This window comes from Bacillus sp. FSL R9-9492, assembly GCF_038007365.1.
Lineage (GTDB): Bacteria > Bacillota > Bacilli > Bacillales > Bacillaceae_G > Bacillus_A > Bacillus_A mycoides.
In genome coordinates this window covers 1,232,058-1,347,400 of record NZ_JBBOXC010000001.1, presented here as the reverse complement: position 1 = coordinate 1,347,400, position 115,343 = coordinate 1,232,058, and the positions used below count along the sequence as shown (strand labels likewise).

116 protein-coding genes, 1 tRNA gene, 5 pseudogenes and 3 other annotated features (2 of these 125 cut by a window edge) are annotated in these 115,343 nt (G+C 36.2%); of the genes and pseudogenes, 44 read left to right on the top strand and 78 right to left on the bottom strand.

Annotated features, from left to right (window positions below):
• From MKY70_RS06815 to MKY70_RS06800, 4 genes are all read right to left on the bottom strand, one after another.
• On the bottom strand, positions 1-10 hold the start of the coding sequence (locus MKY70_RS06815; protein ID WP_193652820.1) for a CalY family protein. The gene continues 578 nt to the left of window position 1, outside the view; 10 of the gene's 588 nt are visible here — the first part of the coding sequence; it begins with the start codon at positions 8-10; the stop codon falls past the left edge of the window.
• A 64-nt stretch (positions 11-74) separates the two neighbouring features.
• Complete coding sequence (gene sipW / locus MKY70_RS06810; protein WP_002064334.1) at positions 75-644, bottom strand: signal peptidase I SipW; 570 nt, start codon at positions 642-644, stop codon at positions 75-77.
• Positions 645-841: 197 nt separating this feature from the next.
• The gene (locus MKY70_RS06805; RefSeq protein ID WP_002126097.1) at positions 842-2,128 is read right to left on the bottom strand and encodes a D-alanyl-D-alanine carboxypeptidase family protein; all 1,287 of its coding nucleotides are present in this window, start codon (positions 2,126-2,128) and stop codon (positions 842-844) included.
• 154 nt (positions 2,129-2,282) lie between these two features.
• Positions 2,283-2,510, bottom strand: a complete 228-nt coding sequence (locus MKY70_RS06800; protein WP_002135051.1) for a hypothetical protein — start codon at positions 2,508-2,510, stop codon at positions 2,283-2,285.
• Positions 2,511-2,793: 283 nt separating this feature from the next.
• Between MKY70_RS06800 and MKY70_RS06795 the strand changes: the two genes are divergently transcribed.
• Both MKY70_RS06795 and MKY70_RS06790 read left to right on the top strand, forming a co-directional pair.
• On the top strand, positions 2,794-3,018 hold the full coding sequence (locus MKY70_RS06795; protein WP_060751870.1) for a hypothetical protein: 225 nt from the start codon (positions 2,794-2,796) through the stop codon (positions 3,016-3,018).
• 190 nt (positions 3,019-3,208) lie between these two features.
• Positions 3,209-3,281, top strand: a tRNA-Val gene (locus tag MKY70_RS06790).
• A 649-nt stretch (positions 3,282-3,930) separates the two neighbouring features.
• Here MKY70_RS06790 and MKY70_RS06785 read toward each other — a convergent pair.
• The 6 genes and pseudogenes from MKY70_RS06785 to MKY70_RS06760 form a co-directional block, all read right to left on the bottom strand.
• A complete protein-coding gene (locus MKY70_RS06785; RefSeq protein ID WP_113733615.1) occupies positions 3,931-5,172 on the bottom strand; it encodes an ABC transporter permease in 1,242 nt (413 codons plus the stop codon).
• On the bottom strand, positions 5,165-6,064 hold the full coding sequence (locus MKY70_RS06780; protein ID WP_341023761.1) for an ABC transporter ATP-binding protein: 900 nt from the start codon (positions 6,062-6,064) through the stop codon (positions 5,165-5,167). Before MKY70_RS06780 ends, MKY70_RS06785 begins: the two co-directional genes overlap by 8 nt.
• Before the next feature lie 372 nt (positions 6,065-6,436).
• Positions 6,437-6,797 (bottom strand): annotated as a pseudogene (locus tag MKY70_RS06775) (hypothetical protein).
• 136 nt (positions 6,798-6,933) lie between these two features.
• Positions 6,934-7,116 (bottom strand): DUF3976 domain-containing protein, encoded by a 183-nt coding sequence (locus MKY70_RS06770; RefSeq protein ID WP_002011459.1) that lies wholly within the window; start codon positions 7,114-7,116, stop codon positions 6,934-6,936.
• Positions 7,117-7,144: 28 nt separating this feature from the next.
• Positions 7,145-7,522, bottom strand: a complete 378-nt coding sequence (locus MKY70_RS06765) for a permease (RefSeq protein ID WP_215576894.1) — start codon at positions 7,520-7,522, stop codon at positions 7,145-7,147.
• Positions 7,519-7,734, bottom strand: coding sequence for a helix-turn-helix transcriptional regulator (locus MKY70_RS06760; RefSeq protein WP_000428507.1), 216 nt, complete (start codon positions 7,732-7,734; stop codon positions 7,519-7,521). Before MKY70_RS06760 ends, MKY70_RS06765 begins: the two co-directional genes overlap by 4 nt.
• Before the next feature lie 826 nt (positions 7,735-8,560).
• On the opposite strand from MKY70_RS06760, the gene odhA reads away from it, so the two are divergent.
• From odhA to MKY70_RS06730, 6 genes and pseudogenes are all read left to right on the top strand, one after another.
• Positions 8,561-11,428 (top strand): 2-oxoglutarate dehydrogenase E1 component, encoded by a 2,868-nt coding sequence (gene odhA / locus MKY70_RS06755; RefSeq protein ID WP_002186381.1) that lies wholly within the window; start codon positions 8,561-8,563, stop codon positions 11,426-11,428.
• 129 nt (positions 11,429-11,557) lie between these two features.
• Positions 11,558-12,814, top strand: coding sequence for a 2-oxoglutarate dehydrogenase complex dihydrolipoyllysine-residue succinyltransferase (gene odhB, locus MKY70_RS06750; protein ID WP_002168867.1), 1,257 nt, complete (start codon positions 11,558-11,560; stop codon positions 12,812-12,814).
• Between the two features lie 125 nt (positions 12,815-12,939).
• Positions 12,940-14,859 (top strand): putative thiazole-containing bacteriocin maturation protein, encoded by a 1,920-nt coding sequence (locus tag MKY70_RS06745; RefSeq protein ID WP_113733618.1) that lies wholly within the window; start codon positions 12,940-12,942, stop codon positions 14,857-14,859.
• On the top strand, positions 14,856-16,805 hold the full coding sequence (locus MKY70_RS06740; protein WP_341074480.1) for a TOMM precursor leader peptide-binding protein: 1,950 nt from the start codon (positions 14,856-14,858) through the stop codon (positions 16,803-16,805). Before MKY70_RS06745 ends, MKY70_RS06740 begins: the two co-directional genes overlap by 4 nt.
• 22 nt (positions 16,806-16,827) lie before the next feature.
• Positions 16,828-18,390, top strand: a complete 1,563-nt coding sequence (locus MKY70_RS06735; RefSeq protein WP_341023755.1) for a SagB family peptide dehydrogenase — start codon at positions 16,828-16,830, stop codon at positions 18,388-18,390.
• Between the two features lie 74 nt (positions 18,391-18,464).
• Positions 18,465-18,668, top strand: a pseudogene (locus MKY70_RS06730) (SAM-dependent methyltransferase); the annotation flags it as partial.
• Positions 18,669-18,699: 31 nt separating this feature from the next.
• Here MKY70_RS06730 and MKY70_RS06725 read toward each other — a convergent pair.
• Positions 18,700-19,110 (bottom strand): DUF3908 family protein, encoded by a 411-nt coding sequence (locus MKY70_RS06725; protein ID WP_341023753.1) that lies wholly within the window; start codon positions 19,108-19,110, stop codon positions 18,700-18,702.
• Positions 19,111-19,269: 159 nt separating this feature from the next.
• Positions 19,270-20,604 carry a CoA-disulfide reductase gene (locus MKY70_RS06720; protein ID WP_341023751.1) on the bottom strand — a complete coding sequence of 445 codons (1,335 nt, stop codon included), beginning with the start codon at positions 20,602-20,604 and terminating at the stop codon, positions 19,270-19,272.
• A gap of 200 nt (positions 20,605-20,804) precedes the next feature.
• Between MKY70_RS06720 and MKY70_RS06715 the strand changes: the two genes are divergently transcribed.
• Complete coding sequence (locus MKY70_RS06715; RefSeq protein WP_140152436.1) at positions 20,805-21,227, top strand: hypothetical protein; 423 nt, start codon at positions 20,805-20,807, stop codon at positions 21,225-21,227.
• A gap of 43 nt (positions 21,228-21,270) precedes the next feature.
• On the opposite strand, the gene MKY70_RS06710 is transcribed toward MKY70_RS06715, so the two are convergent.
• Positions 21,271-22,506 (bottom strand): TcaA 3rd/4th domain-containing protein, encoded by a 1,236-nt coding sequence (locus MKY70_RS06710; RefSeq protein WP_341023749.1) that lies wholly within the window; start codon positions 22,504-22,506, stop codon positions 21,271-21,273.
• Between the two features lie 19 nt (positions 22,507-22,525).
• Positions 22,526-23,308: a zinc ribbon domain-containing protein gene (locus tag MKY70_RS06705; RefSeq protein WP_078175513.1), complete on the bottom strand. Its 783-nt coding sequence runs from the start codon at positions 23,306-23,308 to the stop codon at positions 22,526-22,528.
• Positions 23,309-23,503: 195 nt separating this feature from the next.
• Between MKY70_RS06705 and MKY70_RS06700 the strand changes: the two genes are divergently transcribed.
• Positions 23,504-24,337 (top strand): hypothetical protein, encoded by an 834-nt coding sequence (locus MKY70_RS06700; RefSeq protein WP_341023748.1) that lies wholly within the window; start codon positions 23,504-23,506, stop codon positions 24,335-24,337.
• A gap of 14 nt (positions 24,338-24,351) precedes the next feature.
• Here the strand turns inward: MKY70_RS06700 and MKY70_RS06695 are convergent, their stop codons facing one another.
• The 10 genes from MKY70_RS06695 to trpE all read right to left on the bottom strand — a co-directional run bounded on the left by MKY70_RS06695 (position 24,352) and on the right by trpE (position 33,547).
• On the bottom strand, positions 24,352-25,035 hold the full coding sequence (locus MKY70_RS06695; RefSeq protein WP_341023747.1) for a YukJ family protein: 684 nt from the start codon (positions 25,033-25,035) through the stop codon (positions 24,352-24,354).
• Between the two features lie 91 nt (positions 25,036-25,126).
• Entirely contained in the window at positions 25,127-26,626 is a 1,500-nt protein-coding gene (locus MKY70_RS06690; RefSeq protein WP_341074479.1) for an L-lactate permease, read from the bottom strand.
• Positions 26,627-26,753: 127 nt separating this feature from the next.
• Positions 26,754-27,104, bottom strand: coding sequence for a DUF4029 domain-containing protein (locus MKY70_RS06685; RefSeq protein ID WP_002086916.1), 351 nt, complete (start codon positions 27,102-27,104; stop codon positions 26,754-26,756).
• 74 nt (positions 27,105-27,178) lie between these two features.
• The gene (trpA, locus tag MKY70_RS06680; RefSeq protein ID WP_002011422.1) at positions 27,179-27,955 is read right to left on the bottom strand and encodes a tryptophan synthase subunit alpha; all 777 of its coding nucleotides are present in this window, start codon (positions 27,953-27,955) and stop codon (positions 27,179-27,181) included.
• A gap of 3 nt (positions 27,956-27,958) precedes the next feature.
• Complete coding sequence (gene trpB, locus MKY70_RS06675) at positions 27,959-29,152, bottom strand: tryptophan synthase subunit beta (protein ID WP_341023743.1); 1,194 nt, start codon at positions 29,150-29,152, stop codon at positions 27,959-27,961.
• On the bottom strand, positions 29,149-29,763 hold the full coding sequence (locus MKY70_RS06670; protein ID WP_002186404.1) for a phosphoribosylanthranilate isomerase: 615 nt from the start codon (positions 29,761-29,763) through the stop codon (positions 29,149-29,151). The genes trpB and MKY70_RS06670 overlap by 4 nt, the downstream gene beginning before the upstream one ends.
• Entirely contained in the window at positions 29,760-30,521 is a 762-nt protein-coding gene (gene trpC / locus MKY70_RS06665) for an indole-3-glycerol phosphate synthase TrpC (protein WP_341023740.1), read from the bottom strand. The genes MKY70_RS06670 and trpC overlap by 4 nt, the downstream gene beginning before the upstream one ends.
• Before the next feature lies 1 nt (position 30,522).
• Positions 30,523-31,548, bottom strand: coding sequence for an anthranilate phosphoribosyltransferase (trpD, locus tag MKY70_RS06660; protein ID WP_002086923.1), 1,026 nt, complete (start codon positions 31,546-31,548; stop codon positions 30,523-30,525).
• Entirely contained in the window at positions 31,545-32,132 is a 588-nt protein-coding gene (locus tag MKY70_RS06655) for an anthranilate synthase component II (protein ID WP_002086924.1), read from the bottom strand. The genes trpD and MKY70_RS06655 overlap by 4 nt, the downstream gene beginning before the upstream one ends.
• Entirely contained in the window at positions 32,129-33,547 is a 1,419-nt protein-coding gene (gene trpE, locus MKY70_RS06650) for an anthranilate synthase component I (protein WP_341023738.1), read from the bottom strand. The genes MKY70_RS06655 and trpE overlap by 4 nt, the downstream gene beginning before the upstream one ends.
• A gap of 51 nt (positions 33,548-33,598) precedes the next feature.
• Positions 33,599-33,845, bottom strand: a binding site (T-box leader).
• A gap of 42 nt (positions 33,846-33,887) precedes the next feature.
• Positions 33,888-34,126: a binding site (T-box leader), on the bottom strand.
• 306 nt (positions 34,127-34,432) lie between these two features.
• Here trpE and putP point away from each other — a divergent pair.
• On the top strand, positions 34,433-35,911 hold the full coding sequence (putP, locus tag MKY70_RS06645; RefSeq protein ID WP_088035075.1) for a sodium/proline symporter PutP: 1,479 nt from the start codon (positions 34,433-34,435) through the stop codon (positions 35,909-35,911).
• A gap of 163 nt (positions 35,912-36,074) precedes the next feature.
• The gene (locus MKY70_RS06640) at positions 36,075-36,473 is read left to right on the top strand and encodes an Ig-like domain-containing protein (protein ID WP_088035077.1); all 399 of its coding nucleotides are present in this window, start codon (positions 36,075-36,077) and stop codon (positions 36,471-36,473) included.
• A gap of 24 nt (positions 36,474-36,497) precedes the next feature.
• Here MKY70_RS06640 and MKY70_RS06635 read toward each other — a convergent pair whose 3' ends face one another.
• Positions 36,498-36,893 carry a PH domain-containing protein gene (locus MKY70_RS06635; protein WP_131246127.1) on the bottom strand — a complete coding sequence of 132 codons (396 nt, stop codon included), beginning with the start codon at positions 36,891-36,893 and terminating at the stop codon, positions 36,498-36,500.
• 87 nt (positions 36,894-36,980) lie between these two features.
• Here MKY70_RS06635 and MKY70_RS06630 point away from each other — a divergent pair, with 87 nt between their 5' ends.
• On the top strand, positions 36,981-37,652 hold the full coding sequence (locus MKY70_RS06630) for a DUF4386 domain-containing protein (protein WP_341023734.1): 672 nt from the start codon (positions 36,981-36,983) through the stop codon (positions 37,650-37,652).
• Here the strand turns inward: MKY70_RS06630 and MKY70_RS06625 are convergent.
• Together MKY70_RS06625 and MKY70_RS06620 are read right to left on the bottom strand one after the other, a co-directional pair.
• Positions 37,642-38,217, bottom strand: coding sequence for a Crp/Fnr family transcriptional regulator (locus MKY70_RS06625; RefSeq protein ID WP_341023732.1), 576 nt, complete (start codon positions 38,215-38,217; stop codon positions 37,642-37,644). The two genes, MKY70_RS06630 and MKY70_RS06625, sit on opposite strands and share 11 nt — an antisense overlap.
• Before the next feature lie 164 nt (positions 38,218-38,381).
• On the bottom strand, positions 38,382-39,293 hold the full coding sequence (locus MKY70_RS06620; RefSeq protein WP_341023730.1) for a DMT family transporter: 912 nt from the start codon (positions 39,291-39,293) through the stop codon (positions 38,382-38,384).
• Between the two features lie 203 nt (positions 39,294-39,496).
• Here MKY70_RS06620 and MKY70_RS06615 point away from each other — a divergent pair, with 203 nt between their 5' ends.
• From MKY70_RS06615 to exsF, 6 genes are all read left to right on the top strand, one after another.
• On the top strand, positions 39,497-40,228 hold the full coding sequence (locus tag MKY70_RS06615) for an alpha/beta hydrolase (RefSeq protein ID WP_002030493.1): 732 nt from the start codon (positions 39,497-39,499) through the stop codon (positions 40,226-40,228).
• Between the two features lie 90 nt (positions 40,229-40,318).
• On the top strand, positions 40,319-40,837 hold the full coding sequence (locus tag MKY70_RS06610) for a YjcG family protein (RefSeq protein WP_002011397.1): 519 nt from the start codon (positions 40,319-40,321) through the stop codon (positions 40,835-40,837).
• Position 40,838: 1 nt separating this feature from the next.
• Positions 40,839-41,261, top strand: a complete 423-nt coding sequence (locus MKY70_RS06605; protein WP_088035081.1) for a GNAT family N-acetyltransferase — start codon at positions 40,839-40,841, stop codon at positions 41,259-41,261.
• Positions 41,262-41,484: 223 nt separating this feature from the next.
• The gene (locus tag MKY70_RS06600) at positions 41,485-43,551 is read left to right on the top strand and encodes an ATP-dependent helicase (protein ID WP_044437809.1); all 2,067 of its coding nucleotides are present in this window, start codon (positions 41,485-41,487) and stop codon (positions 43,549-43,551) included.
• A gap of 143 nt (positions 43,552-43,694) precedes the next feature.
• Positions 43,695-44,165 (top strand): spore coat protein CotY, encoded by a 471-nt coding sequence (gene cotY, locus MKY70_RS06595; protein ID WP_002011392.1) that lies wholly within the window; start codon positions 43,695-43,697, stop codon positions 44,163-44,165.
• 167 nt (positions 44,166-44,332) lie between these two features.
• On the top strand, positions 44,333-44,836 hold the full coding sequence (exsF, locus tag MKY70_RS06590) for an exosporium protein ExsF (RefSeq protein ID WP_002011391.1): 504 nt from the start codon (positions 44,333-44,335) through the stop codon (positions 44,834-44,836).
• A gap of 76 nt (positions 44,837-44,912) precedes the next feature.
• Here the strand turns inward: exsF and MKY70_RS06585 are convergent, their stop codons facing one another.
• Both MKY70_RS06585 and MKY70_RS06580 read right to left on the bottom strand, forming a co-directional pair.
• On the bottom strand, positions 44,913-45,098 hold the full coding sequence (locus tag MKY70_RS06585) for a hypothetical protein (RefSeq protein WP_044438098.1): 186 nt from the start codon (positions 45,096-45,098) through the stop codon (positions 44,913-44,915).
• 173 nt (positions 45,099-45,271) lie between these two features.
• The gene (locus tag MKY70_RS06580) at positions 45,272-45,631 is read right to left on the bottom strand and encodes a DUF1360 domain-containing protein (protein ID WP_002140858.1); all 360 of its coding nucleotides are present in this window, start codon (positions 45,629-45,631) and stop codon (positions 45,272-45,274) included.
• A 124-nt stretch (positions 45,632-45,755) separates the two neighbouring features.
• On the opposite strand from MKY70_RS06580, the gene exsY reads away from it, so the two are divergent.
• Positions 45,756-46,220 carry an exosporium assembly protein ExsY gene (gene exsY, locus MKY70_RS06575; protein WP_002140857.1) on the top strand — a complete coding sequence of 155 codons (465 nt, stop codon included), beginning with the start codon at positions 45,756-45,758 and terminating at the stop codon, positions 46,218-46,220.
• A gap of 48 nt (positions 46,221-46,268) precedes the next feature.
• Here exsY and MKY70_RS06570 read toward each other — a convergent pair whose 3' ends face one another.
• The 10 genes from MKY70_RS06570 to MKY70_RS06525 all read right to left on the bottom strand — a co-directional run bounded on the left by MKY70_RS06570 (position 46,269) and on the right by MKY70_RS06525 (position 54,289).
• Complete coding sequence (locus MKY70_RS06570; protein WP_181295479.1) at positions 46,269-46,787, bottom strand: CotO family spore coat protein; 519 nt, start codon at positions 46,785-46,787, stop codon at positions 46,269-46,271.
• Between the two features lie 146 nt (positions 46,788-46,933).
• On the bottom strand, positions 46,934-47,704 hold the full coding sequence (gene fabI / locus MKY70_RS06565) for an enoyl-ACP reductase FabI (RefSeq protein ID WP_002011384.1): 771 nt from the start codon (positions 47,702-47,704) through the stop codon (positions 46,934-46,936).
• 108 nt (positions 47,705-47,812) lie between these two features.
• The gene (rfbD, locus tag MKY70_RS06560; protein ID WP_002011383.1) at positions 47,813-48,667 is read right to left on the bottom strand and encodes a dTDP-4-dehydrorhamnose reductase; all 855 of its coding nucleotides are present in this window, start codon (positions 48,665-48,667) and stop codon (positions 47,813-47,815) included.
• 11 nt (positions 48,668-48,678) lie between these two features.
• Positions 48,679-49,650 (bottom strand): dTDP-glucose 4,6-dehydratase, encoded by a 972-nt coding sequence (gene rfbB / locus MKY70_RS06555; protein ID WP_044437803.1) that lies wholly within the window; start codon positions 49,648-49,650, stop codon positions 48,679-48,681.
• A gap of 15 nt (positions 49,651-49,665) precedes the next feature.
• Positions 49,666-50,211: a dTDP-4-dehydrorhamnose 3,5-epimerase gene (gene rfbC / locus MKY70_RS06550; protein WP_002011381.1), complete on the bottom strand. Its 546-nt coding sequence runs from the start codon at positions 50,209-50,211 to the stop codon at positions 49,666-49,668.
• Positions 50,212-50,219: 8 nt separating this feature from the next.
• Positions 50,220-50,957, bottom strand: a complete 738-nt coding sequence (locus MKY70_RS06545) for a sugar phosphate nucleotidyltransferase (RefSeq protein ID WP_002011380.1) — start codon at positions 50,955-50,957, stop codon at positions 50,220-50,222.
• 14 nt (positions 50,958-50,971) lie between these two features.
• Positions 50,972-51,652, bottom strand: a complete 681-nt coding sequence (locus MKY70_RS06540; RefSeq protein WP_044437801.1) for a glycosyltransferase family protein — start codon at positions 51,650-51,652, stop codon at positions 50,972-50,974.
• Positions 51,653-51,663: 11 nt separating this feature from the next.
• Complete coding sequence (locus tag MKY70_RS06535; protein WP_002140852.1) at positions 51,664-52,350, bottom strand: glycosyltransferase family protein; 687 nt, start codon at positions 52,348-52,350, stop codon at positions 51,664-51,666.
• Positions 52,347-53,036, bottom strand: coding sequence for a class I SAM-dependent methyltransferase (locus MKY70_RS06530; protein ID WP_002125965.1), 690 nt, complete (start codon positions 53,034-53,036; stop codon positions 52,347-52,349). Before MKY70_RS06530 ends, MKY70_RS06535 begins: the two co-directional genes overlap by 4 nt.
• 155 nt (positions 53,037-53,191) lie before the next feature.
• Positions 53,192-54,289: a tetratricopeptide repeat-containing glycosyltransferase family 2 protein gene (locus tag MKY70_RS06525; RefSeq protein WP_002125963.1), complete on the bottom strand. Its 1,098-nt coding sequence runs from the start codon at positions 54,287-54,289 to the stop codon at positions 53,192-53,194.
• Between the two features lie 165 nt (positions 54,290-54,454).
• Here MKY70_RS06525 and MKY70_RS06520 point away from each other — a divergent pair, with 165 nt between their 5' ends.
• The 7 genes from MKY70_RS06520 (at position 54,455) to MKY70_RS06490 (ending at position 61,995) form a co-directional block, all read left to right on the top strand.
• Positions 54,455-55,396 carry a BclA C-terminal domain-containing protein gene (locus MKY70_RS06520; protein ID WP_341023722.1) on the top strand — a complete coding sequence of 314 codons (942 nt, stop codon included), beginning with the start codon at positions 54,455-54,457 and terminating at the stop codon, positions 55,394-55,396.
• Between the two features lie 123 nt (positions 55,397-55,519).
• Complete coding sequence (locus MKY70_RS06515; protein WP_002186420.1) at positions 55,520-56,365, top strand: TylF/MycF family methyltransferase; 846 nt, start codon at positions 55,520-55,522, stop codon at positions 56,363-56,365.
• A gap of 224 nt (positions 56,366-56,589) precedes the next feature.
• Entirely contained in the window at positions 56,590-57,348 is a 759-nt protein-coding gene (locus MKY70_RS06510) for a class I SAM-dependent methyltransferase (RefSeq protein ID WP_215576882.1), read from the top strand.
• Positions 57,349-57,354: 6 nt separating this feature from the next.
• Positions 57,355-58,281: a glycosyltransferase family 2 protein gene (locus MKY70_RS06505; RefSeq protein WP_002030400.1), complete on the top strand. Its 927-nt coding sequence runs from the start codon at positions 57,355-57,357 to the stop codon at positions 58,279-58,281.
• 130 nt (positions 58,282-58,411) lie between these two features.
• Complete coding sequence (locus MKY70_RS06500; protein ID WP_088035091.1) at positions 58,412-59,572, top strand: FtsW/RodA/SpoVE family cell cycle protein; 1,161 nt, start codon at positions 58,412-58,414, stop codon at positions 59,570-59,572.
• A gap of 79 nt (positions 59,573-59,651) precedes the next feature.
• Positions 59,652-60,392 (top strand): bis(5'-nucleosyl)-tetraphosphatase PrpE, encoded by a 741-nt coding sequence (prpE, locus tag MKY70_RS06495; RefSeq protein ID WP_002125956.1) that lies wholly within the window; start codon positions 59,652-59,654, stop codon positions 60,390-60,392.
• Positions 60,393-60,600: 208 nt separating this feature from the next.
• Positions 60,601-61,995: a peptidase G2 autoproteolytic cleavage domain-containing protein gene (locus tag MKY70_RS06490; RefSeq protein WP_341023721.1), complete on the top strand. Its 1,395-nt coding sequence runs from the start codon at positions 60,601-60,603 to the stop codon at positions 61,993-61,995.
• Between the two features lie 45 nt (positions 61,996-62,040).
• On the opposite strand, the gene MKY70_RS06485 is transcribed toward MKY70_RS06490, so the two are convergent.
• Genes MKY70_RS06485 through MKY70_RS06470 form a run of 4 tightly spaced genes read right to left on the bottom strand, consistent with a single transcriptional unit; the run spans position 62,041 to position 64,806 of the window.
• Entirely contained in the window at positions 62,041-62,934 is an 894-nt protein-coding gene (locus MKY70_RS06485) for an RluA family pseudouridine synthase (protein WP_341023720.1), read from the bottom strand.
• 15 nt (positions 62,935-62,949) lie between these two features.
• Positions 62,950-63,747 (bottom strand): NAD kinase, encoded by a 798-nt coding sequence (locus MKY70_RS06480; protein WP_002011365.1) that lies wholly within the window; start codon positions 63,745-63,747, stop codon positions 62,950-62,952.
• An 18-nt stretch (positions 63,748-63,765) separates the two neighbouring features.
• The gene (locus MKY70_RS06475; protein WP_002125951.1) at positions 63,766-64,404 is read right to left on the bottom strand and encodes a GTP pyrophosphokinase; all 639 of its coding nucleotides are present in this window, start codon (positions 64,402-64,404) and stop codon (positions 63,766-63,768) included.
• Between the two features lie 30 nt (positions 64,405-64,434).
• Entirely contained in the window at positions 64,435-64,806 is a 372-nt protein-coding gene (locus tag MKY70_RS06470) for a UPF0738 family protein (RefSeq protein ID WP_002011362.1), read from the bottom strand.
• A gap of 144 nt (positions 64,807-64,950) precedes the next feature.
• Here MKY70_RS06470 and MKY70_RS06465 point away from each other — a divergent pair, with 144 nt between their 5' ends.
• From MKY70_RS06465 to MKY70_RS06450, 4 genes are all read left to right on the top strand, one after another.
• Positions 64,951-65,529, top strand: a complete 579-nt coding sequence (locus MKY70_RS06465; protein ID WP_002064261.1) for a CYTH domain-containing protein — start codon at positions 64,951-64,953, stop codon at positions 65,527-65,529.
• Between the two features lie 185 nt (positions 65,530-65,714).
• A complete protein-coding gene (locus MKY70_RS06460; RefSeq protein WP_000043388.1) occupies positions 65,715-66,113 on the top strand; it encodes a globin domain-containing protein in 399 nt (132 codons plus the stop codon).
• Entirely contained in the window at positions 66,113-67,006 is an 894-nt protein-coding gene (locus tag MKY70_RS06455) for a ClpXP adapter SpxH family protein (protein ID WP_002011359.1), read from the top strand. The genes MKY70_RS06460 and MKY70_RS06455 overlap by 1 nt, the downstream gene beginning before the upstream one ends.
• Positions 67,007-67,235: 229 nt before the next feature.
• Complete coding sequence (locus MKY70_RS06450) at positions 67,236-67,409, top strand: hypothetical protein (RefSeq protein WP_000748141.1); 174 nt, start codon at positions 67,236-67,238, stop codon at positions 67,407-67,409.
• Positions 67,410-67,541: 132 nt separating this feature from the next.
• Here the strand turns inward: MKY70_RS06450 and pepF are convergent, their stop codons facing one another.
• The 4 genes from pepF to mecA form a co-directional block, all read right to left on the bottom strand.
• On the bottom strand, positions 67,542-69,368 hold the full coding sequence (pepF, locus tag MKY70_RS06445; RefSeq protein ID WP_002140837.1) for an oligoendopeptidase F: 1,827 nt from the start codon (positions 69,366-69,368) through the stop codon (positions 67,542-67,544).
• A 50-nt stretch (positions 69,369-69,418) separates the two neighbouring features.
• Complete coding sequence (locus MKY70_RS06440) at positions 69,419-70,654, bottom strand: competence protein CoiA (RefSeq protein ID WP_341023715.1); 1,236 nt, start codon at positions 70,652-70,654, stop codon at positions 69,419-69,421.
• Positions 70,655-70,745: 91 nt separating this feature from the next.
• Positions 70,746-72,290 (bottom strand): cardiolipin synthase, encoded by a 1,545-nt coding sequence (locus MKY70_RS06435; RefSeq protein ID WP_002064255.1) that lies wholly within the window; start codon positions 72,288-72,290, stop codon positions 70,746-70,748.
• 72 nt (positions 72,291-72,362) lie between these two features.
• Entirely contained in the window at positions 72,363-73,046 is a 684-nt protein-coding gene (gene mecA / locus MKY70_RS06430; RefSeq protein ID WP_002030378.1) for an adaptor protein MecA, read from the bottom strand.
• Positions 73,047-73,482: 436 nt separating this feature from the next.
• Here mecA and MKY70_RS06425 point away from each other — a divergent pair, with 436 nt between their 5' ends.
• A complete protein-coding gene (locus MKY70_RS06425; RefSeq protein WP_044437786.1) occupies positions 73,483-74,157 on the top strand; it encodes a TerC family protein in 675 nt (224 codons plus the stop codon).
• Between the two features lie 50 nt (positions 74,158-74,207).
• On the opposite strand, the gene spx is transcribed toward MKY70_RS06425, so the two are convergent.
• Positions 74,208-74,603: a transcriptional regulator Spx gene (spx, locus tag MKY70_RS06420; protein ID WP_002011348.1), complete on the bottom strand. Its 396-nt coding sequence runs from the start codon at positions 74,601-74,603 to the stop codon at positions 74,208-74,210.
• Positions 74,604-75,183: 580 nt separating this feature from the next.
• Here spx and MKY70_RS06415 point away from each other — a divergent pair.
• A complete protein-coding gene (locus MKY70_RS06415; RefSeq protein WP_000559981.1) occupies positions 75,184-75,387 on the top strand; it encodes a hypothetical protein in 204 nt (67 codons plus the stop codon).
• Between the two features lie 30 nt (positions 75,388-75,417).
• Here the strand turns inward: MKY70_RS06415 and MKY70_RS06410 are convergent, their stop codons facing one another.
• Positions 75,418-77,064 (bottom strand): peptide ABC transporter substrate-binding protein, encoded by a 1,647-nt coding sequence (locus MKY70_RS06410; protein ID WP_002140829.1) that lies wholly within the window; start codon positions 77,062-77,064, stop codon positions 75,418-75,420.
• A gap of 354 nt (positions 77,065-77,418) precedes the next feature.
• On the opposite strand from MKY70_RS06410, the gene MKY70_RS06405 reads away from it, so the two are divergent.
• Complete coding sequence (locus MKY70_RS06405; protein WP_002166144.1) at positions 77,419-78,864, top strand: MATE family efflux transporter; 1,446 nt, start codon at positions 77,419-77,421, stop codon at positions 78,862-78,864.
• 190 nt (positions 78,865-79,054) lie between these two features.
• Here MKY70_RS06405 and MKY70_RS06400 read toward each other — a convergent pair whose 3' ends face one another.
• From MKY70_RS06400 to MKY70_RS06380, 5 genes are all read right to left on the bottom strand, one after another.
• Complete coding sequence (locus tag MKY70_RS06400) at positions 79,055-79,990, bottom strand: ABC transporter ATP-binding protein (protein WP_002086978.1); 936 nt, start codon at positions 79,988-79,990, stop codon at positions 79,055-79,057.
• The gene (locus tag MKY70_RS06395; protein ID WP_088035101.1) at positions 79,983-81,026 is read right to left on the bottom strand and encodes an ABC transporter ATP-binding protein; all 1,044 of its coding nucleotides are present in this window, start codon (positions 81,024-81,026) and stop codon (positions 79,983-79,985) included. The genes MKY70_RS06400 and MKY70_RS06395 overlap by 8 nt, the downstream gene beginning before the upstream one ends.
• Before the next feature lie 18 nt (positions 81,027-81,044).
• Positions 81,045-82,061: an oligopeptide ABC transporter permease gene (gene opp3C, locus MKY70_RS06390; protein WP_088035103.1), complete on the bottom strand. Its 1,017-nt coding sequence runs from the start codon at positions 82,059-82,061 to the stop codon at positions 81,045-81,047.
• Positions 82,058-82,987 (bottom strand): oligopeptide ABC transporter permease, encoded by a 930-nt coding sequence (opp3b, locus tag MKY70_RS06385; protein WP_088035105.1) that lies wholly within the window; start codon positions 82,985-82,987, stop codon positions 82,058-82,060. The genes opp3C and opp3b overlap by 4 nt, the downstream gene beginning before the upstream one ends.
• 127 nt (positions 82,988-83,114) lie before the next feature.
• Positions 83,115-84,749, bottom strand: coding sequence for a peptide ABC transporter substrate-binding protein (locus MKY70_RS06380; RefSeq protein WP_113733644.1), 1,635 nt, complete (start codon positions 84,747-84,749; stop codon positions 83,115-83,117).
• A 319-nt stretch (positions 84,750-85,068) separates the two neighbouring features.
• On the opposite strand from MKY70_RS06380, the gene MKY70_RS06375 reads away from it, so the two are divergent.
• Positions 85,069-85,449 (top strand): DUF3899 domain-containing protein, encoded by a 381-nt coding sequence (locus MKY70_RS06375; protein WP_341023711.1) that lies wholly within the window; start codon positions 85,069-85,071, stop codon positions 85,447-85,449.
• Between the two features lie 105 nt (positions 85,450-85,554).
• Positions 85,555-85,772 (top strand) — a binding site (T-box leader).
• Positions 85,773-85,846: 74 nt separating this feature from the next.
• Complete coding sequence (gene trpS, locus MKY70_RS06370) at positions 85,847-86,836, top strand: tryptophan--tRNA ligase (protein ID WP_000110999.1); 990 nt, start codon at positions 85,847-85,849, stop codon at positions 86,834-86,836.
• 278 nt (positions 86,837-87,114) lie between these two features.
• On the opposite strand, the gene MKY70_RS06365 is transcribed toward trpS, so the two are convergent.
• The 7 genes from MKY70_RS06365 to MKY70_RS06335 all read right to left on the bottom strand — a co-directional run bounded on the left by MKY70_RS06365 (position 87,115) and on the right by MKY70_RS06335 (position 93,424).
• Positions 87,115-87,861, bottom strand: coding sequence for a YjbA family protein (locus MKY70_RS06365; protein WP_002030367.1), 747 nt, complete (start codon positions 87,859-87,861; stop codon positions 87,115-87,117).
• A 141-nt stretch (positions 87,862-88,002) separates the two neighbouring features.
• Entirely contained in the window at positions 88,003-88,794 is a 792-nt protein-coding gene (locus MKY70_RS06360; RefSeq protein WP_002030365.1) for a DUF2268 domain-containing protein, read from the bottom strand.
• A 115-nt stretch (positions 88,795-88,909) separates the two neighbouring features.
• Positions 88,910-90,148, bottom strand: coding sequence for a beta-ketoacyl-ACP synthase II (gene fabF, locus MKY70_RS06355; protein WP_002030364.1), 1,239 nt, complete (start codon positions 90,146-90,148; stop codon positions 88,910-88,912).
• A gap of 31 nt (positions 90,149-90,179) precedes the next feature.
• Positions 90,180-91,112: a beta-ketoacyl-ACP synthase III gene (gene fabH, locus MKY70_RS06350; protein WP_001100550.1), complete on the bottom strand. Its 933-nt coding sequence runs from the start codon at positions 91,110-91,112 to the stop codon at positions 90,180-90,182.
• A gap of 434 nt (positions 91,113-91,546) precedes the next feature.
• Positions 91,547-91,723 carry a ComZ family protein gene (locus MKY70_RS06345; RefSeq protein ID WP_002011319.1) on the bottom strand — a complete coding sequence of 59 codons (177 nt, stop codon included), beginning with the start codon at positions 91,721-91,723 and terminating at the stop codon, positions 91,547-91,549.
• A gap of 64 nt (positions 91,724-91,787) precedes the next feature.
• Entirely contained in the window at positions 91,788-92,660 is an 873-nt protein-coding gene (locus MKY70_RS06340; protein ID WP_341023708.1) for an NAD(P)-dependent oxidoreductase, read from the bottom strand.
• Positions 92,661-92,689: 29 nt separating this feature from the next.
• Positions 92,690-93,424, bottom strand: coding sequence for a hydrolase (locus tag MKY70_RS06335; RefSeq protein WP_063217364.1), 735 nt, complete (start codon positions 93,422-93,424; stop codon positions 92,690-92,692).
• A gap of 156 nt (positions 93,425-93,580) precedes the next feature.
• On the opposite strand from MKY70_RS06335, the gene MKY70_RS06330 reads away from it, so the two are divergent.
• Positions 93,581-93,763 carry a YjzD family protein gene (locus MKY70_RS06330; protein WP_001211112.1) on the top strand — a complete coding sequence of 61 codons (183 nt, stop codon included), beginning with the start codon at positions 93,581-93,583 and terminating at the stop codon, positions 93,761-93,763.
• Positions 93,764-93,794: 31 nt separating this feature from the next.
• Here the strand turns inward: MKY70_RS06330 and clpB are convergent, their stop codons facing one another.
• Together clpB and MKY70_RS06320 are read right to left on the bottom strand one after the other, a co-directional pair.
• Positions 93,795-96,395: an ATP-dependent chaperone ClpB gene (gene clpB / locus MKY70_RS06325; RefSeq protein WP_341023707.1), complete on the bottom strand. Its 2,601-nt coding sequence runs from the start codon at positions 96,393-96,395 to the stop codon at positions 93,795-93,797.
• Positions 96,396-96,567: 172 nt separating this feature from the next.
• Positions 96,568-96,747 (bottom strand): YjzC family protein, encoded by a 180-nt coding sequence (locus MKY70_RS06320; protein WP_002086997.1) that lies wholly within the window; start codon positions 96,745-96,747, stop codon positions 96,568-96,570.
• Positions 96,748-97,237: 490 nt separating this feature from the next.
• Here MKY70_RS06320 and MKY70_RS06315 point away from each other — a divergent pair, with 490 nt between their 5' ends.
• The 3 genes from MKY70_RS06315 (at position 97,238) to MKY70_RS06305 (ending at position 98,491) form a co-directional block, all read left to right on the top strand.
• Complete coding sequence (locus MKY70_RS06315) at positions 97,238-98,047, top strand: Cof-type HAD-IIB family hydrolase (RefSeq protein WP_341023705.1); 810 nt, start codon at positions 97,238-97,240, stop codon at positions 98,045-98,047.
• A gap of 105 nt (positions 98,048-98,152) precedes the next feature.
• Positions 98,153-98,293 carry a hypothetical protein gene (locus tag MKY70_RS06310; RefSeq protein WP_000516816.1) on the top strand — a complete coding sequence of 47 codons (141 nt, stop codon included), beginning with the start codon at positions 98,153-98,155 and terminating at the stop codon, positions 98,291-98,293.
• Positions 98,294-98,491 carry a DUF3813 domain-containing protein gene (locus MKY70_RS06305; protein WP_002011309.1) on the top strand — a complete coding sequence of 66 codons (198 nt, stop codon included), beginning with the start codon at positions 98,294-98,296 and terminating at the stop codon, positions 98,489-98,491.
• Positions 98,492-98,517: 26 nt separating this feature from the next.
• Here the strand turns inward: MKY70_RS06305 and MKY70_RS06300 are convergent, their stop codons facing one another.
• On the bottom strand, positions 98,518-99,375 hold the full coding sequence (locus MKY70_RS06300) for a YitT family protein (protein ID WP_002125914.1): 858 nt from the start codon (positions 99,373-99,375) through the stop codon (positions 98,518-98,520).
• A gap of 100 nt (positions 99,376-99,475) precedes the next feature.
• Here MKY70_RS06300 and MKY70_RS06295 point away from each other — a divergent pair, with 100 nt between their 5' ends.
• Both MKY70_RS06295 and prsA read left to right on the top strand, forming a co-directional pair.
• Positions 99,476-99,607 carry a DUF3941 domain-containing protein gene (locus MKY70_RS06295; protein ID WP_001120851.1) on the top strand — a complete coding sequence of 44 codons (132 nt, stop codon included), beginning with the start codon at positions 99,476-99,478 and terminating at the stop codon, positions 99,605-99,607.
• A gap of 130 nt (positions 99,608-99,737) precedes the next feature.
• The gene (gene prsA / locus MKY70_RS06290) at positions 99,738-100,595 is read left to right on the top strand and encodes a peptidylprolyl isomerase PrsA (RefSeq protein WP_002011303.1); all 858 of its coding nucleotides are present in this window, start codon (positions 99,738-99,740) and stop codon (positions 100,593-100,595) included.
• 263 nt (positions 100,596-100,858) lie between these two features.
• On the opposite strand, the gene MKY70_RS06285 is transcribed toward prsA, so the two are convergent.
• From MKY70_RS06285 to MKY70_RS06235, 11 genes and pseudogenes are all read right to left on the bottom strand, one after another.
• The gene (locus tag MKY70_RS06285; RefSeq protein ID WP_341023702.1) at positions 100,859-101,563 is read right to left on the bottom strand and encodes a hypothetical protein; all 705 of its coding nucleotides are present in this window, start codon (positions 101,561-101,563) and stop codon (positions 100,859-100,861) included.
• Positions 101,564-101,649: 86 nt separating this feature from the next.
• Complete coding sequence (locus MKY70_RS06280) at positions 101,650-102,135, bottom strand: hypothetical protein (protein WP_088035118.1); 486 nt, start codon at positions 102,133-102,135, stop codon at positions 101,650-101,652.
• A gap of 139 nt (positions 102,136-102,274) precedes the next feature.
• Positions 102,275-102,718, bottom strand: a complete 444-nt coding sequence (locus tag MKY70_RS06275; protein WP_088035120.1) for a hypothetical protein — start codon at positions 102,716-102,718, stop codon at positions 102,275-102,277.
• Positions 102,719-103,026: 308 nt separating this feature from the next.
• Positions 103,027-103,674, bottom strand: coding sequence for a hypothetical protein (locus tag MKY70_RS06270; RefSeq protein WP_088035122.1), 648 nt, complete (start codon positions 103,672-103,674; stop codon positions 103,027-103,029).
• A pseudogene (locus MKY70_RS30795) lies at positions 103,658-104,433 on the bottom strand (RHS repeat-associated core domain-containing protein); the annotation flags it as partial. The pseudogene MKY70_RS30795 and the gene MKY70_RS06270, both read right to left, overlap by 17 nt.
• 165 nt (positions 104,434-104,598) lie before the next feature.
• Positions 104,599-104,961, bottom strand: a complete 363-nt coding sequence (locus MKY70_RS06260) for a hypothetical protein (RefSeq protein WP_088035124.1) — start codon at positions 104,959-104,961, stop codon at positions 104,599-104,601.
• Between the two features lie 16 nt (positions 104,962-104,977).
• Positions 104,978-105,700 (bottom strand): annotated as a pseudogene (locus MKY70_RS06255) (RHS repeat domain-containing protein); the annotation flags it as partial.
• 187 nt (positions 105,701-105,887) lie between these two features.
• A complete protein-coding gene (locus MKY70_RS06250; RefSeq protein WP_340772085.1) occupies positions 105,888-106,325 on the bottom strand; it encodes a hypothetical protein in 438 nt (145 codons plus the stop codon).
• Between the two features lie 92 nt (positions 106,326-106,417).
• Complete coding sequence (locus tag MKY70_RS06245) at positions 106,418-106,885, bottom strand: hypothetical protein (protein ID WP_002202793.1); 468 nt, start codon at positions 106,883-106,885, stop codon at positions 106,418-106,420.
• A gap of 4 nt (positions 106,886-106,889) precedes the next feature.
• Positions 106,890-109,379, bottom strand: a pseudogene (locus MKY70_RS06240) (RHS repeat domain-containing protein); the annotation flags it as partial.
• 939 nt (positions 109,380-110,318) lie between these two features.
• A complete protein-coding gene (locus MKY70_RS06235; protein ID WP_088030970.1) occupies positions 110,319-111,173 on the bottom strand; it encodes a CvfB family protein in 855 nt (284 codons plus the stop codon).
• A 284-nt stretch (positions 111,174-111,457) separates the two neighbouring features.
• On the opposite strand from MKY70_RS06235, the gene MKY70_RS06230 reads away from it, so the two are divergent.
• Entirely contained in the window at positions 111,458-111,949 is a 492-nt protein-coding gene (locus tag MKY70_RS06230; RefSeq protein WP_002030284.1) for a YajQ family cyclic di-GMP-binding protein, read from the top strand.
• Between the two features lie 18 nt (positions 111,950-111,967).
• On the opposite strand, the gene MKY70_RS06225 is transcribed toward MKY70_RS06230, so the two are convergent.
• Positions 111,968-113,329, bottom strand: coding sequence for an alpha-amylase family glycosyl hydrolase (locus MKY70_RS06225; RefSeq protein WP_341023697.1), 1,362 nt, complete (start codon positions 113,327-113,329; stop codon positions 111,968-111,970).
• Between the two features lie 157 nt (positions 113,330-113,486).
• Between MKY70_RS06225 and MKY70_RS06220 the strand changes: the two genes are divergently transcribed.
• On the top strand, positions 113,487-114,719 hold the full coding sequence (locus tag MKY70_RS06220) for an ammonium transporter (protein ID WP_215574578.1): 1,233 nt from the start codon (positions 113,487-113,489) through the stop codon (positions 114,717-114,719).
• Positions 114,720-114,883: 164 nt separating this feature from the next.
• On the opposite strand, the gene MKY70_RS06215 is transcribed toward MKY70_RS06220, so the two are convergent.
• Positions 114,884-115,189, bottom strand: coding sequence for a hypothetical protein (locus MKY70_RS06215; RefSeq protein WP_000382767.1), 306 nt, complete (start codon positions 115,187-115,189; stop codon positions 114,884-114,886).
• Positions 115,190-115,309: 120 nt separating this feature from the next.
• Positions 115,310-115,343 carry the final stretch of a catalase KatB gene (gene katB / locus MKY70_RS06210; RefSeq protein WP_341023693.1) on the bottom strand. It continues 1,433 nt past the right edge of the window, so only the last 34 of its 1,467 coding nucleotides appear in the window; its start codon lies off the right edge, out of view; it ends in the stop codon at positions 115,310-115,312.

Sequence of the window (115,343 nt, the reverse complement as noted above, 5' to 3'; positions counted from 1 at the left end):
TTAAAGTCATGTCCATATCCCCTTAATATATATATATTTGTTAACTTCCTAAACGGAAAGTATAACCAAACGAACTAGACGGATTGTTCTACTTTTTTATCTTTCTTTTCTCCGTCAATGCTACGAATAGCGCCAAAAATAGAAATTGCGGAATAGCCAAGTAAAAAGACTCCAGGAATAATGAGAAGTAATGCTGCTCCCGCTTTTGAACTCGCATAATTCAGTCCATAACCAACGTATGGAACTGTAATATCTGCATACTTTCCAATTACATTCTCTGCAAGTACTGGTGCTAAATCTGGTCCGTTGTTGTTATCCCCTTTTGTTTCATACATTACTTTTCCATTTGTATCTTTCACACCGATAATACGGTGAGTGATAATTTTGTCATCTTTCTCTTTAAACGTAATAACATCACCTTTTTTATATTTAGAACCATCTTTCGTTGGCTCTATCGCAATGATTGATCCTGTTAAAAATGTTGGTTCCATCGATCCTGAAAGAACGCTCTTAAATTGATATCCCATCACTGTTGGATCCCCGCCACTCGCTTTTGAAGAAATAACTACAAAAGCTAAACAAACCATTACCGCAAATAAAACAAATGAGATAACGTTGCTAATCACCTTCCAAATTAATTTCATCGTCTCTCTCCCTCTCCGTTGTTTTATGTTATTTGAAGTATACAATATCCATTTTAGTTCTCTAACAAGAACACAAGTAAATAATATAACGAACGATTTGGAAATGCAATAAGAAAATTTACAATTATTAGTTAAATCATTTTTGAAATGCATACAAAAAAGACCGTGACAAAATCTCATCACGGTCTACTAGCAATTTATTTTTCTTCTGATTTCATCCCTTGGTTATTTCGGCGCAGCACTACATATAAAATCGCTCCAAATAATAAAATCGCTCCTATTCCAACACTTATCACTTTCACATTCGATTCCTTTACTTCAGGTGCAACTGTATCTTTTTTAGGCATCGCAAAAGTAACATCTTCTTTTGAAAGAACATTTATAGTCGCAATCGTTTGATTATTCTTTATAATATCTACCGCACCAACTACTTCACCGCGATGAATTCCTTTTTGATACAAAGATTCTTTATCCACTGAATTAACCCGAAAAGCCGTTTTTATATTTTTCCCTTCATCTTTCTTTAGCATAAGCTCTGCACTTTTTTCCAGCTCAGAATCAACATCTTTATTTAAATACTTTGCCTTTTGGTGCCAACTATGTTTATCTAGTACAGTTTGCTTCGTAAATTGCCCAAAAGAATATTCCGCCATCTGCTTCAAATCTTCATAAATTTCAGGTCTTTGAGAAGCCATTACTACATTTATAATACGATTACCATCCTTCTCATTTAATAAAACGAGCGTATTGCGTGCTTCATTCGTAAATCCTGTCTTACCACCCATACTATATGGATTTTCAAAATAAGTAGACTTATTAAAAATAGAAACTGTTTGCGTAGATGTCGTAACCGTCGTTCTTTTCGTATTCATCGCTTGTAAAATTTCAGGATACTTTTGCACACCTCTTGTAATCATGGCCATATCATATGGCGTCGTATAATGATTTGGATCATGCAATCCATTTGGCGTTACAAAATGACTATCTTTAGCCCCTAATTGCTTCGCCCTTTCATTCATCATATTGGCGAAGTTTTCAACACTTCCTCCAATACGCTCCGCAATCGCATACGACACATCATTCGCACTCAGCACCATTAAAATCATAAGTGCAGTATTTCTATTAATAGTCTCACCAGGGTGAAACTCAATTTGATAATTACTCTTCTCTTGATCTAATGCTAATTGTGAAAACGTAAATTGATCCTCTGGCTTCGTATGCTCCATCAGTAAAATCGCCGTTAACACTTTCGTCATACTAGCAGGGAACGCACGATGATGTGCATTTTTGTCGTACAACATATCTCCTGTTTTCGCATCAATCGTAGTCGCAAACTGACTAAAAACATTCGGCCCTTCCGCAGGTGGAGGTGCCACTTGCTCCGGATTTACTCCAATATTCGTCTCAGCATATAACGTCATAGGTGTCAAAAAAAATAAACAAATAACCATAACAAAAACCGAAATTTTCTTAAAATTTACCATATGACTCTCCCTTTTCCCTTTACTTTCACATTCTATAAAATACCTCTACCAACCTATATGTAATTTGTATTAATTTGGAAGAATATTCACTTTTTTTACTATATCACACTTTTACGATTAGGAACATAAATATACAACAAAAAATAAGAAGGAATTACTCTTTCTTATCCTTCTCATCAATCAACGAATCTATTAACTTTTGCCCAGCTTCTTCGGGCGTAATCTCGTCCGTCATACCCATAAACGACCAACCTTTAGAATCGACCCACTCAACGAACTCTTGTAAAAACTCATCATGCGTCACATCCACATCAAGAATCGAGCCATCAATTGAAATCGTTCTATTTCTAGACACACGCATCTTAAACGTTTTTCTTACCATTACAATTATTCTCCCTCTACTCCTGAATATTTATAAATATCTTGTACTTCTTTTATACATGATTTCTTAAAAATTGTAAAAAGGATATATTGGCCAATTTGCATATTAAAAATGAAAATCTCTTATTATATAACCCTCACGCTACATTCATTTAGTCATAAATTGCGGAATACATCCATATAAAAAAACAAACCAACTTACATTCTATCACACTAACTACACTTGACTTTAGTACGATCAAATAGAATATATTAGAAAACACCTTAAAATGAGGAGGAACTCCATGGCGCGTTGTACATATTGTAAAACGAAGTGGAAAATAAAAGATGTATGGTCGATACTCGTAACATTTGAAAAAGATTGTCCGTATTGTTTTGGAAGGCAATATCTATCAAAGAAAACATTGAACGCTATGCCAGAACTTATAAGCTTACCTTTACACTTCTTATTCCCTTTTCTTGTTGACTTAAGCGATGAAGGTCCTTTGGATTGGTATCGGAAATCATAATATAACCGGTTTATTCAAAATCCACTTTCAATTAAATGCTCTTCTTATATATTCCTTAATACACTACTAGCGTGATTCCAAATACTTTACCTTTAAAAGATTACTGCAAAAACATTGTAAAATTTCAGTTAATTATATATAATTGCTTTAGCATAATTATTAAAGATGCTGTTACATACGCATTTTTGAAGATCCCGTAGCTCAGCAGGGAGAGCGCCACCTTGACAGGGTGGAGGTCGCTGGTTCGAGGCCAGTCGGGATCATATGAGAAACCCCTTGATAGTCAAGGGGCTTTCTTTATGTAGCAAATCAATATACTTTTTTAAGAATAAATTTTTTATATACTGTTCAAGATTTGATCAATAGCTCTCTTTTGGTTAACGATTAATTTTTCATATGAAAATAAACTTATGATTTTAAATCTCTTATTAGATTTGAGTCAATATTTTAGACAAAAAAATTCAATCTAAGCTAGCTTTATTTTATTTGATTTACTGCTATTTGTAATATCGTTCACCGTGATATAGCAAAGTGTGATTCTAAACTTGTAATATTATACATATCTTAAAAAACCAGTAAATATATCCTTTTCTTTCAACTTATATTCATCTCGATTGAAACATTGCGTAAGATTCTGTGAGACTTCCGGTTCATCAATCGCTAATATTATATTTCTACCATTTTCCCCTACTTCTTTTCCTCAATTCTTGAGAAAGACATAAATTATATCAATCATCACTCTGCGTTGTTCGCCAGAACTCAATTCTTCACTCTCTTCTTGGGAGCTTTTTAAAGTTTTCTTTGAAAAATAGCCTAATACAATAATTTTTATATTTATTTATATATATTTTGTAACACCAAAGAACTACATAGATTAACTATGTAGTCTTTTTAAATATGAATAGGCCAATCTTATTTTTTCCCTAACTTGATTGCCTTTTTTATATTACTGAATGCACCTTTACCATATAATAATACGCCACCGCGGTAAACACGACTCGTTAAACCAATCATCATACATATTGTTGCTAATAGAATCGCTAATGCAAGCGCAATCTCCCATACTGGGATATTGAGAAATCCAATTCGTACGAGCATAACAATAGGAGTAAAGAAAGGTATATAGCTAGTAATGGTAACAACCGTGCTGCTTGGATTTGACATTCCATAAAGTGCGATATACAAAGCAGCAATTAACATAAATGTCAGCGGCATAACAGCTTGAGAAGATTCCTCTATACGACTAATAACAGAGCCGAGTAGACAAGATAATGAGCCATATAATAAGAATCCTAATGTGAAGAATAGAATCCCATAAAACACTAGAGTAGGAGCAACAGAATTTAAATCAATACTATTTAAAATATCATTTTTCGATTCATTAATTGCTGTTTTATACCCTACAGTTGCGACCAAGCCCCAAATTATTATTTGTGTAATACCTGCCAACAATGTTGAGAAGAGCTTCGCATATAAATGTTTTGTAGGCGAAATACTTGAAACAACTAACTCCATTACACGAGAAGATTTTTCTGTTGCAACATCTGTAGCTAATTGTGCAGCATACATTAATATCATTACATAATTTAGCATGATAAAGGTATTAATTAAAATCCCTACCCCCTCTGTATGTTCTCCATCTTTAACCTTATCTGAAACAGTTTTGGTTTGTATTTCTACTGGCGTTGTTAACACCTTTAATTCATCTTGCGATAGATTCAATTGCTGAGCGAAATTAGAAGATTGTATTTGAGATAAAATAGTTTGAACCTTGCTAACATCTTGCTGATTTACATCTGTCTCAGTTATATACGTAGCCTTTAGTTGCTTATTATCCAATTCCTCTACAACGATTGCATATGTATAATCACCATTTTTAACACCTGATTCTGCTTTTGGTTTATCCGTACTACGCTTAACATGTATCTTACTATCGACATTTTTAAACACTTGTTGAATTGTTGTATATAATTCTTCTTTTTCTGTAACAACGACAACTTGCTCTTCCTCGTTACCTACAAAATAGTTATAAATTTTTTCAAAATTCATCATTCCTATAATTAACATAGAAATCATGATTGTAATAACAATATATGATGTAGCTTTTACCTTAGATTTATAGTTTTGTAAAAAAATTGTCCAGAAACTATTCATGCTGTGCACCTACTTTCTCAATAAAGATGTCATTTAATGTAGGTTCTTCTACTGCGAATTTTTTAACAAAACCTAATTTCGTTATCTCTTTAAATAAAACATGCGAAACTTCTTCATATGAAATTTTAAGAGTAACTGCATTTTTACGTTTCTTCATACTTTCTACACCTTTTATTTCTTTCAAATGATCAAAGTCATGATCGCCAACGATTACAACATTCTTTTTACCAAAGTCACTTTTAATTTTGGCAATGTCTCCTTGAACAACAGGTACTCCTTTGTGCATGATACAAATGTGTTGACATAACTCTTCCACATGTTCCATACGATGTGAACTAAAAAGAATGGACGACCCTTGTTTTTGCATATCAAGAACGGCTTCTTTTAACATTTCAACATTTACTGGGTCTAAACCACTAAATGGTTCATCTAAAATTAAGAGTTCAGGCTTATGTATAATCGCTGTTATCAGCTGAATTTTTTGCTGATTCCCTTTTGAAAGTTCTCCTACCTTTTTGTTCAGATACTCAGTAATATTAAAACGCTCCAGCCAATAGTGAAGTTCTTTTTCTGCATCTTTACTTTTCATGTTCTTTAATTTTGCAAAAAAGTTAACTTGTTCTTTGACAGTCATTTTCGCATAAAGCCCACGTTCTTCGGGTAAATACCCAATCTTATCCGTTACATCATAATTTATAGGCTTACCATTCCATGAAATGGTTCCGCTTGATTTCGATAAAAGGCCAAGTATCATTCGAAATGTAGTCGTTTTACCTGCTCCATTCCCGCCCAAGAATCCAAAAATTTCACCTTTTAGTATCTTGATATTCAAATTATCCACTGCAACATGCTCGTCAAATTTCTTTGTTAAATCTTTAATTAGTAAACTCATTATCCACACCCTTAATTCTCAAGATGATTTATTTATACAATTGTATATCCAGTCAACCACAATATTTTGACCTCTTATGGTATCTTTTTTAATAACTTATTTCCTTCAAAAATCATTCATTACCAACAAATGTTATATTTTTCATTATAAGGTTAGCATAAGATTTAGAATAACCAATATGCAATTTTACATATTTTAATATTTCCATAAAGTAGTTCTTTAAAAAATTTTCGTTATGTACTTTAAAATAACTTATAGGCACATTTAAGCTGCTCAATAGATAAATCATTCGTTTCTATCTTTTCAAAAGTTCCTGCTTTCCATCTCATACCGTTCACTACTCTCTATTAAAAATTTGTTTCTTCATTTATATTATAATACTTGTTTTAACATCGGTCTTACGATTCTATATTCGTCACCAAAAGGTTCCTTTATGATTAAAGGCGATTGATCATCTTTTTTCTTCAATCATTGTGAATACTTCTGTTTTTTCTTGTAATGTATTAGATTAGCTATTTTTAGTAGGTGCTTTACTTGCTTCAATTTTCTTTGTCACTTCGCCAAGCTTTTGCCCGACTTCTTCCGCTTTGACAGGTTCATTCGTAACTTAGTATTCCCGGTCCCCCCATACTAACATAGGTGGCACTTGTTCTCGTTTGTTACATATTATATAAGTAATACTAGCTACAAGTAGTAGGCATATTGCTATAAAGAAGATAGCTTTTTTATTCATATACTATTCTCCTTATCTATCATTTTATTGGATTATATAATGGGAAATATAGTCAAGAAATAGTTTTTATAGTGATTTTTAGTATTAATTTCAAATAGAAAAACCTTACTGTACAGTAAGGTTCCGTTTTTAAATTCTATAATGTTTTATTAATTAAAACGATCATTACGATAATCGCTATAAACATAACAACTAAACAGCCGATCATTTTATAAAATCCTCGTTTCGTTAACGTTCCGCCCTGAACGTCTTTACGAATGAATAAGAATACCGCTAAAAATAATACAAGCCCCATGCCAAAAGCATACATCATTTGCATATGTTAATCTTCCTTTCTCTTTTACATCTTAATATCTTTTCGATAAAACAACAAACGATATAAAAACTGTACTCATCGTAAGTGCCATTAATATATTCAATAGTTCAACCGCAGATAGCGTAATTACTTTTAAGTTTAAGCCAATAGAGAAAAGAAGATAGTATGCCGTTAGTGCAAAAAAACTGAAGAACATTCCTTTATAACGAATGAGTTTCATTCGCTCATCTTTTTCTTTAAATTGCGGGTGCAAGTAGCTTAGGCAAAAACACATGATCATCATTGCAAGCAATGTATACGTTGGAGCCGGTGGTGCAGAATGCGTCATTATACCTGTTAATATCATAAATCCACTCATAAATAGAAAAATAATCCCCATAATTACAAAGTACTTTTGTGAATAATTCATCCTTTCTCCCCCTCTTCCTTTCCTTCATAAATAAATACATGTTCTATCGTTGTCTGAAATGTTTTTGCTATTTCAAATGCTAACGGAAGTGATGGATCATATTTTCCCTTTTCAATTGAAATGATGGTTTGTCTGGAAACTCCAAGTTTCTCAGCCAATTTTTCTTGAGATAGTCCAAATTTTTTTCGGTATTCAACCATTTTATTTTCCAAGGAAATTTCTCCCTCCTTCCTTATACCGAGTATATATGTAAAGTAAACTTTACGTCAAGTTTCCTTTACATTCATTTCGTCTATTTTTCATTCTATTTATATAGAAGAAACTTTTTCAAATTCAGCACGTCTATTTTGAAATGAAACATGGAACAATGTATATAGCCGTTACTATATCTCCTCTCCGTTTTTATGAAAATTTAATATCTCCATATTTGTTTTATCCTTTTAAAATGTTTCATTCTGCTCTTTATCGGGTGAAATGCGCTATTGTTTTTACGTTGTTTTTCGCCATATTTATAGAAACTAACGGTTTATGAAGCATTTTTTATGTATAGCCACTTTTTTTGTAGAAATCCTTCATTTTCCTTTCGATATTTAACACTATCGAGATAAAGTTTATGGTAAATTCATAATTTTTTATTTTTTATACTATATTCCGTTATATTGTTGTATAATATCAATGAAAGCGCTTATTATTCCAATATACATAATTCGAACTAAACTTTATCGAAACATTCTGATAGTTATACTTATATTTAAATGCAACAATTATAGGTATTAATGTAGGTATACCAAATATATCCACCCCGTTTTCCCGTGAAATTACTTTATAACATGAAAGATTAACTTGGGTGATAAGTTATTGTGAATGTTTTTTTACAAAACAGATAAGTAATAGTGTTTGGTATTATGTAAATTATTGTAATAACATAAGAGTAAAGAAAAACATTTACATTGATTATTGGTTCATCAATTATTGAAAAGAGCAAAATGCACCTTTTTGTATGGAAAAAGGATTATATGCATTGGGAGGTTTAAACAAATGACGAGGAAGAATACAACGACAAACCCTTGGGCCAAGTTCCATGGTCCGAACCTTGGTTATGTTATTGAACAGTATGATCTTTACGTAACTGGAGCAGGTTCTGTTGATCCGGAATTACAAGAGCTTTTTGAAATTTTTGGAGCTCCTTCGTTTCAAGATGATGTCGTAACAGGGGACAACACAGCAACACATTTTTCTCCTCAAAACACAGGGAACATTGAAAAGATTCTTAAAGTCGTTCAACTTGTTGAACAGATCCGTTCTTTCGGGCATACATTGGCTCACATTAATCCGATGGAAGATGCTGCAAACGGACAATCTCTTATCGAGAAAACAATGAACGAACTGAGCGATGCTGACTTGAAAGCGATTCCAGCAAAAACAGTATGGCAAGATGCACCAGAGGGTATTCACACTGCACTTGATGTAATTCATAGATTAAAAGACGTTTATACAAAATCTTTAGCTTATGAATTCTCACATATACAAGATAGTGAAGAACGCGCGTGGTTGCATCAAATGGTGGAATCAAATTCATTGCGTCAACCATTATCAAATAAAAAACGAACTGCTCTTTTAAAACGTTTAGCTGCTGTTGAAGGTTTCGAGCAATTCTTGCATAAAACATTCGTTGGTCAAAAACGTTTCTCAATAGAGGGCGTTGATATGCTTGTACCTGTACTAGATGAAATTGTTTCTGAAGGTGCTAAAGGCGGCGTAGAAGATGTCATGATTGGTATGGCTCACCGCGGTCGTCTAAGCGTACTCGCTCACGTATTAGAAAAGCCATATAATCACATGTTTGCAGAATTCAAACATGCAAAAATAGAAGGTGCAGTGGCAAATGCTGGCTGGACTGGCGACGTGAAATACCATTTAGGTAGAGAACAAGTCGTTGGTAATGAAGAAGTTAGCACTCGTGTTACATTAGCAAATAACCCGAGTCATCTTGAGTTCGTTAACCCTGTTGTTGAAGGTTTCGCACGTGCAGCTCAAGAGAATCGTAAAAAATCTGGTCTTCCAGAACAAGATACTACAAAATCATTCGTAATTTTAGTTCATGGTGATGCTGCATTCCCTGGTCAAGGTGTTGTGTCTGAGACACTCAACTTAAGTAGATTGAATGCATACCAAACTGGCGGAACTATTCATGTTATCGCAAATAATGCAGTCGGCTTTACGACTGATAGCTATGATTCTCGTTCTACTAAATATTCAAGCGACCTTGCAAAAGGTTTCGATATTCCGATTGTTCACGTGAATGCTGATGATCCGGAAGCTTGTCTTGCTGCTGCAAACCTTGCGATCCAATATCGTACGCTGTTCAAAAAGGACTTCTTAATCGATTTAATCGGTTACCGCCGATATGGTCATAACGAAATGGATGATCCAGCAGTTACGCAACCACAAGTGTACAAAAAAATTAAAAATCACCCAACTGTAAGAGCAATTTATGCAGATCAATTACAATCTGCTGGCGTTCTGAATGCAGATGAGGTTGAAACAATTACTCAGTTTATACAAGAGGAATTAAAGGCTGAATACGCACAAGTGCCACCAGCTGATACGAGTGCTGCAACAATTCACGTTAAAGTTCCAGAGGTTGTTGCAAAAGGAATTCAACCGATTGACACTGGTGTTTCAATTGAATCACTTCGTGCAATTAATGAAGGACTATTATCTTGGCCTGAAGGCTTTAACGTATATCCAAAAGTGAAGAAAATTCTTGAGCGCCGTAAAGATGCTCTTGAAGAGAACGGTAAAATTGAATGGGCACTTGCTGAATCGTTAGCATTCGCTTCAATTTTACAAGAAGGTACGCCAATTCGTTTAACTGGTCAAGATTCACAGCGTGGTACATTCGCGCACCGTCATATCGTATTACACGATACTGATACAAACGAAACGTATTCACCATTACACCGTTTACCGAACATTAACGCATCATTCTCTGTTCATAACAGTCCGTTATCAGAAGCTGCTGTTGTTGGTTACGAATATGGTTACAACGTATTTGCTCCAGAAACTCTTGTGATGTGGGAAGCTCAATACGGTGACTTCTCAAATACTGCGCAAGCATTATTTGATCAATATGTTTCAGCAGGAAGAGCAAAATGGGGTCAAAAATCTGGTTTAGTTCTTCTATTACCACACGGTTATGAAGGTCAAGGGCCAGAACACTCTAGCGCACGTCCAGAGCGTTTCTTACAATTAGCTGCTGAGAACAACTGGACAGTTGCAAACTTAACGAGCGCGGCACAATACTTCCATATTTTACGTCGTCAAGCATCTATCTTAGGAACAGAAGCTGTTCGACCGTTAGTGCTTATGACGCCAAAGAGTTTATTACGTCACCCACTTACGCTTTCAACTGCTAGTCAGTTAAGCGAAGGACGTTTCCAACCTGCTTTAGAACAAGAAAACCTTGGTGCGAAACCAAATAAAGTAAAACGTCTTGTTTTAAGTACAGGTAAAATGGCAATTGACTTAGCAGCAGAAATCGAAAGTGGTAAGCATGAGTACAGCCTAGATGAAGTTCATATGGTTCGTATCGAGCAGTTGTATCCATTCCCTGCTGAAAAAGTTCAATCTATTATTAAACGCTTTAAAAACTTAGAAGAAATCATTTGGGTTCAAGAAGAACCTCGTAATATGGGCGCATGGCATTACATGGCTCCAATTCTGTTCGAACTAGCTGGGGATAAAGTGAAAACAGGTTACATTGGACGCCCGGATCGTTCTAGCCCATCTGGTGGCGATCCATTCGCTCACAAAGCTGAGCAAGAATTAATCGTTGCACACGCTTTAGATGTGAAGTACAACTTCCGTCAAGATAAACAAGAAATTGAAGTTTTCAGCAACTGAAAGTAACAATGAGTTTTTCAGGCTTGTCTGTGGCAGATAGTCTGCCACAGACAGGCTAACAAATGGAGATTACCGAAGATTAAAGAAGATAAAACACACCGTTAGGCAAATAAGGGGAGGACATTTAAAATGATCGAAATTAAAGTACCTGAGCTTGCAGAATCTATTTCAGAAGGAACTATTTCACAATGGCTTATCAACGTAGGCGACAAAGTTGAGAAAGGTGGCAGCGTTGTTGAGCTTGAGACTGACAAAGTCAATGTAGAAATCATTGCAGAGGATTCAGGTATTGTATCGAAGTTACTAGGCGAACCTGGAGATACAGTTGAAGTTGGTGCTACTATCGCAATTTTAGATGCAAACGGCGCAGCGGTTGAAGTAAGCACACCTGCTCCGGCTAATGAGCAACCAAAACAAGAAACTACTGAAGCACCGAAAGCAGCAGCTCCAAGTGCTGAACAAAATAAAGCGTTGCAAGGTTTACCAAATACAAATCGTCCTATCGCATCACCAGCTGCTCGCAAAATGGCTCGTGAATTAGGAATCGATTTAAACGAAGTACGTAGCACAGATCCACTTGGACGTGTGAGACCACATGATGTACAAGCTCACGCTGCAGCGCCAAAAGAAGCACCAGCTGCTCCAAAACAAAGTCCGGCTCCAGTTGCAAAAACTGAATTTGAAAAACCAGTTGAGCGTGTGAAAATGTCCCGCCGCCGTCAAACAATTGCAAAACGTCTTGTAGAAGTTCAACAAACATCTGCAATGTTAACTACATTTAACGAAGTTGATATGAGTGCAATCATGGAATTACGTAAAGAACGCAAAGATGCTTTCGAGAAAAAACATGATGTACGTCTTGGCTTTATGTCATTCTTCACAAAAGCAGTTGTTGCAGCATTAAAACAGTTCCCATTATTAAATGCTGAAATTCAAGGCGATGAGCTTATCATTAAAAAATTCTATGATATCGGTATTGCAGTAGCAGCTCCAGATGGATTAGTTGTTCCAGTTGTACGCGATGCTAACCAATTGAACTTCGCTGAAATTGAAAGCGAGATTCGTAATTTAGGTCTGAAAGCACGCGATAATAAACTTTCATTAAAAGAGCTACAAGGTGGTACATTTACAATTACAAATGGTGGTGTGTTCGGTTCTCTAATGTCGACACCAATCCTAAATAGTCCACAAGTAGGTATTCTAGGGATGCATAAAATCCAAGTACGTCCAGTTGCAATTGATGCAGAGCGTATGGAAAACCGTCCAATGATGTACCTTGCACTATCTTACGATCACCGTATTGTTGATGGTAAAGAAGCAGTTAGCTTCCTTGTTGCTGTTAAAGATATGCTTGAAGATCCAAAATCATTGTTATTAGAAGGTTGATAGATTATTAATCTATTAAAGGCTGTAGAATGAATCATTCTACAGCCTTTTTTCATTATGTTCATATGGGACAAATCACACTACATAGACTAATAATGTATGCCTAAAACGTAAGGGGGATAAACATGAATAACCTTCCAGTTCATGCAAAACTTAAAGCAAATAAGGATACTTTCTTCCTCCCCGATTCAAACGGGGGCGTTTACTTTCGAAATAACTCCAGTTCATTCCGTATGGATGGTGATGGAATTTATGACTGGATTGAGAAATTAATGCCTATGTTTAACGGTAATCATTCTTTGACAGAAATAACCGATGGTCTCCCTCTCCCCTATCAAAATCGTGTATTTGAAATTGGAGAGATTTTATATGAAAATGGTTTCGTTCGTGATGTAAGCCAAGATGCTCCCCACGAATTAAACAGTGCATTACTCGACAGATATGCTTCGCAAATTGAGTTTTTAGAAGCTGATTCCCATTCAGGCGCTTTAAAATTCGAAACGTACCGCGCAGCAAATGTGCTTATAATTGGTTCTGGCGATATGCTTACTTCCCTAGTTTCTTCTTTATTAGAATCTGGTTTACCTACATTTCATTATCTTGTTACAGATCGTGCTGAAACAAACTACAATCGAATTCATGAATTAAGCGAACGTGCATATGCAAATGATGACAATGTACTCATTCAAGAAATAGATATTACAATTGATCGCCCTTTACATGAAGTATTCGAGCCTTTCGACTGGATTTTATACGTTTCCCAAAATGGAGATATTGAAAGTTTAAGAGCAATCCATACTATTTGTAGAGAGTTTAAGAAAAATTTCATACCAGCTATTTGCTTATCAAGAATTGGTTTAGCTGGACCCGTCGTAACCGCAGACCGTGAAGAATGCTGGGAATCAGCTTGGCATCGTCTACACGAAACTACTTTACAAAGTGAAAATCCACCTGAACCTTTCTCACCAATTGCATCTGCAATGTTAGCAAATGTTATCGTTTTTGAGTTATTTAAACATGTCGCTGAAGATTCACATAGGCAGCATAATCCTCAATTCTTTTTATTAAACTTGGAAACACTTGAAGGAAAGTGGCACCCTTTCATAAAACATCTTCTCGCAACCGATGAAATCTTTACAATTGATACGGTGCAAAATCTTCAAGAAAACCTTGCCCAACGTTCCGGACAATATACTTCAACTGAACTTTTTCGTTTTTTTGATGCGTTAACTTCTAAAGAAGCTGGCATATTCCACATGTGGGATGAACAAGATTTAAATCAATTGCCTTTATCACAGTGCAATATTCAAGTTGCAAATCCATTATCAGACGGACCTACCTCTCCCCTTCCTACTATAACTTGCGGTGGATTAACTCATAATGAAGCACGCCGCGAAGCTGGCTTAACAGGAGTTGAAACATATGTAGCTGAAATGATTCATCGTCTTATCCCTGAACATACTGATATCGGTATTGGTGCTGGGGAAACGATGACAGAAGGTGTATACCGAGCACTCCAAAAACATTTAAATAATAAGTTATATGAACGCCAATCACATATGCTAGAAGAGATTACAGAGCTTTATTTAACCGAAATTCATGATAAACATTGTAGGTTTTACTACGATGCTCTCTCTACAATTCATGAAATACCTAAAGTAGGAATGAGTGAGGAGTTACTTGGTTTTCCTGTCGTTTGGATCGGTATTAATGATAGATGGTATGGTGCGGCAAATATTAATATAACACTCGCATTAAGAAATGCTCTGCAACAAGCACTCCTTCATATTCAAAATGAAGAGATTCCTTATAAAGCTAATATGTTACCGGAATCATCCATTGTTTTATATAGTACGGATCCTGTTAGAGTAGCAATACAAGAAGAGGAAGAAATTCCAGGCGTACAGTCTTTACAAGTTGCTTTGCAAAATTTAACGGAAAACAACTTGTATCCATTCGTTTTTGATTTAGCTATTGAGTCATTTTTAAGAGACAACTTAGACGGTGTATATGGGGTATTAATTGCAAAGGAGGATGACCAATGACTCAAAACATACTACTTATAGGAGATGGCCTACTCACAGACTATGTACATGAGCAATTGTGCAAGCAATATTCACTCATCCGCCAGCATACAATTACAGAAGCTCTCCCTGAAAACATTCATCTTGCTCTCGTTTTACATGACGGGTCTCCTTCTTCCGTACATCGTGATGCTGAGCTTATCTTTCGCTCAAATAATATTCCGTGGCTTCGCGCGTTTACTTCGTTTGGTGAAGGTATTATCGGTCCTTACGTGAAGCCTCTTACAACTGGATGTTCCCACTGCGCTGATGGACGCCGGTTTATAGCTGGCTTTGATCAAAAAGAAATGTGGGAACTACAACGAAAATATGCATTAAAAGCAGAGAACGTGACGAGGCGTGATGTACGCGCCACCCAAAATGGAATGTTACAAATGTGCCAGCTCATTCATGCTGAAACAGAGAAAATATTAGCTCATGGATATTCTTCTTTAGAAAACGAACTCATTTTACTGGACTTACAAACGTTACAATGTACCCGGAATTCGTTTCTTCCAGACCCTCTCTGTCCGGTATGCAGCAATTTGCCTGACGATACAGCAGATGCAGCGCAAATTTCTTTACAACCAAGTTTGAAAACGAGTACTGAAACGTATCGCTGTCGTTCCATTCATGAGCTAAACACATTTTTAACGAGAGACTATTTAGATTACCGGACTGGTATTTTAAACGGTAAAATGCAACATTCTCTATTACCGTTTGCTGATGTCATTATAAACATGCCGTTACTGTTTGGAAATGAAGGTGTCGCGGGCCGGACTCATTCATTTTCACTTAGTGAAGCAACCGCTATTTTAGAAGGTTTAGAACGCTATTGCGGTATGTCGCCTCGTGGAAAAAAAACAAATGTACATGGCAGTTTTCGTGAGCTAGAAGATATTGCACTGAATCCCCTCACACTTGGTGTGCATACAAATGAACATTACAATCGTGATAGTTTTCCATTTAAGCTGTTTGATCCTGATTATGAGCAAAACTGGGTATGGGGATATTCTTTATTACAAAACCGACCACTTCTAGTTCCAGAATCAATCGCTTATTATAGCCTTGGTCATAGAGATGCTTTCGTGTATGAAACATCAAATGGATGTGCAATTGGTGGTAGTTTAGAAGAAGCAATTTTTCACGGCATTTTAGAAATTGTAGAGCGTGACGCCTTTTTGCTCACTTGGTATGCCGAATTACCTCTTCCCCGTCTCGATCTTAGTTCAGCCAATGATACTGAATTGCAACTAATGTTGGAACGCTTACGCACAATTACTGGATATGAATTATACGCTTTCAACGCGACGATGGAACATGGTATTCCGAGCATATGGGTCATTGCGAAAAATACAAGGCAAGATGGTATGAATCTCGTCTGTGCTGGCGGCGCACATATGGAACCAATTCGAGCTGTAAAAAATGCAATTCACGAAATAGCAGGCATGTTACTTATAACAGATGAAGAGCTTGAACAAAAAAGAGAGAAATATGAACACTGTTTACAAGATCCATATCTTGTTTCGCAAATGGAAGATCATAGTATGCTGTACGGATTGAAAGAAGCTGAAGAGCGTCTTCACTTCCTTTTACGTGATGATGCTCCAGTGCAAACGTTCCAAGAAATGAATGCATTACAATCATTTGATATGGATTTAACATCTGATCTTCATCAACTTTTAAACAGGTTACATCAATCTGGACTTGAAGTAATTGTTGTAGATCAAACGGTCCCCCTTATAGAAAAGAACGGCTTACATTGTGTAAAAGTAATTATTCCAGGCATGTTACCGATGACGTTCGGTCACCATCTCACTCGGGTTACAGGACTGGATAGAGTGTATACCGTACCGATGACACTTGGATATTGGGCTGAGCCTTTAACGAATGAAAGTTTAAATCCACATCCGCATCCGTTTCCATAATTCATAGTGAGGGGGAAATTTGATGCAACCTGATACTTTTTTACATCATCTCCATTTTTCTATTAATGAAATTATGTCGTCCGATAAAGAGATTGACTGGGAAGACGCACCACTTCCTTATAAATTATATCGAAATTTACCAGTAATCCCTCTCTCTTTAGAAATCCCATTAACTTTGCGGAATTCTTCTACTAAACCTAACTTAGAGGAAATCGGTCATTATCTTTGGTACTCATTTGGTTTAACACAATTATGTCAGCCTACTACTAACCTAGAAAATAATAAAACAACGACTCTATTTCGAAGATTCATCCCTTCTGGGGGTGCTTTATATCCGAATGAATTATATATGTATTTAAAAATTGATCATTATCCAGACGGCATTTACCATTACGACGCCGCGCATCACCGTCTTATCTTACTTCGCGAAGGAAATTTCGATTCTTATCTTACAGAAGCACTCGGCAATCGTTGTAACATACATTCTTGTTTTGGTGCTGCATTTGTATCCACTATGTTTTGGAAAAACTTCTTTAAATACAATAACTTTTCGTATCGTCTTCAAGGATTAGATAGCGGTGTTCTCATCGGTCAATTACTTGAATGCGCAAAACAATTTGGTTATACAAATGGTGTATATTTTCAGTTTCTAGATCGGGCAATGAATCATTTACTTGGACTGTCAGAAGGTGAAGAAAGTGTGTATGCTGTTATTCCTTTAAGTACAGAACCGAATACAGATTGGTTTCATGATGATCATCACGAAAATAAAACTATTACTTCTCATGACTTGTTGCAACAAATCCCGCCGTTAACACATGAGCATTTCGTTCGTTCAAAACATGTAGATGACTATCCGATGATAAAAAAAATAACCGCGGCATCTATGATTGAATCGACAGAACACTTCCAAACATTTACCTGTGAAGAACGACAACAATATAGTCCACACGCTATGCAGCTACCTAAAGTGGAACGTTTATCATATGATTTCTTACAACTTTGTAAAAAACGATATTCACCTGATTCTGACTTCATTTTAACGAAATGGGATGCAGCCGAGCTTGCTACTCTACTACAAGCAGCGAGCCTCTCCTTCCCTTATTACAACGACCTTGATGGCAAGTATGTAAATGAAAACGCACGAGTCTCACTATATGGATGTTTTTATAACGTAAAAGACATAGAAAACGGCGCTTACGCTTATAACAGTAGGACACATTCCATACAGCCAATTCGGTACGGAGATCTTCGTTATTCTCTGCAATCCAGTATGACGATGGATAACGTAAACCTTTTTCAAGTACCACTTTGTCTACATGTAGTCGGAAATAAAGATTACTATAAAAATAAATTAGGTTATAGAGGATATCGCATTCATCAAATGGAAGCTGGCATGCTCGTTCATAAACTCGTTTTAGCTGCGACCGCTATGGGGATGGGCGGGCACCCGTTACTAAGTTTTGATACAAATTCATGCGATCAATTGTACGGGATTGATGCCGGAAATGAAACTTCACTCATTCAAATTCCGGTTGGGGCGTATCGAGCGCGAAATTGGCTAAAAGGGTCCTTGCATAATTAGAAGCACGCCGATTAATGGCGTGCTTTTTTTAAAGGAGTTAAATTATTAAAAGCGAAATAAATACATATTCTTATATAAAAAATGATATGAAAGAAGTATTTCGCGTCTTAAAACCGAATGGATCCTTTTTACTAGTCGCTGAAACTTTCAAAATTCAATATCATATGGATAAATTTAAGACGACCGAAGAATTAGTAAACCTTTTTTATGAGACGGGATTTACAAGCGTGAAATGTTACGAAGAAAGAGGGTGCCTTTGTTTAATAGGAAATAAGTAAAAAAGCAGACCTTTCAAGGTCTGCTTTTTTACTAGATTACTTTAAAAATACTCTTAATTTGTCTTGCAAATAACCAGTTTTTCGTACCGTAGTTATCATTTAGACTATCTAAATTAATAGCTTTCCCGTTAGAAAACTTTAGTTCTAACGTTGTATTTTTGTCATTTGTTTTTAAGTTGCTATTTGTAATGTCATCATACTTTAATTTTTCAATCTCAATATACTCTTCCTTCTCTTCTCCGATAACGACGTGATCTTGGAAGAAGAAGAATACTTCTACTTTCTTACCGAAACAAAATACGTTTTTCGTATAAATTAATGTCGCGTTATCAAGTCCGACACATACTTCTTTCATCTCTTCAACAACGTTTCCTAAGTCTTCTTCGTTTCTTGCATTTGATTCAGCAATCCATTCTTTGATTGTATTCATGTTAATTGCCATACTGTGCCCCCTGATTCTTTCATTGCTTTATAAAAAAATAAATACTATATGACAATATAAGCGATACGTACTATGTTTTCAAGGGCGAACGGTATATTCAAAATAAAGTGAAACTTTATTTATTCCCCTTTCACAAAAAAAATAGCACTTAAAAAAGTGCTATTCCGCTCTCCTTGCTGCTTGTTGAATTGGATCCCAAACGCTGTTATATGGTGGTGCGTAACTTAAGTCGATATCTTCTAAATCGTGAATACTCATTTTATTGAAAAGTGCCATTGCGATAACATCAATACGTTTATCTACACCTTCTTCTCCAATTACTTGTCCGCCTAATAATTGTTTCGTATCGGCGTGATATAGTAATTTCAAGTGAAGTGGCGAAGTACTTGGGTAATAGCCCGCCATATTTGTTGAATCTACTTTGACCGTCTTATACGGGATGTTTAGCCCTTTCGCTTCTTTTTCATTTAAGCCTGTTCTTGCGAGCGTCAGATTCATAAATTTAATAATGCCCGTACCTAACGTACCTTTAAATGCTCTTCGTTTATCAACCATATTGAGTCCGGCAAGTCGCCCTTGTTTATTCGCAGTCGTTCCAAGCGGGATATGGTCATGAATTTCCTTTATAACATGGTAATGTGTTGCACAATCACCAGCAGCGTATACGTCTTTCACATTTGTTTGCATATAAGCATTTACTTCAATTGCCCCTTTATGATTTGTACGTATATTTGTTCCTTCAAGAAAATCGGTATTTGGCTTTACTCCAACAGATACTAAAACAAGATCTGCTTTATACGTACCTTTATCCGTTTCAATTTGTTCCACTCTTTCGTTTCCTTTAAATGCTTTTACATTTTCATTCGTTAAAATTTCAATATTATGTTTGTCTGCTTCTTTATGTATATATTCAGCCATATCGGCATCATAAATCGTACCGATATGATCATTTCGCTCAATCATTCTTACTTTCTTACCAAGCTCTACAAATGTTTCTGCCATCTCCAGTCCAATCGCACCGCCGCCAATAATGGTTACATCCTCAACTTTATTCGTTTCTAGCGTTTTTAATATGCGCTCAGCATCCGGAATTGTTTTTAAAAGATGAACGCCTTGCAAATCTCGCCCTTCCCATTCTGGCATAACAGGGCGCACTCCAGTCGCAATTAATAAACGATCGTACGGAAATTCAAAAACATCTTTCGTCTCCGTATGCTCTGCGTACACCATTTTCTTTTCCGTATCTACTTTCGTTACTTCATGACGCACTTTCGCATCAATTCCATATTTATCACGAAACGTCTTTACATCGCGTGCAATTAACTTTTCAGTAGAAGCAATAACACCACTAATCACATACGGTAATCCGCACTGAGCGTACGAATAAATTTCACCTTTTTCTAATGTTACAACATTTGCATTTTCATCGTTTCTAACAATTTGCATAGCTGCACTCATACCTGCTGCATCTCCACCAATAATGACATAGTTCACTTTACCACTCCTTCTTTTTTTACATACTCTTTACGTTTTCCATATTTTTTAGAAATAACACCTACTTCCATTGTAAAGAAATAGAATTCTATCTACAAATTTGGTGCACAAACCTATGCATGAATAGGTATCCGTCGTGTCTTATAAACAACATATTTAATATGCTATAACAGCAACTATTGAAAGTAGGTGAAACATACATGTGCGCCGGCCTTCTCGCTCAAACTCCAGAGGAACCGCAAGAACCGAAAGCCGCCATGCCACTTGATCAAGAATTTTCTATTAACGCAACATTATACAGCGCTCGTGCTTGGTTATCTAATGATGAGACTTTCGCACAAACGATTTGGAAAGGCTCTCGCTTTGCTTCAGCATCACACGCTGGCAAGTCCATCTTACCAATCGGTACTGTTAAAATTTTGAACTTATCTGATGATACAATAACAGTTACCGCATCATCAGATAAAGATGATACTCTCAAAATAGTCGTACCCCCTCGTTCTGAAGGTGTTTTAACATCTAGTGCATTATCTGATGTGCAAGCAAGTACATCAGGAGGAGCAAGCAAAGTCACATTCCTCTTTCATATCTTTTTCTCAAGGGATCCTGGTCCAGCTAAATAACCATAGAAAAGGTACAGCTATGCACTGTACCTTTTTCACGTGTTTATTCTCTTGATTTGATCAATTCAACATTATAAGTTTCAATATCTGTTAGCTTTCCTGTAAAATACGGATTTTCTCTATACCAAGACTGTTTTGAAAAATACGCTTGCATATCTTTCGTTTGAAACATATGTCCATGTCTTGCGTATATTTCGTTTCTTGCTATTTTCAATTGTTCTTTCGATAAATATGTTAAGTCCGTACTCGTTAATTTTCGAATATCACTATCAGGGAAGATGAAACCATTATATACATAATGAGTCGTAAGCGGTGGAGTAACATTGTAAACAACTGTTTTTTCTACACTTTTCTTTTGAAATGGAAGATTATAAGCCGAAAGTGCCGTTACCGTTTCTACCTTTGTCGTTTCCCTTCCGTTTTCTCCATTTCGTTCTAAATAAATCGCCGCACTTCCATCAGTCGCTATCGGTCCCCACGTAATTTCTTCTCCGGTCAACGCAGTAACTGGCTTTTGATTCACGTACAATGTTGCACCAGACGCATTCGTTTGAACTGTAATATATTGCCCTTGCAACGTTAAATCTACCGTTACATTATTTTGACTTTGTTTCATAAGTACAACCTTTTCCTCACGTGATAGTTTTACATAGTCATTTTTATATTCAGATTGAAATACTTGAGTTCCAGGAAGAAACGGTCCATATTGCTTCTCAAACTTTTTGTCATTTGTCTTATCAATTTCTTTTCCGTTCAATTTTAAAGATGTACCTTTTTCATTTGTAAGCAGAGTCGTATAATACGTCTTCGCTTTCAATTTATATCGATCAAATAAAAAGAAATGTTTCCCATCTTTCGTTAAAGAAAAATCTGCTCTTTCTATTCCATCCCCTTGTTTTTCACCTTGCCTCAAATATTCTTTCAATTCATTCACGTATGATGGATTTTCTTTTATATATGAAAATAGAGGCGTTAAACTCTCTTTCGTTACAATAATGGCTGGATCATCTGCCTTGATGATCTCAGCTAATTTCTCCCCGTCCCTCTCTTGTAAAATAGTAATCATTCGGTCTACTTGTGCCGTCTGCTTATAATACGATGATCCATACAAATACAATCCAACAATTACTATAACAAGTAATGTTAAGAGTGTAATGCCAACTTTTGTACCGCCGCTCATTTTCTTCTTTACTACAAGACTTTCCCTCTTCATCCCGCAGTTTTGGCAAAATTGCACTCCATCTTCATACTGAGCTCCGCATTTTGTACATACATTCATCCATTCAACCACCTTTTCGTTAGAAGCCTGTTAATCCCCCGATAAAGGTTTGGATTATCGTTTTAATGTAAGACCAAAACACGATAAACGTTGCAATTCCGATTAAAACATTTGCGATAATAAGTGTGTAAACAGGATCTACTCCGCCGTTGTCTAGTTTTAATATAGCTACAATTATACTAATTCCCATATACGTTGTAGCCAGCCCTAATAAGATTGGTAAAAAAAAGATCAATAGGAAACTAAATAGAAAAGAAAGAACTAGTATAGCAATAGCTGGCGTCGCTATCGTCCCCCATATACCGAATGCTTCAAGAAAAGAAAAAGATGATTTCATCATCTTACCACTTACAAAAATAATAAATCCGACAAATAAAGTTAAAATTAATAAAAAGAAAAAGACCATTACAGATTCTCCGAAGAAAGTAGGAGTAGCTATATCTGGCACTAATGTCCTCGTAACAGTCGCCGCTGCGCTCATCATTCTATAAAAAATACATGCTCCTAGAAAGCAAATAAGCACAAGACTTACAATTCCATTTCGCACTTCAATATTTCCACTTTCCATAATGGCCGATGGTGATTTAAAAGCATTTTTAAAGAACTGAAAATAGCCACTTGCAAATTGTTTCGCCTGCTCTACCGTTTCATTCGGACGAGTTTCCTTTACTCGTGCCGGGCGCGATAGCTGCCCTTCTTCCTGCCCACCACTCGCTACCACTTCTTCCGTTAACGAATGTCCACAATTTCCGCAAAACCTTGCTTCCGCTGCATTTTCAGTATTACATGCCGGACATTTCATTCTCTCATCCCTCCTTAAGCATATACCTTATAGGGTGTTACAAATTCAATATATGACTTTGTACATAAAACATGACTACAAGAAAAAGAATATGAAATCCTTCTTTTAAACGAAACTATGTGTGCTAGTAATATAGAAAAATAATGTTATTATGAAACAGAGCAAATAACATTTTTAACAGATTGGATGAAGACAGTGGAATTTGTAAACTCGATTTTTCAAACACTCCTTACAAGTGTGATCCAATTATTTTCTTTAATTGGTGTCATCATTGTAATTGGATTTATATTAGGTTATTTAGAATCTCTCACACGAACGTATTGGTCGAGAGCTTTTGGTAGGAAAGGTTTTCTTTTAACCGCGTGGATTGGTGTTCCCGTTCATGAGCTTGGACATGCAATTATGTGTCTATTATTTCGTCATAAAATTGTAGCAACGCAGTTTTTCCCAACAGATACAAGTCAGGGAGCTTTAGGTTACGTACAACATCAATACAATCAAAAAAGTATATATCAACGAATCGGTAATTTCTTTATCGGCATCGGTCCTATTATTTCTGGTATTACTGCCTTAATACTTTTAATGCGCTATTTCGTACCAGAGTCATATTATTTATTTAATACTAATCTGGAAAAAACTGTTACATCGACTTCTATTAACTTAGACATGATCCAAAACATGTTTTTATCAACATTCTTTTTATTAAAAAGCTTGTTTACAATGAACAATTTATTGACCCCTTCTTTTTGGTTATTTTTATTTATCGCTATTTGTATTTCCGCACATATCGCTTTAAGTAAACCAGACATTAAAGGATCAATAGACGGTGTCATCGTCATGTTTATCTTATTATTTTTATTCAATATAATAGCGGGACTGTTTCAGTACGATAGTAATCAACTAATCGGTAAAATGATGAAATATAATATGTATCTCATCGCGTTTTCTAGTGTAGCGCTTCTTTTCTCTTGTATTTCTACACTTGTTAGTTTTGGGTTTTATAAAATGAGAAGAGGGCGTTCATTGTGAACGTCCTCTTCTCATCAATTATTTCTCTTATAATCACAATGCTCAACCGGAACACGAGCATGCCCTTCTTCATCCGTACACCATGACTGTGACTGAAAGGCAAGAAAAATACCAATCCACTCTTCCTTCTTCTCAAAGTGAATCAATATCCCACCGTCTTGCCATTTGCCATCATCACCTTTCCATTTCTCTACATTCCCTTGATTCATATGAATATCGTGTATACCGTTTCCTGGTTCAAAATGAAAGTAAGAATCGGATGTATTTTCTTCTGGTCCCCATCTTTCACCAAACGCGTAAATAATCGCTTTTTCTTCTATTGCTCGCTTTATATAACGTTCTATTTTTTCATTTAAATCATTATCAATTCCTGCTTTTTCAGCAGGTAAAGGAATCATTTGTTTTGAATCAAATACATTACCTCTTACGTAGTCTAAAGCTACTTTCGGTTCATTGTTTTTTATTTCTGTAAACCCAAACGGTAATGTCGGTAAAATGTGAATAGCTTCTGAATCAATATGTTCGCTTGCAAAATATAAAACTTCTGACGGATAACTTTGCGACTTTACGTTAATTGCAATACGATAATCTACTTCTGCTTCGCCTTGTAAATGAACTTGATAATGAGGTGTTTTCCCTTTTCCAATCTTAGATTGTACAACTGTACCTTTTAATACACCGTAGTTTTTTAAGGGCATCTCTTTCATCTCCTATTCATTTAGTAGAAGCTGTTCATACTTTAGGCATTATCCATATAAAAAGAAAATCCTCCTTTCCCAGGAGGATTTCTTATTTTCTCAACATATACCAAACAATAACCTCCACCACTACAAGCAACACCGCACCAAAAATCATTAACGTCGTCTTCTTTAATAGTTCATTTTCACGATAAGGGATATTACATAAATACGCGCCTAGTGTAATCCGTGATGGACAAGCGATTGTGGCTACTGATGATGCGGTGTTTTGGAGTGTTGTGACATATTGCCACGGGAGCGCTACGTTTTGCGCTGTTTGCATTTGGAGTTTAATAAACATCGCATTTGATCCTGCGTTACTACCTGTTAAAAAGCCGCCAATTCCGCCTATGAAAGGAGCAACGAAAACGAAAAATGTTCCAAATGTTTCACCAGCTGTTTTTGCGAGTAATGAATGCATACCAGATGCACCCATTAGTTCTGAAATTGCGATAAACATTGTCGTTGTAATAGCGAAAGGAATCCATTGTTTTATCGTTTGTGAGAGTGATTGTTTCATAATATTTGATGGAATGCGGAAGAAAATAATTGTAAATAAACAAGTCATGGCGAGCCAAAATCCTGGTGAATATAGTAGCTCTAATTTGTAAGAATATGATTTTAAATCGAGAACTGCATATGACCTAAGAAAATCATGTAATGCTGGAACGAGGCGAGAAAGTAAAATACAAACTGTTAAGAATATATAAGGGCTAATAATTTTTATAATAGATACTTCTCTCTCTACAGCCACAGCATGTTCTGTTATAAAGTTTTGCTCACTTTTGCCTTTTAATTTAATGATTAGAAAGCCAAATGTAATGGTAACGATAGAACTTAATATCCCTGCAAGTTCAACACTTACGTATGCGTTAGAAAGATAGATTCCGAGAGAAAATAATAGAAAGAATCCTACTCCTTCCTTACACTTTTCTATAACTGCCTGCCAGCCACCGACAACGTATAAAGAAAGGAAGATAAAATATGCGAAAATCGGGATGCTTAATAATGCTGTATTTGTACCAAAAGTTGTGAGCGGCATGTTAATAAGCTGAGAACCGATAATCGTACCCGTTGCCATCGCGCCCCATGAACTTGCAAGTAAACCGATAAACGATAGTAGCACAGCTTGAAACGGTTTATAACCGAGCGAAAGAAAAATAGGTGCTGCGACCATAAAACCAATTCCGAATCCACTCACTGATTCAATAAGTGGACAAATACCAAAACACATAAGAAGCATTTGTAGTAAGCGATCGTGCGTAACTTCTTCTAGAAAACGCGCTACTTGATCGATGTACCCCATTTTGTTCATGAGGTGAAATAAAAAAATACCAAAAAACAACACGTATCCGACAATAAAACAAATTAACCAACCTTTAATCGTTGCGTGCACAGTTTCACTTATCCCTAATTGGAACGTTGGCGAAAGTAAAACGATTCCGACAGAAACGGCATAAGAGATTAATGAGGCTCTTAATGACGTTTGTTTAAACAAAAACAAACAAATGAAAATCATCATAATCGGGATAAGTGCCAACAATATGGCCATGCTATCATCTCTTTTCGTAAAAATTGCAATTTTTAACTATTATATAACAGATGTTATGATTTTCAATTATTTTTATAACAGATTTAAAAAAGGAGCCGCTTGGCTCCTTTTTTGAATAACTAATATTTTATCTTTTATCCTGAAAAACCGTCTGCTGTCCAATCATTTTTTCTAGTACAACAAACACAATATAAGCACATATTACTTGCAATACAATATTCCCAAGTTTTATTAATTCAAATGAATGGATCCATTGGAATAATTCACTTAATAATACAATCGAAACGATACTAAATAGTTCTATACTAACCGAAAATATACATACTTCTAAAATAGATTGCTCTTGTATTCGATTTAATTGGGAAAAGATGAATACATATCCTAAAAACAGAGCCATCAACTCTATTTTCGTCATGCTAATGAGCCAAGCGTATAATGGTACAGTTAAAAGAAGATATAATAGTTTACGTCTTAGCATGCCTTCTCACCCTCTAAGTTATAAGTATTTTCTGTATATTTTAACATTTATTACACAAAAGAAACAGAAGAGACTTAAGCCTCTTCTGTTTCTTTTACTGCATGTATTAACTCACAAATTTCTTCTCGCTTTTCATTTTCTAACAGCTCAATGACTTTACTCCCAACGACAACGCCGTCACATATTGTAATCATTTCTTCAATTTGTTCTCGTGTTGAAATACCGAATCCTGCGACTACTGGTAAGTGGACGTGTGCTTTTACTTTTTCTAAGTAACTACGAATCTCATCTTTAAAGTTTTGACGTACTCCCGTTACGCCCGCTACTGTAACGGCGTAGACGAATCCTTGTGATTCACTCGTAATTTTTTCGATTCGTTCAATAGGGCTCGTTACGGTAACGAGTGGAATTAAAGCGATATTCGCCACGCGAAGGAGCGGTGCAATAATGTCTTGTTCTTCATACGGTAAGTCTGGAACGATAATACCGTCCACCCCTGCTTCAAGACAGCTCTCAATGAAACGTTCCTTTCCGAATGCGAGTACTGGATTTAAATATGTCATAAGTACAAATGGAATTTGAACTTCTTGCCTCACCTCTATTAATGCTTGAAAAATACCTTTCAATGTTACACCGCTATCTAATGCTCTTTTTCCTGCCCTTTGAATAGTTGGACCGTCTGCGACTGGATCTGAGAACGGAATACCGATTTCAACGATGCTTGCTCCTGCTTCATCAAGAAAACGAATTCTTTCTTTTAACTTTTCAAGTCCACCATCTCCGCCCATTACATACGGAATAAATGCTTTCTTGCCATTTTCAAACGCTGCTATAATTTTTTCTACTCCCATTTTTTACACCTCTTCCATATAACGTTTTATACTCTCTACATCTTTATCACCGCGGCCGGATAAACAAATGACAAGTCCTTCGTCTTTCTTCATTTGCGGCGCTAGTTTTAAAGCGTATGCAACAGCATGTGAACTTTCTAATGCCGGGATAATCCCTTCTTTTTTCGTTAATAATTGAAATGCTTCTAACGCTTCTTCATCTGTAATGGAATGATAAGAAACGCGGCCAATATCTTTTAGCAAGCTATGTTCTGGCCCAACACCCGGGTAATCCAGCCCTGCCGAAATAGAGTGCGCTTCTTGAATTTGCCCTTCTTCATTTTGCAGAAGGTACATCATCGATCCGTGTAAAACACCGACACTTCCTTTCGTTAAAGTGGCTGCGTGCTTTTCTGTGTGAACACCTTTTCCAGCTGCTTCAACACCGTAAAGAGCAACTTCTTCATCGTGTACGAACGGATAAAACATTCCCATTGCATTACTACCACCGCCAATACAAGCAACGACTGCTTCTGGTAATTTTCCTCCTAACGCTTCGTATTGCTTTTTCGTTTCTTTCCCAATTACACTTTGGAAATCACGAACAATTTGCGGGAATGGATGTGGCCCGAGAACTGATCCCATAATGTAGTGCGTATCGTGTACATGTGAAACCCAGTAACGAAGCGCCTCGTTTACTGCATCTTTTAATGTGCCGCTACCTGCCGCAACGCTTTCTACTTTCGCTCCGAGTAATTCCATTCGGAACACGTTTAATTTTTGTCGTCTCACATCTTCTTCTCCCATGAAGATGACGCATTCTAAACCGAAAAGTGCACATACAGTAGCTGTTGCAACTCCGTGTTGTCCTGCTCCTGTTTCAGCGACAACTTTCTTCTTACCCATTCTTACCGCAAGAAGTGCCTGACCGATTGTATTGTTAATTTTATGAGCTCCCGTATGGTTCAAATCTTCACGTTTCAAATAGATTTTTGCTCCGCCGCAATACTTCGTCATATTTTCAGCGAAATAAAGCGGTGTTTCTCTTCCAACATACGTTTGTAAATAATGATCTAATTCCTTTTGAAACGCTTCATCTTGCATCGCTTCTTTATATGCTTCTTCTAATTCTAATACAGATTGCATTAACGTTTCTGGAACGTATCGTCCTCCGTATATACCGTAATGACCTTTTTCATCTGGATATGCATAATTCATTTGGAACACTCCTTCGCTTTTTTAATAAATTGTTTTATTTTCTTTAGATCTTTCTTTCCTTCTGTCTCTACTCCGCTGCTCACATCGATCATATATGGCTGAACGGTTCGAATTGCTTCTTCTATATTAAGGATGTTTAATCCGCCAGCTAATATCGTTTTCTCTCGCAACTCGTTTGGCATATGTGCGAGTAACTCCCATGAGAATGTCTTTCCGTTTCCTCCGTGGAACTTTTCTTTCGGGCTATCAAATAACAGATAATCTGTATCGTATTTTTTCGCACATTCAATATCTTTCTCTAAAGCTACTCCTACTGCTTTTATAGACGGAATATTCAATCTCCTAATTTGATGATTGTCTTCATCCCCATGTAGTTGCACATGCGTTAACCCGCACTCCTCTGCAATTTTCTGGATCACTTCTACTGATTCATTTACGAAAACACCTACCTTGAAAACGTGGACTGGAATTTCCCCAATAATTTCTTTCGCTAGCCCTGGGGTGATTTTCCGCTTACTTTCTGCAAAAACAAATCCAATTGCATCTGCTCCGTATTCGCAAGCATGTTTTGCTGTTTCAACATCAGTGATGCCGCAAATTTTCACTTTCATATGTTCACCTTACAGTCTTCGAAAAAGTTACTTATAGAAGATGATGTCATAAGTGCTTCTCCAACTAATACACCTTTTGCACCAGCTCGTTTGACGCGAATAATATCTTCTTTTGAATGAATGCCGCTTTCACTAATCCAAAGTAGGTTTTCCTCATTCAGTCGTTTTCCGAACTTTTCAGTTTGGCTTAAATCTACTTCAAATGTTTTTAAATTACGGTTGTTAATACCGATAACGTGCGGATTTAATCGGATTGCAATTTCTAATTCCTGTTCATCATGAACTTCAACAATCGCTTCTAATCCTTTTTCTAGCACGTAGTTATAAAGCTCGTTTAATTTCTCTTTTGACAATGCTGCAACAATTAATAAAATAAGATCTGCTCCTGCTTCATACGCTCTATCAATTTGGATTTTATCGATTATAAAATCTTTACATAAAAGCGGAATGTTACTTTCTGCTCTTGCCGTTTGTAAGTCGTGAAACGACCCTTTAAAAAATTGACCGTCTGTTAAAACCGAAACTGCTCCAGCACCGCATTCTTCATATGTTTTCACTTGTTTTGGCACATCAACGTGTAAATTAATATCGCCTTTTGATGGAGACGCTCGCTTTACCTCTGCTATTACAGTAAACTGCTCTAACGCTTTTACAAGTGAGTGTGTTTTCCTTTTTTCTTTCACTGGTGAATATGTTTCATATAACTCCGCAACTTCTACTTTCTTTTGCTCTACAATTTTGTCTAAAATCGTCCCCATTTTAATTCACCCTTTCTAAATTTTCATGACTTGCTGCAATTAATAAGTTTAGTTTGGCTAATGCTTTTCCAGAGTCAATGCTATGTGCCGCTAGTGTAATTCCTTCTTCAATCGTTTCTGCTCTTCCATTTGCGAAAAGGGCTAGACCTGCATTTAATAAAACAGTATCGCGATAGACACTCTTTTCTCCGCTTAATACTCCGAGCGTAATCTTTGCATTTTCTTTTGAATTCCCACCTCTAATTTCTTCATTTTTCACTCTTGAAAAACCATACTTTTCTGGATCAATACTCATTTCTACTATTTCATTATCTTTTAAAACGACGACATGATTTTCTCCCTGTAATGATGCTTCATCTAAAAAGCCACTTCCGTTTACGACGAGCGCTTGTTTTCTGCCAAGTTTCTGCAATACTTCCGCTACTGGCAATAACATATCTCGCTTATAAATACCGACAAATTGTGTTTCTAAATTAACCGGATTCGTCAACGGTCCAATTAAGTTAAAGATCGTCGGAACGTTTAATTCTTTTCTTATTTTCATAATACGTCTTAATGCTGGATGCATCGCTGGTGCGAATAAGAAGGCAATACCTACATTCTCTAATAAATAGTCAATCTCACCCGGCGTACAGCTTATGTTTACACCGAGTTCTTCTAATAAATCAGCACTTCCTGTTTTACTAGAAACAGCGCGGTTTCCATGTTTCGCAACCTTTACACCAGCTCCGGCAAGTACAAATGCCGATGTTGTACTAATATTGAATGTTTGCGCACCGTCACCACCCGTTCCGCAATTGTCCATCGCGCCTTTTATATGATTTGAAAACGGTAATGCCTTTTCGCGAAGAGCACGAACGAGACCGTATATTTCTTCTGCTGTTTCGCCTTTCGCTTTCAGCAATACTAAGAAAGCTGCAACTTCACTTTCCAATATGTTGTCACTTAATAAAAGAAGTCCCGCTTCATACATTTCTTCTTCTGTTAAATGTTGTCCCTCTACTAATTTTCGAAGATAACTGTTCATACTCTCTCCTCCTCTTTCACTTCTGCTAAAAAGGCACGTATTAACTTTCCGCCTTCTTCTGTTGCAATTGATTCTGGGTGAAACTGTAATCCGAAGAGCGGATAATAGTTGTGACGAACTGCCATGATTTCTCCGTCATCCATCGCTGTCGCAAGTATGTCAAAACACTGCGGCAAACTATTTTGCACTGCGACGAGTGAATGGTAACGCATTGCTGTTAGCGGCTGCGTTACGTACGAAAAGATTGACGTTCCGTTATGTTTCACACGCGATGTTTTTCCGTGTTTAATGCGCTCTGCTCTAACAATTTCTCCTCCAAATGCGGATATGATTGCTTGATGGCCAAGGCAAATTCCTAAGATGGGAACGTTCTTATAAAAGTGACGAATAACATCGATACAAATTCCAGCATCTTCTGGTTTCCCAGGTCCTGGTGAGAGCACAATTCCTTTCGGCTTCATCTCCTCTAATTGTTCAATTGTTATTTGATCATTTCTTACGACAACAATTTCTTTCTCGTACTCGCCTAATAGTTGATACAAGTTATATGTGAACGAATCATAATTATCGATAAGTACAATCATTTCATAACCTCCAAAAGCGCTCTCGCTTTATTTAATGTTTCTTCATATTCAGCAACCGGGTCTGAATCGTAGACGATACCCGCTCCTGCCTGAACGTACGCTTTCTCGTCTTTTACAACCATCGTTCGAATTGCTAGCGCCATATCAAGGTTTCCTGAGAATGAAATATATCCAACCGCTCCGGCATATACATTTCTTTTTTCATGCTCTAACGTATTAATAATTTCCATCGCCCTTATTTTCGGAGCACCTGATACTGTACCAGCTGGTAAACAATACGCTAATGCATCAAATCCACTCGTTTGTTTTCGCAATGTTCCGTAAACTTCAGATACAATGTGCATAACGTGAGAGTATTTTTCTACTTTCATATATTTATCTATCGTCACAGAGCCAATTTCACTTACTCTGCCAATATCATTTCGTCCTAGGTCCACAAGCATCATATGCTCTGCTCGCTCTTTCTCATTTCCTAACAGTTCTTTTTCGATTTCCTCATCTTCCTGCTTCGTTTTCCCTCTCGGCCTCGTACCAGCAATTGGGTTTGTCATCACTTTATCCTCTCTTACTGATAACAAACTTTCCGGCGAAGAGCCAAGTACAACATAATCTTGAAAATCGATATAGAACATATATGGTGATGGATTTGCAATTCGAAGTTTCCGGTATAATGCAAATGGATCTCCAATACATTCACTTTGCAAACGCTGGGATAATACAACTTGGAAAATATCTCCGGCCCGAATGTATTCTTTCGCTGTTTCTACCATTTCACAAAATTCTTTTTCAGTTATTGAAGAAGTGAATGATAATATTGATTGTATTTCATTTACTTCCGCTTCTTCTCCCTTTAGCACTTCCTCTTTGTATACTTGCAATCTTTCGTATACTTCTTCATAAGAAGCTGGATCGTCTTCCCTGCATACATATACAAATGACAACTTTTGGCGTAAATGATCGTAAACGGTAAACTCACGATATAGTAAAAGGTGTACTTCTGGAATATTTAATGGATCGTGTAAATCTGCTCCAATGTTTTCATACTGCCGAATGACGTCATAGCCAATATATCCAACTGCTCCCCCGCAAAACGGAAATGGACTGTCTACTTGCGCTGGTGCGATTACCTCTTCTAGCATTTGCAGTACGTTACCCTGCAGCTTTTCTTTTTTCCCATACATCATTCGCTCTACTTCTATACCAACGCTTTTCACTTCTCCATAAGGATTACACCCTAAGTAAGAATAGCGCCCTTTATCTTGATGAAGCTGCGAACTTTCTAATAAAAACTTTTTCTTTCCCTTCATACGTCTATATAAAGAAATTGGCGTAATGCTATCTCCTTCTTCTTCAGCAATTACTAAAAATGTGTTTCTTTGTTCTTTTTGCTTCATAAATTCCTCTTTTGTCATCATGCCTTTCACCTCACTCTGAAAAATAAAAAAGTCCCCTACATATCGAAATATGTAGAGGACGATAAATTTACCGTGGTACCACCTCAGGTTGGACGCAAAAGCATCCCGCTTTATTCAGGTACAAAATATATACCTTATCCTTGTAACGGCGGAACCCGGGTTGCCTACTGAATAGAAATTGTTCAGCATACCTCTCGTAAGCCCATTCCGTATATGGCACCGTACCGGGCTCCCACCTGCTCCCGGCTCTCTGTAACGTCTCCAAATATACGTACTCTTCTTACTTAAACGATTTAGCTTATTTAATTTTTTATACACAAAAAGGGAGTACTCATCCTATAGAAAGGACGGGTACTCCCGTGGTGCCACCTTAATTCGTTACGAATGTAACGCACTTTGCCGTATCAAAAAATAATACGTGTCTCTTATATCGATGAGATCATGTCGCCAAAGCCTACTTCTTTCGTTTCGGTTTGGAAGCTCCGAAGCCCATTCCACATCAATTCCATACTGATTCGCACCAACCATCAGCTCTCTGACATGTTCATCATGTGTACTCTTCTTCATCAACGCTTGCATTTTTTTAAGTTGCACTCATTATATTCCTCTCATTTCTAATAAGTCAATACTTTTTCCGAAAAAAATATTTTTTCTTCATCCGATATTATATTGACAAAACAACCTGTTTTTATGTAAATATAATAAATACTCTATTAAAATTAAGGTTTTTTGTCAGAAAATTATATATTACAAAAGCGAAACATTGTCAAAAAACGCTTACATTTCAGAAAATTCGTATTTCCGAATGGATTTTTCTGAATAATCATGATAGATTATAAATATGCAAAATGCATCAAAAGACATGACAAAAGGAAGGGGAACTACATGAGTACGCAGATGTTAACTTTAACTTCTATCTCTATTTACATGCTCGGGATGTTAGTAATCGGCTATTTCGCCTACAAACGAACGTCCAACTTAACAGATTATATGCTTGGCGGGCGTACACTAGGCCCCGCAGTAACAGCATTAAGTGCTGGAGCATCCGATATGAGTGGTTGGCTTTTAATGGGATTACCCGGTGCAATGTTTAGCGTTGGATTAAGTAGTAGTTGGATTGCGATCGGCCTTACACTAGGCGCATACGCAAACTGGCTTTATGTCGCTCCTCGCTTACGTACCTACTCTGAAATGGCAAACAACTCTATTACTATCCCAGAATTTTTGGAACACCGCTTCCACGACAAATCTCATATGCTACGCTTAGTATCCGGACTTGTTATTATGATTTTCTTTACTTTCTATGTAGCTTCAGGACTAGTTTCAGGCGCTGTATTATTTGAAAATTCATTTGGTATGAACTATCATGTTGGATTATTCATTGTCGCAGCAGTTGTCGTGGCTTACACATTATTTGGTGGTTTCTTAGCTGTAAGTTGGACAGACTTCGTGCAAGGAATCATTATGGTAATTGCTCTTATTCTTGTTCCTATCGTAACAATTATGAATTCGAACGGACTTGGACCTGCGTTTGACACAATTCGATCTGTAGATCCAACACGTTTGGATATTTTTAAAGGTGCCTCTACTTTAGGAATGATTTCTTTATTCGCATGGGGCCTTGGTTATGTTGGACAACCTCATATTATCGTACGCTTTATGGCAATTTCGTCTGTAAAAGAAATTAAAAGCGCACGAAGAATTGGTATGAGCTGGATGATTTTCTCTGTTGTCGGAGCTATGTTTACTGGTCTTATCGGTATTGCTTACTATTCACAACAAGGGTTGACATTATCTAATCCAGAGACAATTTTCCTTGAACTTGGAAAAATTTTATTCCATCCACTTATTACTGGATTTTTATTAGCAGCGATTTTAGCAGCGATTATGAGTACAATCTCATCTCAGTTGCTCGTTACTTCTAGTGCTATAACAGAAGATTTATATCGTACATTCTTTAAACGTTCTGCTTCTGATAAAGAGCTTGTATTTGTCGGTCGTATGGCTGTACTTGTTATCGCCTTAGTCGGGTGCGCATTAGCGTTTAAACAAAATGATACGATTTTAGCTCTTGTGGGATATGCTTGGGCTGGATTTGGTTCTTCATTTGGACCTGCTATTTTATTAAGCTTATATTGGAAACGTATGACGAAATGGGGCGCACTTGCTGGTATGGTTTCAGGTGCCGCTACAGTAATTATTTGGACACAGTTCAAATTCTTAAAAGATTTCTTATATGAAATGATTCCTGGTTTTGCTATTAGTTTAATAGTAATCATAATTGTTAGTTTACTAACTAAACCTTCAAAAGAAGTTGAAGAGCATTTTGAGAATTTTGAAAAACAACATATTCATAATCTATAAAAAGAAAGCTCTGCTGTTACGATAACAGCAGAGCTTTCTTTTTACCGCAGTTCGACAATATTCTTCTCGAATTTAACAATTTCTTTATGTTTCGTTAAATTTACTATAACATTCTTCCTTTATATTATTAGTATCGACACCTATACAGAAAGGGGACTCCACAATGTTAGCATCTTTACAGCAACAACATATAAGAAAATTTTCACCTATCACAAACACTTCTGCTTCTCGTTTAAACATACAACCAAATCCACCTAAAATTTCAATTGCTCCTTCTGTTATTTCAGTTATCGGTGTTCATATGCAAAAAAATAAGTTAAAGATAAAAACTGGACAAAGTACTGAGTTATCAGCTTCCGTTTTGCCAATGCAAGCAACGAATAAAGAACTTATTTGGACAAATATGAATTCTGATGTCATCACAATATACCCAAAAGGTGATACGGTAACGATTACTGGAAAAAGTGCAGGAAGAGCAGTCGTAATTGTCACAACTGCTGAAGGAAAATTTCGTGACTTATGTATCGTTCACGTACAACCTTATATGACAAATCCAAAATAAAAGAGTGGCTTCGTAGCCACTCTTTTACTTTATTTCAATGTGTGGATTTTTACTTTTCACGAGATTGATGAATTTTTCTTTATCTTTAGGAGAAATAATCTCTGTTTCATATGATCCGTATAAAATTTCTAATCGATCGAATGATAGTGCATAGGCAGCTAACGGATTTTTTGTATTAGAAATTTTCTTTATATCTTGTATAAAAATCCGCTTCTTAATGGGTCCTGATTTAATAAAGATTACTTCTTCTTCCACGATATATTTCGTTGTAAACCAACTCCAAACGAAAAAAATTACTAAAGGAATCGTAAAAAGTAGCAGAAAGTAATCTCTTCCAGCTACTAAAGGAGCAAAACACGCACCAATCACAACTAAAAAAATTGGATATAACCATACATCTTTTTTTGATAGAAATTCCACTAAACTTCCTCTCCCTTGATTTAAGTCAATGAATCTCCTCCTCTTCCCTATTACAATGAAAACAACATTAGAATAGGAGGACGTATTATGACTGAGCGAAATTTTGCCTTATTTGCAGGCACTTCTCTTCTTATGATGGCATTCACTGCATTTTTTTCTTACGGTTTTGTTCACGGAAATCTCGTTGTACCAAGTAATGCGAGCACGACACTCCATAATATTCAAACTTCAAGTTCACTTTTTAAAGCAGAAATTTTCGGATGGATTATCATTTTTATTACGGATATTATCGCCTCGTGGGCTCTTTATTTCTTTCTAAAACCTATCCATACTAGCCTCTCATTACTAGCTGCCTGTCTTCGTCTTATGTATACAGCTATACTTGGTATTGCTATATTCAATTTAACATTTGTATTACTTCTTTCAAAAAGCACAGTTGCTAATTCAGAAGCATATACAATGTTATTTCTAGAAGCTTTTGAATACATTTGGTCTGTAGGATTAATCATTTTCGGCTTACATCTTCTCACCTTAGGATACGTAACCTTTCAATCTAAAAACATACCGAAGACTATTAGTATATTACTGCTCATTGCTGCAATCGGCTATATCATCATTAACGTAATGAATACGATGTTTTCACAATATGATGCGATTATTTCCATTCTTAACGTTGTCTTTCAACTACCGATGATCACAGGTGAACTAGGATTTAGTATATGGCTATTGCTTAGAGGTGGAAAAAACTCTACTGTTTGAGTCGTTTCTTAATTCTGCTTAATGATTCTGGCGTAATACCTAGATAACTTGCCAATTGATATTGAGGAACACGATCGATTAAATGCGGTCGTTTTTGTAATAATGATTTGTAGCGCTCTTCTGGTGTCGATGCAATAAATAATGTAAGTTCTTCTTGTACTTCACCAAAATTGTATTCAATCATTTGGCGCGTCATTTCTTCTAACTGTGAATATTTCTTATACATGTCCTTTTCACTATACAGATCGCCAACTACAACTAGACAATCTTCTAGGCACGTTAACGTATGTGGGGATAATTTATCTTGTTTATGATGATTGAAATTTGCGATTGCTTGTTCTTCTGTATAAAAATTTGATGTAACTTCTTTTCCAGATTCATCTATACAATGTTGCCTCACGCATCCTTTTAATACAAAATAACATTTAGACGGAACATCTCCTTGCCCTAGGAGCACTGTTCCTTTTTTATACTCTTCAATTTGTAATTCTTCTACGATCATGCGCTGCTGCTCTTCACTTAATGTTGTAAGATTTGTCATGTATTTCATTAAAATATCTTTCATTTGGTCTCTCCTTCCCTCTCTATCTTTGTATGAGAAACGTATGATTGAACTCCACTATATATTTATAGTGGAAATCCCCCCTATTTATCTGTTTTACTTTCTGCATGGAACAAAAAAAGAGAAGTTACCAATAACTTCTCTTCTCATATTTTACAATAAACTCGTTATACTTCCTGTGTATAAGCCGGCTCGTTCACCACATTTTTTGATGTTCGCTTTTGTTGCTGTAGTAAGAAAACAGATACACCAAACAATACGAGTATGCTACCGATAATTTGCATTGCGTTTAATTTTTCCCCAAGTAAGAAGAACGCTAGTATAGATGCCCCAACTGGTTCCCCTAAAATACTCATTGAAATTGTTGTTGCATTTACGTAATTTAATAACCAATTATTAATGACGTGTGACACTGTCGGTACAATCGCAAGTAAAAGAAAAATACTCCAATCCCACTTCGTATAGCCTGTAAATGGCACTTGAAGTATAACGTTATAAATCGCTATAAATATACCCGCGAAGGCAAATACAGTGAAACTATAAATCCAATGAGATACTTTCTTTACTGTCTTTTGTCCGATAAATAAATAACCGACAACTGCTATTACACTTAAAAAGGATAATATATCCCCATAAATTGCTTGCTCACTTAGCCCTAAATCTCCCCAGCCAATACACATTACGCCTAGTATCGCAATTCCCATCGTCGCAATTGCTGAATAGGTTGTTCTTTCTTTAAATAAGAAAAAACCTCCCACTAAAGATACGATCGGTTGAAGTGCTAAAATAATCGTCGAACTAGCAACTGTCGTATGCTTTAAGGATTCAAACCATAAAAGAAAATGAAGAGCTAAAAAGAAACCAGATCCAATTAAAAATCCCCAATCTTTTATTTGAATCCTACTAAACTCTTCCCGTTTTTTCCAAACGATCGGCAGCATAATAAGTACGATAATCCATAATCGATACATACTTAAAACGGAAGATGGTGCTGAGGACATCTTTGCAAAAACAGCTGCGAATGAAATTGCTATAATGGAAATTGCTAGTGGTAGTGCGATTGATCTTTCTTGTTTCAAATCCTGTCTCCCCTCTCACCTGTAAAAAATCCCACTTCATTATATCCGTTTTCTTTCACAACTTAAATACTAATTTTTTAGATTCTTCGTACCATTATGGTAAAATAGAAATTAAGGCACCTATTAGTGATTATTTCTTTCCTTTTCACTACAAGCGTTGCTCTTACAATCATTACAGTAAATTTTTATTTAGGGGGATATACATGAATCAAACAATAGGGAGAATTGAAGAAATTTCATTTTTTAGTACCTCACTTCAAGAGGAGCTTACACTTCTTGTTTATTTACCAGTAAATTACACACCTCTCCATAAGCATACGGTTGTTATTGCACAAGATGGTAGAGATTATTTTCAGCTTGGTAAAGCGCACCGTGTAATTGAGCGTCTTCGTGAAACTGAAGAAATTGACCGCACAATTATTGTCGGTATTCCATATAAAAATGTACACGATCGTAAGGAAAAATATTTCCCAAATGATGTAAAGAATGCTGCTTACATTCGTTTCCTTGCTCATGAGCTTGCTCCATATATTGATGCAAATTATCCAACGTATCAAATGGGTAAAGGACGCGTTTTAATTGGAGATTCTCTCGGCGGTACAGTTTCCTTCATGACCGCACTTATGTATCCGCATACATTTGGTAAGGTCGTTATGCAATCACCATTTGTTGATGAAACAGTCATGAACTTAGCAAAAGATTTCAAAAATCCGGGGGCCCTAGATCTTTATCACGTAATTGGGACCGAAGAAACAGCTGTCAAGCGTACAGACGGACAAGTATCTGATTTCGTAGAACCAAATCGCGAGTTAAATAAACTACTTACAGATAGAAATTTCATCACGCATTATGAAGAGTTTGAAGGGAATCACACATGGAAATATTGGCAAGCAGATTTACCAAAAGCATTTTCTCATATTCTATCAATGAAATAATAGAGAGCGGTATTCAGAATAATTTGATATAATAGATAAAGAGATTTATTCTCAAAATCTAACTAGACTTGCAAAGGGAGGAATTGGAACATGAAATTAGGAATTGTAATTTTCCCATCAAAAATGATTCAAGATAAAGCGAACGGATTACGTAAACGTTATGATCCGCATTACGCATTAGTTCCGCCACATATTACATTGAAAACACCCTTTGAGACGCAAGATGAACAATTAGAATCGATTGTGAATGAGTTACATACAATCGCAAACAAAACGAACCCTTTCACCCTTCATGTTGGGAAAGTCGGTTCATTCGCACCTGTTAATAATGTTCTTTATTTTAAAGTAGAAAAAACACCTGAACTTACTTTCTTAAATGAAGAAATGCATAATGGTTTCTTTACACAAGAGCGCGAGTACTCTTTCGTACCTCATTTAACAATCGGTCAAGACTTATCAGACGCAGAGCACGCTGATGTATTAGGTCGATTACGTATGAAAGATTTCTATTATGAGCAACCAATCGATCGTTTCCACCTTCTATACCAATTAGAAAATGGAACGTGGACTGTACATGAAACATTCCACCTCGGAAAGGAGAACAACTAATTTGCACGCACAAATCGTACAAACGGACGAACAACTAAGAGATGCATTCTCTGTACGTAAGCAAGTATTTGTGAATGAGCAACGTGTTTCTGCAGAAGAAGAGTATGATGAGTTTGAAGAGATTTCAACACACGTTGTTATATATGATAATGATGTTCCAGTTGGTGCTGGTCGCTTCCGCATCGTTGATGGAATAGGAAAAATGGAGCGCATTTGCGTACTAGCTTCCCATCGCCAAAAAGGCATTGGCAAAATCATTATGGATGCACTTGAAGCGCATGCAAAAGAAGAGTCTCTACCGAAATTGAAACTCCATGCTCAAACACATGCTGAATTTTTCTATAAAAAGCTAGGATACGTGACGGCTTCTGATGTGTTTATGGAAGCAAATATCCCACACGTCGTAATGATAAAAGAATTATAAAGTGAAACTTTAATCAGTGGGGGTTTTGTTCATCCCCCACTGATTATTAGCCTTCACCAATCGGGCGTTTACGGGCACCTGAATTTTGAAGTGAGAGTTTTACTGCCCGCAAATAGCGGGGTAATTTTGTAGCAGGAGGTAGCCCCTCCTGTTTTTTACATTGCTATTTTCTTTTTCTTCCGCTAAAGTTAAATGTTGATGCTATAGTTTTGAAGGTGAATATATGACACAAGAAAAATTTTCACAAAAACCGTTAACACACGCTGGCATTCCGCAAGCGGCGTATCATATTCCGAAAACATCTACCCATTTAATTATGGAAGAAGATGCAGATGCGGCGTATTTCCGCGCTTTAGAACAGCAAGGTGTTTATTTAAATGAAAAACAGTTAGAAGCAGTGCAAACGACAGAAGGACCTGTCCTTACACTAGCTGGTGCTGGAAGTGGTAAAACATCTGTTTTAACAACTCGCGTTGGTTATTTAGTTAATGTAAAACATGTCCATCCGCGAAATATTTTACTGCTGACGTTTACACAAAAAGCAGCTGAAGAAATTCGAAGCCGTGTAGCGAATTTACCTGGTATGAATCATGCCGCAAGTAGCTATGTCGTTGCTGGTACATTCCACTCTGTCTTTTTAAAATTGCTTCGTAGTCAAGGATATAATCAGCAAATTTTAGCAAATGAAAAACATAAACAAATTATGATAAAGAAAATTTTGAAAGAATTGCGCTTAAAAGACGATTATGATGCCGAAACGATACTCGCTATGATTTCACTTGAGAAAAACAACTTGAATCGTCCGAAAGATGTAAAAGCGAAAACACCGGTTGAACAAGAGTTCAAAGAAGTATACGAACGTTTCGAAGAGGTAAAACAACGACACAATTATATCGATTTTGACGACATCTTATTAGAAATGTATTATATGTTAGAAAATAACGCTCCCCTGCTTACTCAATTACAAGAGCGTTTTCATTACATTGAAGTAGATGAGTTTCAAGATACGTCGTATGCACAATATGAAATTGTAAAATTGTTAGCCACGCCAAGAAATAATTTATTTATCGCAGGTGATGACGATCAAGCGATTTACGGCTGGCGAGGGGCAAGTCACCAAATTATTTTATCTTTTCCAAAGGAATTTGATAATACAACGATTATCGCACTTAATACGAATTATCGATCTAATCCATTTATCGTCGGACTTGGAAATGAAGTTATTAAGCTCAATCAAGAACGTTTTGATAAAGAGCTATATTCTGTTCGTAACGATGGCATGCAGCCGTTTTATGCACGACCTGCGACAACTCTTGATGAAGCAAATCAAATTTTGCAACTCATTCAGGAAAAAGTAGATAGTGGTGAACGAAATTATAAAGATTTTTGTTTATTATATCGTACACATTCTGTGAGCCGTTCTTTACTTGATCAGCTTACAATTCATAAGATTCCATTTATTAAACATGGAGCGAGCCAATCGTTCTACGAACATTCTTTAATTAGGCCCGTATTAGATCACTTACGACTCGTGCTTGAACCGTTCCGCCTCGAATCACTTTCAAATATATTACCAACAATGTATATTGGCCGTGATGAGTGCATTTCATTTATTGAACGTGAACAATGGAAATATGGTGAGGGCCGTTTTCCTTCTCTTCTTCATTTTCTATTACTAAACCCAAGCTTGAAACCTTTTCAAGTTAAAAAAGTAAATGAGCGAATCGATTTTATTAAGTTTATAAAAGAACTTGAACCGAAAAAAGCATTGAAAGAAATTATTCATGGTAAAGGAAAGTATTTAGAGTACTTACAAAGTAATGATCGTTCTTCCTTTACGATGCATAAGGACATACAAGAAGAAATGTTAGAAGAATTAATGGAATCAGCAACTCGCTTTACGGATATTCCAGCTTACTTACAATTTATTAATGAAGCCATTCAAGGTCAAAAAGAAATGGAAGCATTAAAAACAATGCCGCAAAAAGATACCGTATCGCTTATGTCGATTCATAACGCGAAAGGCCTTGAGTTTCCATGCGTCTTTTTACTCGGAGCAAGCGATGGTATATTGCCGCATACTTCTTCTTTAAAAGATGCAAATGACCGTGTGACGGAGACTTCTGAAGCATTAGAAGAAGAACGACGATTACTCTATGTCGCCATTACACGCGCAAAAGAAGAACTTTACATTTCCTCCCCGCAATTTTTCAGAGGAAAGAAACTAGATATATCTCGTTTTCTATATACTACGCAAAAAGATTTACCTGAAAAGACATCCATTAAATAATGGGTGTCTTTTTCCATATCACGATATGTACATCCCCTCTATATAAATTCCCTGTTTCTATCCTGAGAATTAACGTAATATCAACCATATCCCGTTCATATTGTAATAGTGTATGTCAGAACTCACGATAAGGAGTGAACATAATGAGCTGCAATTGTAATGAAGATCATCAACACCATGATTGTGATTTCAACTGTGTATCTAATGTCGTTCGTTTTATACATGAACTACAAGAATGTGCAACCACAACATGTGGATCTGGTTGCGAAGTTCCATTTTTAGGAGCACATAACACTGCATCAGTAGCGAATACACGTCCTTTTATTTTATACACAAAAGCTGGAACACCTTTTGAAGCATTTGCACCATCTGCAAGCCTTACTAGCTGCCAATCTCCAATTTTCCGTGTAGAGAGTATAGATGATGATGACTGTGCTGTATTGCGTGTATTAACTGTAGTTTTAGGTGATGGTACCTCTGTACCACCTGGTGACGATCCAATCTGTACATTTTTAGCTGTACCAAATGCAAGATTAGTATCAACCTCCTCTTGTATTACTGTTGATTTAAGTTGCTTCTGCGCTATTCAATGCTTACGCGATGTTTCTATATAAAACTGAATACTAATTTAAGCATGGATTGGGTGGCAGATGATTCTGCCACCCAATCCATGCTTAAAAGGTATTATTATGTATTTTTTATAAAATTGGGAACTTGTCTAGAACATAGAACCTGTCCTTTTCATTAACTAAAAGTAGAAACAGATAAAGGAGTGAAAAACATGTTCTCTTCTGATTGCGAATTTAATAACATTGATTGTGAGGCGAAACCAGCTAGTACACTACCTGCCTTCGGTTTTGCTTTCAACGCTTCTGCACCTCAGTTCGCTTCACTATTCACACCACTACTATTACCTAGCGTAAGTCCAAACCCAAATATTACTGTTCCTGTAATAAATAATACAGTAAGTGTCGGAGACGGTATTCGAATTCAAGTAGCTGGTATTTATCAAATCAGTTATACATTAACGATCAGTCTTGATAACGTTCCTACTGCACCAGAAGCTGGTCGTTTCTTCTTATCATTAGGTACACCAGCTAACATTATTCCTGGATCAGGTACAGCGGTTCGCTCTAACGTTATTGGTACTGGTGAAGTAGACGTATCCAGTGGTGTTATTCTTATTAACTTAAACCCTGGTGACTTAATTCAAATTGTACCAGTTGAACTGCTTGGAACTGTAGACATCCGTGCTGCAGCATTAACAGTTGCACAAATTAGCTAGTAAAAAGCGGTATTTCTTAATTGAAATACCGCTTTTTATTTTTACAATAAAAAACACTCACCGTAACATGAGTGTTTCATTCTTCATATTGTTTTATTGTATTCTTCTTTTTCCCACAGTTGCATCCCTTTTTTTTCACAAACCCTTGTTGCTGTAATTGCTCTTGATATGCCTGATGTTGTGCTTGTTGCTGTTGCTGTATGTTATACCACTGCTGCAGGTCATATGAATTTCGCCTTGGATTATTGCTCACAGCAAACATCTCCTCTACTGTCAATTCTGTCAATTCTGTCTATTCACTATATGAACAACTCCTTATTTCCGTTCCCTCATTCTTTTAAACTCCGCTTTTTCTAACATCATGAAAATTTATCCCGATTGGTGAGGGCTGATAATTAGCGGGGGATGCCCCACACTGATTAAATTTTCACTTTATTATTCTCCCATAAAATATCCTGTAATTGTTTCAATGATCGCTGCTGCACCTGCAATGGCTAATAATGCTAGTACAGGCTCTGCAACAATAGGAATCCATTTATATAAAACTAATAAAAAAGCACTAACCCACACACCTGTACACCAATAGCAGCTTAATAATTCTCCCATCCACTTTCTTAATCCTTTCCCTTTCACCTTTGTAAAAGTCGATACACTTCCATCAGGCTCTGTAATCTCTAACTCATCAATAAACGGTCTTCGCAAAAAAGCTGTAATTTTATCATAAACAATAAGACGAGTTAACCTAAATGCAGCTAGCGCAAAAATAAAAAATAAAAGCCAGCTTGTAAATAACATAATTCCACCTTCCCTATCCTCTTTAGCCTATTTAAAAAAAAAGGTCTTAAGATTGTGACCAAATCTCCCCCACTCCAATATCTTATTAATGTAAATACAAACAAGAAGATAAGGAGTGACATTAATGAGTTGTAACGAAAATAAACACCATAGCTCTTCTCACTGCGTAGTTGACGTCGTAAAATTCATCAATGAACTACAAGATTGCTCTAGTTCAACATGTGGTTCTGGTTGTGAAATTCCATTTTTAGGAGCACACAATACAGCAGCAGTAGCAAATACACGCCCTTTTATTTTATACACAAAAGCTGGAACGCCATTTGAAGCATTTGCACCATCTTCAAGCCTTACTAACTGCCAATCTCCAATTTTCCGTGTAGAAAGCGTAGATGACGATAGCTGTGCTGTCCTACGTGTGTTAACTGTAGTATTAGGTGATGGGTCTCCTGTACCACCTGGCGACGATCCAATTTGTACGTTTTTAGCTATACCAAATGCAAGATTAATCTCGACATCTACTTGCATTACTGTTGATTTAAGCTGCTTCTGTGCTATTCAGTGCTTACGCGACGTTTCTATAGTTAAGTAAACTAAAAAACTATTGGGGTGGTAGAAGCTTTCTACCACCTTTACATATTTAAAAGCCGGCCATATCAATCGATTTGATGTCTTCTATAGATAATCGAATATCTCTCATACTATTTGGTGGCATAATGGATACAATGCCATTACGGTAAGATATAATCGATCCTATATATGAGACGGTCGTCGTTCTTATTCTACATCTTACTTTTGGAATGTAATGAGGACGATTTAATAAAAAATGAATTTTTTCTTCATTATTCATATCCTTAAAGGATTTATTGTAAGGGACCGTTCTCACTTGCTCTTCCTCTACTTTTTCTTCCACCTCCACTTGAGGCTCCTCTCGTGGTTCTTGTTTCTCTTGTTCTACCACTTCTTCCACAGCACTACTTACAATACTTTCATTTCTATTACTTTGCTCTTTTTGATCCTCATCTTCGAAATTCGTTAAAATAATTCTTTTTATTTTCGGTGCAGCGAGTTCTAAATTTACTTGTGCAATATATAACAACGGTTTTCCAACTGTTGAACTTTTATTTTTATTCTTCACACTCGTCCCTCCCACTTCCATACGTAGCTGGATAAATCGTGTACTATTATAGTTATATTCATAACGTGGCTAGAACTTTCGTTAAAAATCGTTCTTTCTGAGAACAATTAAAAAGGACAGTCTCAACGTTAGAGACTGTCCTTTTTAAACTTTAATTCCTATTATATTTATCCTAAAATATGATATCCTGAATCAACATGAATGTTTTCACCTGTTACTCCGCGTGCTAAATCACTGAATAAGAATACTGCTGTATCTCCAACTTCTTCTGGAGTCGTCGCACGACGAAGTGGTGCGCGTTCCTCAATTTCTTTTAAGATTGAGTTAAAGTCGCCTACACCTTTCGCAGATAACGTACGAATTGGTCCTGCAGAAATAGCGTTAACGCGAATGCCATGTTGTCCTAAATCGTTCGCTAAATATTTCACGCTAGCTTCTAACGAAGCTTTCGCAACACCCATAACGTTATAGTTTTTCACAACGCGCTCGCCGCCAAGGTATGTTAAAGTTAAAATATTTCCGCCTTCTGTCATCACTTTCTTCGCTTCTCTTGCTACAGCTGTTAAAGAGAATGCACTAATATTTTGTGCAAGTAAAAATCCATCGCGAGAAGTATCTACAAATTCACCTTTTAAATCATCACGATTTGCAAAAGCAATACAGTGTGCAACACCGTGAATTGTACCAACTTCTTGCTTAATAGTTTCAAAGCAAGCTGTAAGTTCTTCATCATTCGTTACATCACAAGGTAATACAAGTGATTCTTGTCCTTCTAATGTTTCCGCTAGTTCACGAACGTTTCTTTCTAAACGCTCTCCTGCATATGTGAATATTAATTTTGCACCTGCATTATGCAAAGAGCGAGCAATTCCCCATGCAATACTTCTTTGGTTCGCAACGCCCATAACAACAAATGTTTTCCCTTGTAATAGTTCCATGATATATCCTCCCAGAAATACTTATACTTGTTATTAGTACCTGATACTATAATTATAGTACCATAAAACCTCTTAAAGGCAAACAAAAAAGTCACTAACATAAATTTGTTAATGACTTTTTGTTTCTATAAAAAACCTTTCTAATCCTTCTTCCCAAGTAGGCATTTGTAAAAAACCATTTAATCGTAGCATGTTATGTTGAAAGATAGAATATTTTGGTCTCGCAGCCGCCGATCCGAATTCTTCAGTTGAAACAGGTAATACATTCACTTTCATATTTGCATACGAAAATATTTTTTGGGCAAATTCAAACCAAGAACATGATCCTCTATTGGATACGTGATACGTACCGTATAAAGAAGTGTGAATGAGCTTATTAATCATCATATTTAAATCTGCCACGTACGTAGGAGAGCCAATTTGATCCGCTACAACAGATATGTTTTCTCTCTCTTTTCCTAATCGTAGCATCGTTTTCACAAAATTATTTCCATACTTACCATACAACCACGATGTACGAACTATAAAATATTTATTATGTAACTCTTTTACGAACTGCTCTCCTGCAAATTTAGAAGCTCCATATATATTTATCGGTGCTGGATTATGAAATTCATGATAGCCATCCGGTTTGTCACCTGGAAATACATAATCGGTACTGACATACACTAACTTAGCCCCTACTAATTGTGAAGCAACCGCTACATTTCGAGCTCCAATCGCATTTATTAAGTAAGCAAGATCCTGTTCTTTCTCAGCACCATCTACCTTCGTATACGCTGCACAATGAACAATTGTATGTGGCTTTATTTCTTGTACCACTTGCTTAATTCGGGATATATTTGTTACATCTAATAACTTTTTATCAAATGGATATATGTCATATTCCTCAGAATTCAACTCTTCTTGTAGTTGCTTCCCTAGCTGACCGTTCGCTCCCGTTATGATAATCCGTTCTTTCATCTACATGCCCCTTACTTTTCTTTTAGTGGTTTCCACCAGTCCACATTGTTTTTATACCATTCCACCGTTTCTTTTAATCCTTGTTCGAACGTATACTTCGGTTCCCATTCAAACTCATTCTTCATTTTTTGTGCATCAATCGCATAACGACGGTCGTGACCTAAACGGTCTGTTACAAATTCAATATCTTTTTTCGTTTTTCCTAAAAGTTTTATAATTTGTTCCACAACATCTACATTTGTTTTTTCGTTATTTCCGCCGATATTATACACCTCTCCTACACATCCCTTATGCAAAACGGTGTCAATTGCACTACAATGATCCGTTACATGCAGCCAATCCCTTACATTCAATCCATCACCATATAATGGTAGTTTCTTTCCTTCAAGCGCATTCGTAACCATTAACGGAATTAATTTCTCAGGATATTGGTACGGTCCGTAGTTATTAGAACAACGCGTTATAATAACTGGTAATTGATACGTTTCATAATAAGATAAGGCTATCATGTCGCTACTCGCTTTACTTGAAGAATATGGACTATTAGGAGCTAGCGGGGTTTCCTCTATAAATTTCCCGGTTTTCCCTAAAGAACCGTATACTTCATCTGTTGATACTTGCACGAGTTTAATATGTGAATATTTTTTCACTAACTCCAACAGCGTGACTGTACCTATTACATTCGTATCATAAAAAGGAATTGGGTTTTCAATACTACGATCCACATGTGATTCAGCTGCGAAATTTACAATTACTTGCACGTCACGTTCCTTAACAACATGTTCCAGCAGCTCTCCATTTTGGATTTTCCCTTTTACAAATGAGTAGTTAGGATTTTCTTGAATAGACTTTACATTATTTAAATTCCCGCTATATGTTAATGCATCGTAATTAATGATTTTATATGTTTCATAGTTTTTTAACATATAGTGAATGAAATTACTTCCAATAAATCCAGCTCCACCTGTAACTAATATATTCATAAACAACTCTCCTACTTAAAAACTATCTTCATATTCCTGAAGTAATGGTAATATTCGATCCTTATCGGACAAGATAGGATTTGTTACCGGCCATGGAATTGATAATTCTTTATCTTCCCAAAGCAAACCGGAATCGTGATCAGCACTATAATACTCATCTACTTTATACATAACAATTGTATGAGGTACAAGTGTACAAAAACCATGAGCAAATCCTTTCGGCACTAATAATTGCCTATGATTATCCGCACTTAAAATATAACCTCTCCACTTTTTAAATGTAGGTGAATCTTTTCGCAAATCAACGATAACATCATATATTGCACCTTGCATAACTTGAATGAGTTTCGTTTGTGCTTTCGGATTTTTTTGAAAGTGTAGCCCTCGAATCGTCCCCGAATGCGCTGAATAAGATACGTTATCTTGCAGAAATGAATGCGTAATCCCTAACGATTCTAGCATCTTCTTATTATAACTTTCAGTAAAAAAACCTCGCTCGTCTTCAAACAATCTCGGTTCTAACAATTTCGCATCGGTAAAATTTGTTTCTACAACTTTCATATTTTCACCTATTCTCCATTAAACTGTTTCCCAAAGTTTATATCCCGCGCTAACGTATTCGCTCTTTGAAGAGAAGCATGCGTTCCCGCATCAGTCCACCAGCCACTCATTTCATTATAAGTAAGTACTCCTCGTTTTAAATACCAATTATTTATATCTGTAATTTCAAGTTCCCCTCTTGCGGAAGGTTTTAATTCTTTTATATAAGAAAAGACTTTCGAATCATACAAATAAATTCCCGTAACAGCATAAGAACTTTTCGGCTCATTCGGCTTTTCTTCAATTTCAATTATTTTTCGGCCTTTAATATGCGCTACACCAAATCGCTCGGGATCTTCTACAGATTGAAGCAGCACTTTAGCCCCTTCTTTTTGACTTGCAAACTCTTTAACATACGGGCAAATATCATCTGAAAAGATATTATCTCCTAATATAACTACCATCCGATCATTTCCTACGAAATCTTCACAAAGTCCTAGCGCCTGCGCAATCCCACCCGCCTTATCCTGCACACGATACGTAAAGGATACACCAAACTCTTGACCACTTCCTAGAAAGCTCACAACATCTCCCATATGCTCTTTACCTGTAATAATCATAATATCTGTAATTTCACATCGCTTCAGCTTATATACCGCATGATAAATCATCGGATACCGCCCAACGGGAAGTAAATGTTTATTCGTTACTTTCGTTATTGGATATAATCTCGATCCTGTCCCGCCTGCTAAAATAATCCCTTTCATCCTTCATCTCTCCCTTATGATGGAGATAGCACCTCTTTATAATGTTCCACAAAAATTTCCCGGTATTTCTCATATGTATCCGCATCAAACTCATCTCCGTTGTAATGAATACACCATAGATTTGCTTGATTAGGGATACCAATTAAATATCCAGCCTTTTGAAATTCTAAAGACTGTGACACATCATAGAAATGGAATCCTTGAAACAAATCCTCTCGCCACGGAATATCATACTGCGTTGCCATGAGTAAACCATCGATTGCTTGCACTGACATAAAAGATTGATTTCCATAAAACCCCAGATCCAAATTTAATAATTGATAATTCCGTCTTCTGTACTCAATCACTTTCCCTACTAAATTTTTCCCTTCCCACCATATCCCGTTACTCGGTAAAAACTGAGCACCAGCTACTCCAATTAAACCAAGCTTTTCATTTTCTTTAAAAAGAGAAATGAGGGTACAAAACATATCACGATTAATAAGGTAAGTATCTTGATGTATATATACTTTATATTTCGCCGGATATGAAAGTGCTCGATTGTACGCACTTGCCATACTTTTCGCATCTCGTATCGGAAAAATTTGCACTACATAGCCAGGGGGAACAACAATGTTTCTTATTTGCCTTTCGCATTGCTCGAAAAGCTCTTCATTATTTACACAAACAACGACTAATATTGTATGATCTTTCATTTTGTAGCCCTCTATTCTTCCTTATTCACATCTGACATATAGTTCTCTACAAATACTTTTCTATACTTTTCATAGTTCGTCATATTTACATCGAAATGATAATGAATACACCAAGCATCACGCTGCACAGGGACACCGACTGTATACCCAGCTTTTTTAAATTCAAAAGATTGGGATACATCATAAAAATCAAACCCATCAAATAAGTCCTCTCGCCACGGAATATCATATTGTGTCGCCATCAATAAACCGTCAATACATTCCACAGGAATAAACGTTTTTGATTCATGAAATGGTTGCTCTAAACTTGCCATATAAAACAAATCGTTCATATAACCAATGACTTTCCCGACAATCCCACGCCCTTCGTTCCATACACCATTTGGAGGAACATATTGGGATCCAACCATCCCAATCATCCCAAGATGTTCATGCTCCTCAAATAATTGAATTAATCCGTATAGAAAGGCCCCATTTATAATAAAGACATCTTGGTGTAAATACACTTTATACTTCGCTGGATGTGAAATGGCTTGATTGTATCCGCTCGTCATACTTTTTGCATTTCGAATCGGCATAAATTGTATAGTATACCCAGGAGGTACTGCCAATTTCAATATATGTCGCGCACATTGTGCATACAATTTCCGATCATTTATACATGTAACAAATAGTATTGTTTTTTCTGCAGCACTCATAATTGTGATTTTTCTGCTTCAATAATATATTGAAATACAACTGTCTCAGCCATGAAGCCACTTCCAAGACGATACTTTTTACAAATTCCATATAACTCTTCAATAAGTGGCTCATATATTTTATGATCAACATATACACGATCTACTTTACTAATAGAATATCCTGCTTTTAAAAACATTCTTAGCATTTCATTAAAAGTAAAGAAACGAATATGCGTTTTATCTAATAAGCCATATTCTGTATACGTCCAATTTCCAGCGAGTAAGGGAGCTAATACTGAAATGTGCGCAACGTTTGGTATGCTAGCTAAAATCACACCATTTTCTTTTATATATGGCTTTACTTTCTTTATGACAGCCCACGGATCAAATAAATGCTCTAATACATCCCCGAATATGACACAATCAAATTGTTCCTTCTCATAAGGAAGATCCATTGTTTCTATATCACCTAAAATAACATGATCTAGTTTTTCTTTCGCTTTTTCGGCAGCCTCTGGGAACGCCTCAATTCCTGATACACGTGCTCCATTTTCTTTTATAGCCGCTCCTAATGCACCGCTCGAGCAACCAATATCAAGAACTTCTTGCCATTCCTTTTTTATATGCTTGAATAAATTAGGATTTATCGCATTATAATAATGTTCAGATTTTTCTTCGTATAAAGAACTTTTCTCCCGATTCATTTCACACACTCCTTATGCAAATTGAATTTGAAATATAAACAAAAGATATTCTACAAAGGATGCCATCTCTATTGGTTGCATTACCGATAATCTAATATATAGCCATTCTACTATCATTAGAATAGCGACAAGTCATTTCCTAAAAATAGAACAAATTACATTTTATATTGTTTATCATAGATGCCTCTAAAATATTTACGGTTATATTCAATCGCAGCATTATTCGGAACATAAGAAGCTGCCAATTCATTATAATAATAAGCTTTATCTTGATCTCCTAATCTGCTATAACAAATACACATTTGTAAATATGGAATCCACGTATAACTAGCCGGACTGTGAAAAGGACTATCCTCTGCTAGCGGCACTTCAGTTGCTAGCTTAAACCAAAATATCGCTTCATTATACTTTTGTTGTTCCATATATATATATCCTATTCTTGTACAATTCTCTCCTCTAGGAATACCATAACGAAACGACTTCGTACAAGTTTCAACTGCCTTCTCCCAGTCTCCTAACTTCGCATAACAATCTCCTAACTTACCACATGCATAAATTTTCTCTTCATGCCATCCTTCCTCTTGATTAAGAAATGTTTCATACAGAAGAACCGCATCGTCGTATTTTTGATTATCCATAGATTCATTACCGTAATAAAATAAATCTCTCGGGCTTAATTCTTCTCCAGCTGCTACAGCATTTTGAAAAATTTTCAAATTACGATTCGTTATTTCTTTTTCTTTCTTATGTGTAATGGCGACATTACTATTGTAAATCTCACCAGAAACAGCTAAATACTCATGCACCTTTCCAAACCATTGAAATTGTTTTTCACGCTTTACAAGTCGATATCTTCTTGTGCAATATAAAGGTTTCCCATTAGAATCCATTACAAGATAATAAGGCATAGAAACAGCGTCAACTTTACCATCTAACTCTCGTTTTAATGTTTTCAGTGATTCTTGAGCTTCCTCTAATAACACATCATCAGCATCTAACCATAATATATATTCTTGCGTTGCTTTTGAAAACGCAAAATTTCTAGCTGCTGCAAAATCATCAACCCACGGAAAATCGTGTATGTTAGAAGTGTATTTTGCTACAATTTCCTTCGTTCGATCAGTGGATCCTGTATCAACTACAATAATTTCATCAACAATTTTTTCTACCGCGTCCAAACATCGATCTATTGTATTTTCCTCATCGCGAACAATCATACATAGACTAATTGTAATTCCTTGCTTGTTCAACATAATCACCCTCTTCCAACTCAATCATATGTTATACATACAATAAACTTTCCATTTTTTTAACTTGTTCAAGCTATTTAAGATTTCTTTTTAATAATTCAAATGTCCGTGTCATTTTCTTGTGATTTTGCATCTACTATATAATGAAAGCTTTATGGAGGTGAATTTATGTCAAATAATAATTATTCAGATGGCTTAAATCCTGATGAATTCTTATCAGCTAGTGCATTTGATCCTAATCTTGTAGGTCCAACTTTACCACCAATACCACCGTTTACACTTCCAACCGGGCCTACTGGACCGACTGGGCCTACTGGGCCTACTGGACCTACCGTACCTACTGGGCCTACTGGGCCTACTGGACCGACTGGGCCTACTGGAGACACTGGTACAACTGGCGCGACTGGCGCGACTGGAGACACTGGTACAACTGGACCTACTGGGCCTACTGGAGACACTGGCGCAACTGGACCGACTGGGCCTACTGGAGACACTGGCGCAACTGGACCGACTGGGCCTACTGGAGACACTGGTACAACTGGACCTACTGGGCCTACTGGAGACACTGGCGCAACTGGACCTACCGGGCCGACTGGAGACACTGGCGCAACTGGACCGACTGGGCCTACTGGAGACACTGGTGCAACTGGTGCGACTGGACCTACTGGGCCTACTGGGCCTACTGGGCCGACCGGGCCATCTGGATTAGGACTTCCAGCAGGATTGTATGCATTTAACTCTGCTACAGTTTCTTTAGCTCTTGGAATTAATGATCCTGTACCGTTTAACACGGTTGGATCTCAGTTTGGTACAGCAATTTCTCAATTAGACGCTGATACTTTCATCATAAGTGAAACTGGATTCTATAAAATTACTGTTATCGCATATACTGCAGCAGTAAGTTTATTAGGTAGCCTTGCAATTCAAGTTAATGGAGTTAATGTACCAGGTGCAGGCACAAGCTTAATCTCACTTGGATCACCTATCGTTATCCAAGCAATTACACAAATTACAATAACTCCATCAATGGTTGAAGCAATTGTTACTGGAATTGGATTATCATTAGCTCTTGGTACAAGTGCATCCATTATCATTGAAAAAATCGCTTAATTTTTTTACTTAGCAGTAAAACTGATATTAGTTTTACTGCTTTTCCAATTATGAATTCAAGCATGAAACTTGCACTATCTACATAATCATATTGTTGTATGACATTTTGCAGGAGGCACAAATATGGAAAATAAATTTGCTGTTCAGCTTTATCTCGAGTTGTTAAAGAAAACAATTTTATTTGAAATATGGCTAGAGTATGAGCCATATTTACCTGCTTCATTACATATTTCTAAGGAACTTCCATATGAACCAGTTACCGTACCACTTCCTTTATTCATTAAGCAATATGCTGAAAACCATAACTTGAAAATTGTGAAACCAGATGTTTTAAAAAGTGAACGTCAAGATGGGATGGATTGGCCAAGAGCAGCACACAGTATGATTGGCCGGGAACGAATGAATCAATTACATGAAGCACTAGAAACAGTTGTCCGTGAAAATATAGAAGGTGATTTTATTGAAACAGGTGTGTGGCGCGGGGGATCGTGCATTTTTATGAATGGTTTTTTACAGGCAAATAACATTACTGATCGTAATGTGTGGGTTGCAGATTCATTTGAAGGTTTGCCAACACCGAATTTAGAACACTATCCGAAAGATTACGGAGATTATTTACATTCTTTCGATTACTTACGCGTTTCTTTAGAACAAGTACAAGAGAATTTTAGAAAATATGATTTATTAAATGATCAAGTAAAATTTTTAAAAGGCTGGTTTAAAGATACTTTACCAACAGCACCAATAGAAAAAATTGCAATTGCACGCCTTGACGGTGATATGTACGAATCCACAATGGATGGTCTCGTGAACTTATACGATAAAGTTTCTAAGGGCGGCTATATTATTATTGATGACTATGGACTACCAGCTTGTGCAGAGGCCGTGACAGACTTTAGAAATCAAAGAAACTTAAAAGCTCCTATTACTAAAATTGATGTATTCGGGGTTTATTGGCGAAAAGAATAGGGCGAAACTTTATTCAGTTAGGGTTCCTCCATCTCACACTAATTATTAGCCTTCGCCAATAGCATGATAAATAAAAACAAAAGCTCCCATTACTATTTCCAGTTGTTCTAGGGAGCTTTTTACATATCGCAACAGTTCTAATATCGTTTCCCCTCCCACTATAAAATGTTAGCTGCATATTAAAAATGTTGGTTCCCTATTTACTACAAGGAAGGAGTGAAATTATGAGCGAGCTTGAAAAAAAAATCGCATTAATCCCACCTCCCGAACTCGTCCAATATGTAGGTGGCGACTTTCAAAAGGTTGGAAAAGAATTCATAAAGCATTTTATTCAAATTGGTAGTTTAAAATCCAATGAAACAGTGTTAGATGTAGGTTGTGGTGTCGGTCGAATGGCGGTTCCATTAATGAATTACTTAGGTGATGATGGAGCTTATTATGGATTTGATTTATTTAAAGATGGCATTACATGGTGCAAAAATAATATTTCAACTACCCGTAGCAATTTCCATTTTGAACACGTTGATATATATAATCAATTCTACAACCCAGAAGGAAAAGAAGATGCTTCTCAATACAAATTTCCATATGAAGACGATTCATTCGATTTTATTTTTTTAACTTCTGTATTTACCCATCTTCTTCCGAAAGAATTAGAACATTACGTATCTGAGATTGTACGTGTTCTAAAAAAAGATGGGAGATGTTTTATTACCTTCTTTCTCATTAACCCTGAATCATCCTATTACTTAAATTCTGGGCTAAGTACATTAGGTTTTTATCATCAAATTGAAAATTGTTATGTTGTGAATAAAGATATTCCTAATTTCGCAGTTGCCTATCCTGAAGAAGATATCCGCACCTTATTAAATAAACATGGCTTAGAGGTAATTAATAAACCGCATTATGGTTTATGGTGCGGCAGAAATGAATATACAAGTTATCAAGATATCGTTCTTACAAAAAAAGCTTCTGAAAGGTAGTTTCGTATGAATAATAAAAAAAAGTCACCTCTCGTTTCCATCCTTATTCCCACTTATAATCGACCACATTATTTCAAAATTGCTCTAGAAAGTGCATTAGCACAAACTTATCCAAACATTGAAATTATTATAGGAGACGATAGTACAAATGATGAAACAGAAATCTTAATAAATGAACAGTATTTACCTAATTATAAAAACATAACATACATTCGAAATACCACTACTTTAGGACAATTTCATAACGATCTTATGCTCTTAGAGAAATCTAATGGGGAGTATATAAATTTTTTAATGGACGATGATGTGTTTTATAATCATAAAATACAAAAAATGATGGCTTATTTTGAGCAAGACACAAATAAAAATCTCGCTCTTATAACTTCTTATCGAGTACGTATTGATGATCACGGGAATTTAATTGGAGATGCTCATCCAACACAAAGATTATATAGCGAAGACATTCAATTAAACGGAATATTTTTAGGCGACTGGATGTTAAAAGGTGGACATAACATTATCGGTGAGCCTACAACTATTCTGTTTAGAAAACAGTTACTCACTGAACCTTTCGGCACGCTAAAAGGAAGGCACTATTCTTGTAGTGTCGATATGGCATCATGGATTTCCTTACTTTCTAAAGGAGACGCAGTATACATATCCGAACCTTTAAGCCAATTTCGCTACCATACTGGGCAACAAATACACAGCAAGCTCCTTGAAGGATCTGAGGATTTTACGCACCTCGTTATAACTTCAAAAGAATATGGATTTTTACAAGATAATACAGATTATAGACTAGGTCTAATTAGCGCTTATAAATGGTGTAAAGGTTCCTTAGAATATTATAGCCAGTTACCAAACCTCATTCCAGATGCACATGTACGTCTTTCCCATTGTTTGGACATAATTATAAAAGAGCTACATCATTAGTCTATTCTGCGAAAATAAAATGTGTGAGCTTTACGTGAATAATGCGTATAGTTCATACATTCTTTTTAAACTATGTGATGCACCAACTAAAACCCACTAATATAGAGAGCAGTAGAAAGGAATTCATACAGTGAAAGATCCGAACACTCAATATCAAATAGACTACATATTAATATTCATTTTATTTGCCATTGGGATTGTTAGCTGCTTTGCTATCGCAAGTGCACAAGCTTCTTTACCACCATTTTTACAAAACGTAAATTTTGTATTAAAACAAATCCAATGGTATGCCATTGGATTTATCGCCATTGGTGTTATTATGGTTATTGATTTCGATCGCTATAAACAAATTGCTTGGTATTTATATAGCTTTGCACTCATACTTCTAATTGGCCTAGAACTTCAAGTTCCTGGCGCCGTTACAATTAAAGGGGCTACCGCGTGGTACAGACTTCCAGGCATCGGAAACTTTCAGCCTTCTGAAATTATGAAATTATTTTTGATTATCGTCGTTGGACGAATTATAGCGAATCATAATGAAAAATACCTTTTTCGGACAACTCGCGAAGATTTCATTTTACTTTTAAAAATATTTGCAGCTAGTTTACCTCCACTACTTCTAATCGCAAAAGAACCTGATTTAGGAAACACAATGGTCATTTCAGCGATGCTTGCAACAATGGTTTTAGTTTCTGGTATACGTTGGCGCTTTATCCTCGGATTAACCTCCGGTATTTTCACCATAGGCTCTACCTTAACATATATTTATTTCACGCATACAGAGTTCTTTAAAGAGCACATTCTAAAAGAATATCAATTAAATCGCTTCTATGGTTGGCTTGCACCTTATGAATATGACGCACAAGGATACCAATTAAGACAAGCATTTTTAGCTACTGGATCAGGAGAAATGCAAGGAAAAGGATGGGAAAATAGACAAGTATATTTTCCAGAGCCACATACAGATTTTATTTTTACAAATATCGCTGAACAATTCGGTTTTTTAGGAGCAAGTGTTATTATTTCATTTTTTTTCTTACTCATTTATCGAATGATCCATATCGCTTTAGAAAGCAATGAACCTTTCGGTAGTTATATTTGCGCTGGTACAATTGGAATGTTTACGTTCCAAGTATTCCAAAATATTGGGATGACAATTGGTTTACTCCCTATTACAGGAATAACGTTACCGCTTATGAGCTACGGCGGGAGTTCACTGCTCACATATATGGTTGCTATTGGATTTATTTTAAACGTACGCTCAAGAACTAAAATCTTTATGTTTAAATGAACCATATCGAAAAACGGTATGGTTTTTTTCTATGTCCATTTTAGATATACTAATGAAAAAATGAGCTGGAGGTTTAAATATGAAATATGACATTATAGGTGATATTCACGGATGCTTCCAAGAGTTTCAAGATTTAACAACGAAACTAGGGTATAGCTGGGATAGTGGTATCCCAATTCATAACGCAAAACGAAGGCTTGCATTCGTTGGTGATATTACAGACCGAGGTCCTCATTCATTACGGATGATTGAAATTGTATGGGAGCTCGTAATAAATAGAAAAGATGCTTATTATGCTCCAGGGAATCACTGTAATAAACTGTATCGTTTCTTCCTTGGACGTAATGTTACAATCGCTCATGGGCTCGAAACAACTGTTGCAGAATATGAAGCATTGCCTTCTAATAAGCAACAAATAATAAAAGAAAAATTCATTACTCTTTACGAACAATCACCGCTATATCACATACTGGATGAAAAAAAATTAACCGTCTGTCACGCTGGTATTCGGCAAGATTACATAGGAAGACAAGATAAAAAAGTAGAAACCTTTGTATTATATGGTGATATTACAGGCGAAAAACACCCTGACGGCTCACCTGTCCGCCAAGATTGGGCGAAAGAGTATAAGGGTGAAACATGGATTGTTTATGGACATACACCTGTCAATGAACCTCGCTTTGTGAATCATACAGTCAATATTGATACTGGTGCTGTATTTGGTGGTAAACTAACTGGACTACGTTACCCTGAGTTGGAGACCGTTTCTGTCCCTTCTTCCCTACCTTTTGTCCCTGAAAAGTTCCGCCCAATTTCATAAAGTGAAACTTTAATCAGTGGGGGTTTTGTTCCTCCCCCACTGATTATTAGCCCGCACCAATCGGGATAAATACCTCTACGATTTGCAGAGGATCATGGTGTTTTCTAGACATATTCCACACTAAAACTAGATAAAGCAATTAAAAAAGATGCAATAAAGTGCATCTTTTTTTAATTGCACGGCATATACTGTCGCAGGAGGTGACGGAATGAAGAAAAAATCTTCTAAACAAAAAAGAAAATTCCACCCTTTATACCATCCCATGTATGGAATTAACAACTGGTGCAGTATTCGAGCTGCAGCTATAGAAGAAATAGAAGAACAAAAGTCATCAAAAAAAAGCAAACCGAGAGAAAAATATGTCTCTTTAGAAAATGCTGTTATGAGGCGGATTATAGATAGCAGGAAAATAAAAGAAAAACAAAAAAAGAAGCTCGCTTCTAATAATGATGAACCTGTGCTTAATTCGGAAAAGATACAAGAAAATATAAAAGAAAACATTCCTGCAGCAATAAAGGAAAAAGTACAACCAGAAATTCCAGCTACTATTATAAATCAAGTAAAAAAAATAAAAGAAGCATTAATCTCGGGCAACGATGTACAAATAGAAAGATCCGCCCCTATTCAGGCTCCTGTACCTACACCTATAAAAAAAGAAAATAACAAAGGAGCTCGTCACGCATATAAAGAAGGACTTCACTCTAAAGCTGATGGAATCGCTTCACATGCAGAAGGGCTTCTTACACATGCAACTGGTCCCTTTTCTCATGCAGAAGGGACAAAAACAAAGGCAACTGGACATAGTTCGCATAGCGAAGGAAGTGAAACGACAGCAGGCGGCTCTTATTCTCATGCAGAAGGAAAACATGCAATTGCTTTGGGCGAAGCAGCACATGCAGAAGGAACCGCAACTATCGCTAACGGATTCTCATCTCATGCGGAAGGAAATCATACATCAACAGCTAATTTTGCAGGCAGCCATATTATGGGTAAATTTGGTACAGCAGAAGAAGCTTATTCCTGGTTTATCGCAAATGGGACAAATGACACTGATTATAATATAGGTGCCAAATGGCTTGCCCATAACGGAGAAATGTATATCGATGGTGCTTCTTACAATGCAGGTGGTACTGATTTTGCACAAATGTTTGAGGCAGCAGATCATAGCCCTATTGATATCGGCTATTTCATTACATTTAGTAGCAAAGAAAAAATTCGAAAAGCTACTTCAAATGATTCATTCATATTAGGAATATCTAGCGCTACCCCCGCTCTCATAGGAAATAGCGGTGCTTTAAGTTGGGCAAAGCGTTATAAAACAGATAGCTTCGGAAAACGCCAATATACACGTACTGATACGCAAGAAATACAGCCACTTTTAAATACAGAATGGGATCCAGCTTGCAAATATATATCGAGACGAAATCGCACCGAGTGGCTTCCTGTCGGATTAATTGGACAAATGTTAGTACGTGATGACGGCACTTGCGAAACACACGGATATTGTCGTCCAAATGATGACGGCATTGCCACGAAAGCTGAAAGTGGTTTTTTCGTTATAAAACGTACTGGTGAAAATCAAATTTTAATATTATTTCGCTAAAAAAAGGGAACAAAATTCTTTTTATGATAAGAATTTTGTTCCCTTTTAATTGTTATGTAAAGCGTATTGCATATCCTCTGGGATACTTACGGTAAAAGTCATTCCCTTTTCTAAAATAGGATGATAAAACGTCAAAGATGTACTATGCAGCGCTTGACGTTTTATCACATCTCTTCGGCCACCGTATAGATCATCCCCAAGTAGCGGATGTCCTATATATGCCATATGTACACGAATTTGATGTGTTCTTCCCGTCTCGAGCTCAAGCGCTACATGCGTCTTATCGGAAGAACTCTCCATCACTCTAAAATGAGTAACAGCTCTTTGACCATCTTCACAGACAGTTCGCTCGATAATACTATCCGCTTTTCGTCCGATTGGCGCGTCAATCGTTCCTACTTCTTCTAAAATAGTCCCATGAACGATTGCCTCATACGTTCGTTTCACCCCTTTTTGTTGATGCTGCTTCGATAAAAGGTGGTGAACGAATCTATTTTTCGCAATTAACATAAGCCCTGAAGTATCACGGTCTAACCTCGTCACAATGTGCACCGTACTTGCAAGATTTTGTTTATCATAATGATATAAAAGAGCGTTTGCAATACTTCCTGACGGGTGCTCCCTAGACGGAATCGTCGACATATTTGCTTCTTTATTTATAACAAGAACCGCATCATCTTCATATACGATACATAAAGGGATCTCTTCCACTTCCATCCCTTCACTTCTTTCCTCCACTGGAAAAAAGATTTGTAACTCTTCATCAGCTTGTAACTTGTGACGAACACTTGTGTGTTGACCGTTTACTTCAATTGCTCCCCCGCGGAACTTTATATCCGTTAAAGCAGCTTTCGAAATCCCTTTTGTTTTCAAAAATTCTCTAACTAAAGTTCCCTCTTCAGCCAGCCCTATATCCCATTTCAATGTAAATCTGTTCAAATATATAAACCCTCTCTATTTATCTGCAACAAACGAGTCACGAACACGTTTCCAGAATGGGAACGGACGGAAACGAACAAATCGTACTTTCTCGTTTGCAACGCGATACTGAATTGATTTCACATCTTGATGAACCATCGTCAAATGATCCACGGTAATTTGCATGTTCATTCCTGCAGCCGGCTTTAAAACGCATGTATGATGCTTCGGCAGTACGAGCGGCGAACCTACCGTACGAAATACACGATTGTTGATAGATGCCATTTCTGCAATTTGAATCGCTTCAATAGAAGGGTGAATAATTGCTCCGCCAAGCGCCTTATTATACGCGGTACTTCCTGAAGGAGTAGAAATACAAAGACCATCTCCGCGAAACGTTTCGAAATACTCTCCGCGTATTTCCACTTCTGTTACTAATGTACCTTCTGCACTTTTTACAGTCGCTTCATTCATCGCCAAATACTGCGACTCTTTACTACCATTCACATAGCGAATAATCACTTCTAAAAGTGGATATTCAACCACTTGGAACGGTGTTTTAGCGATTGCAATCACCAACTTCTCTACTTCCGTCGGTAACCAATCTGCATAGAAACCTAAATGCCCTGTATGTACACCAACAAATGCGGTTTCATCTAATCGATTATAGTAACGATGGAATGCATATAAAAGCGTTCCATCTCCCCCAACAGAAATTACAATATCAGGTTCCTTTTCATCCATTGTAAACCCAAAATCTAACAAGTATTCTTTCATCGTACTTGCTAGTGTATCTGATGATTGATCTCCCTTTGACATAATTGTAAATTTCATCGCCCAACACCCTTTAGTTTATGATTCAGAATCTTTCGTTTCCTGCTTTCGTGAAAAGACCTTTTGCGCTTCTTGAATTTCAAGACGAATGGAAGACATTTCTTCATCTAATAAAAACGCCGCTTCCGCTGCACGTTGTAAGCGTATTTTAATATCTTCAGGAAAACGTCCACTATATTTGTAATTTAAAGAATGCTCAATCGTTGCCCAAAAATTCATTGCTAACGTGCGAATTTGAATTTCAACTAACACTTTTTTCTCCCCCTGTATCGTTTGAACAGGATAACTAATGACAACGTGGTAAGAGCGATAGCCGCTATCTTTCTTTTGCGTTACATAATCACGTTCTTCTACAATGTCAAAATCATTTCGTTTTCGAAGATATTCTACAACAGGCTTAATCTCATCTACGAATTGACACATCATTCGAAGGCCCGCGATGTCCTGCATATCTTCTCTAATTCGGTCTAGCGGCACATTTCTCTTCTCCGCTTTATCAATAATACTTGCAACCGACTTTACCCTTCCTGTTACAAACTCAATTGGAGAATGCTCCGTTAACATTGCAAATTGAGTACGCATTCCTTTTAGTTTCACTTTCAGCTCCGCCACCGCTTGGTGATACGGTGCTAAAAATTCTTCCCAATTACGATTCATTTCAACCACCACCAAAATCAATCCATTTGCTTATAGAAACACTTTTTCTACAGCAGTTACTAGTTCTTCTCCGTAATTTGCATTACCTTCAATATTTTCAACTAAATATTCTACTTCTTCTTTTAATCCTTCTAATTCTATTTCAACATCATTCACGCGAATAAACATCGCTGTATCTTTATTCATCGCTTCATGCATTGCTTCCCAGCATGTATGCGGAATACTTACATAAATGAAAGATGATTCATTTTCTAAGATATATAAAAATGATAAATTGTCTGAGTCTACAAGTACGTGATTACGCGCACTTAACTCCTTTACCTCTATTTCAGTATTTTCCGCACAAAAAATAAGCGCATTCTCTCTCGTTTCTACGCTCTTAACTTGAATTTTATTTTGCATACTCGAACTCCTCCATCTCAACTTCCTGTCTTACTTAACAGTATTATTGTATCATAACATGGACGCAAACAAATAAAACATTGAACCAAATTTGCGAAAAAGCGATAATGTGGAAAGAATTATTTTTCAAAAGGAGCGCATACAATGACACAAGAAATTGAAATTGAATTTAAAAATATGGTTACAGAGGAAGAATTCCAAACATTATGCAAATCTTTTTCTATTGAAGCATTTACAAAACAAGTAAATCACTACTTTGAAACGCCTCACTTCTCTTTAAAAGATACGGGCTCTGCACTTCGTATTCGTCATAAAGATGGAACTTATACATTAACATTAAAACAACCTGCTGAAATTGGTTTATTAGAAACTCATCAGTCTGTAACAGAAAAAGAAGCACAACTTATGATGGAAACAAACACAATCATTCAAGGAACTGTAATGGATCAGCTACACAAATTACAAATTCCCGTTTCCTCTTTAACTTATATGGGTAGTTTAACAACAGAAAGAGCTGAAATATTATTTGAAGGCGGAACGCTTGTCTTTGATCATAGTTTCTATTACAATCACGATGATTATGAAATTGAATACGAAGTGCAAGATGAAAAGACCGGTAAAGCAGCATTTATAAGGTTATTAAAGCAACATAACGTACCAGTTCGTCATACAAACAACAAAGTAAAACGCTTTTTCCTTGCCAAACAAAACGAAGAGCGCTAAAGTAAAATTTCCATCAGTGAAGAAGAGCTGTACTTACGGCTACATTTCACCTTTTTGAAAAGCAAAAGATTTATTAGCAACATATAGAATAAGCAAAGAATGTTATGAAGGCTGTTTAGTTGCTCTTCATAACATTCCATTGCTACAATAGATATACATTTCATGGAAAAAGGAGTTTATAAAGGATGAGCAAGCAACCGATGACACCATTTGAAGCAATTGGCGGTGAACAATGCATTGCAACATTAGTGGATACATTTTATTCCTATGTCAGTGAACACCCTGACTTATCTCCGATCTTCCCGGATGATTTAACAGAAACTGCTAGGAAGCAGAAACAATTTTTAACACAATATTTAGGTGGTCCTAATTTATACACTGAAGAACATGGGCATCCTATGCTAAGAGCACGCCATCTTCCGTTTGAGATTACTCCAAAACGCGCAGAAGCTTGGCTGTCATGTATGGAGCAAGCAATGGATGATACAGGAGTGCACGGTCATATAAGAGAGTTTGTTTTTGAACGTTTAGCATTAACTGCTCAACATATGGTCAATACTCCAAATGAAACAGGTGAAGTGTAATGGATAAGCAGGAAGCAAAGCATATAAATATGCCTTCTCCTTCCACATGCGAGCATAAATCTGTAGAAGCATATTTATTTATTGATCCACTTTGTAAAGATTGCTGGGATATCGAGCCATTTATTATTAAACTATGGCTTGAGTATGGGAAATACTTCTCTATTCGTCATATAGTAACAGGAAAAGTGGACGGGGCGAATGCTTCCTCACACAAATGGAATAAACCTGCTAATATTCGATTTGTGTGGGAAAAGACAACAAGTTTACAAGGTTTTTCATGTGATGGAAAAGTACATATGCAAGAGGCGTCGTCAACACCGTATTTAGTTTCGATGGCAATTAAGGCGGCGGAGTTGCAAGGCCGAAAAGCAGGTTCGAAGTTTTTGCGAAAACTCCAAGAATACATTTTTCTTGAAAATGTATCAAACCCTGACTGTGAATTATTGCTTACATGTGCTAAAGATAGTGGCATTGATGTAGAGGAATTTAAAAAAGACCTACACTCAGTTAGCGCAAAAAAAGCTTTCCAATGCGACCTAAAATTCACAAATGAGATGCATATTACAGAAATACCTTCCCTCCTATTTTTTCATGCAAATTCAGATGAGGAAGGTATTAAAATCACAGGGATTTATTCCTATGATGTATACGTACAGCTATTAAAAGAACTGGTAAAATGCGAAATTGAGCCAGAACCATTACCTCCTTTAGAAGTATTACTAGAAGCAACACAATTTATTTCTTCAAAGGAAATCTCATTTATATATGACTGCCCTCAGCAAGAAATAGAGCGTGAACTAAAAAAATTACAACTAAAACGAAAAGTACAAATGATTGAAGTGAAGTGCGAGCGTTATTGGAAATGGATAGCAAAAGAAAAAGACCTGGTGTAAACACCAGGTCTTTTTCTTTACGGCTTATAAAAATATTAAAGGGGATGGGAGAAATTTTCACGTTCAAACAAAGGGGTATATGTTTGTATGTGAATTCGTTCACGCTTATTATATTACAAGATTCGACGTCAGATGACAACCCCTTTTGTCGAATTTCACATTTTTGTCACATTCTAAACGTTTTCATTCTTGAATAAGCTATAAAAAAAGCAATTTAGGAGGTTTCCTTATGAAAAAATCTCATATTTTTCTTATCTTTCTATGTGTTATTGTTTCTTTTTTCTTGTATATCCTCTCTCTATTACAAGCTTTCCCTAAAATTATTGCCTTTCCTCTTTTATTCGGAGTTATCGTCATCGCTGTCTCTTATTTCAACTATAGAAAACGATTTAAAGGATTTTAATTACAAAAATCAACTGTAAAACTGCCTTCTAATTTAGAAAAAGTAAGGAAATCCTCCTTATTTTTTCGACAAAAATCGACAAAAACATTTTCAAACAAAAAAGACGAGGATAAAACCCCTCGTCTTTTCTCATTACTTTTCTTCAAATAATAACGCTTCTAATTCATTTAATTTCTCTTCAAATACTTGAAGTGCCTCTTTCACTGGTTCAGGAGATGCCATATCAACTCCTGCTTTTTTCAACACTTCAATTGGATAATCGGAGCTTCCCGCTTTTAAGAATTCGTTAATGTAACGTTCTACTGCAGGTTGTCCTTCTTCTAAAATTTGTTTAGATAACGCAGTCGCTGCACTAAATCCTGTTGCGTATTGATATACGTAATAGTTGTAATAGAAGTGCGGAATACGAGACCATTCTAAACCGATTTCTTTATCGATTACTAAAGCATCCCCGAAATATTTCTTATTTAAATCGTAGTAGATCTCCGTTAACATATCTGGCGTAACCGCATGTCCTTCTTGTACTTTTTTATGAATGATATGCTCGAACTCTGCAAACATTGTTTGACGGAATACAGTACCACGGAATCCTTCTAAATAATGATTTAATAAATATAGACGCTCTTTTTTATCTTCTGTCGTTTTTAATAAATAATCATTTAGAAGCGCTTCATTACAAGTTGATGCTACCTCTGCAACGAAGATTGAATAATCACCGTATACGTGTGGCTGTGTCTTTCTTGTGTAATAACTATGCACCGAATGACCAAACTCATGAGCAAGTGTATATAAATTATTTACATTATCATGCCAGTTCATTAAAATATACGGATTTGTTCCGTATGCACCAGATGAATATGCTCCGCTTCGTTTGCCTTTATTCTCGTACACATCTACCCAGCGATTTTCATATGCTTCTTTTAAAATTTCAACATATTCATCACCAAGTACGTTTAAAGATTTTAATAACAGGTCTTGCGCTTCTTCATACTTCACATTCATTTTCACTTCTTGTACAAGTGGTGTATATAAATCGTACATATGAAGCTCATCAAGTCCTAGTGCACGCTTACGAATATCAATGTAACGGTGTAATAAATGTAAGTTGTCATTTACCGTTTCAACGAGTTGATCGTATACTGCTTCAGGAATATTATTATTGCTTAATGCTGCTTGGCGAGCAGAGTCATATTTACGAATACGTGCATTGAAATTATTACGTTTCACTGCCCCGCTTAACGTACTTGCAAATGTGTTCTTAAATTTCCCATACGTTTCAAATACAGCTTTGAATGCATCTTCGCGAACACGACGATCATCACTTTCTAAAAACTGAATGTAACGGCCATGTGTTATTTCTACCTCTTCTCCATCCTCACCTTTAATAGATGGGAATTTCAAATCCGCATTATTCAACATACCGAATGTATTACTTGATGCACTCATCACTTCAGATGCTTCTGCTAATAACGCTTCCTCTGCCTCAGATAATACGTGCGGGCGTTGACGTGTAATTTCTTCTAATGCATGCTCATATACACTTAGTTCTCGATTTTCTTGTAAGAATGTTTGCAATGTATCTTCTGAAATAGATAAAATTTCAGGTACGATATACGCTGTGCTACTAGATACTTGTGAGTATAAATTTGTTGCGCGATCATTCAGTGCTTGATACACAGAGTTTGTTGTATCTTGATCGTAACGCATATGTGCATATGTATATAGCTTACCTAATCGCATTGAAATTTCATCTTCATATTGCAATGCCTCAAGCAAATTGTCTGCAGAGTCGCCAAGCTTCCCTTTAAATTCAGTTAACTTTGGCAATAGCTCTTTAATAGCTTGGAATTCTTTTTCCCATTCTGCATCTGTTTGGAAAATATCTTCTAATCGCCATGTGCTTGCTTCTTCAATCTCATTGCGATTTGGTAATGATTTTACTGTATTTTTTTCAGCCATTCTTTAAGCCCTCCTTATAATATCTCTACTTAAGTACAATTCGAGTTTTCTTATGTAATTCCTTCACGATCAGTCTTTATTATATCCCCTTTTCCCTCTCTCATGTTGTACTTTGTCTCAAATAGAGATAGTGCATGTGCTAAGCAAATTTCATCATATTTCATAATTTCTCCCTCTGTTTTTACCAACACAACATCTCTTATTTTTCGATACTTATTAATACCTATTTTTATTAATACACCTGCATAACATAAAAATGTCATATACTCCGAAACTGCTACCTTCCATATATGTTGTGCAAAATACGGAAGTAGACGCCTCTTCGTATATTTTGCTACATAGTTACATACGTATTGCAGAGAAATATACTCCCCTACCTTAAGCATACCTATACACTTCAAATAAAGAGAAGCTTGCCATATAAATGGATTTGTTTGAAAAGCAAACGCGGATGGGAGCGGAACACCGATTTCAGAAGGAAAACCCGCTGGGGTACATTTATATTGATATAAGAGGCGGAGTAGTGACTTATGATTATAATTCCAGACAGATAGAGCGTTTTGCCGAAAATGGTTCTTTTTTCTCTTCCATTCTTGTCCTAATACCTCTTTTTGGAAAGGAACGGGGGAAAAGAGCATGTCAACAGTAGTCTTATCAGTTGGTAAATAAATAGTATGTGAGAAAGAGACATTTGTAGAAAACGGAGTGATAAATGCGCATTTCATAAACGATTTTTGTTTCGGACAGAAGAAAATAAGAAATGGCTGAGGATAAGGTTGTAAGGAGAAAGCCATAAGGGAGGAGAATGTCATCCAATAGGCGGATTGCTTTTTCAACTGATTTCCACCGATTATCCAGATGACTTGTATACTAGCTTGCCAATACGAATATGTTCGCTTATAAAGCTGCTCTACGGAGAGATTTGCACATTGATATTCAATCGCAATTTTTCTATCCGCTCTCTCTACGTAAATATCTGGCCGTTGCTTGATTACTGGCAGATAATGCTCTATATCGACATGAAAATCTTGATGTTTTAACCATCTATATAACAATTCTTTACCTTGCATATGATACATAGATTCTGCTTCATAAAAGGTAAGACATGAATCCACTTTCTTATGAGCAAAATGCCAGCTCTTTTGTGTTCCTAATTTCATTTGCACTTCTTTTCCGCAAGCTGTACAAAAGAATTTTTCTCGTTTACGCATTTCGCGTAAACGTTCTTCATCCCGGTTATATAATAGATGAATTTTCTCTCCGTTTTCTCTCCTTGCAATAAACATCCACCATCACACCCTTTCAACTTCTTGTATTCTACAATTTACTACAAATTCCTCTCAAAAAAAGAGATGTCCTAAATTAGGACATCTCTTTCTATAATAAAGGTGATAATAACCGATACGTCGATTCAACAATCCGCCTATGAAGACGTCTCTTATGAAATCGGTCAACATGAATTTCACTGGATTCTTCTAAATCGTCTTTAAAATCTTGAACGAGCTTTCGAATGCTACCTGTATCATATAAAAAGGCATTTACTTCAAAGTTTAAATGAAAACTTCTCATATCCATATTAGCTGTCCCAATTGATGCGAGATCAGAATCCACGATGACAACTTTACTATGAAGAAAACCTTTTTCATATTCATATATTTTTACTCCTGCATCTAATAACTCCGGAAAGTACGATCTTGATGCATAAAAGACAGTCCGCTTATCTGGCTTACTTGGCATTAACAAACGAACATCAATACCTGCAAGTGCAGCTACTTTTAATGCAGATAAAATATCATCATCTGGGATAAAGTATGGTGTTGCAATCCAAATCGATTTCCTAGCTGAAGCAATCATTGCAAAATATAAATGTTTAATTGTTTCCCATTTATTATCCGGTCCACCTCCAACAAGTTGGACTCCGCCCCAATGATCACCCTCAACTGCTTCCGCTTGTAAATATTCAGGTGCTAATACCGCCTCACCAGTCATATAAAACCAGTCTTGAAGGAAAATTAGCTGTAAACTTTGAACTGCTTCACCGCGTAAATATAAATGCGTGTCTCGCCAAAAACCGAAATATTTATCCTTCCCTAAATACTCATCACCAATATTTAATCCACCTACAAACCCTTCATTTCCATCTATAATAACGATTTTTCGGTGGTTTCGATAATTAATTTTATCGTTTAAAATTGGAAAGCGCACAGGGAAAAATGGAATCATTTCTACTCCTGCATCATTCAATTCTTCAATATACGAATTTGATAATTTAAAGCTTCCAACCGCGTCGTATAAAAAACGAACGACAACGCCTTCTTTTGATTTTTTTATTAAAATATCTTTAATTTCTGTACCGAGCTTGTCATCACGCACAATGTAATACTCCATATGAATGTGGTGTTTCGCTCGATTTAACCCATCTAAAATTGCCTGAAACGTTTCGTCTCCATTTGTTAATGTCCTCGTTTCAGTTTGAAATGAAATATTTAAAGCACCTAATCGATCTGCTAAACGAAATAACAATTCTTGATGCTTATGATTTCGTAAAATCCGTTCTTCGTAATCTTCGTGTCCCTTATATTGTAAAAACGCCTGTTCATCGAGTAATGCCTTCTTTTGGAACATTCTTTTTCTACGAAAATTTTGTCCAAATAAAAGATAAGCAAAGAAACCGAACACCGGAAAAATACCTAGTACGATTAACCACGTAAGTGTTTTAGACGGATGGCGGTTTTCTAAGAAAATAACACATCCAATTAAAAATGCGGAAACCGTAAATAAAATACTAATAATACCTAAAATAGAAACATCCTTTATCCCAATGACATCCGAATAAAATGCTACATCAATAAACATACGTAATGAAACAAATAATGCGAACAATAGTAGAAAAAAGAAAAGTAGTTTTAACGTGTTTTTCATCTCTTACCTCCTTACTAAGAAAGCCTTCCTATTCTTCATAAAAAAAGCCGATTTCATACTATAGAAATCGGCCTACATTTTAGGAGGGAAATTGTTGCGAATTGTCTCAAGCGCACGCTCTTTCACAACCTGTTTCCCATACTCACTTACACGGTGAATCGTTAAAGTAGATTCTTCTCCATATTCTAAAACAATACTTAAAATACGATCAATTTCTTCTTCATCATGTAGCACTTCATCGAATTCCACATATACATAATATCGGTCCTCAAATGAATGTAATTCATCTTTTATATCTTCAAAGATAAGACGATGACTTAATGAAATAACATCTTCAAAATCATTAAACTTAATTAAAAAGCCAAACGTACCATCTTCATTAAAGTTTGTTCCTATTTGTTCTTCTACCTCTTCCACTAATTCTTGCTGGAATAATGATTCGATGCCTTCATCTAGAGGAATGTCTATAATTTTGTCTACACCTATTGGTAGTTCCAGCTTTTGTCCATCCTTTGAAAGCTCCGCTTTCGTTACAAGTACTTCAATCCCTTTATCGACTGCTTGCACTTGGATCCATAACGGCCCATCGATAAAGAAATCATCATGATCACGAGCTTCGTCCATCATCTCCCAAAAGAGCTCTTCACTTCGTTCGCGATCATACCAAATTTCTTCACGATTAAACCCTCTGTCCTCTATATCAATGTACGTAATAAAAAATTTCATCGTATGGTCATTAATTCTTTCAATATCCAAAATACAACGCTCCCTTCCTGCTTAGAATTGTTATGAAGGGATTCCCCACTCATATGACAAAACAATAGATTCTTGTACTCTCATTTTATGATAAGATTCTCCAGAAGGGAAATAAAATCGATTTATTTTACAAAAATAGTTATATACCTATCTGTATTCGACTTTTTACATAAAGTGAAACAATAATCAGTATTTTTTTCATCCTCCACTGATTATTAGCTCGCACCAATCGGAATAAATATACCATTATACCAATTCACTGCTCGCAAAAAATTTGGACATACATTCTCATATTCCCTCGTACACTGTAATAAAGTGAAACTTCTATTAGAGGTGATTATTTTGTCCCTGGGAGCGCGGGATCAAAACTAGACAAACTTTCTTCACCACATACATATATTTCGCTTATTAAAACATCATAAATGGAGGCAGACGAATGGACTTAGAGTTTTTAACATCTGTACTACTGATTGTCGGTATCGATGTTGTACTAGGTGGCGATAACGCAATTGTCATCGCACTAGCTAGCCGAAATTTACCTGAAGCAAAACGAAATAAAGCCATTTTGATTGGTACTATGTTAGCAATTGTGCTACGAATTCTCCTCACGATACTAGCTGTCTATTTACTTGATATCCCATTTTTACAACTCATCGGCGGAATTTTACTCACATTAATTGCGGTCAATTTACTCACTGATAATAACAACGATCTTTCTTCTATCAAAGGAAAAACGACTTTATTCCAAGCTGTGCGTACAATTGTATTCGCGGATCTCGTTATGGGGTTTGACAATGTTATTGCCATTGCAGGAGCAGCTCACGGAAGACTTTCACTCGTAATTATCGGTTTATTCATTTCTATCCCGATTATCATTTGGGGAAGCAAACTTATTTTAATACTCATGGAACGCTTTCCATTTCTCATTTATTGCGGAGCAGCAGTTCTCGCCTATACAGCAGGAAAAATGATTACACATGAAGACAGACTTGCAACGTTTTTTCATCATAATCCTAGTTTTGCCACAAGTATCCCTTATTTGTTCATTTTCACCATTTTATGCATAGGCTTTATCGTTCAACAAGTGCGATTACGTAATGTTAAACAGTAAAAGAAAACCTTCTACTCTATAATAGGTAGAAGGTTTTCATATTATTATAATTAATTTACAAGACGCTGTGCTTCACGTAATTGGAACGTTCTTACTGTACGTGGTAAGAAACGACGGATTTCATCTTCGTTGTAACCTACTTGAAGGCGTTTTTCGTCAATCATAATTGGACGACGTAAAATACCTGGATAGTCACGAATCATCTTATATAAATCTTGAAGTGGTAAAGACTCTAAGTTCACATTCAATTCTTGGAAAACTTTTGAACGAGTAGAAATAATCTCATCCGTTCCGCTTTCTGTCATACGTAAAATCTCTTTAATCTCATCAATCGTTAATGGATCTGAGAAAATATTACGTTCTGTATAAGGAATATGATTTTCCTCTAGCCATAATTTCGCCTTTCTACAAGACGTACAGCTTGGAGAACTATATAATGTTACCATACAAAGCTCACTCTCCTTAAAGAGTACAAATTCTGTACTAATTACAGTTTAAATTTCTAACTTCCGCAATTTTTCGCGATAACTTGTCTTATAGCAAAGTAAAAAATCGCAATTCATGTAAGCAACAATAATTACTTTTAATAAGTAACTTCTATAATCATTATACAATAGTTTTTGCAAGAAATATACAGTGAATTTACTGCTAGTTGAGAAAATTCCTCCGTGTACTCCACTGCTATGCAACATGATTATACTCAGTAAAACTGTCCTTTAACAACGGTCCTCAACCCTTTTGATACTTACTTTCTACAATAATCTTCACTTGATATACAATTACAGTTGCATAATCTTCCCCATTAAAAAGAGAGCGTTTTCTTACCTTTTCCCGACAAAACAATTGAGAAATGTAAGACTCTAAAGGTTAGAAACGAAAAGGAACATTTGTTCTTATTTTAACAAATCTCTCCGCTCATGTCTATATGCTTTCTAAAGTAAATCGAATATTTTTCTGACATTTCTTTCTTTTTTACCATTTATCTCATACAATAAAAATACAGACAGACAAAGGGGGAATTTGCATATGATCGCTTTTTTTACTGATTTTATCATTGTTGCTACCCTCATCATCGGAATAACAGCATTGATTGGTGTCATTACAAATAGCATCGGTGAAAAACTCTTTGGTGGGAAAGAAAAAATGAAGTTTGTTAACAAAAGTTTAGATGTACAATCTGGCTGGAACCAAGTTGGCGGAAAAGGCATTTATAAAAAACGTACGTACTAAAAAAAGCAGGTAATTACCTGCTTTTTTTTGTTATTTTCCTACTGATGCCCATTTGAAGCTTACTTCCCCGCCGTACTTATGGTTGTACATATCTTTAATTGTTTCTCTTTGTAAATATGCTCTACCACGTTGATATACTGGAACAATCGCAGCGTCATCAAGTAACATTTTTTCTGCTTCAAGTAAGTTTTTCCAACGAGCATTTACGTCGCTTCCATCTTTCTTCGCTTTCATAATAATCTCATCGTACTTCGGATTAGAATACTTCATTTTATTTTGTGCCCCATCAGTTACGAACATATCAAGATATGTAACTGGATCTGGGAAGTCTGCACTCCATCCAGAGAATGACATTACAAAGTCGCCCGCATCTTCTAATTTTAGTTTTTGCGCGAATGGTTGTTGTTTAATTTTCACTGTTAAACCTGGTAAATTCTTTTCTAACTCACCTTTTAAATATTCACCAGTTTTCTTCGATAATTCAACGTCTTCATTTAATAGCTCTAATTCAATTTCGTTTTTACCAAGCTCTTTTTTACCAGCTTCCCAATACTTTTTCGCTTCTTTTACATTTGGTTTTACAATATCTCCATTTTCAACACGGAAATCTTTTTTATCCGGTCCTTTAATGAAATTGTCAGGAATTAATCCCGTCGCTGGCTTAGAACCGTTATTTAATAATGTATCAACGAATGGTTTACGGTCAAAACCAAGAGAAATTGCTTTACGAATATTTTTATTTGCTAAAGCTGGGTCTTTTTGATTTAAGCGAAGGAAGAATACAGATGTATCTTCTACCGTTTTGAAATCTGGTTTTCCTTTATATTTATCGATGAACTCTGCTAATAACGTCGCTCGATCGACTGCGTTTGTTTCATATAAATTAATTGGCGTAGACGTATCTTTTACAATATTAAAGTTTACTTCCTCAAGCTTCACTTCTTTATTGTCCCAATATGATGAGCTCTTTGTCATTTTGAAGCTACGTTCATGTTGCCAATCACTTAATGTAAATGGTCCGTTATAAAGTGTTGTATTTGCTTCTAAACCAAACTTCGTCCCTTGCTCTTTCACATACTTTTCATTAACAGGATAGAAGATCGGATAGACCATTAAATCAACAAGATATGGAATAGAATTATCTAATTCTACTTCTAGTGTATGATCATCAATCGCTTTTACACCTAATTGGTCTGGACTCATCTCTTTTTTATTAATTTTCTCAGCATTTTTTATATCGTACATAATGTAAGCCGATTTCGCAGCTGTATCTGGATTAATTGCTCTTTGCCATGCATACACGAAATCTTTCGCCGTTACAGGTTCACCATTTGACCATTTTGCATCTTCACGTAATTTAAATGTATACTTTTTACCGTCTTCTGACTTTTGGAATTCCTTCGCTACACCTGGAACTAATTTATCGTCTTTCCCAAGGCGGTATAGGCCTTCCATCGTATTGTTCATTACTTTTGAAGAAACTGCATCAGCTGATAACGCTGGGTCCATCGTTGGAATTTCTTGTGTTTCAATTAAGTTAATAACTTGCTTCGCACCGCTTTTCCCGCTATCCCCTTTTGCGTTCGCTTGCGGTTCATCTTTTTGGTAGCCACATGCCCCTAAAATCATGCTCATTGCTACTGTTGATGCTACAAAAACTGGTATCTTTTTTTTCATACTTCCACCCTCCAAAAAAAATGTTAGCCCTTTCATTTTCAAACAGAAAGAAATATATATATGTTCTAATAATTCATATTATACACACAAATATATTCTTTGTATATTTATATTTCTATTTTATTAAAATTTTCTGTTAACACTTCGTGCATTTGTAAACGTTTCACACTGCGTTTTTATTGAACTAAAGTGTTAAAAATGATTATTTTTATATTCTTCTAAATTATCAGAGAAAAACAAATTTTATATTCTATAATATCTTACGCATAATTATTCCTCCTTTTTTGTCATAAAATGAAGGTTTATTCATATTGAAAATATGTAGGCTAAAATAAGTGCAAAGGATATGAAAGTGTGTTACGATACACTTTGCTAAAAATAGATATCGGTAAAGAGGGGACGGACATGACAGCAATTCGCTCAAAAAACGGGCCAACAGAGAAATTAAGTTTATTCTTATTAACATGGCCTATTTTTCTAGAAGTTTTTCTTTTTATGCTGATGGGGATCGCTGATACTTTCATGTTAAGTGCATTATCAGACGATGCTGTATCTGGGGTTGGTGCAGCGAATCAATACCTTCATATCGCGATTTTAGTACTAGAAGTCATAGGGAATGGTGCAGCTATCGTTGTATCCCAATACCTCGGTTCTAAACGCTTTATGGAAGCATCAAAAATATCAGCATTAGCCGTCACATTAAATTTAGTGGTCGGACTCATTATAAGCGCTGGTTTTCTTTTATTTTCAAAACATATGATGATGGCAATGAATTTACAAGGCGATGTACTAACGTATGCACAAAGCTATCTATCCATCGTCGGAGGAGCTATTTTCCTTCAAGCTATTATTAACTCATTAGCCGCAATTATCCGCGTTCACGGCTTTACAAAGCAAGCAATGTTTGTTTCGCTTGGAATGAATATTATTCATATCGCCGGAAACTACGTACTTATTTTCGGGAAATTCGGTTTCCCTGAACTTGGTGTGCAAGGAGCCGCGATTTCTTCCGCTGTCAGCCGGTTAATCGCACTTATCGTTTTCTTCTGGTTACTGTACCGCGTTATGGAATACCGTGTGAAATTACAATATTACTTCACTTTATCAAAAGAATACGTTGGCAAAATTTTGAAGATCGGCATTCCATCTGCATTCGAACAAGTCATGTATCAAGCTTGTCAAATTGTCTTCTTATATTACGCAACATACTTAGGTACGGAATCGTTAGCTGCAAGACAATACGCTACTAACATTTCCATGTTCACTTATTTATTCGCCATTGCTATCGGTATGGGAACAGCTATTATCGTTGGACGCCTAGTTGGCGGAAATGAAAAGGATGAAGCTTACACACGCGTATGGAAAAGTGTACAATGGGCGATTGGTGTAACTTTATTTATGGTCATGCTCGTTGTTACATTCCGCACACAATTAATGGGACTATTTACGGATAATCCTCATATTATCGCTCTAGGGGCAAGCGTTCTTTTACTAAGTGTACTACTTGAAACAGGACGGACGATGAACATCGTCATCATTAATTCACTTCGTGCAGCTGGCGATGCAAAATATCCTGTTTTAATCGGCGCATTCTCCATGGTGTTAATGAGCTTACCACTCGGTTACTTTTTCGCCTTCCATTTAGACATGGGGCTCGTTGGTATTTGGCTAGCGATTGCTATCGACGAATGGACGCGAGCAATTATTATGTTCTTCCGCTGGAGAAGTAGATCGTGGGAAAATTATGCACTTGTTAAACCAAATGAGCAAGATGAGAGTGTTTCTGTTCAGGCGCAATAAAATAAAAGTGTTTCTAAATGAAGAAAAAGGCGGCTGGATTTCAGTCGCCTTTTCTTCATTCTTGGAAACTCTTAATTTGCTGTCTTTAAACAGAAAAAGAACTTGGATAAAATCTCTTTATACTAAATTAAGTTTAATTAGTATAAAAAATAGAGCCATCCTTCTGTAATAGAAGAATGGCTCTACTTTATTATTGATAGATTTCTTTATATTTCTTATACTCTGCTTCAGAACATAATACAAAATGTCCTGGGCGAATTTCACGCATTGTTGGTGCTTCCTCACCATATTGATGTTGAGATGGATCGTATACGATACGTTTACGATTGCGCTCATAATCTGGATCTGGCAGCGGAATTGCAGATAGTAGTGATTTTGTATATGGATGCATTGGATTCGCATATAACTCTTCACTTGTTGTCAACTCAACGATTTGACCACGGTACATTACACCAATGCGATCACTAATGTATTTTACCATTGATAAATCATGGGCGATGAATAAGTATGTTAAACCTTTTTCTCTTTGTAACTGTTTCAGTAAGTTTACAACTTGCGCCTGAATCGATACGTCAAGTGCTGAGATTGGTTCATCAGCAATGATAAATTCAGGTTCTACAGCTAGCGCACGAGCGATACCGATACGTTGACGTTGTCCGCCTGAGAATTCATGCGGGAAACGGTTCGCGTGCTCTTTATTTAAACCAACTGTATTTAATAATTCATGAACACGGTCCATACGCTCTTTTTTGCCTTTTGCTAGTCCGTGAATATCAATACCTTCTGCGATAATATCCCCTACTGTCATACGAGGATTTAATGATGCATATGGATCTTGGAAAATCATTTGCATTTTACGGTTGAACTTCTTAAGTTCTGCGCGTGATTTTTTCCCATGTACATTTTCACCATCGAACAACACTTCACCGGCAGTTGCATCGTATAAACGAATGATCGTTCTTCCAGTTGTTGACTTACCACAACCAGATTCTCCTACAAGTCCAAATGTTTCACCGCGGTAAATATCAAATGAAATATCATTAACTGCTTTAACAACACCACCACTCACATCGAAGTGTTGTTTCACATTTTTTACTTCAATTAATTTCTCACGTTGTTTAGTCATGTTGTTCACCTGCTTTCATTTGAAGAATACGTTTTTCAACAACTGCTGGTGGTTTTACTTCTGGCGCCTGCTCATGAAGTAACCAAGTTGCCGCATAATGTGTGTCACTTATTTTAAATAAAGGTGGTTCCATTTCAAAATCAATTTTCAGCGCCTGCGGGTTACGTGGTGCAAAAGCATCACCCTTTGGCGGCTTTAATAAGTCAGGAGGCGTTCCTGGAATCGCATATAGCTCGTCCTCTGAACCATCTAAGCTTGGCATAGATGCGATTAAGCCCCATGTGTATGGATGTTGTGGATTGTAGAAAATTTCATCAACAGTTCCAATTTCAACAACTTTACCAGCGTACATAACCGCAACTCGGTCTGCAACGTTTGCCACTACACCTAAGTCATGCGTAATGAAAATGATTGCTGCTTCTGTTTTTTGCTGAATGTCCTTCATAAGCTCTAGAATTTGCGCCTGAATTGTAACGTCTAGCGCTGTTGTCGGCTCATCGGCAATTAATAATTTCGGATTACAAGCTAACGCCATTGCAATAACTACACGTTGTCTCATACCACCTGAGAATTGGTGAGGATATTGTTTTAAGCGTGCTTCTGGATTTGGAATACCTACAAGGTCGATTAATTCTAAAGCAACTTTACGTGCATCTGCTCTACTCATCCCTTGGTGTTTAATAAGACCTTCCATAATCTGATTACCAATTGTCATCGTTGGGTTTAATGATGTCATTGGATCTTGGAAAATCATCGCAATATCTTTACCGCGTACTTGCTGCATTTCTTTTTCTGTTAGTTTCGTTAAGTCACGACCTTCAAATACGATTTCACCGTTTTTAATACGTCCCGGAGGATTCGGAATTAATCCCATTAACGCTTTAGAAGTAACTGATTTACCAGAACCAGATTCTCCTACAATCGCTAATGTTTCTCCTTTTTTTAAATCAAAAGTAACGCCGCGTACAGCTTGTACTTCACCTGCATGTGTATCAAAGGAGACTTGCAAATCTTTTACCTCTAGCAATGTTTTCATTTTTACTTCTCCCCTCTTTTACTTACGCATTTTTGGATCTAACGCGTCGCGTAATCCGTCTGCAATTAAGTTAAATGCTAAGATTAACATACTGATGACAACCGCTGGGATGAACATCATATGTGGATACGTTTGAATTGATTTATAACCATCATTTACAAGAGAACCAAGTGATGCGAATGGTGGCTGAATGCCTAGTCCGATAAAGCTTAAGAATGCTTCCCCAAATACCGCTGTTGGAATTGTAAACATTGTCATTACGATAATTGGTCCCATTACGTTCGGAATTAAGTGCTTCACAATTAACTGTGTATTCGTTGCCCCTAATGTACGAGATGCTAATACATATTCTTGGTTTTTTAATTTTAGGATCTGTCCACGAACGATACGTGACATCCCTATCCAACCTGTAATTGCCATCGCAAGTGTAATCGACCAAATACCTGATCCCATAATGATTACCATTAAAATAACGATGATTAAGTATGGAATACCATTAATAATCTCCATAATACGTTGCATAATATTATCTACTCTGCCGCCATAGAAGGCTGAAATCCCTCCGTATGCAACCCCAATTACTAAGTCAATCGCTGCTGCTAAAAGAGCGATATATAACGATACTCGTGTACCTTCCCATGTTCTTGTCCATAAATCACGGCCAAGATCATCTGTACCAAACCAGAAGTACTCTTTAATATCACGTTTTTCATATTGGTCAACGCCATATTGATCTGTACCGTCAAATGGTAGCCAATGAACATTTTCAATCAATGGAATTTTCGGTGGCATTTTCGCACGACCTAAATCCTGCTCTTTATAAGAATGCTTACTTATCATCGGGCCTATAATTGCTAATAATATAATAAGCGTTAATAATACGAAACCAAACATTGCACCTTTATGTTGGAACAAACGTCTTCTTACATCTTGCCAAAACGTTAAGCTTGGACGGGCAATGACTTCATTATCAACATTATTTTGATTGGCTTGTTGAAATAAATCTGGAGATAATTTTTGTACATCTTTCATCATTTTTTCCCTCCCGCTAAACGAATACGAGGATCAATAATTCCGTATAAAATATCGACAATGAAAATAACTAAGATGAAGATCGCACTATAGAAAATTGTAGTTCCCATAATAACTGTATAGTCATTCACTGTAATCGATTTAACGAATTGTTCCCCAAGTCCAGGTACAGCGTAAATTTGCTCAATAACTAGTGTCCCTGTAATTAATCCTGCAACCATTGGTCCTAAAATTGTTACAACTGGAATTAATGCGTTACGCAGTGCGTGCTTGATAATGATAACGCCTTGGCTAATTCCTTTCGCTTTCGCTGTTAAAATGTAGTCAGCTTGCATAACCTCAATTAACTCTGCACGAGCGAAACGTGCGATTGTTGCGATAACTGCCATCGATAAGGCAATTGTAGGCATTACTGTAAACTCCGGTCCTTTCCAGAATGCTACTGGGAACCAACCAAGTTTTACTCCTACGAAATATTGTAGTAATGCGGCGAATACGAATGATGGTACCGACATCCCGAGTACGGAAATAATGGTCGCCCCATAATCGACCCACGTATTGTTACGAAGTGCCGCAACGATTCCTAAAATTAAACCGATAAATGTTCCTAATATAATCGCTTGTAAACCAAGTTGTGCTGATGGTCCAATACGATCCACAATCATATCTGTTACTGGGCGATTATCATATTGGAATGATACCCCTAAATCACCTTTTGCTAAGTTACCTAAGTAACGTGCATATTGAACTGGTACTGGATCATTTAATCCATATTTTTCAAGAATGATTTCTTTTTGTGCCGGTGATAGTTTCTCCTGGTTTTTAAGTGGAGAACCCGGTAGTAATTTCATCAAAAAGAAAGTCATTGTAGTAATTAAAAATAATGTCAAAGCCATGTACACGAAACGTTTTAATACATAACGTCCCATAGTCAAGCACCTCCCCGTTTTTCTCAAAAGCAATAAGATAGTTTGAAATATTCTTACTTTTATTTTTTTAAAATAAGAGCACATGCCCATCATAGGCATATACCCTTATTCATGATGGAAACCATTTTTAGTTTTTGAGTTCAACCCACTTATAGCTAAATTCTCCGCCATATTTATGTTCTAATAGGCCTGTAATTGAACTACGTTGTAAATATGCCTTTCCAGGTTGATATACTGGAGCAATCGCTGCATCTTCAAGCAGTTGTTGTTCTGCTTTTAATAGAGCATCCCAACGAGCTTGTACATCTACTTCTGTTTTGGCTTCCTTAATTAGTTCATCATAAGCTGGATTTGCGTAATTCACTTTATTTTGTGAATTACCTGTTGTATACATTTCAAGGAATGACATTGGATCCATATAATCTGGACTCCATCCCGCATATGACATCGCATAATCTCCACTTGCTTCAAGTTTTAATTTTTGTGCAAATGGCTGCATTTTTGTTGAAACTGTTAAACCTGGTAAGTTCTTTTCGAATTGTCCCTTTAAATACTCTCCGATTTTTTTGGCATCATCAGTATCAAAGTTTAATAACTCTAACTCTACTTTGTCTACACCAAGTTCTTTTTTACCAGCTTCCCAATATTTTTGAGCTTCTTTAACATCCTCTTTTATAAGCTTTCCGTTCTCTTCACGGAAGTCTTTTCCGTTAGGTCCTTTTGCCAAACCTTTCGGAACAAAACCATACATTCCTTCTGAACCATCGTTTAAGATAACTTTTCCGATACTTTCACGTTCAAAGGACATCGCAATTGCTTTTCGGATATTTTTATTTGCTAAAAACTTATTTTTTTCATTTAAACGAATGAATTGTGTAGATGGTCTCTTAATTGTTTTAAAATCAGCATCTGATTTGTATTTATCTACAAATTCTGATGTTAATACTACACGATCAATCGCTTTCGTTTCATATAAATTTATAGCAGTTGAACGATCCTTAACAATATTGAAGTTTATCTCCTCAAGCTTCACTTCTTTATTTTCCCAATACGTTGGATTTTTCTTAAGGTGGAAACTTTGTTCATGTTTCCATTCATTTAAAACGAATGGGCCATTATAAAGTGTCGTATTGGATTCTAATCCAAATTTTGTTCCTTGTTCTTTTACAAACTTCTCATTCAAAGGATAAAATGTTGGATAGACTGTTAAACTTACAAAATAAGGAACAGGGTTATCTAATTCCACTTCAAGTGTGTGATCATCAATTGCTTTTACACCAAGTTCCTCAACTGGTAATTCTTTTTTATTAATTTTCTCTGCATTTTTTACATCAAATAGTATGTAAGCAAATTTGGCACCCGTATTTGAATCAACAGCTCTTCTCCAAGAATAAACGAAGTCTTTCGCTGTTACAGGTTCACCATTCGACCATTTCGCATCTTCACGTAATTTAAATACATACTTTTTACCATCTTCTGATTTCTCATAAGATTTAGCGACTCCCGGAACAAGTTTATCGTCTTTCCCCAGACGATACAATCCTTCCATTGTGTTATTCATGATGTTAGAAGATGCTGCATCCGTTGATAACGTCGTATCCATTGTTGGTATCTCAGCAGTTTCTGTTAGATTCAATACTTGCTTATTTGAAGTACTGGATCCTTTCGCGCTTGCCTTATTATCATCTTTTTGATAACTACAGGCTCCTAGCACACTTACTGTCAACGTCGATGCAAGCAATAGCGGTATCTTTTTCTTCATGTTGTGTTGCCTCCCCTAATTGCACTTCCTGTACCCTCACTTGTAGAAAATTAGAATTGAAAGAATAATCTCCAAGTTTCTACAATTTTCATTATACATATAATTAGACGATTGTGAATATAGTTTTTTATTTTTTTGTTAAAATTTTTAATAAAATGTTTATATTTTTAATTTTTTGTAAAGGGATACGTTAACATTGCTACCATCATCTTGAAATTAGAACCTCAATTGCGTATAATTTTCAAAAAATTATTTATATTACTTATTATAACTTTTATAGTATAATAATTCTAGTAATATTTTGACGGAGGGGAATATTTTGAATAAAGTTTTTTTTCATACTTGTATACTATTTTTTGTTGCAATAATCGCTTCTAGTGTTGGCGCATTCTTCGTTTCATCTCATTTTTTGTTGAATTTTGTCAACATCTCATTCTATATTGCATTGGTTTTTATTCTTATAGGTGGTTTTTTATTCATATTTCAAAACGGATTTTTTAACGTAACAATTTACGCATTCCAAAGAGTATTTGGTACGAATAAAAAAATTGACTCTTTAATTGAAGAAGCAGAGGAACCTATCGATAAGAAAGAACGTATTTATAAAACATATTCATTCAAATGGACGTATCCGATTTGTATTACCGGTATCGTACTTGGGTTGTTCTCGATCCTCATTAGCTTTACTATTTTGATGTAGTTTGCAAACACTATCCCATATGATATAATAATCAGCAAAACATTTTGTTATAAAACTTTAGTTCTTTCATATTAAAAGAGCTTAGGTAACAATAAATAAATTTATATGTATGCGATGATAAAGAAGAGTACATATTGGGGCAATTTCAGAGAGCTTGTGGCTGGTGTGAACAAGTAATTGTACAGTATGGAATGGGCTTTTGAGCACCAAACCGAACCGAAAGTAGTAGGCTTTGGCGTTATATCCAGACGTTATTATGGATCTTGAGAGATTTCACAGCTGTGAAATAATTAGGGTGGTACCGCGGTCCATTCGTCCCTATGTAATTTGGGATGAATGGGCTTTTTTGTATGCCTTCTCTTCCCCATCGCACATTCAATTTTAGGAGGAATTACTTATGTCAGTTATCTTTTCTGGTATTCAGCCAAGCGGAACGATTACACTTGGAAACTATTTAGGAGCTATGAAGCAATTTACAGAGCTTCAAAATGAACACGACTGTTATTTCTGTATTGTAAACCAACATGCGATTACAGTACCTCAAGATCCCGTACAACTTCGTAAAAACATTCGCAGTCTTGCTGCACTTTATGTAGCATGCGGCATCGATCCTGAAAAAGCTACTTTATTTGTACAATCAGAAGTACCAGCACACGCTCAACTAGGATGGATTATGCAATCAGTTGCTTACGTTGGAGAATTAGAGCGTATGACGCAATATAAAGATAAATCTTCTGGTAGAGATTCAGTTCCAGCTGGATTACTAACGTATCCACCATTAATGGCTGCTGATATTTTACTTTACAACACTGAAATCGTACCTGTTGGTGATGATCAAAAACAACATATGGAATTAACACGCGACCTAGCAGAGCGTTTCAACAAACGCTTCCGTGAAGTGTTCACTGTTCCTGAAATTCGTATTCCAAAAGTAGGAGCTCGCGTTATGTCATTAACAGAACCTACGAAAAAAATGAGTAAATCTGATCCGAATCCAAAAGCAATGATCAGTATGCTTGATGAACCAAAAACAATTGAAAAGAAAATTAAAAGTGCTGTAACTGATTCTGAAGGTATCGTGAAATTTGATAAAGAAAACAAACCTGGAATCTCTAACTTATTAACAATCTACTCTTCATTCTCTGGAAAGACAGTTGAAGAAATAGAAGCAATGTACGAAGGAAAAGGATACGGAGACTTCAAAGGCGACCTAGCACAAGTAGTCGTAGAAGCAATTCGTCCAATCCAAGACAAATATAACGAACTAATCAACTCACCAGAACTAGACGAAATTCTAGACAAAGGTGCCGAAAAAGCGAACCGCGTTGCATTCAAACAACTACGTAAAGTAGAAAACGCAATGGGATTAAGTAGAAAACGTAGGTAACTTATAAAGCGGAGGCGACTGCTTAGCCCTGACGGCTAAGGTTCTTTCCCACAGAAGGTGCTTTTTACCTTCTCGTGGGGAAGGTTCTTAGACGCGAAGGGCTAGGAGCCGGAGCTGGATTTCTTATAAAGCGGAAGCGGCTCGTTCAGAATGTGAGGGGGATGGAGCTCCTGACGTAGAGGCGGGTTTTGCCTCGCAGGAAGGCGCGAAGCCACCGAACATTCTTGCCGCTGGAGCTAAGTTACAACAAATTAAAAAACCGCCAATTGGCGGTTTTTTTAATTTACCTTCTGCTCATTTTCCATTTCCCATAACTTTTCAAAAAACGGCTGTCCTTTTACAAGGCGCTCACATAATTGCTCGTGCTTCTCAGACCATCCAGTTTTCGCTTCATCATAAAGTTTAGCCCAAACATCTTCAAACTCCATATGTTGGACCATTCCGTACGCTGATGGATCCCACTCTGTGAACCAATAGCGAATTTCAGCTGGATTTTTCGTTGTATGTAATTGATCTAATGCCATAAATAATAATTGTTTTAACTGTCTTTCTTTACGAGTTAGGCCGTTCATAATGAAAGGCGACGGCGATAAAATATGATGTTCTTTTTCAATCTCTTCCACTTGGAACTCATACTTTTCTGCTTGCACATTCTCTACCATCTCATATACCATCTGTTCTTGACGCGGTATAAGCCTACTTTTTCTAATTGGCACATTATAGCCGATTGAATCAATCGCAATAATTCCTTTTCCATCTGTAACTACAAAACAATATTCTTGTTGCAAACGTTCGTGATTTTTACGAATATAAGCCTTATGATATACGTCTTCCAATAATTTTTGCGGAAGCTCTAATAATTCGTTCTCGATGTAATGATATAATGTGGCATCTACTTTTAATAATGGCACTTGATCTAATAGCTCAATCGTATCATCTTTCCGCCATTCGTAAAAATGACAAACGTTATACCCATTCTCTTCACCTTCAAACCAATTTACCCATACATCATGTAGATATAACATTCACTACCCCTCACTTCACTACTGTTTGTACCAATCATTATGTTCAGTTTTGCTTAACTTTATTCCACTTGAGGAAATATATTCTAATTATTATTTTTTCTTCTATAATATTAAAAAAACAGGAGATAGCTCCCCTGTTTTTCATGAAACATGAAATGTATTTGCTTTATTCAATATTTCTTTCGCATCTATAGATAATAAAGAAAGTGTATTTTCTCCTTCAAATGCTACACAATCTTTCACAATATGAAATCCAAGTGCATAGCCAAGCATTTTCGGATACGAGTGCAGTCCATTTAATAAAACATCATGCTCCCTCGTACCTCTCTTTACGCCTATTCGTTCTTGTATTGAATTCCTCCAATAATAAATAGCATCTTCTTTTGAAATGTAAGTAGTCCACGGTGCACATCTTTTTTCTGTATACCTTTCATACACAGCTTGCTCAGCTAACCCTTCCATAATCATCGTATCAAGTAATGTATACTCTGTTTCTTTCGTCTCAATTTGATGTAACCTACATATATGATGGTATTCATGCGTTAATAAAGCTTTTAGTTCCTCTACTGAATTACGTCCACATACGAATAAGAAAATAACGTGACGCATAGATAAGCCAGCCTTCCCGTTATATTCCTCTTGTACAGTTCGATTGTATGAATCTGATAATAAAATAAAGATAGGGACATCTGGACCTTTTAGCCAACCTTTCAATTTTTCATACTCCATGCTAAGTTCTTTCCAAATTTCTTTCTTCTCTAACTCTTTAATTTCCTGCTCCCCCCGCATTACTGGGCGATACATACCTTTAGAGATTAAAAAGCGATACAGCCTCTCTTTTGGCAATGGAATATACTTTGTAAATTTCTCACAAAGCTTCTCTGGACGTCCATAATACAGATGTAACCATTCTGCCGTTTCAACAACCCCCAACCTTCATCCCTCCTTTTCTTATGTATATGCAAAAAAGAAAGGAACGTAAAGGTGATTAAAAATAAATAAGGTGTCTTTTCGTAATACTTTACGAAAAGACACCTTATTGTACATATTATTTATATGCTTTAAATACTAATACTGCGTTATGACCACCGAATCCTAATGAATTACTTAATACAGCTCGCACTTCTTGATGCCTCGCTGTATTTGGTACGTAATCTAAATCACATTCTGGATCTGGTGTTTCATAGTTAATCGTCGGAGGAATTACTCCGTCTGTAATTGATTTAATAGAGAAGATCGCTTCAACAGCACCAGCTGCTCCTAATAAATGACCTGTCATTGATTTCGTTGAGCTAATCGCTACTTTATATGCATGCTCACCGAAAGTTTCTTTAATTGCCATCGTTTCATACTTTTCATTTGCATCTGTACTTGTACCATGTGCATTAATGTAATCAATATCTTTTGGCTCTAGACCTGCATCAGCTAAAGCTTGACGCATCGCACGAACTCCGCCTTCACCGCCAGGAGCAGGCATTGTAATATGGAACGCATCACCAGTTGCACCATAACCAGCAATTTCCGCATAAATGTGAGCACCACGTGCTAATGCGTGCTCTAATTCTTCAAGAATAAGAATTCCTGATCCTTCACCCATTACGAAACCGCTACGATTTTTATCGAATGGGCGGCAAGCCGTTGCTGGATCTTCATTGAATGTTAATGCTTTCGCTGAGCTAAACCCAGCGAATGCCATACTTGTTAATGGCGCTTCTGCTCCGCCTGTTATCATCGCATCAGCATCACCGCGCTGGATTACTTTAAACGCATCACCAATTGAGTTTGCTCCAGATGCACAAGCTGTTACAGAGCAAGTATTAATTCCTTTCGCTCCTGTAGCGATTGACACTTGACCTGCTGCCATATCTGGAATCATCATTGGTACGAAGAATGGGCTCACGCGGCGCGGACCTTTTTCAGTAAAAATCTTAAATTGTTCTTCGTATGTTTCCATACCACCAATACCAGAACCAACCCATACACCAATGCGTGGTGCATTTTCTTCTGTAATTTCAAGCTTCGCATCTGCAACTGCCATTTTGGCTGCTGCTACTGCATATTGCGTAAAGCGGTCCATACGGCGCGCTTCTTTTTTATCTATATATTTTTCGACTTCAAAGTCGTTAATTTCTGCTGCTACTTTTGCAGGAATTTGTTCTGAATCTATTCTTGTAAGTCGTCCGATTCCGGATACACCGTTTTTAATGTTTTCCCAAGCTGTTTCAACATCTGTTCCGATCGGTGTAACAGCTCCTAGCCCTGTAATTACGACCCTCTTTTTTTCCATACAAAATACACTCCTTTTTTTCTCTCAGTCCTTATTTACCCCAACGAAGAGCTACTGCTCCCCATGTTAACCCGCCGCCAAAACCGACTAGTATAATTAAATCACCATCTTGAATACGTCCATTTTGCAATTCCTCTACCATTGCAATTGGAATTGAAGAAGCCGATGTATTACCGAACTTTTCAATTGTCATACTCATTTTTTCTTTCGGTAAATTTAATCTTTCTCTTGCAGATTCCATAATACGAATATTCGCTTGATGTGGTACTAAGAAGTCCACATCCTCTTTCGTAAGTCCCGCTTTTTCTAACACGCGAAGACAGGAATCACCAAGTTGGCGAACAGCAAATTTAAAGACTTCTCTGCCGTTCATCATAACATACTCGTCTTGATAAAGATGCTTACCGCCACTTCCGTCCGCTCCTAATTCAAAAGAAAGTACACCTTTCCCTTCCGAAACAGCTCCCATTACGATAGCACCTGCTCCGTCCCCAAATAGTACTGCTGTATTTCGATCGTTCCAGTCTACAATTTTAGATAGTTTGTCACTACCAACTACTAATACATTTTTATAAGTTCCCGTTTGAATAAATTGCTGCGCTGTAATCATTCCGTACATAAAGCCAGCACACGCTGCACTTAAATCCATTGCGGCTGCGTGTTTTGCGCCAATTGCTTCTTGGATTACACAAGCTACTGCTGGGAATGCGCGATCTGGCGTTACTGTTGCCACTAAAATAAGATCGATATCCTCTCCGCTAATCCCGGCATCTTCAAGTGCTTTTTTAGAAGCCTCTACCGCCATATATGAAGTATCTATTGTATCATCGGCAATGCGTCTTTCTGCAATTCCCGTTCTCGTACGAATCCATTCATCAGATGTATCTACGATTTTCTCTAAATCGTGATTTGTGACTACTTTTTCTGGCACATATCTTCCGATCCCTAAAATGCCCACGTTCACATCGCAGCCCTCCGTTTTATATCAATTATTATGACTTGGTACTAATTTTAAAACATAAATGTACTTTTGTCTAGAATATATTTCAGCTAAAAAATAAGACAGCGTATTACTAACTTTATTTTTCATTAAAAGAAACAGAAAAATCCCTATCCTTTCAAAAGATAAACTTCCCAATACTTTTGACCTTACTCCCCTCGAAACAAAAAAAGCCCTTTCCGCTTCTATCCACAGCTCGAGCCTCTCTTCCATCAAAAAAGAAGGGTTTGGTTTTATTCTTTATCTGCTTTCCCTTCAAAACTAAGACCTTCTCCTCATAACCTTCCCCTTTAGCCTCATCATCCCTCAGGTTTCACTCCACTCGAAACAAAAAAAGGCCCCAACCGCTTCTATCCACGGCTCGAGCCTCTCTTCCATCAAAAAAGAAGGGTTTGGTTTTATTCTTTATCTGCTTTCCCAAGCTCATATGCTTCGCCCATTACTTTCATCAATAGCTCTAACACCGGCTGTGCTTTCTCCATATCAAGTGCAATTCCATTAGAATCTAAAATTGCCTTTGCTTCTGGTAAATGCTTCATTGCGATTTGTAAAAATTGCATACTTTTTTCGTTCATGTAATCTCTTCCTCTCCATTAAAGCTTTTCAATCAATTATCCATACAATAGTGTAACACGCATGCTACCCTTCGTATAACTCTTTATATTTTTTCATATGCGCCAATTGTTTATTTAAACCGAATTCTACTGGTGTATTTTTTTGAATAGAAATAACCTCTACAGCTTCATCTCTTACTTCCACATTTTTTTTATTTACTTTATCATCTGCATGCAGCAAGGTCATACCTTTTTCCCATAACGCTTCTTTTCCGCTAAGTAAGTTATATATACCGAGGTGTTTTACATTCATTCCATTTTCCCATAAATATTCACATACATCTTCAACGTAAAGTAAATCGCTTCCTTTTTCTCCATTTATACAACGGCACTCTTTTTCATCAAGTTCTGATAAAATAAGCTGATGATACATCATAAACGACGGTTGCCACGGCCCATATAATGTAGGAACTCGATATGCACTATATTGTAATTCGCCTTTTTTCAACCCTTCTTCCACTTTCGAAAATAGATGTTTGTTTTCGGATTCTTCAGTGCTTCCTATTTCAATAGAAGAAATTAGATTTAACTTCACTTTATTTTTTTCACACATCCTTACGATTCGTTTTAAATATTGTAATATGACCCTTTCATTCCGAAATCCACTTTGCTGATTCGGCTCATACAAGCAAAAATAAACCGTATCGAAACTCTCTTCCTCTACCGATCGCCATCCGTCTTCATCCCTTATAGAATAGTACGTAAATAACGCATTCCGCCCAATCAACAATAATTTCTCTTCATTAATTTTTGTCATACTATCAAATTCATCAAAATCAAGACCACATACTTCTACTTCTTCTGCAATCATTTTATTCACAAGGTGATAACCTACAAACGTAAGTGCACCTATAATCAGCACGCGTTTCATACCACCAACCCTTTCCCCTTGAAACAAATAGCTCCTCATTTATGTATATGGGAGCTTCACAATTCTTCTTCATATTTTTTAAAGAAATCAGTCGTTTGTCTAACCATTTTATATTTCACATCTTGCAGATGGAATAAAACAGAAGTATCGCATTGATTGAATTGCCTCATTTTCTCGTATTTACGTAACAATTGTTTTCTTCCTCTTTTTTCCTGTGTTGAGACAAAAATTTTAACAGGTACACAAGACGGCAGAAGCGCAAATGATTTCTTATTTATTTTTGATTCTAATTCTTCTTCTTTGGAATCATACGCCAAACTTAATTCCTTCACTAATCTTTTGTAAAAAAACTTATGCTCTTTCTCAAAATCCACATATTCTGGTAAATCTAAACACGGATTTAACATAACGACAGAACGTATACATTCAGGGTATTTGTTCATCATCTCCAGTGCTACAAGCGCTCCCATACCATCTGCCATAATGTGCATTTTCGCATTCAATGTCTCTTTTCTTAGAACGACATCATACAAACGTTTTGCAAGACGAACAGCTCGATCGTTCCCCCAATGCCTTCCGTATAAGTTAGATGAAAAGACCGTATAACCTTTTTCAATAAGGCCCTGTAAAAAATAAGCTCTCCCTGCATGCTGTGTCCATAAACTTGTACCATTCTCAATAAAATAGTTATAATCTCCTAGGAGCATAACAGAAAATCCATTTGGCTTTTCCGGTAAATAAATTACACATGGTTCTTTTTCTAAGTAAAAAAAACGTTCCGTAATACTCATTTTTCCCCCGCCTTATTTTCTAAACGTATAAAAGTACTCTTTTATAATGTATGAACAGAATGCAAATTTGCGTTGAAAAATCTACAAATATTTTTCTATATTCTTTTTTCAATTGTGTTACAATAAGGACAGATTGAACGAATAGAGGTGTAAAATATGCGTTTCATTTGGGCATTAATTTGGTCGTTCGCGCTTGTACATATGATGAGCTACGTAATCGGCTCTATGACTGGCGGTACATACGATTTTAACCAAGCGTCTATTTTCTCAGTTGTTCTTGCGGTATTAGTATTAGCGATTTCAGCTGCAATTCCAAACGAGCCAGTAGAACAACACTAAAAAGAGTCCGGATTTTATCCGAACTCTTTTTTTACTTTACATGAACGACTAATTCATTATTTTCAACATCAACAACTACGTGACTATTATCCGTAATCGCTCCTGCAATTAATTCTCTCGCTAATTTCGTCTCAACTTGACGCTGTACGTATCGTTTTAACGGACGAGCTCCGTACAGCGGATCGAATCCAGCTTCTACAACAAATTCTTTTGCAGATTCCGTCAATTCTAATGATATGTGGCGATCTGCTAAACGCCCTTGTAATTCTTGTACAATCTTATCAACAATACCTTTAATTTCATTCCTTGTAAGAGGTTTGAATAAAATAATTTCATCGACACGGTTTAAGAATTCTGGTCGGAAATGTCCTCTTAATTGTCCCATTACAAGTTCTCTTGACTCTTCTTTAATAGAACCATCTTCTTCTAGCCCTTCTAATAAGTGAGCAGATCCAATATTTGAAGTCATAATAATAACCGTATTTTTAAAGTCTACTGTACGTCCTTGTGAATCTGTAATGCGGCCATCGTCTAACATTTGTAATAAAATGTTGAATACTTCTGGATGTGCTTTTTCGATTTCATCTAACAAAATAACAGAATATGGTTTACGTCTTACTGCTTCTGTTAATTGTCCACCTTCTTCATATCCAACATATCCAGGAGGCGCTCCAATTAAGCGTGACACTGCGTGTTTCTCCATATACTCAGACATATCGATACGAATCATTTGCTCTTCACTGTCAAATAATGTTTGCGCTAACGTTTTTGCAAGCTCAGTTTTACCAACACCTGTAGGGCCTAAGAAAATAAATGAACCAATTGGACGATTCGGATCTTTAATGCCAGCGCGAGCACGAAGTACTGCGTCTGATACAAGGCTTACCGCTTCCTCTTGACCGATAACACGCTCTGATAAAATTTGTTCAAGACGTAATAATTTCTCACGTTCACCTTCAACGAGTTTTGCGACAGGAATACCAGTCCACCTTGAAACAATGTCTGCAATTTCTTCTTCACTTACTTCCTCGCGTAATAAGCGATTCTCTTGTTTATTATGTGCACCCATCTCTTCTGCTTCTTTTAACTCTTTTTCGATAGCTGGAATTTTCCCGTGGCGAAGCTCAGCTGCTTTATTTAAATCGTAATTTCCTTCTGCTTCTTCTAACTCACGGCGCAAGCGCTCTAAATGCTCACGTAAGTCACGCACTTTATGAATGTCTTCTTTTTCTTTCTCCCATTTCGCTCTCATACTACTTGCAACTTCTTTTAAATCCGATAATTCACGTTGCAATGTTTTTAGGCGCTCTTGACTACCTAAGTCCTTTTCTTTCCCAAGAGCAGCTTCTTCAATTTCCAGCTGCATAATGCGGCGCGTTACTTCATCTAGTTCTGTTGGCATAGAATCAATTTCTGTTCGAATTGTTGCACAAGCTTCATCAACAAGATCAATTGCTTTATCGGGCAAGAAACGATCCGAAATATATCGATCTGATAAAACAGATGCCGCTACAATCGCGCGGTCATGAATATTTACACCGTGATAAATTTCAAAACGCTCTTTTAAACCACGTAAAATGGAAATTGTATCCTCAACAGTTGGCTCTTCTGCTAACACTTGTTGGAAACGTCTTTCTAACGCTGGATCTTTCTCAATATATTTACGGTATTCATCTAATGTCGTTGCCCCGATACAATGCAGTTCACCACGCGCTAGCATTGGTTTTAACATATTTCCCGCATCCATCGCTCCTTCTGTTTTACCAGCGCCGACGATTGTATGAAGTTCATCAATGAATAATAAAATGCGACCTTCACTCTTTTTAATTTCATTTAATACAGCTTGCAGACGTTCTTCAAACTCACCGCGGAATTTTGCTCCGGCCACAAGTGCACTCATATCTAAAGCGAAAATTGTTCTATCTTTTAATCCTTCTGGGACATCTTTTTTCACAATACGCTGCGCTAATCCTTCAACGATTGCTGTTTTACCAACACCTGGCTCTCCGATTAAAACGGGGTTATTTTTCGTTTTGCGTGAAAGAATGCGGATCACGCGGCGAATTTCACTATCTCTGCCAATTACAGGATCAATTTTCCCTGCTCTTACTTCAGCCACTAAATCACGGCCATATTTTTCTAACGCTTCATAAGTTGCTTCTGGATTTTGACTAGTCACTCTTTGATTCCCCCGAACTGTCATTAAAGACTGTAATAAGTTATCTTTCGTAATATAAAATTTTGCGAATAATTGATTTATATCGCCTTTTTCTTCAGAAAAAGCAAGTAATACATGTTCGATTGAAATGTAGTCATCTTGCAATTTCTCCGCTTCTTTTCCTGCTCTTACAAGCAGTTGTTGCAAAGCACCTGTTACATATAATTTCCCTGCCTCTGCCCCGCTTCCAGTTACAGAAGGCTTTTTCTTAATTAAACTTTCTACATCTGTTTTTAACGCTTCTATATCGACATTCATTTTTTGAAAAATACGTACCGTTAATCCGTCTTGCTTCTCTAATAACGTAAGCAATAGATGAACAGTATCTACTTCTTGATGATGATGAGATACCGCTAAAGATTGAGCACTCATAATCGCTTCCTGTGTTTTCGTTGTCATTTGATTTAAGTCCATCTTTACAGCCCTCCAAATGTTTGACTTTCTTTGACCTTTGATTTGATTATACGCCAACTGACTTTTTTATACAATAATTTTGCTTATGTAGTTCAAACTTATTATTGGAAAAAGAAAAAAGTAACATTCATTTTCCTAATCAAAAAAGCCGCAATAACGATTGCGGCTTCTGTTACGGTTTTCTTTTATATGTCCACTGACGGTTATGATTTGCGTTCTCTGGAAACTTTTCACCGGCAGTTAATTGTACCATTTGCGGATTTTTCACCATACTTCCCGTTTCACCAATTTCTACGTAAATGCCATCATTTGGCGCTTTTTGCCCTGAACGAAACCTTCGATTTTGTCCCATTTCCATTCTCCTTCCATGACGTCTTGCCTCATTAGTATATCCATTTTAAAAGAAAGCTTTTCTGTCATGTTTAGGAAACAAGTACTACGGTTTACCCATGTACATATATATAATTACACAAGCTTAAGCAGGAATTATTGGCATATTTGTTGAAAAAAAAGAAACCAACCTACTTTAGGCCAGTTTCAAAGGAGAGTCAAACATATACGAGAAGATTACATGTTCATTATAAGTCGCATTGTTCAAACAATGTAACCCTTTTCACAAATTGTACATAACGAAAGAAACATTGTTTGAACTTTCTAAAAAGATGTTGACTTTTCCTAATTTCCAATGAGAAATAGTAGACACCACAGCGCTTCGCGACGTAAGATGGATATATAGTGAAACTTTCATTTACAGTAGTTTCACCCAGTCTAACCTCTTATTTCTGCATATTAAAAACGGAAATACAGATAGAAATAAAAAAATTATTATAAGAGGTGAAATTATGAATAAACAACATTTAATCGCATTAGACTTAGACGGAACTTTATTAACAGACAACAAAATAATTTCTCCAAGAACGAAAAACACAATTGCAAAAGCAAAAGAACAAGGACATATTGTCGTTATTTCAACAGGACGTCCATTCCGCGCTAGTTACGATTATTATAAAGAACTTAGCCTTAACACACCAATCGTAAACTTTAATGGAGCTTACGTGCATCACCCTCTTGATTCAAGTTGGGGAACACATCACTCTCCTCTCGAACTTTCAACAGCACAAGAAATCGTCCGAGCTTGCTTTGATTTCGGCGTGAAAAATGTCTATGCTGAAGTCATCGATGATGTGTATGTCCGTGAAATTGATGAAGATAAAAAACATATTTTTGAATTCGGTTCTCCAAGGATTTTCACAGGAGATTTATTAAATATTTTAAACGACCATCCAACTTGCTTATTAATCGATGCACATGACGAGCATTCTGCTGTAATTCGCCAACATTTAACAGATATGCATGCTGAAGTCATCGACCATAGAAAATGGGGTGCACCTTGGCCAATTATTGAAATTGTAAAAAGCGGATTAAATAAAGCTGTCGGATTACAAAAAATTTCAGGCCATTATAATATTCCTAAAGAGCGAATTATCGCTTTTGGTGATGAGGATAACGACTTTGAAATGATCGAATTTGCTGGTCATGGAATCGCAATGGGTAATGCGATTCCTGAATTAAAATCACTTGCAAATCATACGACATTAACGAATGAAGAAGATGGTATCGCTCTATATTTAGAAGAGGTTCTTGGATTGTAATCTAAAAATTCCCTGCTTATAGTTTCTCGCTAAACGCTCATACTATTATTAGACGCAAAAGTCAGCGCGTCAATTGTTTTCAGCTAAATAAAGGGGGTTTTTCGAATGGGTAAAAAGAACAAATCAAAACGTTTTATCCAGCAAGGAGCCGATGCTGTTATGAAGCATGATGCAAGATTCCCGTACAGAGGTACATTAGCTGAGGCAGAAAAAGCGAGAAGTAACTCTTCATTTGGAGGGGTTTAAATGGGGAACTTACTATTCCAACAAGCTAGAGACGCTGTTTCAAGTGCCGTTTCTTGTTCAAGTGGCGCTGAACAACAGGAACTCGTTTATAGAGCAAAAAACTCTTTGCACTCTGCTTATGCAAACTCTTCAACTGCTGAAAAAGTTCAGCTACGTGAAATGCAGGAGCAATTGCAAAACATTACGAATTCGCATTAAAAAAGGAGGACCAGCTTTGGTCCTCCTTAATCTTTTCTAAACAATCCAAACACACCGACCGTTTGCAGTATATTTGTAAATGCACCTGGGTCCACTTGTTTAATAACCCTCTCTAATTCGTACAACTCGTAACGAGTAATAACAATCATTAACATTTCTTTATTTTCATTTGTATAAGCACCTGTTGCTGGTATAGTTGTAATCCCCCTCACTAAGCGAGAGTGAATCGCTTTTCGCACATCTGCCCCGTTCTTTGTAACAATTAATGCCGTAATCTTCACATGACGGGTATGAATCGCATCAATAATTCTCGTTGATACATACAAAGTGACTAAAGTATATAATGCCTTTTCCCATCCATATACGTAGCCAGCAGCGATAATGATAAGTGCATTAAAGAAGAAAAAATACGTGCCGACAGGCTTATCTTTTATTTTTGATAAAATCATAGCAATAATATCTAGACCACCTGTAGAAGCCCCCCACTTTAAAGCAACCCCTACCCCAATCGCTGAAATAATACCACCAAAAATCGCATTCAATATAATATCGTGCGAAACCGCTCTAACTGGGATAATTTCTAAAAACAAAGTCATAAATACAACGCAAAGAAAACTAAAAAATGTAAAGGCCTTCCCAACCTTTTTCCACGCTAAAATAACGACAGGAATATTAAACAAACTAAACAATACCCCCGTAGATATATGAATAGATAAAAAGTCACCTAATATTTGTGACAATAATTGAGACAATCCAGCAAAACCACTCGCATACACTTTCGCTGGTGTTAAAAATAAATTCATCCCAATCGCATTTAATAAACCCGCAATAATTACAACGACTAACTTCTTAATAAGTTCAGTATAATTCAGCTTCAAATCCATTTCTAATCCACCTTTAGTATTCATGAATGCACCGCTATACATAGTCTTTACGAAAAAGGAAATGATAAACATACAACGTTTAGAAATGGAGTTGATACATATGCCACATACTAGCGATAACGACAAAAAAGCACGCGACAATAATGCAAAGCGCACTCAAAAAAATGAACAAGAGCAAAAAAATATTCAGCAAGGAAAACGTGCATATTCTAAGAAAACCGATCACCTTTGATTACATCGTACATCAACTTTAATGTTGATGTACTTTTTTTACATTTTACAGGGAAAAAACATTAAAAATTCACTTCATGTTCACTTCTATATTCTACAATAGCGATAACATATTCGGATGAGGTGTTAGCATGAAAGGAAAAAGTACATTCATTATCACTGCACTAATAAGTATATTAATGCTATCTGCTTGCGGACAAAAAAATGACTCGGCCACAATCGCTACAACAACAAACTCAACCATTACGAAGAGCGATTTCGAAAAACAATTGAAAGATCGATACGGAAAAGACACGCTATACGAAATGGTAGCACAAGATGTTATTACTAAAAAATATAAAGTATCTGATGATGCGGTAGATAAAGAAGTAGAAAAAGCAAAAGATCAATATGGAGAACAATTCAAAGCAACACTAGAAAATAATCGTTTAAAAGATGAAGAAGATTTCAAAAATCAAATTAAATTCAAACTTGCATTGAATGAAGCGATTAAACAAAGCGTTACAGAAAAAGATGTGAAAGACCACTATAAACCAGAAATTAAAGCTAGTCACATTTTAGTAAGTAACGAAAATGAAGCGAAAGAGATAAAGAAGAAATTAGATACCGGCACTTCATTTGAAGAATTAGCAAAACAAGAATCTCAAGATTTAGCATCAAAAGATAATGGCGGAGACCTCGGATACTTCGGGGCAGGAAAAATGACACCTGAATTTGAAAAAGCTGCCTACAAATTAAAGCCCGGCCAAATTAGCAATCCCGTAAAATCACCAAACGGCTATCACATTATTAAACTAACTGATAAAAAAGATTTACAACCTTACGATAAAGTGAAAGACTCTATACGTAAAGACTTAGAAGAAGAACGTCTTGCCGACCCTTCCTTCGGTCAAAAATTATTACAAGATGAATTAAAAAAGGCGGATATTAAAATAAACGATAGTGACTTGAAAGATACATTTTCTCATCTTTTTGGGAAAGAGAACTAAAATAAAGCACGATCTTATTTTTTCAAATAAGGTCGTGCTTTTTAATCTTTCATCAATATTTCCAACTTTTTCTTCAGACTTTTATAATGCCAATTGATGTGATCTAGTTCTATCTCTACTTCAATTAATATATCTAACTGCCCCTATTTCACGTTCTTTCTCGGAGGATAATACGGAACGACGTTTTATTAATTGTTCCAGTACATTATCTTGCACTTTCATACCTCCCTTAATTCGATGCTTATACCTCTTTCTCTAACAAATTATATGCATTTCACAATTAACCACGGATACCACAATATTTCTTCTGCCTCAATTTCCTCATCATCAATTAAATGGATAATCAGCTTTGCATCTTCATACTTATCAACAAGTGATAAGTCATTTAATTTCTTACCAAACGCTTCAAAGTCCTCTTGTAAATTGTTATGAATAAAAGAATAAAAATTATTGTTACTAAAACCACATATATCAAATCCTAATATTTCATCATTTTTAACATCAGCAGGTAATGAGCTTTCGAGAAAGTCATATATAGAAACTTTAAAGTCATTTTCTTCCCGCTCATTCATTAAAAAATCCGTCCGATACTCTTCTGAAAGATGCAAACTAATAATCTCCAGATTTTCTATCCCTTTTAAATAATTTCGCTTAAAGAATCTCGCATCTTCTAAATTTTTAAAAGTATTCGGCCACGAGAACTTTTCTTCTTCCATTAGTGTATCTAAAAAAGATTGTCCACTTTCATGTTCCTCTTTACTAATCTTCAACCTTCCATTTATCATCTGAGCAATAGGATCATTTTTATTTGAATTACACCAAGGGAAAAACCAATAATCTGGAAATGTAGGCCGAATCCCATTACATATCGTTAAAATCGTTTGTGATAGTCCCTCAATATTGCATTCTTTATAGATAAGTTCCCTATCGTAGGAAATTATGAGGTATCCAGCGTTATAAACTTTCATATGCATATCTCCTTTTCAAAGGGTTACTAAACACTCATTACAAATGTGGAATCCTCATACTTCCGGTTAGCTATACAGTTTCTACTTTACGGATGCTCTCTAGTTTCTTTATACTCATCAATAATATATCCTGAATAAGCAGTAGCCTGCCTCTCATATCCAATTCTCGTTAGTTTTATATCATTAATCCATTGGAAATAATGCGTTAGCTCATGCGCAATAGTAACCAGATAGCATCCTAAAGCGTTATCTTTTCCATTTTTCTGCACCGTATCATAATAATCCCCTGTCGAAATACGAATATACGGCTCATCATTTCGATCAAATGGCCCAAAGAAAGTACCATAGACTAACTCTCCATCCATTGCCTTTATTTTATATGAAGTTTTCACATAAATAGGTACTCTAATTGGGAAAAAGTATTCTTGGCGCAACCATTTACAAAATTCCTTAATGGCTCTTCTTACTTCAGGATCAACATCTGTATCAAATTTCAATCGTAATCCAGTACGGTGACTCTCCTCTTCTAAATTATAATATTCTTCCCAATTCGTCAGCGTCCAAATATGCATATTATCAGCCTCATTACTTCATATTTCCTAAAGAATGAAGGTTCATTTCGATTATTTGATTGGCTCTCCTAATTTTTCACCATTTTTAGTTTAAATGCTAAAACTATCCTACCTTCTAAAAACTATAGAATAGTTAATCCTATAACTTTTTGATGTTATAACATACCTCTTCTATACTTTTTACATCCGCTTCAAATGATACTTCATACTCCCATTTTTCACTCTTTAAATCATTTTTAGAAAAAATAAAGTATACGAAAAATCGATTTCTTTTGAGCTTCACTTTAAGATCCATTTCCTCTTCATCGGCACTCAATACAGCTTCCTTAATTTCTTTTCGTAGTAATGCTTCTAGTTTTTTACCAAATCCAATTATTTCACTCATCAAAAACATTGGCCCTTTATACTCATAATGGACATTATTTGAGGATACAGCTAAGAAATTCAGTTGTAAATCACGTAAATACAACTCATCATCATTTGGATACAAAGATCCAAATGATGCAATGGTTATCTTTTTTTCGCCCCCTAAAAATACCATCTCAAGTTCTTTTCTTCTTTCCACCATATGACCTTCTTCCATTGCTTATCCTTCTGTGAACAATACTTTAGAGTAATAGCATCATATTCGTAACTTGCGATCACATTTCCTTCTCCATCTGTTTCGTATAACGGATTACTTTGTATCAAAAAAGTGCATCCCAAAATTAAACTACCTGTTTAATTTTGAGATGCACTGAATCTATAAAACTTTATTTTTCTTTTTCAAAAATAAAAGCTGATATTCCATTCATCATTAAAAATGAATATTATCAATGAATTAATTTTATAATCTCAGAACGACATGTATAAAGTATTATTACTTTCAATATTTACATAATCATCCCTTTATTACAGAGCAGCATAGTTTTCAACTAAAGCTTTCCTATACCTTTTTCCTCCATCGCGAAAAATTTCTTTATGGTACTCCTCCGTTTCAATAAGAAAATCAGAAAGAGGCTGCCATATCTTTGTATCAATCATCTGATCCCTATAAATATCTTTTTCACTAATTAGCACTGCTACTTCGTTATGAACATCAATCACCAATAACACCTTTCCAGAAGAAAATAGTATATAAAGTACATAATGATCACGCAGTGATAATCCGAACTCTTTTCCATCCTTTTCTTCCCGCCATGTGACTATGTCCCAATAGTCTTCTGATGATATATTTACATCAAATTTTGCTGCCTTTTTTACATCTTCATCATAATATCCGCTTTTAGTAAAAAATAGAAAGGTTCGATATCGAAAAGTTTGTTTTGTACATATATATGCCGTACGCTCTCCTAAAACTTCACCTATTTGTTTTAACGAATCAAGAAATTCATCTTCATCAAATTCATAGTCACTAAATAACAATACATATTTATCAAGATCACCTCTGACTACATACTCTGGTAAACTTTTTTCCATATCTACCATCTCGGCAATTCTTTTATAAACAAAATTATACTCTTTCTCGGTAAGTTGAAATAAGTTATCTATTTTTCTCAACCTTTTTCCCCTTTCCCTTTAACCTAAATTTAATAACATCTTTCTTTTTCTTCGCCCCTCTTGGATAATAGTCAGCAGTATTTAAACCATCACTAGATCCATTGCGAGTAGTTATTTTCCTTCCATTTTTAGTGAAATTCCTAATTTGTAAACCTTTTTGGTAAAATGTTTCTTGATTCCATCCCGCTTTGTCCAATCTATTGTGTAATTGGCGCAGACTTATATTTTCCTGAAAATTAGGCTTGGATTTCCTAGCCGTAACATTAGTAAACTTAAGCTTTGTACCATATTTAAATGTATTATATGCTAATTTTGCACCTTTATAAGCTGCCCCACCAACTAATCCGGTACCAACAGCTACTGCAGCTGCTTTCCAGCCATTCTTTTTATACGCTTGATACCCATCATAAGCTGCGAATCCTGCATTGAATACCATCCATGCTAAATGTCCATCTGGATCTGTCATCATCACCGGATTATTATCACCATACGTATACCCATTCATTGTAACCGGATCATCCTCATCACCTGGATCCGGATCCACTGATAAGAACACACCATGATCTGGATTATAATAACGCGCCATCAGATAATACATGCCAATCTCTTTATCATACATGTATCCCGCATATCCAAACGGATTATATTATCTGCTGCGATACCTTTCGTATCACTTTTTAATACGTTGCCCCATGTATCATACTCATACGTGGCTACAACTTCTTTATTTTGATTTGCCATCGCAACGACATCACTGTGACATATATAAAGAAAGAAGAGCCTATATTCGCTCTTCCTTCCACAAATCATTTCTCTATTGATTCTTCATCCTCTTCTACATCATATGATAGATCTTCATTTGCTTCATTCATACACACATTTAACAAATGAATCTTTCTAACCACTAATTTTTCTGGTGATATATTAATAGCCTCTAAAAGCAAACTGAATATACATGTAAGTACCAACACCATAAATAACAAAAGCAACTATAGTAATTAGCCAATTTTCACGAGTTTTTTGTACATACTTCGAGCATGCCCAAATAAGAAGTAAAATAATTAATTGAATTACAATCACTTTTGAGACAGCAATTATAGTAGTTTCCGTAACAAATATTACCCATGCCCCGAACAACATACGGATACCAAAAATAATCGTCCCAATACGTGTTTCAGTATATTGTTTATTTATATTTATAAAAAATATATCTTGCAACATAACAGTTAATGTTAATACAGCTACTAAAGCCAGGATAGAAGCACCTTCCAAAATTTCTATAAACACTTTTAGTCTCCCTTCATTAACGTCTTCCTACTGCATTCGAAATCTTCATAAGTTTCGCTGTCGTTGAATTTTTAAATGCTTTTTCCCTTTGTTTTTTCGCCCTTTTCATTCCATCAAGTCTAGCACCTGGGTTCCTTTTAATCTGTTTTATAGGATTCTTCTTAAAACGTTCGATATTGGATTTTACTTGTCTAACTATTGGCTTATACCCTTTTTGAACCACTCTTTTTCCAACATTAAAGTGAGAAAGATATCCAAATGTTCGTCCTATCCCACCAAACAATACACCTTTAGCTGCTCCATATCCCGCTGCTTTAAGTCCACCCTTCCATGTATAGCCTTTATTTCTGTTTTTATACAGATACTTCCCTACTTCCCAAGCAGCGCCTGCTGCAGCACTACCAATCCACCAAGCAACATGCCCATCCGGATCCACCATCATCACCGGATTATTATCACCATACGTATACCCATTCATTGTAACCGGATCATCCTCATCACCCGGATCAGGATCCACCGATAAGAACACACCATGCTCTGGGTTATAGTATCTCGCAATCAAGTAATACATACTAATTTCTTTATCATACATGTATCCCGCATACCCAAACGGATTGTCTGCTGCGATACCTTTTGCGTCGCTCTTTAGTACGTTACCCCACGAATCATATTCATACGTTGCGACAACTTCTCTATTTTGATCTGTCATCGCAACTACGTCACCACGAGGGTTATAGTATAACGCTTCTTCTTATGATTTTATAATCAACAAAAATTAATGTATCCAAAAAGAGAGAAGAGTCTACATCACATCAGCTCTTCCCTCTTTCAATTACTTCTCTGTTTATTATTCTGCTTTCATTTCTTCTGCATCATATAGCAAACATTCATTTTCCAATTCAAATAACGAACTTACCATCCATTTTTCATAAATTTTCTTCTATATAATTTTTAGCTACCTCATTGTTTGGGTCATCTTTTAATATATCCTTTGCCCAATTCATAGCTGCTTTTTCTTCAAAAACATCATCTGGAACATTAGCAAAAAACAATAAAAACTCCCTATATTGCATATCATTAGGCTCCAATTCGATACACTTCTTTGCATGATAAAAAGCAGCTAGATATGCCCCCTCTAAATGACATAGTGGATGACATAAAATTTCTGATGCTAGTGCATGTAATCTAGCATCATTTCGACTCTCTAAATAACTAGTCAAGAAAGTGTATACAATAATATTGGGTTCATTAAAAGACCATTCTATTAAAAAATCCTCTAATTCCTCAATACTTATTTTATTTGCATGTGCTATCGCATTTCCAATGTCTCCTCGATAAATTGCATTTTTTAACAAATTATTCATTATTTTATCCACCCATTTGATATATATATCTTCCTGTTCTTCTTAACATACGTAACCGTTACCTGTTGCCCTTTCAAATTTCACTAACGCTTTTACAATTCATCTTCTACATAAAATACTACATTTTGAAAATTGCTTTTAAATTTCTCTATGTTATAGTCATCATCACTTGCAAACATTAAAATTGAAGTATCAAAAAAACCAAACTCCATTACTGATCCTGGCAACGTTAAATTGTACTCATCTTTCCAATACTCTCTGTTTTCTAAAATAATTGGAGTGTCTGGAATATTTTCAAGGAGTTTTTCATTTCCTTTCTCCACAGCAATCACCACTCCAAATATAAGTAAAACTTTATACTCTTTCAAAAAGCTATAAAGATCTTCACCTGAAATATAAAATTTTTCTTGCTCAAATATGGTATCCATCACTTCCACTCCGCCTTTATATACATGCGGCACCATATCTGCAAATATCCAATCATACTTGCTCATGTCCTCAAATATAAATGAGAGCATTTCGTTTATATATCCTGAATCATCTGCTACATAAAATCTCATAGTATCACCACTTCTTTCTTAAAGGATACCACGTAGTATGCTGTGATTTTCCATTTCTCCATTTAAAATAATGTTTGTGAGGAACTACAGGGTGTTTCTTAGCATTTCCATGATTACTATAATCTATATCTTTTATAGCTCTACCCCGGTGATCATAATATCGCTTTTTATCTAACTTTCCATTTTTAAAGTGATATGTCACACTATTTTTCTTTGCACCATCTGTTGGTATTTTCCGCTGATCAAATACTACCTTTCTCTTCGGCGCCCCAATTTTCCCTTTATATTTCACTGTTTGCTTTACAGCACGCTTAGCCAATTGTTTACCTACAAAACGTCCTACATGTGGAGCAGCCATTCTAGCCCCATGTATAGCAAGTGGAACAAACCACGCTAAATGCCCATCCGGATCCACCATCATCACCGGATTATTATCACCATACGTATACCCATTCATTGTAACCGGATCATCCTCATCACCCGGATCAGGATCCACCGATAAGAACACACCATGATCTGGATTATAATAGCGCGCCATCAGATAATACGTGCCAATTTCTTTATCATACATGTATCCCGCATATCCAAATGGATTATCTGCTGCGATACCTTTCGTATCACTCTTTAACACATTACCCCATGCATCATATTCATACGTTGCAACAACTTCTCTATTTTGATCTGTCATCGCAACTACATCACCACGAGGGTTATAGTGGTAGTATACTGTTTGTCCTTGCGATTTCATTGCTAGACGTGTACCACTTGTAGAATATACATATTGACGAAGTACAGTTCCACTTCCATCTGTTTCATACAATGGATTGATACTATCTCCATCGTAGAAATAACGTGTTACCTGACCATTTACATTCTTTTCAATACGACGATTATCCTCATCATACTTATAAGTTGCAAATGCATCGCTCTCACCTTGTTTTGTGATAGCTACAATCTGGTCATCTTCATTCCACGTATATTTGTACTTCCCGTCAGATGTACGATTGCCATTCGTATCATACGTTAACGATTCGTTCCCGAATTTTACAAGCTGATTTCCTTCATTGAATGTTGCCGCTATAGACTTTGTTTCTTTTCCGTTCTCTACAACTTTCACACTTGTACGGTTTCCAAATCCATCGTATGTGTAAGATTTACTTGTTCCGTTTGGTAATGCCTCGTTTAATAGTTGGTTAATCGTGTCATATACAAAGTTTGTTTCTGTTACTTTCCCGCCCGCACCTTCATGTTTAATCTTCGTACGGTTACCCGCTTGGTCATATTCATAGCGTTCAGAAAGAAGAATACTGTTCGATGTACCTACTACTAAATCTTTAATTTTGTTCGTGTGATCATAGTTAAAGGTAGAACCTGAACCATTTCCGGCTGTATACGTACGAACATTTCCTTGATCATCATAATCAAATCGATACGTTTGAGAACCATCTGTCACACGTATGTTTTGATCTAACGTGTTGTAGTCATATGATACTTTATTTGTGTATCCGCCTTGCGTTACTGTTTGTTCTTTTAATTTTTCTGTCTTACTATTTGCTTTGTCGTGATATGCCCAGTCAATTTTTCCGCCTCGGCTATCCGTTGCACTTGTGACGCGGTCTGCCATATCATATGTTTTTGTGCGTTCTACACCGTTGACAAGGTCTTTTACTTTTGTAACTTGTCCATTCGCATCACGTTCGAATGTAAATGAATCTTTTCCATTTCGCTTTTCACCAATCGCGCGGTCTGCTGAATCATAAACAGATTCTAAAATTGAGCCGTTTGGCATTTTTGTCTGAGTTTTGTTTGCATTCTCATCATACGTATGTTCAATACGACGGTTTAACGCATCAATATAGACTGTATTTTTATTATCTCCATCATATTCGTATTTGTGTGTTTGTGTCTTTCCACCAAACATGACAGATTTCTCTGTTGTATTTCCATTATGATCATAAAGATAGCTTACAGAGGTACCATTCTTTAATGTAACATTTGTTAATAGATTATCTTTGTTGTAATCATATAATTTTGTATTTCCTTTTTCATCTGTCTCGCTCTTTTTATTTCCTGATGCATCGTATGCGAAGGTATTTTTTTGCCCCTCTTCATCATACGCTGCGATGACATTTCCATCGTTGTCATACTCGTTTTTAATGAGCGCATTTCCTTCTAGTAAACGAACATCATCAAACCATACTTTTCCTTTATTATTGTTTCTAAATAACAGATATACTTGAATCTGCTTAATTGGTTTCTTAGCTGGAATGACAACCGCACTACGGTTCCAATCATTTGTACCGCTTGGGAATTTTGCTTGATAATTTTCACCGCTACCATCTTGATAGTAAACATCTGCCCAAATTGAATAGTCTCGTGATAGTTTATCTGGCGCATCATTCTCTACATTTTCAGATTTAGACATTCCTGTTAACGTGATTGGTTCTGCTTTTTTCTGATTTAAATTTACATGATTGCCATATCCTACATTTGAATCATTCATATAAGGTTTCGGTAATGTGAAGACGTTTTCTTTTTTCTCATCTTGGAAGTCGATTGAACCATCTTCCTGTATATTTGGTGTTAAATCTGTTTGTAATGCAAACGTAAAAATATGATGTCCTGTATACTCACGTAATACAAAGTCTTCTTTTACATTTTCATTAAACGTCGTACTCTTTAAATCAATATTTGGGAAAATTCCTTTATACCATACTGTATTATTTTCATGTGTTGCGGTTACTGGTGATGGCTTCACTTCACCTTTTTCACCATTTGCACTCATTAATTTGTACTGAATCGTATGATCTTTTACTTTAAATTGAACGTACTTTCCGTCTTGCGCTGTTTTCTCGAACTCTGGTTCTAACTTTGTATTTTCCGTTACAATTTTTTCGTTTGGTGCTTCTACTAATTTTGGTGAAACCTCTTCTAGCTTTCCATCTTTCTCTGTATGGATTGGTTCCATATATACCTTCTTTGTAAACGTACCATCATTGTTATCGAAAACCTTTTCTGTTTCTGTTCTTTCTTCCACAACCTCAATTGGATTTGCCTTTGCCTTATCCTTCTTTAACTGATTTGGATGTGGAGGGGGTATTTCTTTCTCTTCTCTCTTCTCTACTGCTGGACTTTGTTCTGAATTTGGAGATGGTGTAAACGGTGGTGCCGTTTCCGCCAATCCATTCAGCGGTATAGGGGTAACAATTAATGCAACTACCATAAGCTGTATTAAGTACCTATACCATTTTTTCTTAACTTGCTTCTTTTCCATACATTCACCTCTTTTTTTAAATAATCCCCAACACTTCGAATAATATCAAGAAAATATCGAATTTTTAATTAATTTGTCTTTTTTTACAAAAAAATGAAATAAAAAAAGACCTATTTTCCTCCTAACAAACTAGAGAAAAATAGATCTTTTTCATTCACTTTATTTTTTAAAGTAAGTCCAGCCTTCTTCTTGGTAAATTTTTTCTTCTTTCATCAATTTACCAAGTGCACGCTTAAATGCAGCCTTACTCATATTGAAACGTTCTTTAATGTCTTCTGGGTTGCTCTTATCCCAAAACGGCATCGCTCCGCCTCGTTCTTCGATATATGCATAAAGTACTGCTGCATCATCTTCCATTCCTTCTTCTTTACGAGGAAGAAGTGAAATGTTGATTGTACCGTCATCTTTCACGTCAATAATACGGCCTGTTACGCGCTCACCGATGCGGACTTGTTCTTTTCTTTCTGTATGGTGTAAGAAAGCACGGAAATGCTCGTCAGTTAGTATGAATGAACCAACTTGAAGTGAGCGATACACACGTCCATTTACGTTTTTATTACGCATAGATGGCGTTGCATCTACGATAATTTCTTGCATATCACTGTCTCTTGCCGGAAGAGCAATTAAACGATCACGATTCGTTAATTTTAACGTACAATATAATTCGTCGCCTTCCTGAGGCCATACTGGCATATAAATTGGGAACTCATCAAGTGGAATTAGTATATCTTTTGATACACCAATATCAACAAACACACCTAAACTAGGAATAACTTCTACAACCTTTACCCAATTCCAATCATGTGTTGTAATAATTGGTTCCTTCATTGTTGCTGAAATACGATTTTGGTGATCAAGGTATAAGAATACATCAATCGTATCGCCTTCTGCAATTTCTCCAGCTAATTCGTTTTTATGTAGGAAGATTTCTTCCTCTTCGTTTCCAACCATATATCCGATTTCCGTTTCGCGTAAAACAGTTACCTGTTCAATCGATCCTAATTGCAAATACATATTTTTTAATTCCCTTCTATATATATAAAATTATCTTTTTTATCATTCCAAACAAAAGTTAATTATAACACGATTTTTCCTTTATTTGTCCAACTGCCCAAAATTCACTATAATTAAATAAAGACTGTATCTATAGGACTATATTCCCCTACGGATGATCCGTCAAAACACTTAAGTTGCAACACTCTATCTAATCGATGTATTTTCCGCTATACTTTAATATGTATATTACATAGCCTATTTAGGTGCATGAAAAGATAGAAATTTATTTGGAGGTGCTAACTATGGCAAAAGAGAGTTCTTTTGACATCGTTTCGAAAGTAGAATTACCTGAAGTAACAAACGCAATTAACATCGCATTAAAGGAAATCCAAAACCGATATGACTTTAAAGGTAGTAAAAGTGATATTAAATTAGAAAAAGAAGTACTTGTTTTAACTTCTGATGACGAGTTCAAATTAGACCAAGTAAAAGACGTTCTAATTTCTAAACTTGTAAAACGTAACGTTCCAATTAAAAACTTGGACTACGGAAAAGTTGAAACTGCATCTGGTAATACTGTTCGCCAACGCGCAACTCTGCAACAAGGTATCGATAAAGATAACGCGAAAAAAATTAACAACATCATTAAAGAAATGAAATTAAAAGTAAAAACACAAGTACAAGATGACCAAGTACGCGTAACAGCGAAAAGCCGTGATGACTTACAAGCAGTAATCGCAGCCGTTCGCAGCGTCGACTTACCAATCGACGTACAGTTCATTAACTACCGCTAAGAAAAAAAGATCCTCTATCTATACAGAGGATCTTTTCTTTTTAACCGCAATTAAAAAAGCAATAAATAATACGTTCACACCGACTATTAAGGAGATAAACAACCAATTCACACCTGTTTCTTCGCTAACTTTATACACATTCGACTCTTCGCGCTTTAAAACAAGATAAAACTTTCCGTTTTCTTCTCTTATAATTTCGTCTTCTAACAATCCTCTTAACTCTTGTTTTTCACCAATTGCACTTACAGGTAAGGAAACCTTTTTCGTCTCTTTCGTATTATTAATCGCTACTAGTGTTACTTCATCTTTATACTTTCGTTTTAATATACTCATTCCATCTTTATCATATAGAAGTTCAAACGTACCACGTCGTAAAGATGGTCTCGCTCGTCTAAGTTCACCTAGCTTCGTTATGTGCTGCATAAACTTTTCATCAGATTTGAAATCCATTAATCGTCTATTATCTGGAGCATCTCCCCCATCTAATGCGATTTCAGTTCCGTAATAAAAATTCGGTATCCCCGGGGATGTTAATAAGTAAGTGATCGCTAGTTTTAAACGAGACGGCGGGTAATACATATTTTCTTTTGCAATACGTGCAAATCGCTTTGTTTCTTGATTATCTAAAAACGTAGCGAATTCCTCTTCTTTTCCACTCACATCATATAAAGGTTTCACAGACATATCTGCTTTTGAAAATGACTCTACTATTTTTTTATAGTACTCATTATCTTCCTTTGTCATAATGTGAAAATCTTTCTTTACCTTCTGCAAATCCTTTTGCACTTCATCCCAAAAAGCACGCGGCTTTTTTTCACTATGTATCACATAACTTCCGTCTAAATCGACTTCTTTTATCCACCATTTCATCGAGTCTATTAATTGTTGTTCATTTTCTTCATACGGAAATTGAAAGACAACTTTCATTCCTTTTTTATGAGCCTCATTTACAAGTTCTTTCACATCATTTTCTGTTCCGAAATGTTCATTTACTTTTCGAAAATTCCGAACGCTTAATCCATCATACTTTTCACTTTCAAAAAGCGGCGAAAGCATAATAGTAGTAAATCCCATTTCTTTTATGTAGTCCAATCTTTTTATAATCCCACGTATATCTCCGCCCTGATACCCTTCTAAATTACCAACGTCTAACTGTTTGTCATTTTTCGATTCTCCGTTATTAAAGCGATCAATCATAATGGAATATATAACTTCATCTCGCCATTCCCTTTTTTCTTCCGCAAAAGTATGTACTGGTACAAACAAAATAACAGCTAAACAAAAACAAATGAATAGTTCCTTAGTCCATATTTTTTTCACACGCATCCCCCAAACTTCCAATTGTAAGAATATTATACCAATTTTTAGAGCAAATCGCATACGTTGATTTTATCCCCCAAAAATACATCATGTTAGGTTTTCTAACATCATCTAAAAAGTTTTCTGAATTTTTAGTTGATTTTTCTTTTTATTTCGAATATGATATGAAACATAACATATAGATGTTATTTTTTCTAACATCATAGGAGGAGAGAGAATGAATACGGGAGATACAGTTTTTATTTTTGTAACGACAGTAATGGTCATGTTGATGACACCAGGATTGGCACTTTTTTATGGGGGTATGGTTCGCAGTAAAAACGTACTCAGCACGACAATGCACAGTTATAGCGCAATGGCTATCGTTTCGATTCAATGGATTGTTATCGGTTATTCTTTATCATTCGGGCCAGATTGGCACGGACTTATCGGCAATCTCGATTGGTTCGGTCTAAACGGAGTTACCTACGCACCAAACCCAGACTACTCATCTACTATTCCTCACAATTTATTTATGATGTTCCAACTCATGTTCGCTATTTTAACTCCCGCTTTAATTTCAGGGGCATTCGCCGAAAGAATGCGATTTTCTGCCTTTCTTATTTTTATCCTTCTTTGGACAACAATCGTTTACAATCCTGTCGCTCATTGGGTATGGGGCGTTGGCGGATGGCTGAGAGAACTCGGCGCGTTAGACTTCGCTGGTGGTAATGTCGTTCATATCACATCTGGCGTTGCTGGTCTTGTATTAGCTATTTTTCTTGGAAAACGAAAAAACATAAGCGGCACCTCCCCTCATCATTTACCATTTACAATGTTAGGCGCAGGCTTACTCTGGTTCGGCTGGTTCGGTTTCAACGTCGGTAGTGCATTATCTTTAAATGACGTAGCTTTAACTGCATTTATTAATACAAATATAGCCGCCGCTGCCTCAGCTCTAACTTGGATGCTTTCTGAATGGTTCTTCCAATCAAAACCGACTGCGATGGGAGCTGCTTCCGGGGTTGTTTCTGGTTTAGTCGCAATTACGCCGGCTTGTGGATTCGTTACACCTTTCTCCGCTCTTCTTATCGGAGCAATTGGCGGTATATTATGCTTCGGAGCTGTCTTCTTCTTAAAAAACAAATTCGGATACGACGATACACTCGATGCATTTGGATGCCACGGCATTGGAGGAACTTGGGGCGGTATTGCAACTGGACTATTTGCTACTACTACTATAAATAGCGATGGCGCTAACGGATTATTTTACGGAAACGCATCTCTCCTTTTCAAACAACTTGTAGCAATCGGCGCAACATATGCATTCACAATCATAATGACGTACGCCATCATTAAAGCCATTAACTTCTTCCTCCCTGTTCGCGTCGATGAGCACGAAGAACAAATGGGGCTTGATATTTCGATGCACGGGGAGAAAGCTTATGAGTATACTGAGCGAGTGAACTAAAAAAAGAGAGGCAATCTATTGGTAGTAGATTGCCTCTCTTTTTATTGTACAGGGCGGCAGCATACCCCATCCAGTATTTACGTGAATATATCAGCGATTCTTTCAATATATCGATTTACCAATAAATTTCGACATAACGAAACCGAAAAATACCCCTGCATAAGTTACGAATCACCGTATTTACTTTTATTCAAACTTAATATAATAAGAAACGCAATCGCTATTACAGCTAAAAAGCGAACTGGATTAAACGGTGTTCCTACCGTTTCATTAAAACGATGATAAATGAAAGGGATCATTTCAAGAACCATTAGCCCCATCGCAATTTTAAATGTCTCAGCCATCGCTTTATTTTTTATAAACGTAGCACGTTCATCACCTTGTTTTCCAATCGCTATAAACATTTTTATAATAGCAAACACTACAAATAAAAAGACACTTAATGCAATAATAAAAATCAAAACATCCATCAAAATACACCCCTTATATGTAAAATTCATTTGACAAGAGTATAACATTTTTTACATTTGGTGTAAAATATCTTTTACATAAAAAGACGACCGAAAATTCTTCCAGTCGTCTTTTCCTATTTACTTCGGAACATTCCCTACATACTGCGTAATA

Coding starts and splice junctions, on each gene's coding strand:
- MKY70_RS06435 (WP_002064255.1), bottom strand. CDS start 72,290: ATGAAAAACACGTTAAAACTACTTTTCTTTTTTCTACTATTGTTCGCA.
- MKY70_RS06705 (WP_078175513.1), bottom strand. CDS start 23,308: ATGAAATGTCCGGCATGTAATACTGAAAATGCAGCGGAAGCAAGGTTT.
- cotY (WP_002011392.1), top strand. CDS start 43,695: ATGAGCTGCAATTGTAATGAAGATCATCAACACCATGATTGTGATTTC.
- MKY70_RS06580 (WP_002140858.1), bottom strand. CDS start 45,631: ATGTTATTTACAAGCTGGCTTTTATTTTTTATTTTTGCGCTAGCTGCA.
- MKY70_RS06505 (WP_002030400.1), top strand. CDS start 57,355: ATGAATAATAAAAAAAAGTCACCTCTCGTTTCCATCCTTATTCCCACT.
- MKY70_RS06295 (WP_001120851.1), top strand. CDS start 99,476: ATGCCACATACTAGCGATAACGACAAAAAAGCACGCGACAATAATGCA.
- MKY70_RS06410 (WP_002140829.1), bottom strand. CDS start 77,064: ATGAAAAAAAAGATACCAGTTTTTGTAGCATCAACAGTAGCAATGAGC.
- trpD (WP_002086923.1), bottom strand. CDS start 31,548: ATGAACAGTTATCTTCGAAAATTAGTAGAGGGACAACATTTAACAGAA.
- MKY70_RS06425 (WP_044437786.1), top strand. CDS start 73,483: ATGGACTTAGAGTTTTTAACATCTGTACTACTGATTGTCGGTATCGAT.
- MKY70_RS06400 (WP_002086978.1), bottom strand. CDS start 79,990: ATGACTAAACAACGTGAGAAATTAATTGAAGTAAAAAATGTGAAACAA.
- MKY70_RS06335 (WP_063217364.1), bottom strand. CDS start 93,424: ATGAGTATTACGGAACGTTTTTTTTACTTAGAAAAAGAACCATGTGTA.
- MKY70_RS06640 (WP_088035077.1), top strand. CDS start 36,075: ATGTTAGCATCTTTACAGCAACAACATATAAGAAAATTTTCACCTATC.
- MKY70_RS06220 (WP_215574578.1), top strand. CDS start 113,487: ATGAATACGGGAGATACAGTTTTTATTTTTGTAACGACAGTAATGGTC.
- MKY70_RS06365 (WP_002030367.1), bottom strand. CDS start 87,861: ATGTTATATCTACATGATGTATGGGTAAATTGGTTTGAAGGTGAAGAG.
- MKY70_RS06725 (WP_341023753.1), bottom strand. CDS start 19,110: ATGGCAATTAACATGAATACAATCAAAGAATGGATTGCTGAATCAAAT.
- MKY70_RS06470 (WP_002011362.1), bottom strand. CDS start 64,806: ATGCAAAATAAAATTCAAGTTAAGAGCGTAGAAACGAGAGAGAATGCG.
- MKY70_RS06740 (WP_341074480.1), top strand. CDS start 14,856: ATGACTCAAAACATACTACTTATAGGAGATGGCCTACTCACAGACTAT.
- trpS (WP_000110999.1), top strand. CDS start 85,847: ATGTCAGTTATCTTTTCTGGTATTCAGCCAAGCGGAACGATTACACTT.
- MKY70_RS06305 (WP_002011309.1), top strand. CDS start 98,294: ATGGGGAACTTACTATTCCAACAAGCTAGAGACGCTGTTTCAAGTGCC.
- MKY70_RS06690 (WP_341074479.1), bottom strand. CDS start 26,626: ATGGCCATATTGTTGGCACTTATCCCGATTATGATGATTTTCATTTGT.
- MKY70_RS06535 (WP_002140852.1), bottom strand. CDS start 52,350: ATGAGTGCTGCAGAAAAAACAATACTATTTGTTACATGTATAAATGAT.
- MKY70_RS06715 (WP_140152436.1), top strand. CDS start 20,805: ATGTGCGCCGGCCTTCTCGCTCAAACTCCAGAGGAACCGCAAGAACCG.
- MKY70_RS06480 (WP_002011365.1), bottom strand. CDS start 63,747: ATGAAATTTACAATTATGTCAAAGGGAGATCAATCATCAGATACACTA.
- MKY70_RS06230 (WP_002030284.1), top strand. CDS start 111,458: ATGGCAAAAGAGAGTTCTTTTGACATCGTTTCGAAAGTAGAATTACCT.
- MKY70_RS06525 (WP_002125963.1), bottom strand. CDS start 54,289: ATGTTGAACAAGCAAGGAATTACAATTAGTCTATGTATGATTGTTCGC.
- trpC (WP_341023740.1), bottom strand. CDS start 30,521: ATGGGGACGATTTTAGACAAAATTGTAGAGCAAAAGAAAGTAGAAGTT.
- MKY70_RS06540 (WP_044437801.1), bottom strand. CDS start 51,652: ATGAAAGATCATACAATATTAGTCGTTGTTTGTGTAAATAATGAAGAG.
- trpE (WP_341023738.1), bottom strand. CDS start 33,547: ATGATGACAAAAGAGGAATTTATGAAGCAAAAAGAACAAAGAAACACA.
- MKY70_RS06450 (WP_000748141.1), top strand. CDS start 67,236: ATGAAAAAATCTCATATTTTTCTTATCTTTCTATGTGTTATTGTTTCT.
- odhB (WP_002168867.1), top strand. CDS start 11,558: ATGATCGAAATTAAAGTACCTGAGCTTGCAGAATCTATTTCAGAAGGA.
- trpB (WP_341023743.1), bottom strand. CDS start 29,152: ATGAATTATGCATATCCAGATGAAAAAGGTCATTACGGTATATACGGA.
- exsY (WP_002140857.1), top strand. CDS start 45,756: ATGAGTTGTAACGAAAATAAACACCATAGCTCTTCTCACTGCGTAGTT.
- MKY70_RS06235 (WP_088030970.1), bottom strand. CDS start 111,173: ATGTATTTGCAATTAGGATCGATTGAACAGGTAACTGTTTTACGCGAA.
- rfbD (WP_002011383.1), bottom strand. CDS start 48,667: ATGAAAGAACGGATTATCATAACGGGAGCGAACGGTCAGCTAGGGAAG.
- MKY70_RS06695 (WP_341023747.1), bottom strand. CDS start 25,035: ATGCCCTTAAAAAACTACGGTGTATTAAAAGGTACAGTTGTACAATCT.
- MKY70_RS06735 (WP_341023755.1), top strand. CDS start 16,828: ATGCAACCTGATACTTTTTTACATCATCTCCATTTTTCTATTAATGAA.
- MKY70_RS06745 (WP_113733618.1), top strand. CDS start 12,940: ATGAATAACCTTCCAGTTCATGCAAAACTTAAAGCAAATAAGGATACT.
- MKY70_RS06310 (WP_000516816.1), top strand. CDS start 98,153: ATGGGTAAAAAGAACAAATCAAAACGTTTTATCCAGCAAGGAGCCGAT.
- putP (WP_088035075.1), top strand. CDS start 34,433: ATGAGTACGCAGATGTTAACTTTAACTTCTATCTCTATTTACATGCTC.
- MKY70_RS06795 (WP_060751870.1), top strand. CDS start 2,794: ATGGCGCGTTGTACATATTGTAAAACGAAGTGGAAAATAAAAGATGTA.
- MKY70_RS06510 (WP_215576882.1), top strand. CDS start 56,590: ATGAGCGAGCTTGAAAAAAAAATCGCATTAATCCCACCTCCCGAACTC.
- opp3C (WP_088035103.1), bottom strand. CDS start 82,061: ATGATGAAAGATGTACAAAAATTATCTCCAGATTTATTTCAACAAGCC.
- MKY70_RS06275 (WP_088035120.1), bottom strand. CDS start 102,718: ATGGAAGAAGGTCATATGGTGGAAAGAAGAAAAGAACTTGAGATGGTA.
- rfbC (WP_002011381.1), bottom strand. CDS start 50,211: ATGAAAGTTGTAGAAACAAATTTTACCGATGCGAAATTGTTAGAACCG.
- MKY70_RS06380 (WP_113733644.1), bottom strand. CDS start 84,749: ATGAAGAAAAAGATACCGCTATTGCTTGCATCGACGTTGACAGTAAGT.
- MKY70_RS06800 (WP_002135051.1), bottom strand. CDS start 2,510: ATGGTAAGAAAAACGTTTAAGATGCGTGTGTCTAGAAATAGAACGATT.
- MKY70_RS06625 (WP_341023732.1), bottom strand. CDS start 38,217: ATGAAAGATATTTTAATGAAATACATGACAAATCTTACAACATTAAGT.
- MKY70_RS06515 (WP_002186420.1), top strand. CDS start 55,520: ATGGAAAATAAATTTGCTGTTCAGCTTTATCTCGAGTTGTTAAAGAAA.
- MKY70_RS06545 (WP_002011380.1), bottom strand. CDS start 50,957: ATGAAAGGGATTATTTTAGCAGGCGGGACAGGATCGAGATTATATCCA.
- MKY70_RS06345 (WP_002011319.1), bottom strand. CDS start 91,723: ATGAACGAAAAAAGTATGCAATTTTTACAAATCGCAATGAAGCATTTA.
- MKY70_RS06465 (WP_002064261.1), top strand. CDS start 64,951: ATGACACAAGAAATTGAAATTGAATTTAAAAATATGGTTACAGAGGAA.
- MKY70_RS06770 (WP_002011459.1), bottom strand. CDS start 7,116: ATGCAAATGATGTATGCTTTTGGCATGGGGCTTGTATTATTTTTAGCG.
- MKY70_RS06685 (WP_002086916.1), bottom strand. CDS start 27,104: ATGCTAAGACGTAAACTATTATATCTTCTTTTAACTGTACCATTATAC.
- MKY70_RS06615 (WP_002030493.1), top strand. CDS start 39,497: ATGAATCAAACAATAGGGAGAATTGAAGAAATTTCATTTTTTAGTACC.
- MKY70_RS06710 (WP_341023749.1), bottom strand. CDS start 22,506: ATGAATGTATGTACAAAATGCGGAGCTCAGTATGAAGATGGAGTGCAA.
- MKY70_RS06440 (WP_341023715.1), bottom strand. CDS start 70,654: ATGTTTATTGCAAGGAGAGAAAACGGAGAGAAAATTCATCTATTATAT.
- MKY70_RS06415 (WP_000559981.1), top strand. CDS start 75,184: ATGATCGCTTTTTTTACTGATTTTATCATTGTTGCTACCCTCATCATC.
- opp3b (WP_088035105.1), bottom strand. CDS start 82,987: ATGGGACGTTATGTATTAAAACGTTTCGTGTACATGGCTTTGACATTA.
- fabI (WP_002011384.1), bottom strand. CDS start 47,704: ATGGAACTATTACAAGGGAAAACATTTGTTGTTATGGGCGTTGCGAAC.
- exsF (WP_002011391.1), top strand. CDS start 44,333: ATGTTCTCTTCTGATTGCGAATTTAATAACATTGATTGTGAGGCGAAA.
- sipW (WP_002064334.1), bottom strand. CDS start 644: ATGAAATTAATTTGGAAGGTGATTAGCAACGTTATCTCATTTGTTTTA.
- MKY70_RS06655 (WP_002086924.1), bottom strand. CDS start 32,132: ATGATTGTACTTATCGATAATTATGATTCGTTCACATATAACTTGTAT.
- MKY70_RS06530 (WP_002125965.1), bottom strand. CDS start 53,036: ATGAATCGGGAGAAAAGTTCTTTATACGAAGAAAAATCTGAACATTAT.
- MKY70_RS06455 (WP_002011359.1), top strand. CDS start 66,113: ATGGATAAGCAGGAAGCAAAGCATATAAATATGCCTTCTCCTTCCACA.
- MKY70_RS06490 (WP_341023721.1), top strand. CDS start 60,601: ATGAAGAAAAAATCTTCTAAACAAAAAAGAAAATTCCACCCTTTATAC.
- trpA (WP_002011422.1), bottom strand. CDS start 27,955: ATGGGAGTAGAAAAAATTATAGCAGCGTTTGAAAATGGCAAGAAAGCA.
- MKY70_RS06300 (WP_002125914.1), bottom strand. CDS start 99,375: ATGGATTTGAAGCTGAATTATACTGAACTTATTAAGAAGTTAGTCGTT.
- MKY70_RS06475 (WP_002125951.1), bottom strand. CDS start 64,404: ATGAATCGTAATTGGGAAGAATTTTTAGCACCGTATCACCAAGCGGTG.
- MKY70_RS06600 (WP_044437809.1), top strand. CDS start 41,485: ATGACACAAGAAAAATTTTCACAAAAACCGTTAACACACGCTGGCATT.
- MKY70_RS06520 (WP_341023722.1), top strand. CDS start 54,455: ATGTCAAATAATAATTATTCAGATGGCTTAAATCCTGATGAATTCTTA.
- fabF (WP_002030364.1), bottom strand. CDS start 90,148: ATGGAAAAAAAGAGGGTCGTAATTACAGGGCTAGGAGCTGTTACACCG.
- MKY70_RS06460 (WP_000043388.1), top strand. CDS start 65,715: ATGAGCAAGCAACCGATGACACCATTTGAAGCAATTGGCGGTGAACAA.
- MKY70_RS06765 (WP_215576894.1), bottom strand. CDS start 7,522: ATGAATTATTCACAAAAGTACTTTGTAATTATGGGGATTATTTTTCTA.
- MKY70_RS06805 (WP_002126097.1), bottom strand. CDS start 2,128: ATGGTAAATTTTAAGAAAATTTCGGTTTTTGTTATGGTTATTTGTTTA.
- MKY70_RS06250 (WP_340772085.1), bottom strand. CDS start 106,325: ATGAATAATTTGTTAAAAAATGCAATTTATCGAGGAGACATTGGAAAT.
- spx (WP_002011348.1), bottom strand. CDS start 74,603: ATGGTAACATTATATAGTTCTCCAAGCTGTACGTCTTGTAGAAAGGCG.
- MKY70_RS06320 (WP_002086997.1), bottom strand. CDS start 96,747: ATGGGACAAAATCGAAGGTTTCGTTCAGGGCAAAAAGCGCCAAATGAT.
- MKY70_RS06330 (WP_001211112.1), top strand. CDS start 93,581: ATGCGTTTCATTTGGGCATTAATTTGGTCGTTCGCGCTTGTACATATG.
- MKY70_RS06315 (WP_341023705.1), top strand. CDS start 97,238: ATGAATAAACAACATTTAATCGCATTAGACTTAGACGGAACTTTATTA.
- MKY70_RS06245 (WP_002202793.1), bottom strand. CDS start 106,885: ATGAGATTTTATGTAGCAGATGATTCAGGATATATAAACGAAATGCTC.
- pepF (WP_002140837.1), bottom strand. CDS start 69,368: ATGGCTGAAAAAAATACAGTAAAATCATTACCAAATCGCAATGAGATT.
- MKY70_RS06285 (WP_341023702.1), bottom strand. CDS start 101,563: ATGAAAGTTTATAACGCTGGATACCTCATAATTTCCTACGATAGGGAA.
- MKY70_RS06585 (WP_044438098.1), bottom strand. CDS start 45,098: ATGTTTGCTGTGAGCAATAATCCAAGGCGAAATTCATATGACCTGCAG.
- prpE (WP_002125956.1), top strand. CDS start 59,652: ATGAAATATGACATTATAGGTGATATTCACGGATGCTTCCAAGAGTTT.
- rfbB (WP_044437803.1), bottom strand. CDS start 49,650: ATGAATATATTAGTTACAGGTGGAGCTGGATTTATTGGAAGTAATTTC.
- odhA (WP_002186381.1), top strand. CDS start 8,561: ATGACGAGGAAGAATACAACGACAAACCCTTGGGCCAAGTTCCATGGT.
- MKY70_RS06570 (WP_181295479.1), bottom strand. CDS start 46,787: ATGGAAGTGGGAGGGACGAGTGTGAAGAATAAAAATAAAAGTTCAACA.
- MKY70_RS06395 (WP_088035101.1), bottom strand. CDS start 81,026: ATGAAAACATTGCTAGAGGTAAAAGATTTGCAAGTCTCCTTTGATACA.
- MKY70_RS06610 (WP_002011397.1), top strand. CDS start 40,319: ATGAAATTAGGAATTGTAATTTTCCCATCAAAAATGATTCAAGATAAA.
- MKY70_RS06670 (WP_002186404.1), bottom strand. CDS start 29,763: ATGAAAGTGAAAATTTGCGGCATCACTGATGTTGAAACAGCAAAACAT.
- MKY70_RS06630 (WP_341023734.1), top strand. CDS start 36,981: ATGACTGAGCGAAATTTTGCCTTATTTGCAGGCACTTCTCTTCTTATG.
- MKY70_RS06785 (WP_113733615.1), bottom strand. CDS start 5,172: ATGAATAGTTTCTGGACAATTTTTTTACAAAACTATAAATCTAAGGTA.
- clpB (WP_341023707.1), bottom strand. CDS start 96,395: ATGGACTTAAATCAAATGACAACGAAAACACAGGAAGCGATTATGAGT.
- MKY70_RS06225 (WP_341023697.1), bottom strand. CDS start 113,329: ATGCGATTTGCTCTAAAAATTGGTATAATATTCTTACAATTGGAAGTT.
- MKY70_RS06280 (WP_088035118.1), bottom strand. CDS start 102,135: ATGCATATTTGGACGCTGACGAATTGGGAAGAATATTATAATTTAGAA.
- MKY70_RS06780 (WP_341023761.1), bottom strand. CDS start 6,064: ATGAGTTTACTAATTAAAGATTTAACAAAGAAATTTGACGAGCATGTT.
- prsA (WP_002011303.1), top strand. CDS start 99,738: ATGAAAGGAAAAAGTACATTCATTATCACTGCACTAATAAGTATATTA.
- MKY70_RS06215 (WP_000382767.1), bottom strand. CDS start 115,189: ATGGATGTTTTGATTTTTATTATTGCATTAAGTGTCTTTTTATTTGTA.